This is a genomic window from Enterococcus sp. DIV0421, assembly GCF_051713745.1.
Classification (GTDB): domain Bacteria; phylum Bacillota; class Bacilli; order Lactobacillales; family Enterococcaceae; genus Enterococcus_D; species Enterococcus_D casseliflavus.
This window is the reverse complement of sequence record NZ_JBIOQM010000002.1, coordinates 461,372-576,714: the sequence shown is the minus strand read 5'-3', so window position 1 is coordinate 576,714 and position 115,343 is coordinate 461,372. Positions and strand designations below refer to the sequence as shown.

The window sequence follows — 115,343 nt, the reverse complement described above, 5'->3', positions numbered from 1 at the left end:
CCTTAGCCCAAAGCAACTACTATCGTCCCCATAATAAATTTGATTATGCAGAAGGCCTATACTTCTGCGGCAGTAGTACGCATCCAGGAGCGGGTGTGCCAATCGTGATGCAAAGTGCCAAGTTAGCTGTGGAGGAGTTGTTAAAAGATGACCGTTAAATCATTAAGCGTCTTTGATGAATACGACAACGATTTTTTATACTGTGAGGCCATCATAAAAAAGCATTCGAAAAATTTTCATACCGCCTTTTCTCAATTGCCAAAAGACAAAGCCCGCGCCGTCTATGCCGTCTACGCCTTTTGCCGACGTGCCGATGATGCCGTCGATGAAAAGCAAGACCCATTGTTGATCGAAGCCATGAAAAAACGCTTGGAAGAAATGCAAAAACAAGTTTCAGACGATGCGATCGACTTGCCGCAAGCCGTCAAGGAAGAAGATCCTGATGAAGCCATTTGGCGGGCATTGACCCTTTCTTTCCAACAGTTTGATCTGCAATTTCAACCCTTTTTCGACCTATTGGTGGGGCAAAAACAAGACCTTGACTTCCAGCAGCCCACCTCTGAAAAAGAGCTTTCTGACTATAGTTACTACGTAGCTGGCAGTGTAGGTCTGATGCTCTTGCCGATTCTCTCGCAAGCAGCCGCTGCGATTCAAGAGCCCGCCATCAAATTGGGTGAAGCGATGCAGCGCACCAATATTTTACGTGATATTGGCGAGGATCTGCGGATGGGCCGCATCTATTTGCCGCAAACGGTCTTGGCGCAATACAACCTTTCGCGAGAGGCTTTAGCAGCTGGTAATCAAAACCCACAGTTTATCGAGATGTGGGAACACGAGGCGCAACTGGCAGAGACGCTTTATCAAGAATCTTTTGTCATGATGCCGCAAATCGATGAGGATTGCCGTGAAGCTCTATTAGCAGCTGCTTTGATCTATCGGGAAATCTTGACTGTGATTCGCAAAAACAACTATCAAGTCTTTGCTGAAAAAACAGCGGTACCGAAACAACGGAAAATCCAACTTTTGTTTACCGCGAAAAAAATGCTTCGTCAGGAACGTTGGGAGGGCTGACTTTGAACTTGCGAGAAAAAATATTACGAGTGGCAGAAAACCTGTTTATGCAGCAGGGGTATCAAGCAACTTCTACTAGGCAGATCGCAGAAGCCGTCGGCATCACCCAACCCAATCTTTATTATCACTTCAAAGGCAAAGAAGCCATCTATTATGAAGTGATGGTTTCTTTGGCACAAGAGGTTTCTGGAAAGCTAAATCAGACCGTTGAAGATACTTCCTTGACGATCTCTGAAAAAATCTTGAACATGTTTCTTTTTTTAAGAAGTCGGCATCGGATCAATTTTTATATGATGATGCACGACATTCAGCATACCGTTTCTGAGGACACTTCTAAAAAACTGTACTTGCTTTGGCGGAAAAATTATAAAGAACCGTTTCTTGACTTGTTTCGTCGCAGTGATTCCAATCTCCGTTCGGATGTCGACCCAGAATTTGTCACCAGTCAATTGTTAGTACTGATGGCGGCTCATTTGGACTCACCAGAAAAAGAAGACAAGATGCCAGAAGCGATCGATTTGTTTTTATTCGGTGCACTAGGCAATGGGCCAATTGCGAAATAGTTGGAACGTTGGCTTTTGTCCCAAGAATAATCATTCGACGAATTTCTGACAATCGCGTACACTGATCCAGTAAACAGAAACTTAAAAGGATGGATGTACATGTCAAAAAATCGAATCGAAGCCTTTACCGATGCGGTCATTGCGATCGTAATGACCTTATTAGTATTGGAATTGCACCAGCCCGAAGGCGATACCTTTGCTTCTTTTTTAGGAGTGGAACAGCAATTTATTATTTATTTGATCAGCTTTGTGATGTTAGCGATCTACTGGAACAATCACCATCATCTATTTCAAGTAGTGTCTAAAATCGACGGTTGGACCTTGTGGGCGAATCATTTGTTGATTCTGGCACTGACCCTCTTTCCTTTTGTAACGTCATGGGTCAGTCGTTATCCAGTCGCTCTTGCCCCTCAGCTGCTATATGGGGCTGTCATTTTATTGACGGATTTCAGCTATTTCCTAGTTGGAAAATCCTTGGTTCGTGCCAATCCTGACAATCAAGCCATCGTGGAACTGTTTCGCGGATACAAGAAACTCTACTTTACGTTGTTTATCAACGTGCTGGCATTGCTCCTGGGCTGGCTGATCCATCCCCTATTTATCATCACACTGGATAGTCTCGTGCTATTGTTGTGGGTGATCCCTGAGAAAAAAGTAGAAACCTTTTTAAAACAATAAAAACACTTGCGTCCTTCTCCTAAAAGCGGTGAATGATTGCGCACAAGCAGCCGATTGGTCTACTTTTGCGCAGTCATCCATCAAGAGAAGGACGCAAGTGTTTTTTCTAGCGAATCAAGTCTTTCCCAGGTGCCTGCAAGACTTGTTCAACTTGTTCTTTGGTGGTTAAGGGGACATCTCCCAGCATTGTATGAGCCAAAACTGCATTCGTGATAGCAAAATCAGCGGTGCGTTGGAGCGACCATTTTTCGGCATAGCCTAATAATACGCCAGCAGCATAGGCATCCCCTGCCCCGATCCGATCCAACACTTGCAGCAGCTGCGGTGCCGTTTCATAGGTATCTTGTGCCGTAATGATCCTTCCGCTGATAAACTGCTTGTCTTCCACGGCTAGACGCCGTGTCCCGCAGAACCATTCTAGTTGATACTGGTCAATAAAGGATTGGATCAATGCAAGCTCGGCACCTTCTGTTTCCTCTAAGGGATAAGCCAAGAGCTCCTCCAAGTCACGGACAGAGCCGAAAACTAGGTCACAATAGGGTAGGATCGTTTCATACCGTTGTTTCAGTACCTCCCGATTTAATTCTTCATTCAAGCTTGGACGGAAGTTGAAATCAAAGCAGACGCGAATCTGCTTGGCATGGGCCTGTTTGGCCAAAGCCAAAGCTGTTTGCCAGGTTTTCTCAGTCAAACTAAGAGAGATCCCGCAAATATGAATGAGATCGACCGTTTCTAAAAACCCATCGATAGCATATTCTTCTGGACCTGAAACGCCAAAGGAACTATGATGGCGATTTTGATACGTCACATAGGTCGGACGAGCGCCGTAGCCGATCTCGGCGAAATAACTGCCGATATGACTATATTTTTTGCCAACAAATGCCGTCTGGATTCCATAGGAACGCAAGCTGGCTTTTGCCGTATCTCCTAATCGGTTGGCTGGCACCTGCGTCAGCATCGACGTCGTCAAGCCGAAATGCGCCAAATTGCCTAACAGATTGACCCCTGTTCCCGTAAAATCCATCCGCAAAGAGTGGGTCTGTTCCAACGTTCGATATTCTGGTGGCGTCAACCGCATCATTACCTCACCGTAAGCACCGATCCGCATCATTGATCCCCCCTATTTGGCTGCTGCCAACACCTTTTTCGTCATTTCTGCTAATGTCTGTACATCTCCAGGGCGTGTGTCCCCTGTTTCGCCATCGATGATCGAGCTGTAAATATGTGGAATGATTTTTTTCACTCCTGCATCAACAGCGATCTGCAAGATTTCTTCAAAGTTTTCTAAATCGATACCGCCGGTCGGTTCCAAATAAAAATCATTCGCGGCACAAGCCTCGGCTACCGCTTGATATTCTGCTTTATGAGCCAACCCTTTCATTGGAAAATACTTGATAGAACTAGCGCCCATGTCTTTTAATAAAGCGATCGCTGTTTCAACTGGGACTTCTGCAGCTGGAGTTTGTGAACTCAATGGACCAGTCGCAATATTGACATAGCCGACTTTTCCCGTTGGTGAAACAAGGGCATTGACGATCGTTTCAGATTGTCCTAGCAAAGCTCGTGAGGTCCCCGCTCCCGTGAACACTTGGTTAACATGCTGTGGTTGAAGAACAGCGGAAATTCGGGAGACCATTTCACTTTGATTGGGGTCGCCAGCACCAAGCCCTACAGAAAGGGCATTATTTGTTGCCACTTGATAGTTCTTCATGTCAGCGATAGCCGCCTCGTCACTATCATAGTTTTTTGATAAAACACCTAGGACGATGTTGCCCTCTGCTGCTTCGTAACAAGCTTTCGCATTGTCGATGGAGTTTGCTAACACATTTAGACAGACACGGTCAGCGAAATAATTGGGTGAAGTTTTCATTTTTGGGTTGCTCCTAACATAATTTCTTGTAAGCGATCAGTGATCACTGCCATTTCTTGTTCATTGACTGCTCGGATATCAAATTCAATAATGCCGTTATTGGCTTGGTACTCACGGGTATAAATCGCTGGTTCTCCTGCTTTTAGCGCGTCGATCACTGCTTTGGCACTTGGTTCTTTCACTTTGACACTCGCCCGATAAATGTCTCTGCCAGCGCTGTCTTGAACGATTTTTGCTTCGAAACCAGTGATTTCATTGATTGCCGCAATAAATGGTTGTAGACGCTCTTGCATCGAAGCGCCAGATTCTGTTCCCTCCGCTAGATAATCCGTCACGGCTTGGGTAAATCCGAGAATATTGTCTTTACCGATTTTCATTGCTCGACCTATCCCTTTGGATTGCAGGCGCACCCAAGAGACATAGGGCTGCTTGCCGATCACTAAGCCAGCACTCGGTCCTGACAGTGCTTTGGCACCTGAATAGATCACTAAATCAGCACCAGCTTGGGTATAGGCAAACAAATCTTCCTCAGCAGCCGCATCAACGATCAATGGAAGATCGTGTGCCTTGGCAACTTGGGCCGTTTCTGCTACCGTCAACATACTTTTTTGAACGGTGTGATGACTCTTTATGTAGAGGATCGCCGCCGTTTCGGGTGTGATCATCTGTTCAATGTGCTCGGGTGTACACATATTGGCATAGCCTGCTTCCACTACCTTCCCACCACCTTGTGTCACCATCACTTCCACTGGTGTGCCATAATCTACGTTGTGGCCTTTGGGCAAAATGATCTCCCGCTTACTGATTTTCTCACTATATGGATGATACAAATGATAGCTGTCGCCTTGACCGATGAGTGCCGCCACTGATTGGGCGATCCCCGCTGAAGCGGAAGAAACAATCTGTGCATCTTCCGTTTTCAACAATTCTGCTAAATAGGCCCCAGTTTTTTCTGCTAGATCTGCCATTTCAAAGAAATGCTCCCCGCCGTAGCGCTGGGCTGCAAGCACACTTTCGCTGACTTTCGAGACACCTAGAATCGTCATTTTGCCAGAAGCATTGATGACTTCTTTCAAGCCTAATTCTTCAATATTCAGTGTCAAAAAGTTCCCCTCCTATCACCGCTTTTTGCGGCACGATCTGTTGTGTCGTGATTCGGCGATTGCCGTTAGAATCCGTCAATTCCTTTTCGCCCGCTTCAAAGCGGAAAATCGTAAAATCAGCATCATATCCCAATGCGATCTCGCCTTTGTTCTGTAAATGAAATTGCTTTGCAGGGGCACTGGTCACCTTCTCGATGATCTCACGCCAATCATACCCTACGACCGCTAATTTTTCCATAGTCGTCGCTAAATCAAAGACTGGTCCATTGGTACGATTGCGAATGTAGATATCTGTACTAATGGAAGAAGCCTTCAGCTGATTGGCAAAGGCTGTCTCCGCCACGTCAAAATTGAAACTGTCTGTCCCATGACCAATATCGAAGACCAAGCCTTTTTCATAGGCAGCAAAGACGAAAGGCTTGATGGTTTGGTTTGTCTGATCCAAAATCCCATTGGCTTTGCCGTTAAAGCAATGGGTTACCACATCGCCTGTTTCCAATTCAGCGAGAATCTCTGCTAAATTCGGTGGTGCTGAACCAATATGGACCATCAAAGGCAGCGGTTGATTTTCAGCTTGGATCGTTTTCGCTAATTTCAACGGCGTGATGCCATTTTCACCGATCACCGTTTTGCTCATTCGGGCTTTGATCCCGACGATAAAGTCAGGAAACTTCTGCAGTGCTTCTTTGACCAATTCTTTTTTGACTTTTGACAGATCCGCAAGTTCATCCTGCTCTACGATCCCCCATTTGGAAATGTTGACTAAAGCAAAGACATTGGTTTTGGCTTCTTTGGCTAAATCATAAAACCGATGGATATTTTCAGCGCCCGTCGTCCCCGCATCGATAACGGTCGTGACGCCTTGTTTGACACCGATCTCGTCTGGATAATCATAATAGAGCGTCATTTCCTCGAAACAATGGACATGGTCATCGATCCAACCAGCTGACAAGAACTCCCCTTCTGCTAAGGTCAGCTCTTGTTTCGCCTGCTCCTGCAATGTGGGTGCCAGAGCAGTGATTTTGCCGTCTTGAATCCCAATATCAAATACTTCTTCATCGATCGTGCGGGCTTGACGAATAATCAAATCAAACATCTCGTTACACCTTCCTCTCTGTGAAAGTGAATTTCGACCATGGATGGATAAAGGGCAGCAGAACTAACTCTTGTTCGACGATCGAACCGATTTTATTTTTTCGTGGATCTGAGTGAGGCTCCAGCACGACTTGCAGCTCGTTTTTGTACTTGCCAAAACGATCATTGCCGATCACAACGTCCCCTCGTTGAAAGACGCCTTCGTGGTCATGGACAGGATTGTCATGGTTCTTATACTTTTTACGAACTTCTGTGGAACGGATCATCCGATCGGTGATATCGCCTCGACGGTAATGCTGCTCGTCAAGGGCGATTTGGCGTTCAACTTCATTGATTTCAGGCACAAATTCAATCGCAAATGCGGTCTGGTAGCGATCAATCGCTCCTAGTGCCGCCAATTCTGCTTCCGAAGCATAAGCATTGCCGATAATGACATCATCAATCAAGCCTGTGGCAAACAAATGCTTTGCGGCAGTTTCTACAGGCATTCTTCGGTGCATTTCTAAGGTCGGTAAGCCATCATTGATATCCCAAGGTCCGATCGTTCCCGTTTGAGAAGAGATAAATGCGGCGGTTCGAATGCCTTTTTCCTTGAAACGACGACTGCATTTTTCAAAGAAATCATAGGGTAAGGCAGTCCCTTCTTGCGGATAGAAATTGTGGCAGCCGTATAAGTAAGGAATGTTGGCTTGATAGGTCAAAATATTGTCTAAATACGCCACATCATTGCTCATATTCAATTCAACAGCTAAACCAAAGGGATTATAGGTCAACATCGCTTCTTTGTTGCCGTCAAAACCTAAATCTAAACGAATTCCATCGGCACCTAGTTCATGGAAAAAGGTCAAATCATCATAGGAGATGCCTAGTTCAGAAAAGATGGCTGGTGCCACGTCTAAAATCGTTTCATAGCCTAATCCTTTGGCAAAATCAATCAACGCTTTAAATTTTTTCTGCACGTTTTCTTTGCCGTCACTCACTTCCAACATACTCATAAAAATGCGGCTAAAGCCATAATCATGGGCTAATTGCAGATAGGCTTTATCTGTTTCAAAATCACTGTGATCGGGATACACCGATACTCCTAGTTTTCTTTTCAACTTATCTCATCCTCATTTCTTCATAAAAAGCAGTAAAACGTGTCAGTAAAAGCGAACTGCAAACAATCGTCGCCGTCATCGTCAAAAATGGTCCCCACGGAAACTGACGGCTCAGTAGGATCGCTGCAGCAACGCCAAGAATCCCGAACAAAAGCATCCGCCAAAACGGCACTTCTTGAATTTTTTTCCCTTGTGCTGATTTTGTTAACCAAATTTGACAACCAAAAAATAAACAAATGGCATAAATCCCCATGTTTGCACCTCACTCTTTTTGTTTTGCTTAAGCGGCTGTTTCTTCTTCTTGCTCTCGGGCAATCTGTTGTTTCTCAAAGACTTTAAAGAATGGGTAATAGATTGCGAGTGTGATAAAGAAGTTGACGATTACTAAAATCGCTGCTGCGATACTCCAGTCTGTACTCATCCAGGCGGCGATTGGTGCTGGAATGGCAAACCCAAGTCTGGCAGCCATCATCGGTACGACGCCCGTAATGGTCGCGAAGTAAGAAATCGTTGTCGTAATCAACGGTGCCACCAAGAAAGGAATGCCTAAGATCGGGTTCATTACGATCGGTGCACCGAAAATCACTGGTTCATTAATATTGAATAGGCCTGGCAAGATGGACAAACGGCCCAATTGTTTCAAGTATTTTGATTTGGAGAAGAAGAACAAAACGACCAACGCTAAGGTCGTACCGGCTCCACCGATCCATACGAACCATTGTAAAAATTGTTCCGTAAAAATATTAGGCAATTCATGCGCATTGCCAGATGCTTGGAAGGCTTCCATATTTTCAGCGATGGAAATATCCCAGAAGGGACGAATGACAGGACCCATGATGGCTGGTCCATGAATTCCCAGTACCCAGAAGAAACAGATCAAGAAGACAGTCAATAAACCACCAAACAAACTGTTACCCGCTAGCACGTCTTTTAACGGCATCAACAAGTTACTTAAAAAGCCATTGATATCAAAACCGAGCATATGACGGATCACCCAGAACAAAATCAAGATCGCTCCACCGGGAATCAATGCCATAAATGAATTTGTCACTTCTGGCGGCACACCATCTGGCATTTTGATGGTGATATTTTTTACGATAAAGAAACGATAGATTTCAACGGACAAGATCGCCGTAACGATCGCACCAAACAAAGAGCCGGAACCTAGGTTGGCCACATTGATATAACGCCCGGCATCAATGATACCTTCCACAGAATCAAAGACTCGCAACGGTGGTGCAGCGGTTACAAGAAAGGACATCGTTGCTAAGATACCCGCAGTCAATGAATCCAGCTTGTAGCTTTTGGCTAGCGATGAAGCAATCCCATACGTTGCATATAATGCCAATAATCCTACTGTATAACGAAATGGAATATCCAAAACTTCCCGATACGGTTCGATCACCGCAGCGACCGATTCAATGGGGAAATTCAGCAAAATCGTAAAGAACGACCCAACGATCGTTAATGGTAAAGTAGCGATGATCCCCTTACGAATCGCTACCATGTGCCGTTGCATCCCCACTTTATTTGCAATCGGCATCAACTTCTGTTCAATAAATTCTACAAACCCTTTCATAATCGCCTCCTTAGTTTATAACATTATAATGTTTATACAAGGATAATAGCACAGAGGATCTGGGTTCGTAAATAGTTTTTTAAACAGTAGATAGAATAATCTTTTCGCAATAACATTTCCTACAGTAACCATCAAGCGTCCTATCGTTGTCCTTTCGGTCGATACTGATACATAAAACGATTTTGGATGACGGTACAATTGATAATAAGTAACAAAATGAAAACTGGTGCCAAAGGAGTGCGGATCAACAAGAAAAACAAACTGAGTAAGAAAAGTAAGGAAACAAGTAATAGTTTCCAAAAAGCCAGCGTGATTTTGGCATTATTTTTTTCTAAAAGAAGATGGGTCAGAAAAATCAAGATCAAACAACTCACTACTAGAACCATTCTACTCACCTTCTTTAGCTGTTTCTAGCTCTTGCGCCACTTGAAGTTTCTCAAATGCTTTAAAGAATGGATAGTAAATCGCTAATGAAACGAAGAAACAGACGAAGACCATCAAACAAGCAACCCAATTCCAATTTGAGGTAATCAATGCGCCAAGAGGTGCGGGAATCGAAAATGGTGGTTTGACCATCATCTTAGGCATCCAATCTAAAGCGGTAACGATATAGACTAAGATAGTATTAGCGATTGGCACAAGAATAAACGGAATTGCCAACAGTGGATTCATCACAATTGGCGTCCCAAAGATCATCGGTTCATTAATATTAAAAATTCCCGGTAAAATGGAAAGACGCCCCAATTGTTTTAAATAGTTTGAACGGGAGAACATAAACAAAACAACCAATGCAAGCGTTGATCCTGTTCCACCCATTTGCGCATACCATTGATAAAATTGTTCGGTAAAAAGATTTGGTAGATCAAAGGCAGACATCCCATTTTGGAACAATTCTGCATTTTCTAAAATTGCCTGATCCCAAAACGGGCGAATGATGGGACCTAAAACGGCATGGCCATGAATACCCAATACCCAGAATACACAGATTACAAATTGTGTGATGATCCCACCAATCAAATTATTTCCCGTTAAGAACCCTTTTAAAGGAGAGATGGCGATCGTCAACAATCCATTTAAATCAAAGCCGAAAAAGTGGCGCAGAATCCAAAAGACTAAGATAACCAGCAAGGTTGGTAGGAGTGCCGCAAAGGATTCGCCTACAACAGGCGGTACGCCTTCTGGCATCTTGATTTCCAAGTTTTTTGCTTTTGTAAAATGATAAATCTCTACTGAAACTAGTGCCGCAATGATCGCACCGAATAATCCTTGGGATCCAAGGGAAGCGATGGGTAAATACCTTCCTGCAAGTACGGCATCTCCTGTCGTGCTGATGCCTTCCGCCAAATTGATCGGAACGACCATTAAAATCGTCGCTAACATGGATAAAAACCCACTTGTTATCCGATCGAGTTTGTAACTAGCACCTAAGTTGGAGCCAATCGTAAATGAGGCATAGAGAGACATTAACCCCACCGTAAATCGAAAAGGAATGTCAAGTGCCGGTAAATAAGGAGCGACCCATTCGGTATAACCAGGAATCGGCAAATTTAAAATAATAGTGAAAAAAGAGCCAACGATCGTGAGCGGTAAAATAGAAATCAACCCATTTCGAATAGCCTGAAAGTGCCGCTGCTGTCCAATAGCATTGGCAATCGGTAATAACTTCATTGCAACCGAGTCTAAAACTTTCATTATAAAACCCTCCTAAAATTCGTTTGAAAAACCATTTTTTTGAATCACTTCTTTAAACCATAGGCCAGACTTTTTCATCGTTTTTTCTCCCGTTTCTAAATCCAGACGATAAAAGCCATAGCGATTTTTGAACGCATTCTGCCAACTCCAACAGTCCACAAATGTCCACATGTGATACCCCAGACAGTTACTCCCCTCCATCATTGCTTGATGAAGCTCAATTAAATGCTCTTTTAAAAAAGCAATTCGGTAGTTGTCTTGCACTTGCCCCCCTTCGATAAATGTTTCTTCTCCCTGAATCCCGATGCCATTTTCTGAAACAAACCAATCAATATTCCCATATTCTAACTGGATTTTTTTAGCGATATCATACAAGCCATGAGGATAAATCTCAATCCCCCTTGAAGTATTCATTCTTCTGCCAGGCATCTCGTAATCATCGTAAAACCATTCTGGTGAGAAAACTCCCTCGGGATTAGGCAAAGATTCTTTGGCTTTCACTCGCCGTGGACGGTAATAATTGATCCCTAACAGATCAATCGTTGTTTCAGCAATCAAAGCAAGATCTTGTTCTTCCACTCGTGGCATTTGGTCGTAGCGCGTTAAAATAGCCTTTAACTCCTGTGGGTAACGACCTTTTAAAATCGCTTCATTAAGGGAGCGAGTATAGAAGAGGTCTGCCATTTCCGCTGCTTTTAAGTCGGCAGGATGCTGGCTTCTTGGGTAAACTGGGATCACATCCATGATGATACCGATTCTTCCTTGATAAGTTCCTTGTCGAAAGACCTTAACTGCCTCACAGTGAGCAAGGATGATATGGTGAAGTACTTGTGCCGCCCGTTTAAAATCTACTACATAAGGATAGTGTCGGTCATGCAAATAGCCGGCTTCTGCTGGAATCATCGGCTCATTAAAGGTAAACCAGTACGCAACTTTCTCATGAAATAGATCAAAACAAATTTTCGCATACGCCCGATACGCTTCGATGACCTCACGATTTTCAAATCCGCCGATTTCTTGTAATTTCATTGGCATGTCAAAGTGATAAAGATTGATAAACGGTTTGATGCCTCTTTGATTTAACCCATCAAGCATTCTGGTATAAAAGTCAACAGCTTCTGGATTAACTTCCCCTGTACCTTCGGGAATAAGACGTGACCAAGAGATCGAAGTCCGAAAAGAATTAAAAGAAAGTGCCGCCATTCGATCCAAATCCGCTTCCATTTCCTGATAAAACCTTGATGTATGTTCTGTTGTAACTCCTTCAAAAAACCGATGGTTATAGTTTTTTGATGCATAATCCCAAATGTTTTCTCCTTTATTGTCTCCAGCTATCGTTCCTTCTGATTGTGTCGCACTCGTTGCTGCACCCCAGAAAAAGTCCTTCGAAAAATTATACGCCATGTCGCCCTCCTACAATTCCTTTTTCACTAAGCGAAGCATCCGCTTACATTATTGAACAACGAAAGTATAGCATGAAGTAAAATCAATATAATGTTATAATCATAAATAGAGAACGTTTTCATCCCTTGTCATTTGTTCCACAAAAAAAACACTTTGTTACGGAGGTGCATCATGCTTTTCCTTGACTACAATCCTGAACTTACTGCACTAGAATACGAGGTTTACCGATTTGTATCAAAAAACTTGGCTTCAGTGTCTAAAATGAAGATGAAAGAACTTGCCAAAGAGACCCATACCAGTACTGCTAGTATTAGCCGCTTTTGCAAGAAATTTGAATGTAATACGTTTACTGAATTTAAGATCAATTTGCGCTTTTACTTAGATTCTCTCGTAAAATCTAAAATATCCGATAGTGATGAATCCCAAACAATTGATTTCTTGAAGCGAGTAAACCAGCCCTTTTTATCTGAAAGAATCGATCGAGCAACAGAGATTCTTAAGAACAAAAGCTTCGTGCTATTTATTGGATCAGGCTTATCTGAAACGATTGCGGAATATGGCGCACTCTATTTTACTGACTTGGGAAAAACGGCATTAAAAGTTGACGATCCCTCAAATTATCCTATCGACTGGTTTCCAGAAGACATATTGTGCAAAACCGGTATCATTGTTTTGTCTATTTCTGGGGAAACACAAGAAATGATTCGATACTTACAAAAGTTAAATCAAAAAGATTGTCAGATTATTGCCATCACGAATACTGAAGATTCAACCATCAGCCAGTTATCCGACTTAACGGTGCCCTATTACATCGAAAGAGAGACTGTTTTTAAAACCAGTCAAAAAAAAGAGAAAACCATTGAACTGACTTCTCAACTACCAGCAATCTATTTAATTGAAAAATTTGCCAAAAGAATACGCCTATCAGAAGAACTTCTCTGATAGGCGCAGGTAGTTTCATTTATTCAGCGATCTTCACAATCTGTAACTAAATCAAATAAAAGTTCCACCAAATAAATGGCTGGAATTTGTGAGGACAATGAATCAGCTGCTTGATTATCGGAAAAATAATAAGCAAAGTTTCGCTCAGAAAGTTTGGCAATTGACGTTGTTGAACGATTTGTTAGTGAAATGGTCGAAATTCCAGCGGTGGTACATTCAGTAATCAAGGATTCAAGGAATGGATCGGCGCCTTTATTAGAAAAAACCAGCAACGTGGCTTCGCTACTTAAGGTTCGCCAAACAGATTTAATCGGTGCTGCTTCTTCCTCTACGCTCACGATCTTATCTAAACGTGCAAACTTTTGTTGGGCATAGGTCAAAGCAAGTGTTGATTCCCTATCACTGGCTAAGATCAAAAGTTTTGTTTTGCTTATTCGTTTAGCAATCGTTAATAATGTTTCTCGATAGAAGGATTCATCCATACGTTCAAAAAAATAGTGCAGGGCTTTTTTATCTTGTTTGAATAATCGATCAGTCTTTCCTTGTTTCTGTAACGTCTTTTTCAGCTTGATTTTAAATTCTGAAAAACCTTCGCAATCAAATTTTCGACAAAACCGTAGAACAGTCGTTGAGCTAGTTTTTGTTGCATCCGCCAACTCACGAATAGACATCGAACAGACTTCTGCTTGCTGATTTAATACGTACTGAAATAGTTGCCATTCTTTCTTACTAAATGACTTATTCTCGGCAGTGAGTTCCATCAGTTTTCTCCTTGCTGCGCACCTTCGCCTTCAAACCATCTTCTTCTCATAAATAAAATCATCCATCACAAATCCCGAACCAATCGCAACGGTGCGTTCAGAAACACGCGTAAAGCCGCGATGCTCATAAACAGCGATCGCCTGCTGGTTTTGTTTGTTGACGTTTAAATGCAGTGTTTTGCCTGAGGCGATCTCCTCATACCAATCAAAGACTTGGCTGGCATAGCCTTTGCCTCTAGTGGATTGATGGAGATACAATTTACTTAAATAAATCTGTTGCTGCGTTTCTTCATACGCTGTATATCCTACTGCTCGGTCTCCTTCTAATAACAAAAGATAGACTGCTCCTTGCTGGACTTCGTTTTGAATCGCTGCTGGTGATTGGTAATGAGCCAGCATATACGCGACTTGATCGGACCCAATGATAGGTGTAAACACTTCTGGCCAAATTTCTTTGATCAAACGATCCAACGTTTGGAAATCTTCAGGTGATTGAATGATTTTTTTTGTGATTGCCATAAGAACCCCTTCTTTCTGCTGCACGAAACAAAAACTCGTTTATAAATATCTCTATTATAATGGATAGGGAAAAAAAAGAAAGGGCACGTGGAACAAAGACCCCAAAATGTCTCAAAAGATGGTAAACTAGAAGTGAAAAAATGGTGACGAAAAGGAGGTAGCAACCCGATGCAGCTCTTGCAACTACTTTTACTGGCAATCATTTTTGTTTCGTTCTTCATGGCGTTGATTGGCTGGGTTTTATCGATGACCAATGGCTTGATCTTCTCTCGTTCTCCTCAGCAATTTAAAGCGCATGCCCATGATCCTAACTATGAAAAAGAACGACAAGCAGGCAAGCGCTTGAAAGAGATTATATTCCGACGCATTGTTCCTCTAGGAATAGCCTCTTTGTTCGTCTATGGGTTAATCGCACTATCAAACGTCCTTTAAAAGTTTTTAAAAAGACTCAAACAAATCAAAAAAAAACCGGCATCTTTTCCTGTTGATCAATGCGCCTTTCGCTTTCGCTGAGGGGAACATCAATGCATAAGATGCCGGTTTGTTTTTTATTTACTTACTGCTGCTTTAGAGGCTTGAACTTTTTTCAGTAAAGCGAAGAGGACTTGGCTATCATCAATAGCCGCAATATATTGTTGGCAAAGTGCCATCATTTCTGTTTCATCCATTTTATCTAAAGAAATAACTAACTCATTTTCTACTACCTGCTTATTATTCATAGGGCTCCCTACTTTCTTCCTTTGTTACCTCTAGTTTGCCATGAATGAGCAGGTTCCGTAAGAACTTTTCAGTTTACAAACAGGAAACGGGTGGTTTACATCCTTGTCCTATCAAGGTTTTTCCAGAAAATTTATTCGGTAGCAGGCTCGATGTGGATGTCAGTATCAAACACCTGAAAACGATCAGCTAAGAGATCTTCAATAGCATCTGCTACGTTATGACTCTTTTCAACCGTCAAAGATTTGTCCATCGTCACGACGACATCGAGAAAAACATTGGCGCCATACATTCTTCCTCGAATCGATTTGACAGATTTCACTTCAGAAAAACCAGCGATTGCCGCTTCATACTCCACGACTAACGATTCATCAAACCCATCAGAAAGTGAAAAGGCACTCTCACGAAAAATATCGACGGCGGTTTTGATAATCAAAAGAGCTACCACGATCGCAGTCAAACTGTCCAACCAACCGATACCAAATGAGGCGGCAAAAATAGCGATCGCCGTTCCAATACTCGTCCATGCATCGCTGCGGTTGTCTTTAGCAGCTGCTAGCAAAGCGGAGCTTTTTACGCGAGCGGATAATCGCTTATTATAGTAATACATGCCATACATCAAAATAGCTGAAATGATACCGACGACTGCCGCGATCATATCGGGACTTTGCGTTTCTCCGAGTAGAATCGTTTGAATGGAAGACCATAAGACTTGCAGACCGACCGCCAGCATAATCAAGGACGTTACGAGACTCGCCACATTTTCTGCTTTCCAATGACCATATTTATGGTCTTCATCTGCTGGCTTTTGAGCCAGACGCAAACCAATCAAGACAGCGATCGACGCTACGATATCCGTCGCATTGTTCAACCCATCTGCCCATAGTCCTTCAGAGTTTGCCAAACGACCGATGGCAAGTTTGGCGATGGAAACCAAAATGTAAGCAACGATACTTAAGATGGCGCCTCTTTCTGCTTGTTTTAATTCTGCGTATCTTGTTTGATTCATGTCATCCCCTCCAAATAGTCAACTTGAAAATAATAGCTGAAATTTTCACAGTTTGCATCATTTATTTGAGAGATTTTATTTTTTAGGAGCGGCAAACATTCACTTCTAGTGAAACGAATTTCTGTTCTGATGACACCAAAAAAGCAGGACCCATAAGGGACTCCTGCTTTTTCTACTTTTTCTTTCACAAAGAAGCATGGCTACTCATTCACCAACAACTGGCGATTTCTTTCACTGAATTTCTCATTGTGGGAGGAAACCATCGCCTGTGGGACACTGGTCGGCTCTAAATAGTGTTTGATTTGGTTGACTGCTTGCGCAGCATCTTGAAAGGCTCCCGCCAATAGATTCACTTTGCCTTTGAAATAATGAATGTCGCCCGCTGCAAAAACACCGGGATGGCTAGTTTTTGTAGGAATCTCGCAATTGAGGTAAAAGTCTTCATGGCGTGCCAGATCAAAGGAGACTTTATCTAACAAGCCACTGTCACGGTCATACCCGTGTTGGATCAGTAGATGATCGCATAAAAAATCGATCGTTTCATGGTTGGCACTGTTTTTTAGTCGTAGAACCATATTGAAGGTTTCTGCTTGATTCACCCCATCGATGGTGTGATTCATCAGCACTTGAATCCCTTCTGCTTTCATCTTCTTTACTTGTGCTTCATGGGCTTTCAATTTTTCTCCTCGGTAACACAGGGTGACTTTGGCACCATAAGACACTGCTTCGATCGCATAATCCACTGCCGCATCACCGCCGCCAGAGATCACTAGATGCTTGCCTTGGATCGCTTGCTGGTCAGGAAACTGATAGTGGATATAGTTGTCGACATTATTATGGATGAAACATGGCAATTTTTGCGGAGAAACGACACCGCCTCCGATACAGACTAAAACGGTGCGTCCAACATGGGTCCTCCCTTGGTCATCCACTGCATAAAAAAGGTCGTCTTCCTTGGTCAATGAAATGATTTTCGTTTTCAGATAGATCGTTGGATCAAACAACTTGGCCTGTTCAATCAAGTGTTCTTTGACTTTCTTTCCCTTGGTGGGCGGTAATGCACCCACATCCCAGACCATTTTTTCAGGATAGAAATTGATCTTCCCGCCTAATTCAGCTTGTGCTTCAAACAATACGACCGATAGATCACGTAATCCAGCATAAAAACTCGCATAGAGTCCAGTGGGTCCTCCGCCGATAATCAGAACATCTGCTATAGTGGTCATTGGCTAGCCTCTCTTTCGTAAATGAAAATCATTCTCAATTAGTTAGTTCGATTATAGACAACGATCGTCCATTTGTAAAGAATTTTCTGAAAACAAATTAATTATGTTTACCAATTATTTTTCTTTACATTGTAAAGAAAAAAGCCTTTTCCTGAACTTCTGGTAAAAAAAAGATGAGCAGATTGTTATTTTTTCTCATTTTATCTAGTGATATATTTGTGATCGTCCCTGACTTCAAGGTATACTCTTAGAAAGTAGGTGAAAAAATGGAAGTTGAAAAATGTTACGCGCCCTTACCGGACGGGTCTGTCCTCTATTATGAGAAAACCGGTTCAGGACGCCCTCTTTTTTTATTGCACGGAAATGGCGGCAGCAGTGCCTATTTCTCAAAGCAGGTCGACGCTTTGCGTCAAAAACATCAACTGTATTTAATCGATAGTCGAGGACATGGCAAATCCACCAATACGCAGAAGAAAATCGATTTTTTTAAAATGGCAACAGATCTCTTAGCAATTATTCAGCAAGAAAAGCTAACGAAAATCGCCTTACTAGGATTTAGCGATGGTGCCAATCTGGCGATGGTCTTTTGCCATCTCTACCCAGAGCATGTCAGCTGCATGATTTTAAACTCTGGCAACACGGAACCGCGAGGTGTGAGGCTCTTTTCTCGAATCGGCAGTGTCTTGCAATATCTGATCGTTTGGCTTTGTTCCCCATTCTCCAAAGGCATGCGGGGCTTTCTGCCTATTTTGGGATTGTTGTTTCGTCCAATCGGTTTATCTACAGCCGATTTGAATCACCTCAGTGTGCCGACATTGATTTTGGTCGGCAAACGTGATTCGATCAAGCTTTCCCATTCTTTTTATATTGCAAACAGTATTCCTCAGTCCAATTTTATCGTCGTCAAAGGACAAGGACATAGCTTTGCACGAAAGAATCCAGAAGTATTTAATACGAAAGTATTATCTTTTTTAGAAAAGGTCGGTGAATAACTATGAGAATCTTTACTTGGCTCCGCGACCACCGCTCACTGTTTAAAACCCTCTTCTTAATTGCAGTCGCCGTGATCGTGTTCGGCGAGCTGCTTTCGTTAAGCAAGACGATCTCGATTGATCAACTAAAACAATTGTTTGCGCAACTATCCCTTTGGCGAGTGGCATTAATGGCTGTCATTGGCTTACTGTGTGTTTTTCCCATGGTCTTATATGATATCGTCTTGAATCGCTTACTAGGGGACAAACCTGCTCGCCGCTATTTACTAGAAACCAGCTGGATCATCAATACCATGAACAATTTGATCGGCTTTGGCGGTTTCATCAGTATCGGGTTACGGTCAGAATTTTATGGCAAAGGAAAAAAAGGCAAAGACGTTGCCCAAGCAATATCGAAGATTTTTATCTATTTGATGTCTGGTCTTTCGATTTTATCGCTTGCTGGGCTGGCATTCGTCCTCTTCGGTCCCACGACCGATTATCTTCAACAGTATTGGATCTGGCTTTTAGGCGGCAGTCTTTATTTTCCAATCGTCTATGCGCTTAGTTTTTCTAAAAAAAATGCCTACTTAGGTGGGCTGCAACGACGTGATCGTCTGCAGCTGATCGCCGCTTCCTTATTGGAATGGCTAGGTGTTTTTGCCGCCTTCTTTACGACGGGTCTGTTGATGGGTCTCTCGGTCGATGTGTTTCAACTGTTGCCGCTTTTCATCGCTGCTTCCGTGATTGGGATCGTCTCGATGATTCCTGGGGAACTGGGAACCTTTGATGTCATGATGATTATGGGAATGGGTTCACTACAGATTCCCCGTGAAAGTGTCATTGCCTGGCTCTTGCTGTTCCGCCTGTTTTATTACATTATTCCCTTTTTGATCGGTTTGCTTTTTTTCTCAAAAAATGTCGGTGTCTCCCTCAACCAGCGCTTTTCTGGTATTCCAAAAAGCTTGCTGTTGGAAGTGTTCCACAAGATCGAAGTGTTGTTGCTTTATCTGACTGGAACGATGTTGGTGCTTTCCGCCACGATCCCAGAAGCCTTTGATCAAATCAAATGGTTAGCCCACCTCAATCCGATTCGCTTGAATTTTGTGATGCAGTACCCGAGTATCTTTCTCGGCTATCTCTTTTTGATTGCCGGTCGCGGCATCTCTGCCCGTGTCAGTCGCGCGTATGTGCCGACGCTTTTATTGATTGCAGCAACGATCGGCTATGCTATTTTTGCGGGGTTCCGCTTTTCGACCATGCTGTTTCTTCTATTATTACTGGCGATCATGATTTTTTCAAAAAGCGAGTTATTCCGAAAACAACTGGTTTTCGCTTGGGAATGGCTGACGATCGATGGTTTGTTGATTGGTTCGTTGACGATCCTCTATGTCATTATCGGGGTCTACAACATGCCCCATATCAATCGTCATCCGACGCATCACCATTCGATGGATTTTTTGCTCTTCCCTTCTGAAAAATTATGGCTCCAAGGCTTCGTTGCGATTTTATTCGTCGCCGTTGCGATGCTGCTGTTTGCACGCTACTTGATGGGACCAAAGCACCAACTCGGCGTCAGTGCCGCCACCGATAAAGTGAAGCATATTTTGAACACTTATGGCGGCAATAGCGATAGCCATCTTGTCTATTTAAAAGACAAGCAAGTGTACGTTTATCCAGAAATCGGCGAGCCGACGGTCTTTTTTCAATTTACGACCTTTAATAATAAATGCTTAGTCATGGGGGATCCTTCTGGGAAGCAAGCAGACTTTCCCCAGGCACTGGAAACCTTTCTAACAGAGATGGATCAGTGGAATTACTTGCCAGTCTTTTATGAAAGTAGTGAAGAAATGGTGATGCTGCTGCATGAATTTGGCTATGACTTTATCAAATTCGGTGAGAAAGCCTATGTGGATCTGCCTAGCTTCACCCTCTCAGGAAAGAAAATGAAGGGACAGCGGGCATTGAACAACAAGATCACCAAAGAAGGCTTTACCTTTGATGTGCTCACCCCACCCTTTTCAGCAGAAACCTTTGCAACCCTTAAGGAAATTTCTGACAACTGGCTAGATGGACGGAAAGAAAAAGGGTTCTCCCTTGGATTCTTTTCAGAATCCTATCTGAGTACCGCACCAATTGCAGTCGTCCGTAATCAGCAACAAGAAATCGTCGCGTTTGCCTCCTTTATGCCAACCTATCAGACAGGCTTAGCTTCCATTGATCTGATGCGTCACGATCCTGAAAAAGCCCCGAACGGAACGATGGATTTCTTGTTTATTCAGCTGTTTGACTATTTTAAAGAACAAGGCTACCAACAATTCGATTTAGGTATGGCCCCATTAGCCAATGTTGGTACTTTCCGCAGTAGTTTCTTACAAGAGCGGATCGCCTATCTCGTTTACACTTTCGGGTCTCGCTTCTATTCTTTTGAAGGATTGCGGGAGTACAAACAGAAATATGCCGCTTCTTGGTCCCCTCGCTACATCTTATATTCTCGGGACAGTTGGATCGGTTATGTCATGATTGCTCTGTTGATCGTCGATAATCAAGCGGCAGACAAAACGAAATAAAAAAGCTCAAATGCGCCGGTTTATTCTCGGAGCATTTGAGCTTTTTTAATTGTTGCGCTTCAAAGTTATTCTGCTGATTTAGATGGTGCGTTTTCCCAAAGTTGTTTGACGACTGGAATATTTCCTAGTTCCGTCATATTGGATGGCAGAATGACCGTGTTGGTATTGCTGTTGACCACGTCTTTAAAGGCTTCGATCCCTAGATAAGATAAGGAGCGCTCGTCTAGCTGGCTTTCTTTGATTGCTTCATTGATAGCTAGAATCCGTTTGCGTTCAGCTTCAGTGATTTTCGCGATTCGTTCCGCTTCTGCCTCAGCATCGATCCGTACACGTTTTGCCCGCGCCTCTGCATCGATTTGGGTTTGTTCTGCCCGAGCTTGCGCGTCGATCGTCATTTGCGAAGCTTTGGCTTCGGCACTTAAGACTGAAGAAGATTTCTCCCCTTGGGCTCTTGTGATCATGGATTCTTTGTCTCTTGAAGCTGTGATCAATTTATTCATTGATTCAATGATTTCTTGGGAAACTTTGATTTCTCCGATATTGATCCGGTCGATCGCTAACCCGTAGCCAGCAGTGATGTCTTTGATCGAAGTAAATAGAGCCACGTTGATTTCTTCAGTTCCATTTAAAACTTCATTTAAATCCATTTTCCCGATGATTCCCCGCAAGTTCGATTGGGCATCTTGGATCATTGAAACAATGGAGTTTTCATTTTCGTAGACAAAGGCACGCACATCTGTGACATGGTATTTGATTGCTTCATCAATTTGAACGATTACATTATCTTTTGTTATTGCACTTTGGGGTTCGATCTCCAAAGGAATCTGTTTCAAGGACACTCTTTCTCGAACTGTATACAAAATCGGAACAAGAAAATGAAGCCCTGGTTCCAACGTTCGAACGTACTTCCCAAAACTTTCGACAACTTTGACTTCCCCTTGACGAACGATCACAGCAGTGCTTGCAATCAGCCAAATCAAAATCACTAATACGAAGATAACTAAAATAATTTGGATAATGATCATTGTAAAAACCCTCTTCCATTTTCAAATAATGTATTGTTTACACGGGTCAATAAGACACCGTTTTCAACCCCGATAATCTCTAACATGACATTTTCAGCAGGAATCCCTGCAATCACCCGATATTCTGTATAGGTGCCATAAAGCCGTATATAGCCTGAATAATGATCCGTCAACGATCGAAAATAGCGCCCTACCGCTCGTTTTTCCATATAATCTACGATGATTTTCACCCTCTTTGCCTTCATGCAGTAAATTTGAAGCTTCAAACTCATTTGTTAATCTATTACAAGTGTTACTAACTATGATAGCACGTTTCACCCAAGAGAACAGTAAACTTATGCTGATTCCGCTTTTTTTTAGAAAAAAAAAATAGAACGAAAACCAATTCCTTGCATTTTTCATTTAAATTGCATACAATTTAATTGTACAAAATATAAAAATCAGGAGTGAAGAAATGATGAAAAAAATGTATTCGACTAAAATGATCAACACTGGTGGCCGTTCAGGAGAAGTACACAGTCCCGATCATTCATTTGAGCTAAACATCACTGCACCTGGCAAACGTGTTGAAAATGCCACCAACCCAGAACAACTTTTTGCGGCTGGGTTTAGTGCTTGTTTCAATAGTGCCCTTGAATTAGTGAAAAGCAACAAAGGAATCGACGGTGCTTCGACTGTCAGTGCACAAGTGACCCTATATGCAGAAAGTGACTCAAGCTTTGTTTTAGGCGTTGAGATCGAAGGTAAAATCGAAGGTTTATCAACAGAGGAAACACAAGAATTGCTTGAAATCGCTCATACCGTATGTCCTTACTCAAAAGCTACAGCTGGCAACATTGAAGTGACTGTCAAAGCCGTTAGCGAGTAGACTTTCGTTGAAAAAACAGCTATGATAAGAGGCGGATGTTAGAAAAAGGGGTGAAAACATGAATGTCTTAGCGTTAGAAAACCAATTGTGTTTTCCTCTATACGCCGCTTCAAAAGAAATTATCAAACAGTACAAAGACTTATTGGACCCGTTGAATTTGACCTATACCCAATATTTAGTGATGTTGGTGTTATGGGAAGATGAAGCGATCAGTGTCAAAGAATTGGGGAAGCAATTATGTCTAGATTCTGGCACACTGACACCGGTTTTAAAAAAGCTTGAAGCAAAAGGATACCTAGTAAGAAATCGAAATCAAGACGATGAACGTTCCTTGCGGGTCACATTGACTGATTCAGGCAAAGGACTCCATGAACAAGCGCTAGAGATCCCCTACAAAGTAACGGAATTCTTGCCCCTTGAACCGGAAGAACTGTCAGTCCTCCACGAATTGACGACCAAAATGGTCCAAAAATTTCAAGAACAAGAAAAATGATCCGCTGTTTTCACAGCGGATCATTTTTTTATCTTTTAAACCTTCACTAACAAACAGCGAAGAAAAACAGATGACCTACGAAGCTTTGGTTTTCAATTCGCCAATAACATTTCGCAACTGAGTTAATTGTTCTGGGTCTTCAATTTTTTTGATCGCAATTTTTACCAGTTCAAAAATTTGTTCCTCCGTCAAACCACTTTGCAAAATCTCCAATTCGGTGACAGCTGGTTGGAAACGACGAGCCAAAACTGACCCACTCATCTTGATACTTGCTATCTCAAGTATACCTTTATTGACTAACTTACGAATCACTGACAATGACGTGTTGCGATTCAAGCCGAAGCGTTCACTAAATTCGGTACAGCATAGCGGCTCATCCACAGCCCAAAAACAAACTAAGACTTCCCACTCTTTTTTTGAAAAACTCAAGTAATCCATAACTGCTCCTTTCCATGCCAATCAGGCTGGTTCTTATTTTCTAATCAAAACAATCGCAGCTATTGACATAATCTATCTATCCTCTTCATTTTACGATTGTTTTTTCTTTCACTAAAAGGATTATATACCAATAATAATCTATTTTATTCATAATTTCAAAATAATTTTTATTTTAATGATAAATAACACGTTTAATTCTCCTTCTTCTCCATAAAAAAAAAGCGACTAGATGCGCTAGTCGCTTTCTTTTCTATCAAGTGATCCTAAGAAGAACCGCTTATTGGATGTTGAAGATCAGGCTTTCGTGCTCTTTTTCTTTTAAGGAATAGCCACAAAACTCTTTATTCAAATTCGGATAATCGCGTTCGATCATCTGAATAACCTCGATTTCCGTCAAAAATTTGTCTTCCGACAATTGCAGCGAGTTCAACAAGACAAAGCGTGAATCATAGCCTAAAATCTCTGGCATCAATTGCCAAAAATTTGAGTGATCAATTTGTTGGATCGTTTCTTCAAAGTTAGCAATCAATTGTTGTACATGATCATAGACTTTGGGATAATCAGATTTTAACAAATCCAACAGTGCTTGATCGACCACCTTATCCAAATAAGCCTTTGTATCCGTATAGATTATTGAAGAAATCACTTATTTCATCAATCCTTTCATTCAAATGCCATATTCGACATCGTCAAGGATGGCTCCCTGTTCCTATATATAGCATACTATCGGTGATTTTCGTTCTCAGATTAAGGACAGAATCAAGAAAAAAAGGAGAAGTCGTTTTTTTGATTCCTCAATCTTACTCCACAATAGCAAAATTTTGCTGAACTGATAAGCAAAGCGAATCAGCAATATCTGAAAATGAGAAATTTGTCAGATTTCCCTCCTTTTTTAGATAGATTGCCTTTCTTCTATAAGAAAAATCAGCCGCCAAAGATCGCATCCTTTAGCAGCGATCGATTTGAACCAAACAACCAGCAGCCCTTATTGCCCTTCACAAAAAACGGAGACAGCATAATCTCAGACAGAACCTTCAGCAACATGTATAATTAAAGTAGAGAAAGTCATCAAAATAAACGAGACGAGGAGTGGAGCAAAGATGAAGAACCATTGTAAATGCGGCAAGAAGTTAACTGGCAATGAAAAAAGCTGTCCGGACTGCAAACGCAAAAAACAGCAAACTTTAGATTCCTTGGAAAAATTCGTTAAATACGACAGTTTTGCTTTAGCAGGCCTATCATTAGTTTTAAAAATTGCGAAAAGTCGACAAAGTTAGCAGTGATCGACTGAGAACTTTAATAAAAAAAACGCCGTAATGGCGTTTTTTTTATTAGTCTACAATCGTACTCTCCAACTGCCAATTGACCGTACCTGAATAGGTACCAGGTTCTATCAAATCCAACTTGGGAACAAAGCGAAAGTAGCAATCATATTCCTGAAGATCCAGAGTTAAGTCCTTTGCTCCTGTTGGCTGCTGTTGGAAAATCACTTGTTCTTCAGAAGTGACAGAAGCCACCAGCTGATTGGTCACCGGATCATAGAGGACCAATTGGATTTCATCCGCTAATTGTTGCTGATTTTGCATAAAATCAGTCATCTGGCCGCTTAACTGCCAGGTCCCTTCGCTGGTATTGCTGACAGACAAAAGGGCTTCTTGATCAAAAGCAATCGTTAAATAAGCAAAGCCATCGTCTCTGATGGTTCGTGCGAGTTCATTCAAGGTCACTGCCGCTGCGTTGATTGAAGCAGGCGCACGCTCAAATACCACGATCCCTCGAAAGTCAATGCCATAATAACGTGTCGTCGATCGATTGCCTTCTGTATCGATCACATAAGACGCAAGATAATAGGTTGTGCCCGGTTCTAGATCTGAGGTCTCTAGTGCCAATGTATCCGACAATGGCTCCGACAATGTTCCCCGTTCAACCAACGCTGCTTCAGAGAAATCCGTTTCGGTGATTGTCTTATCCTCCGTAAAGAAATCCGTGACATATATTTTGGCTTGAGTCGAATTTTGGTCATCAATCGTGATCGGTATGTAGGAATTGCGCTTTTGCCGCACGATCTGCAGGTCTGCTTTTGCTTCTGCCAATGACGCCGAACCTGTTGAAAGAGTCGGTGGAAAGGATCCGGTCATTTGATAATAATGAATTTCTGGATCACCTGATGTCATACTGGAAACAAAAGCATTTCCATTAAAAACAGTTTGGACAGGGATGGCTACATCTAAATTCTGATCGAGCGGAGCTTCTGTGTAATTGACGGAAAAGTGAACGATGTATTCATTCCCTTTGACCATGTCGGGCAGTGTCACAACCAATTGTCCATTTTCAATGACAAAGGGCAAGGCAGTTCCGCCTTCAGGCATGCCATTAACCATGATTTCACTGGCTTTCCCAAAATAGACCGCCTCGGGAACTAATGATAGTCCTTCTGGAAAAAGCGATGAGAGCAAGATTCCCGATTCCAAGTCAGCTAGATCACTGGTGCTTTTATAGGAGAGATAGGTCGCATAAGTAATGGTTTTGCTATTGTCGACAGTGGCTGGCTGGGCAAGTGTCGTACCAGTATCCAACAATAGTTTGACTGGGTCTTTTTCAAAAACACCGGTTCGCATATCAAGTTCTACTAGTCCTTCAACATCGACAAAGGCCACAGCTTTTTCTTGAACATAGCCCCCATTTGCACCTGTAAAACCAAAATAGACCGGTGCACTATTGGTGAGATTCAAATTCGATTTGAAGGTGTCATCAACAGGAACCGTCACATCAACACCGAAATCTGGTACGGTGTAACGCAACGTTTGCGTCGGCTGATCAAAGACTACTGTAAAAATATGCCACTGCCCATCGGAAATATCTGGTACGGATACCGTATCTCGATGGTTTAAGACTTTGTCAATAATCAGCCAACCATCGGTGGTATATGCGTCATTTGAACCTGGAAAATTCCAAGCGATATGATGGCCGGAAGGAACATCACGATCCATCATTCCGTCCCCCGTCAACCCTGTATTATTATAAAATGTATCGAATTCAATCGCAAAACTTTGGGGGATCGCCCCAGTACTTAAAGGAGTAGCTCCTCCCGAATTTGACCAGACACCAATCGTCGGTCCCGCTTGTTGAGCGAGTGCATTTAAGCCACTGCTTTGCATCACAAAAGCTAATCCATCACTGTCCGTTGCTGTATTATCAATATAAAAAGCCATTTCTAAACGAAAGGAGCGAGTAAAGGAAACGGGCTTATTAAACCAAACACCACCACTGGAATTGGTAGTAATACCATCATTGATCTGAACATAATTGAATCCTGGCTCTCCTTGTGGCGAACCTGCTTGCCCCACAGGAGTGATCAAAGAATCGTCAATCGCCAACGTAGGAAAATCCGGAACAGATACCGCAGCATAGATTGTCTCTTGCCGCCAGCCCAGCAGAAAGAAACTAAAAAGAAGTACATAGAACCATCGTTTAATGCCAAACTTTTCCATCGCTGTCCCCTGCTTTCTTCATTCTGATTCTTCTTGCATTGCCGGTGCATCATCTGCTTCTGCTTTTTTGCGTCGCTTGTACAAAAAGAACAAAAGAAGCAAGACAAGCAGGAAGAGTGGTATCCCTAAAGCATAGAACCAGTACTGTTTTTGAAGATACGCTGCACCTAACGTTGTCTGACGGTTGATAAGGTTGGCTTGCTTGCGATCAACCACCACCGAATCCTCAAACACCCATGTTCCTTTAGGCGCATTCAACTCGATCCGTAATAGATAGGTCCCCGGTTCGAGAATGTTCTGATCAAAGGCACTAAACAGCTCCAAAACCGAATTCGGAGCTATTTGAAAATTCTCTGAAGAAAACCCACCGACCTTGTTGCCGCTGTCTTGCTCACGTATCACTGTTTTGACAGTGATGTTGCCAAATGCTGTGGGCTGATCATTGCGGATCCTACTTTTGAGAGCTGTAGAACCATATCTTTCCACCGCCTCAGAATTGATCAAAGACAATTGGGGATCAGGCATGGTTGCCACATTCTGACGCAAGCGGATCCCTTGTTGAATTTTATAGTTGGCTTGCAGATTTGTTTGCTGGCTTTCAGTTGTCCCTGACGTTTCTTCTTCAAAGGCAAACACACCAAGTATTTCTCCTACAAATTCTTTTCCTCTCATTGAAAGGGTAAAATGAACCTGATGACTTTCTCTAGGGGCAAGTTGGATCGTCTGCCTTGGATTTTCAATCAATTCACTAAAAGAGATTCCTTGATTCTCTTCGGCGGTCTGTTCTGCTTGGTAAGCGATGATCCCAGTAGAGGCCGTATAACTATTTAGTGCGGATGCTTTAATGGTCAACGGGTCTAGACTCGTATTATGAAGGGCAACGGTCAAATTCTGTTCGGTCTCATGATTTACCAGTAGGTCGAAATAACTGACGTCACTGACTTGATTTTGGGGAAGTTCAGGGGTTACAGTGAACCGTGTGGTCTGTGCATGACCGGTGACTTTCGTAACGCAACACAAACTGATAAAGAAACTAATGAGTACGAAGCACTTGATTTGTTTTTTCATTGTCGCCCTTTCTTTCCTACTCTGCTTGATACGTGTTCGCTAATGTCCAAGTGATCGTGCCGCTATAAGTGCCGCTGTTCACATTTTGCTTCGGTACGGTTAATGAAGCATTGGAAAAGTTAAAATCATTGGTTGCTAAGCCAGTTGTGCCATTAGCAGAAGCAATCAGCGTTGGGTCTGGTGCCCCTACCATCAATTCGGTGCCCGCGACTAGCGCTGCATCGCCAGAAGCCGTTGTACCATTTAAAGTGACTTTGGCATTTGCCAGCTCGTTATCGCTGGCATTCGTCATTTTCGATAATTGCGCCGTCAACTGCCAGCCAGCTTGATTCGGCCCACGGTAATCTGTGATCGATGTCACTTCATTCGACGTTGTTTGAATCACTTGTTCATCGGTAGCGATCTCTTGGATACTGCTTGTACCGAAGTTAAAATTAGTCACCTGATCCAGTGACAAGATTCCTTGTTCGATCGTTAGAGTTGCTTGACTCGTCATTGAAGCCGTTGGATTCGCTTCTGCTGCAGCTGCCGCAGTCGGCGCCATTCCTAAACCCATTCCGACCAAACCTAACACTACTGCCTTTTTGTTCATTTTCATCTCTTCCTTCACTTTTTTTAATGAGAAACCGAGGGTCATCGAAAAAACAGCCTTAAAAAATAATAATTTAATTGGTGTTTTTTTCATTCTATTCTCATCTATCATAAGTATAATCCATCATGGTTATCATACGGTTCACAGATTTAGCGTAAAAAAAACGCCAAAAAGGAGAATCCCTTATGTATCGAGAATTCATATCTCCCGCAGAAGAAAAGAAATTAGAGATTTTCAAAGTTGTCTGCAATTCCAATGGCGTGACATTGGTCCAACTGTCAGAAGTTTTGAATATCCCGCAAAAAAGCCTGCAAAAATATATCTATTTTTTAAATGAAGATTTGCAGCTGCTCTCCCCTCACCTGCTTCTATCAAAAAATCATTACAATCAGTATTTTCTTGATCGAACAGAGGATGATGAACCTTTCTATGCACAATTGATGTATCATTACTTGCTCAACTCCACACAATACAACCTGATTCACTACTTGATTGGGCGCCCGCAAATGACCTTGACGCAATTATGTTTGGATTTGCATGTCAGCCAATCGCATATGTATCGGTTGATCAAGAAAATCAACCAACTATTGGAAAAATTTCAAATCCAAATTCGAACAGACCTGAATAACCGCATCGTTCTTGCTGGAAAAGAGCTTGATATCCGTATTTTCACCTACAGTTTCTTGACCCAAAGTGCGCCAGCTGACTTGTGGCTATTGCCGAGCGTTTCCCATAAAAATGTCGAAGAGTTTACAGCGTTCTTTGCTGTTTCTCACTTTGATCCGTTAACGAAAAATAAACTCGCTGCATTTTGGCAAGCAGTGGTCAGCCGAACGATCCAGAAAAAATATTTGCCAGCGATCCCTGAAAAATACCTGGGATTGATGAATTTTTATTGTTTTTTACCAGAGGAAATCCTCGAATCGCTTTTTTTGAGTGCCGATTATGCCTCAGAAAAGACGCTTCAGTCAGAATATCTTTACTTAAATTTCTTCTTGCATGTCTTTTTGCCAGGAGTAATTCCCCAAGAGAAGAATCAAGCGATCATCCAAGAGCTCAAACATTCTGATACCGATCTTGTGCGCTTTTTCACTGCAATGATCAATGATTGGCACGATACCTTTGCTCCAAGTCAAGAAGTCGCCGAATTTGAAAAATTATTAAGCAGCTGTCTGCTGGTCTTCAATCTATCGATCATTATCGGTATCGATCTTCTGGAAGTGTGGCAGCTCGAACACCAACTGTTGACCGAAAACACTCCTTCGAATGAAAAAACCTATGAAGCAATCTGCAAGCTTTTACTGACCCATGTTGAAAGGTATCCATTTGCTGACTTGGATAAAGAGTATTTTGAACAGACACAGTTGCCTTATCTTGCGCATCTCTTGTTTTTAGAAACACAGATGAACACGCCCCCGACCGTGTCGGTCTATATTCAAACGACGATCCAATACCGCACGAAGCAAATGATCGAGACAAGGATCCGTTCGATTTATTCCAAAACATCAGTGACTTTTGTTAACCAGATGGAAGCAGCCGATCTTTTGATCACCGATAGTTATGAAGAAGTGATTTTTTCCGAAAAATTAGTCTTACTGTCTAACCTGCAAGCCGAACAAGAGTGGGCAGCAGTTTTTGCAAAGATCAATCAATTGATGATGACCAAGATGTTTGCCAAACAAGGAAAGTAAGCTGCCGATTCCATTTTCATCCGCAAAAAAAGCCCGAGCATCTTTGCTCGAGCTTTTTTCCTACAAGTTTATCCAGGGGTTGTTAAGCGAAGAAGCTACCACCCGTTACACTGTACACTTGACCAGTTACATAGCTTGCTTCATCAGAAGCTAGGAAAACATAGACTGGCGCTAATTCGACTGGTTGTCCCGCACGTTTCATCAATTCTTTTTGACCAAATTCTGGGATCGCAGATTGTGGTTGTCCACCAGAAATTTGAAGTGGCGTCCAGATTGGACCAGGCGCAACAGTATTGACCCGAATACCTTTTTCACTTAATTGAGCAGCTAACCCTTTACTAAAGGAAGTAATGGCACCTTTCGTGGCTGCATAGTCTAAAAGATGGGCGCTTGGTTCCGCACTTTGGATCGAAGTGGTCGTGATGATGCTTCCACCAGCTGGTAAGTAATCCAATGCTTCTTGAACAGTCCAATACATGGAGATGATATTCGTTGTAAAGGTGTCTTGAATTTGTTGCGTAGTCAACTCTTTGATATCCTTCACCGCTTGTTGCATCCCAGCATTTAGAACCAACGTATCTAACCCGCCTAATTCTTTGGCTGCTTCATGAACCAATTGACGAGCGAAGGTTTCATCTTTCAAATCGCCTGGGATCAAGACTGCTTTGCGTCCAGCTTTTTCAATGACTGCTTTGACTTCTTGCGCGTCTTCTTCTTCAAAAGGAAGATAGTTGATTGCAACATCGGCGCCTTCTTTGGCAAAAGCAATCGCTGCTGCTCGACCAATACCAGAATCACCACCGGTCACTAATGCTTTGCGTCCAGCTAATTTGTCTGAACCTGAGTAGCTTTCTTCCCCGCAATCAGGTACTGGCTGCATCTTTCCTTGAATCGCCGGTGCTTCTTGCACCTGTTTTTCAAATTTGCCATCATAATACTTCGTTAACGGATTGTTGATTTTTTCTGACATGCTCGTTTCCTCCTTGATTATTTCTACTTCTTATTTGTCATCGTTTGTTATGACCTTACTTAAAAGTGTAAAGGAAGATGGAGGGAATGAGAAACGAAACGCTCACCAGAAAAAAAGCATCCGTAAGAAAACGGATGCTTAATGAAACGAAAAAGCTGCGTGACTCAGTAGTGAAAACGCCCACAAGTATCTCATCATTCTGCTGGGAAATCGTAGTGAAATTTTTGTGTGCAGTGGTTGATTTTGCTACTTTTCTAGCAGTTCGAGGAGTGCCCGACGAAAGGCCTCCATCTCCTTTGCGGTCTGTAGAAAAACATCGGGATGACTGTGGTGGCTGTCGCTCATCCAGTGTTTGGTGTCTGCAATATGTGCTGAAACATTCTAAAGTAGTAAAAAGCATGCTCGTTTTCTAAAAAAAACGCTGTTTATTCGCGGTACTAAAAACATTAGCGTGCCTTCACAAATCCTTCTGATTATTAACTATTTTTTTCACAACCAATGGATATTATTTTAAAAAAATGAATATTTACGTTATCCTTTTACTCAAATAAGAAAGAATGAGGAGAGTTAAAATGATCCAACTTGCTCGCTTGATCTTTTGGGTACCAGTCATCTTTTTTTCGTTAGGTTTGGTCTTCCTAACGAAACGACTGCCGCGTTTCACATGGGTTTCTCTAACGATCACTGTTTCTTTGATCATCTTTGTTTGTAAAATCTTAGAATACTCCTATGTCATGCCAGATATGAAACTAACCGTTTATTTTATGGGTTTCTTGATTTCTGCTAGTCTGCTTGGGTATATTTTTTATTTGCGTAGTAGAAAACGTTGACTGCAGTTGCGCCTCACTCGCACCAAAACACTCTCTTAGTGAAGACTCTTTTGACTACGAACAAAGACGAGCTATACCTACGAAACAGCTCCTTTCATCCCCTTCGTAAGGATTGCGGCTCATGATCTCCTTTCGAGGGGATTTTTTTATTATTCATCCTCACTCCTTCTTATTCAGTTTACTTTGATGAAAAAATCACTTTTCGCCGATCACGGCATGCCAAGCCTTTCTCTCTGATTCCTTTCGTTGTGACATTTGCGATCCCCAAGAACACATTGCCTTCCCAAACGATTAAATATATAATAAAATGGTAAATTAACACACCGAAACAAAGAATCATCAAACCTCTTGAAAGGAGCGTTTCCTATGAGCTGGCTGACCTTTGTCGTCCAACCACTGACCCTGCTGTTTTTTCTCACGGTTTTTTCCCTTGTGTATTTGATGCCTGAATCCGTTGTGCCTAAGCCAAAAATGAAGAAGTGGTCGTTGACTGTTTCTTTGATTTTTCTGGCATGGCAACTGCTGATTCCCTTTTTCTTCTTTGTTCTCTAAACCCAGCAAAAAAAGCGATTCTCACAAAAGAGAGCCGCTTTGGTTTAGTTTTTAATCCTGTAACAAACTACCGCCATTGGTGGCAATGACTTCTTTGTACCAGTAGAAACTATCTTTGCGGGAACGGTCAAAGCTGCCGTTTCCTTCATCATCCGCGTCTACATAGACAAAGCCGTAGCGTTTCGACATTTCTGACGTGGAAGCCGATACTAAGTCGGTACAACCCCAAGGCGTATAGCCCATCAATTCCACACCATCTTCGATCGCTTCATACATTTGTTCGATATGCGCCTTCAAATAATCGATGCGATAGCTGTCATGGATCGAACCATCCTCTTCCACCGTATCCAAGGCACCTAAGCCGTTCTCAACGATAAACAACGGTACTTGGTAGCGGTCGTATAAGTTATTCAAAGTCACACGCAAGCCGATTGGATCGATTTGCCACCCCCAGTCAGAGGCTTCCAAGTAAGGGTTTGATTCACCTAAAGAAAAGTTGCCCGCAGTTGCTTCGCCGCCTTCTTCAGGATTGTGGCGAGCAATAGAACTCATGTAGTAAGAAAAGGACATGAAGTCGACAGGGTATTGCGCAAGAAGGTCTAAATCGCCGTCTTCGAAGGTCACTTCGATGCCGTTTTCTTTAAAGAAGCGCTTCGTATATGCGGGATACTTCCCACGAACTTGGACATCAGAGAAGAAGAGATTCTCGTGGTCACGCTTGATTTCTTCCATTACATCTGCTGGATTTGGTGTAGCTGGGTAGGCTTGCATTCGTGCCAACATCATCCCTACTTTGATGTCAGGATTGATTTCGTGGGCAAATTTTGTTGCTAAACTAGAAGCCACAAATTGATGATGCACAGCTTGATACATGTCAGAAAGGTTTTGTGTGCCGTCTTCGGATAATAAGGCACCACCAACATAGCCAGAGATCCCCATGATATTGATTTCATTGAAGGTCAACCAGTATTTGACTTTGTCTTTGTAGCGGGTCAGCACGGTTTCTGCGTATTTGACGAACAAATCGATCACTTGGCGATTTTTCCAGCCGCCATAGTTCAACGCGATCCCGATAGGTGTTTCGTAGTGAGAGAGGGTCACTAAGGGTTCGATCCCGTATTTCGCACACTCATCAAACACATTGTCATAAAATTGCAAGCCTTCTTCATTTGGCTGAGCATCGTCACCATTTGGAAAAATTCTTGACCAAGCGATGGACAGACGGAAGGTTTTGAAGCCCATCTCTGCATACAAGGCGATATCTTCTTTGTAGCGATGGTAAAAGTCTGACCCCCAACGTTTTGGATACAAGCCTTCTTTGTCATTTAAGGCAAACAAAACTTTTTCCCGTGTCATTGGTGCAGCAAATTCTGCCATGTTTTTGCGGTCTTCTGGTTTGACAGCGATCGCTGTATCAGATGTGGCTGGACCACGTCCGCCTTCGTTCCATGCTCCTTCAAATTGGTTGGCTGCAGTGGCGCCGCCCCATAAAAAGCCTTTTGGAAATTGTTTTTCTGTCATGATTAGCCTACTTTCTTTTTCTTTAATGATCGACACAGCAGATCAGCAAGAAAGCATTCTTACTGATCCTGCGACGTGCCGTTAAACGCATTTATTTTACGACTTCGATCAAATCGTCCTGCGCTGTTACTTCTTTTGACTGTGTCGTTTGGATGTCACTGTAGTCGTTAGAGTTCGTGACGATGACTGGTGTCAGCAAGGAATAGCCTTCCGCACGAATCGCCTCTGTATCAAAAGAAATCAATTTTTGACCAGCTTTGACTTTGTCTCCTTGGTTGATGTAGGCAGTAAAGTGATTGCCTTCAAGTTCTACCGTATTCATGCCGATGTGGATCAATAGTTCTGTTCCATCTTCTGTCACTAAACCGATGGCATGTTTTGTTGGAAACAAGATTTTGACTTCTGCATCTGCTGGCGCAGTGATTTCACCGATCGCTGGTTCAACTGCGATCCCTTTTCCCATAGCACCTGAAGAAAAGACTTTGTCTTCCACATCTGCTAAAGCAACCACTTGACCAGTTACTGGGCTTTTGACTGTTTCATCTTTGACGCTGGCAGAAACAGTTTTTGCTTCTGGCGCTGGCGCTGCTGGTGTTGCTTGACCGTCGACTGGTGAATCAACAGTTGTATACAATGTTGGTACTTTCAACAACATCATGATGATAAATGACGCTACGATCGCAATCACTGTACCGATCGCCAAGTGGATCACACTATGGAAGCTGCCTGTTGCTGGATCGATATATGCAGGATACAAGAAGATCCCCATACCACCCATTGCATAACCAGTGACGTTAAAGATTGACAAGTAGATACCGACGAAACCTGAAACTAAACAAGAAACGATAAATGGTGTTTTCATTGGCAACGTGTACCCGTAGATCGCAGGTTCAGTCACACCGAAGATTGATGAGATCAAAGCTGGCATTGCGCCTTGTTTGACTTTTGGTTCTTTCGTTTTCAACCAAATCGCTGCTAACACACCCGTTTGCGTGAAACATGGTAGCACTGCTGCGGTCAAAATAATCGAAGAGCCGTTTTGCGCCATATCCATGATCGCCAATGGCACAAGACCCCAGTGAAGACCAAACATAACTAATACTTGCCATAATGCCCCTAAAGCAAAGCCGTAGATGATTGGGCTGAAATCATACACTGCTTGGAAAGCAACACCGATCCAGCTAGAGGCTGTATTTGCGACTGGACCTACCACAAAGAAGGTCAAAGGTACGGTGATCAAAATCGTTACAAACGGAACCACAAACATTTTGACTACGTCAGGTGTGACTTTGCGCATAAACTGCTCAATTTTTGAAGCGACAAAAATCGCTAAAATAATTGGCAATACGCTGTTGAAGTAACCGCCTGCTGGCAAGGTCAAGGTTAAACCGAAGACTTTGCTCGCTTCAGCCACACTTTCTGCTAAGCCAGGATAGACCATCGCCCCTGCGATCGCTAATGCTGTATAGGTGTTCATCTTGAATTTCTTCGCTGCAGTGACGGCTAAGATCATTGGTAAGTATTGGAACAAACCATCGCCTAAAGTATTCATTACTACATAGATACCATTGGTCGCTTCCATCCCAGTTGCTGCCAGCAACGCCGTGATCCCTTTTAAGATACCGGCTGCCGCTAATGGGCCTAAGAAAGGTTGGAACAGGCTTGAGATAACATCGATAAAGCGGTCAAACAAGCTGCCTTTTTGCCCGTCGCCTTCATCGATATCAAGACTGCCACCATCGGCTAATCCGCCGACTTTCAACACTTCATCATAAACATCTGGCACATGATTGCCGATAACGACTTGGTATTGTCCGCCTGCTTTGACGACGGTCACGACACCGTCACGTTTTTGCAAATAATCAGTGTCCGCTTTGCTTTCGTCTTTTAAGTGGAACCGTAAGCGAGTCACACAGTGTTTTACAGATGAGACATTTTCTTTGCCACCAACGTGGGCCAAAATGTCTTGCGCTAATTCAGTATATTTTGCCATTTTGATTGCTCCTTTTTTATTGGTCATTTAATAAAAATAAAAAGACCAGCCATTTCTACAATAAACAAGCATGAGAGACCCCCTAAAAAAAGAGCGACGGGTTTCCTCATCGAGTATTGTAAGAAAGTGCAGGTCTTGCCAGCCGAACTGTAACGAATCCATTTCCATTCTTAGGTTAATTTTGAGTGAGCGGCTAAGTTACCGATATGCAGAATCAAATACATCAATTCCATATCGTTGACATGCCAGCCCTTTTGTTCAAATAAGTATTCTTTGATCGAATCTGCGGTTTCTTTTTCTTTTGGATAGCTGCTGAAGGCCAAGGCAATCATTGGATTTGCCAATACTGGCTCTTCTTTTTCTTGACTTTGTCGAATTAAATAATAGCGAATGTGGGTCACGAACCGTTGGAAGTAGGAAGAATTCTCATCAAATTCGATGTTCATGCTGTACTTAACGATCCGTAAAATATTGTTCGTCAACTCGGTGTGCTCATAAGCACTTTGATTGGCGCTTTTTTCAATTTGCGCATTGACGAAATGCAAAGTGATAAACGCAGCTTCTTCTTGTGAAAAATCGGGATACAGCTCTTTGCGGATCAACTCCACCGCTTGGACACTGACCGCATATTCCTTGGCATAGATTTTCTTGATTTCCCAATGCATGGGATTGGTCAAAACAATTTCTTGCTTTTGACGACTGATGGCAAACAAGATATGATCCATCAGTGTGAAATAAACATTTGGATTGAAATCGGTTCCAACACTTTCCCGAAAGAGACGCACGATTTCATAAATGACGGCCATTTGTTTTTCGTCAGCCTTCGTCATGACTTTCGACATATGTTCCACTGTCAAGTCATCTTCTGGGTAGTATTTTTTTTCGATTCGCTCAGCCGGAATCAGGTCACCCGGTTTCGTTTGAAAGCCGATCCCTTTTCCCATTAGGATCACTTCAACTTCATCTTCTTTTGAAAGTACAACATTGTTGTTGATCCTCTTGATAATCTTCACGAACGATCCTCCTTGATCAGCATAGCCCGTAAAAAACTTTGTATCGTTTGACGTCTATGCAGAAGGTCTTTTATTTTTTTCTCTGAATTGCCACTAAGTGATAAGGATACTAACTGTACCATACAATGATGCAAAAATTATTCAAACCTAGCTGGCAGTTCATTGCGTTTTACTTCTCCCCTCCTTTGATGATCAATGACTGGACCTTACCTTGGAACCGGTTCTTTTTTAGCGAATAGAACCAATGGAGCAAAAAAAGAAGACCAAAGCAAAAAAGTGTACAACCCAAGAAACTTTGGGTAATCAACGCACTTTTTTCCTCTGGTCTTGCCTGCCGAACAGTAACGAATCCAGTAATGAGAACACTCTCATGTTCCGTTGAGATAATAGTACTCATTCTGAGAAAAAATGTCAACACTTTTTTTGCAAACGTTTTTCTTTTTTCGTTTTCGGCTTCGTTTCACTCTTATTTGCTCGTAGTTTTCTTACTGATAGTGAGGGGTTTTTCTGTATAAACCCTCTGTGACAACTCTTGCAGATTTTATCCAATAGCACACAACAAAAAAAACCGTAATCTTCGTACATTACGGTCATAGCTAGAAGGATGATGCTTTACAAAAAACGATCAATCACAAAGAATTGGGGAAGGTCTGGTGCATGACAGACATTCAATGTGACTGACCGCTTTTAGCGATTCATGTGCTTCATGACTTCCACAAACGAAAAGGTGTCTTTGAGAGGGGGAAGCAATCAAATAACCTTGTATATTTAAGATACTCAATTAATCAGCTATTCCGTTTTAACTAGCTGTTATTTTGTCTATAATTGAGCTAGACGCTATGGACTAGTATAACCTCCACCAGATTCCTTTGGAATACTGTTGTCGAAAGGCTCTGGCCACAGCTCTTTGTCACATTGTTAATAAGTTTGTTAGCGCATGACATCTGTTCGTGACGCTTGATTGATCACAAGGTTACATAGGCAAAGAGTAAGTGGAGCATAGCGTAAATTTTATCTGTCAGGAGTGGTCCTTATGTTGTACGTTGGAATAGATATTGCCAAGCACAAACATGACTTAGCGATCATTGATACTGAAGGAACGGTTTTTATCCGTCATCTTCAGATTGAAAATAATCGTGAAGGCTTTACGAAGCTTCAAATGACGCTTGCCAATTTGCAGAAAACAACCGGCGAAGAGATTCAAATCGCCTTAGAAGATACCGGTCATTATTGCTTTAATATCTTACGCTTCCTTCGGACGCAAGGGTACCCAACTTATAGCTATAATCCATACTTAATTAAAGAATTTGCCAAAAATCAAAGCTTACGAAAAACCAAAACCGATAAAAAAGACGCCATGACGATCGCTCGTAAATTACGAGCAGATCTTGATAAACAATCATTTAGTGCGAACCCCTCAATGATTGAGCTGAAATATTTAACCAGACACACAGCTAGATTAAGAGAGGACTGTACTCGAAAAAAAGTGAACTACACACGCATTTTAGATATTCTCTTTCCAGAATTAGCACCTTCTTTGGGTTCTTCTTCCGCGAAGTACCAATCCTATGTGTACGCAATCTTAAAAGAATACCCCTCTGCTAGAAAATTAGGAAATGCACACTTAACGAAGTTGACCAATCTCATTTCAACGCACTCAAAAGGTCACTTTGGAAAAGAACAGGCCGTCAAGCTCAAAACACTCGCGCAAACCTCTATTGGTCAAGAGTCGCCAGCGTTAGAATTTGAACTCCTTCAAACTATTGATGCCATTCAGTACCTTACAACTATGAGAGACAAAGCCGAGAAGGAAGTTGCTCGATTAATGAGTGAAATCGATTCACCTATTTTAACGATTCCTGGCATTGGTTTTAAATTAGGGAGTGTCATTCTCGCCGAAATTCGAGATATTAATAATTTCCGATCGCCGAATCAATTGCTTGCCTATGCAGGCGCAGAACCTTCCATCTCTACGTCTGGAATGAATCAGACTGAAACTGGTCGAATGGTCAAACGAGGTTCCTCTCAGCTTCGCTGGGCATTGCATGAAGCCGCCAGACTCATGTCTATTTGGTCTCCGTCTATGCGTGTCTATTTCCAGAAAAAACTAGCAGAAGGAAAACACTACAATGTCGCAATCAGTCATGTTGTTCGAAAACTGGTACGAATCATTTATCAACTACTGAAAGATAATAAGCCTTATGAGGAGCAGAAAATGATTGTTAACTGATCTTTTCAAAAATCCCCTTTGCCTAAGGGTTCTTTGTCATGCCTTCAAATAATGTCAAAACTACGTTATTCAAACTTTTCATTTTGTGCTTGACTTAATATAGTTTGTCTTTCGATCTGATATGCGGTTGGTAGCCACTATTAGTATATCGAAAGGAGTTTTTTATCGCTAAAGCTATTTCGTCCACGCGTAGAAACGCGCGTTTTTTTTGTTTCGTACGCTACGCGAACGAAACTGACTAAAGTCAATAATAAAAAAGGGACTGTGACATAAGTCCATAGAAGAAAACCTATATGCTCGCTGGTTGACGCAAGAACAGGTTCCGACTTATCGAACGATCGCCCGTTTTTGTGTATCCAACGATGTACAAGAGTTGACCAATAAAGGCTTAGATCAGTTGACAGAGTATCTGCGTGCACGGAATCTGATTGATGATGCGCTGTTTATTGACGGCACAAAAATCTTGGCAGATGCGAATAAGTACAGCTTTGTCTGGAAGAAAAACACGATCCGATTCGATCAAATGAATCGCGAAAAACTGCTTACTATGATGACGGAACTAAGAGAAGCGTATGCCCTGAAACAGATTCCCGAAGGGACGACCTTGACAGTAGACATGATAGATGAACTGTTAACACGGATGGAACTACGTCTGGAAGAACTAGAAAGAGAAGTTGAGGCAACGAAACGTCTTTCGCCAAATCCAGCGAAACAACAACGGCGAACGTTGAAAAGCCAAGTACGCAAATTAAATACAAAACGAGAAAAACTTCTGGAACATCAAACGCAGTTTTCTACTTATGGGACAAGAAACAGTTATTCAAAAACTGATCATGATGCGACATTCATGCGCGTTAAAGAAGACCCTATGAAAAATGGCCAACTTAAGCCTGCGTATAACCTGCAAATCGCTACTTGTAATCAATTTGTACTCGGCTACGATGTCTTTCAAAACCCAACAGACACTAAGACACTGAAACCATTACTGGAAAAGATGAAGATTGCACAAAAGTCCCCTCATTATTTGGTCGCCGATGCAGGCTATGGTTCAGAAAGCAATTACCGCTATATAGAAGATGAACTTCCCCAGCATACTGCACTGATTCCTTATGGAACGATGTTTAAAGAACAAAGCAAGAAATGGCAAACAGATGATCAGAAAGTAATGAATTGGGATTATGAGCCTAAGGAGGACTTTTACATCGACCCCAAAGGGGTACGATTCAATTTTCATGCTTACCGTCAACGAACAGATGCGGATGGCTTTGTCCGAGATTTTAAAGAATACCAAGCAGAAAAAACGGATGCGAACCAAGCGCTCATTCCTGAAGCCTTAACCCCAAAGGGGAATCGCAGAAAGATCACTGTAAATCCGTCTTGGGAATACCATAAAGAAAAACAAAAAGAGCGCTTATCAACGCCTGAAATTCAAAAAATATATGGTCGGAGAAAGATCGACGTGGAAACAGTCTTCGGATTTATGAAGGCTTGTTTGGGTTTCACTCGATACACGGTTCGGGGCTTAGAAAAAGTCAGAAAACAGACGGGTTTACTCATTACGGCAATCAATATGATGAAATTGACAAAAATAGGTACTTGAACTACCCAAAATGAATAAAAAAAACAAGGAGCACTCGAAAAATCACATGATTTTCGAGTGCTCCTTATATTTTGGAGAGCGTAACTAATTAACTTATGTCACGCCCCCTTTTCAGCTATTAGCTAACACTGCGCTCATCTGTTGCACCAAAATATTGATACATTGGTTTTTGGCTGCCATTGAGCAATTGATCGACCGTCACAAATTCATAGCCTTGCGCTTTGAGTGCTTTGATGATACCGGGCACGGCTTGAACAGATTTCGGATGAATATCATGTAACAAAATAATCGATCCATCGTAAACATTGTTTTGGACAACCTTCAAAATCTTGTTTGGATCTTTCAGCTTCCAATCCTCGGTATCAACACTCCATTGAATGATCGATTTTCCTGCTGCTTGGGCGCTTTGTTGATCAATCGCTCCATATGGCGGGCGCAAATTCTTAGGCAAGACCCCTGTCGCCTGATAGATGGCTTTGTCCGTTTTGGTTATTTCCACTTTGACCTCCTCTGGCGACAACGTATTTAATTGGGGATGAGAATAGGAGTGACTGGCAATTTCATGCCCTTCCTCATGGACTTTTTTCGCGACTTCAGGATATCGATCCACCATTTGGCCTAATTCAAAAAACGTTGCCTTCACATCATTGTCTTTCAATATTTTTAAGAGATCCAATGTCGAAGTATCATTTGGTCCATCATCAAAAGTCAACGCAACATATTTTTTGTTTTCGTCTAACATCGCTTGTTGCTCTTTCAACTGATCCGCATTGACAAGCTCTGGATCAATAAAGGGCGCAATCTCTTTGTAAGCCAAAGTGATCTCGGATACACCTGTTTGATTTTGCGGCAACTGGAGCGTTATTTTTTCAGGATCATAAGTAAATTTTGAATCATAGGTGATTCGGTCCATCCCCAAGACGGCATCAATGATTTTAGTCGGTTCTTTGGCTTGATCCAAAAGCTTTTGTTGAATCACTTGCTGGATTCCTAGCAAGCTGCCTTCATCTGGAACCAAGTCTTTCAAGGATAATTCATTGCCGGTTTTCTCGGAAATAAAAATTGGATCGGCAACCACGCTATCCGCATCTTCAAACCGCCCAGTCTCCCGATTCCAAACATAGCTGTCCGCTTTTAAGGAATAGGTTGACACTTTTGATGCAACTGCTTGTGCTTGAATCCGAGCGATCGTAACGGTCTCTTTGTCGGCGTGCTTTTTGCATAGCTTGTTCGCCATGGTCGATAATTTCTGACTTGCATCCTTTACAGGGATGGCATTTTCTTCTTTTGGTCGGAAAATCAATTCTTTTTTGTCCCCATCAGACAATGTTTCAAGTTTTGCGGGAATTCCCTCTTTGGCCTGCTCTTCTTGGATCGATGCTAATAGCTTTTGTGCGGCAGCTTCATATTTTTCCCGTGCCAATGCTTCTTGCTGCTTCAAAGTAAAAGCGATATAGCCCCCAGTGGCGATAATGACGATTGTCAGCAGCGTCATCAATGAAAAGAGATATTTGCGATGGGTTGGCTTCTTTTTAGAAACTTGACGATTGGCGGTTGGCGTGCGTCTTGTCGTTCCCGTTGTTTGCTTTTGATGTGATTCGACCCTTGAAGTAGGTGCTTGTTTTTCAGAAGTCGCTTCTCTATGTTGTGAATTATTTGAATAATTGCTTGATTTCTTCATAAACATTCTCCCTCAAACATAATAACGTAAACAAAATGTAACATAGGCGTAATAATATTTCAACAGCGTTACAGAGATTCTTATAAACTTCTCTTTTTGTTCACAAATTTTGAGAATTGTTCTTAGAAATTCTTTATTCTGCTTTTAAGAAAACGAATTCTGCCAAGTATGGTATCGTGTTCACTGCTTTTTCTTTTTGTTTAAAAATAATGAGAGATATCTTTTTGTACTTTGATGTTTTTTCTGTTTATAATTCAGCATGTGGCAATTACTATGAAGGATGTGTTCAAAATGAAACACAAATCAGCAGTTTATTTATTCGTTCTTACCTTAATCATTGGGTTAACCTATCAATTACTTCCATATACCCCACTAAACGATTCCGTGTTATCGATCGTCGGTACCATCTGGAATCTGGTCTTCGCATTTAGCGCAGGGTATTTTCTCTTACGAGCAACCTTTTTGGAGCAGTTCAAACATTTTCGGTTTACCGTTTTATTGTGGGGTGTCCCTTTCGTCATTTTGACTGGCGTGTTCTTTTCCTTTATTTATGCCGCTATTTTTGGACAACCAACAACCAACTCGATCTGCGAAACCATCACTGTCCAAATGGTCTTTTTGCAAGTCCCCTTTATGCTGATGGGCGAAGAATTGCTTAGCACCAACCTCTTGTTGGCGTTGCAGAAAAGAGGCCTTTCTTTTGCCTGGTCATCCATCATTTGCAGTGTGCTATTCGCTTTATGGCACATCCCAGCGTACGGCTTTCATCCAGCTCAATTATTGATCACCTTGATGCCTGCCAGATTGGCACTCAACTACGTTTGGAAAAAATCCAATAGCGTATGGGTCAGCTGGATCTGCCATTTTCTTTATGATTCCCTGGGATTCATTTCATTTTTAGGTAAATAAGCATCAAAAAGGGGGCGTGACATAAGTTAACTAGTTACGCTCTCCAAAATATAAGGAGCACTCGAAAAATCGGTTCTACAATATTTAGTGTTGGTGGAAAATCTACGGATTTTCTATTGACACTTTTTTTGTAAAAAAAGATAGAAAAAGAGATAGCCTAACTGGTAGAATTTAGTCGACTAAAACAAAACCAAACCAAGAAAGGATATCTCCATGGATCATTGTACTAGAAAATTGTTAGGTTTAACAGATGAAAATTTATTCTTCGAAGAAGAATGGTTAGAGACTATAGAAAAAGAGGGGTTTCGCACCAATCTTATCCATGCCAAACTTAGCTATATACCAAGCCATTGCCGTAAATGTGGTATCAAAAATGAAGGACAAATTATCAAGAATGGCTCACATAAAACAAAAGTCCAACTTTTGCCTTATCGAGCAACAAAAACAGAATTACGCTTGGTACGTACGCGCTTTTACTGTAAAGAATGTCAATCGACATTCAACGCTCAGACAAATTTGGTGGATGAAAACTGCTATCTTTCAAAGGAATTAAAGGTTCAAATTGCCTTGGAACTGGCGAAGAATATAACAAGAAAAGAAATTGCCGATCGCTATTTTGTCTCTGACGTAACCGTTCTGCGTGTCCTACACACCTGTTTAAAAACGTATCATCCTCGTTTTGATACATTACCTTCGGTCCTTTGTTTTGATGAGTTCAAATCGATGAAGTCCTGCAGTGGTAAAATGAGTTTTGTCTTTATGAATGGGCAGACCCAGCAATTAATCGGTGTATTGGAGAATCGTCGCCTGGCTTTCTTAAAATCCTATTTCCTTAAATTCACTCGAAAAGCACGAGCGAACGCGAAATACGTCGTGATGGATATGAATGCCCCTTATTTTGAACTTGTAAAAGCGGTCTTCCCAAACGCCAAAATCGTGACTGATCGCTTTCACATTGTCCAACAAATCACTCGTGCGTTAAATCAGTTGCGAATCAAAACAATGAACAACTTTCAAAAAACGAAACCGACAAAGTATCGACGATTGAAGCGATTCTGGAAATTACTCCTTAAGCATGCTTATGATCTGGATAGTTCCAATTATCAATATGATCGATCCTTTCGTAGACCAATGACGCAAAAAGCGATCGTCGATGAACTTTTGAATTATGACAAGCAATTAACAAGGGCTTACGAGACTTGTCAGCTCCTCCTCTATCACTTTAAACACAAGGACAGCCAAAGCTTTTTCGATACGATCAATAGCTTAGATCAACGCCTCCCACAATGGTTTTGTAAGAAGCTGACGTTTTTAAATAAATACAAATTAGGGATTCAATATGCTTTAAAAACCAGGTATAGTAATGGTGCATTAGAAGGAACAAACAACAAGATAAAAGTGATAAAACGAGTAGCCTACGGCTATCTGTGTTGTGCAATAGCTTTTTACAAAAAAATGCAGCCGAAAGTGCAGAGTTTTGCTGCAACTAGTTTTTTCCTTCAATATGATTTAGATAATGAATTTTTCAACCTGAAACTTTCGCCTTTAAAGCTGATAATGTGAGCGTGATGGATTAGCCGATCAACGAGAGCAGCTGTTAAGCGAGAATCCATAAACACTCGATTCCATTGACTGAATTCTAAATTAGAGGTAATAATAATGCTCTTTTGCTCATACCAATCTGAAATCAGTTGAAAGAGCAGTTCAGCTCCTTCTTTCGTCAATGGTAAGTACCCCATTTCATCAAGAATAATTAATTCTGTTGTTTCGAATCGCTTCTTGAAACTGGCTAGCTGTTGTTTTTTTAAGGCACTCTCTAATTGTTCAACGAGATTGTTTACTCGGAAAAATTTGGTTGAAACACCTTCACTACAGGCTTTTCTCCCTAATGCGATCGCTAGATGCGTTTTCCCTGTACCAGGAGAGCCAACACAAACAATGTTTTCTTGCCTTTTTAGAAAATCAAGAGAGACAAGGGTCGCCTTATCTAGATGGGCTGGTAGAAAAATATTTTCGTGCCATTCATAGTTCTTTAGCGATTTTGGTACAGGAAATTTGGCTAATTTTTCCATCCGTTCTAATTTGATCTGCTGTCTGGTCTCAAGCTCTAAACGGAATAAATCGGTAATAAATTGTTCTGGAGCTTCGAAAGAAGCTCTTGGTAAGTTCGTGATGATATGGCTTAATCGAAGCTTTTTGCAATAATCTTCTAGCGTCTGTCCAGTCATTTTTGCACGCCTCCTGATTTTGTTAATGCATCATAGTTTGACCAATTCACATCAAAGTCAGAGGGGGCATCTTCTTGAACAACTAATTCGTAAAATTGTTCATTAATTTGTTGGATATCATAGGTCGCTAATAAACTTAGTAATTGTTTTATCCGTCTGTATTTAAGGTGATTATTATCAATTGCTAGATAATTTTGAAGGCGTGCAGGCAAGTACTTCCAATACCTCGAATAACTAACGACATTCAATTTATTACTCCATTGTTTCAAGATATCACTCCATGGGATCAATCGTTTTTTGTTCATATAGGGGCGATATTCGTTCATTAAGAGGTCTCCATGAGGCGTAAGAACTTTGAATTTATTCCAAGTCAAAACAACGGTCAATTGAGAATATCCATATGCTTTAGGAATATGAATAACCGTTTGATCCAATTTCATTTCGTGGTAACGATTTAGTTTAGCTTCTACTTCTTTAAAAATTGGGTAATCCTCTTGGGGAAGAGAATGTAACGCCTTGTTTTCTTTCTTCCACAAATCTTCGATTAATTGATGTTTCGAATAATGCGTCCTTTTTCGATCTGTTTTCAATTGTTCTTCAAGCTGCTTATTTAGGGACTCAAAAGAGTCCATGATTGGCGAAGTCGAGAAGAAATTGTATCGGACATAACCCACTTTATTTTCGACATGTCCTTTTTCATGCCCACTACGTGGGTTACAGACTTGAACATCACAACCATAATGAATGGTGAAACGTAAGAATTCATCGGTTAGTTGTGCTTCTTCAAATTTTGATTTTGTTTTTTTCACCGCTGGAGTTAAGTTATCTATTCTGATCTTTTTTGGAACACCGCCGCATTGATCAAATAGTTGCTTTAATGCTTCCAGGAAACACTCTTGGTTTTGAGCTGGCATGGCACTTGCGAACGTCGCATTACTATAGGGAAATGACATGATAAGAAGTTGTATGTCTTTCATGTGATCTTCGTGCATGACTTCCATTGTTCCAAAATCGACCTGTGCTTCTCCGATCGGATGATCAAGGCGATCGACAGCTTTGTAATTCGTTTCGTCGTACCGCTGTTTTTTCCATTGAGAAATATAGACGCAAACTGTTCGATAGGAGCCAGGGAAACCCAAAGGTTTCAATTGTTCATAGATAGCTTTGGCAGTTCTACGGAGTTTTCTACGTAAGCGTAGGTCTTCTTCTAGCCAACTACCGATAATTTCTCCCCAGCCATCATCCATCATGGATTTATTTTTTCGAGTAGGATCCGTAATGAATAGCTGATCACTGTCGGCGTATTTTTTCGCTGTTCGCCAATTGATATTCATTGCTTTTCTTATCTGATCAATTGACTGATCACGATTATTTCTCAAATGTTTTATCGTTTTAATATCATCCAAAGTTAACAACCTTTCTGTACCTCCATCACTAAGTCACTAAAACTTATGATGGAAGGAAACTAGTTCGCAGTCAAACTGCTGCATAGTTGTGTACTTTCGGCTGCATTAGTGTGTAGTTAAATTCTGCCACAAACAGCTATCGAAACTTCCACAACTTTCGAGCAAGAATATATCTCATTCAAGGCTTACTCTTCCAAGTAAAACAAAAACCAGTTAAGCACTTTGCCTAACTGGTTATGACTAAATTTTCAGTTGTATCTTTCTCTACCAACACTAAATGTCGAAGAGCCGAAAAATCACATGATTTTCGAGTGCTCCTTATATTTTGGAGAGCGTAACTAGTTAACTTATGTCACGCCCCCTTTGTTTCAAAACTCAGAAGGTTTTTCATTAGTTAAGCCAAAGCTGTATGCAATAGCATCTAAAATTCTCTGACTAGCAAATCCATCTCCGTAAGGGTTTGAAGCTTTAGACATTTGGTCGTAAATATCATTATCTTCAAGCAATTCTTTGGCAGACACAAATACTTTATCTTCACTTGTACCAACTAATCTTAATGTGCCAGCCTCTATTCCTTCTGGTCTCTCAGTTGTATCACGTAAAACTAATACAGGTTTTCCTAAGGAAGGAGCTTCTTCCTGCACTCCTCCAGAATCTGACATAATCATATAGCTATGATTAGCAAAGTTTTGAAAATCCACCACGTCTAATGGTTCAATTAAATGAATTCGATCACAATCAATCAAAGTTTCTTTTACGGTTTTTCGAACTATCGGATTCTTATGCATAGGGAATACCACATGTACATCATCAAAGCGTTCGACAATTCGATTTATCGCTTTGAAAACGTTCTTCATAGGATTTCCTAAGTTTTCTCTTCTATGCATTGTAACTAGTATTATTTTTTTATCCCCTATATCTGTTAATAAAGAATGACTATATTGGTCTGAAATGGTATATTTCATGGCATCAATAGCCGTATTTCCGGTAACGTAAATATCGCTGATATTTCTTTTTTCATTTAATAAATTTTTCTTACTCATCTCAGTAGGAGCAAAATAAATATCTGCTAAAACATCAGTGAGCTGTCTATTCATTTCTTCGGGAAACGGAGAGTACTTATTCCAAGTTCTTAGACCTGCTTCTACATGCCCTATTTTTATTTGATGATAAAAACTAGCTATTGATGCCGAAAAAGTTGTTGTCGTATCACCATGAACAAGAACAATATCTGGTTTTGCTTCTTCAAAAATCTGATCTAATTCTTTTATTACGCGACTTGTTATACCCGCTAATGTTTGTCCATCTTTCATTATATTTAAATCGTAATCTGCTGATAAATCAAAAATATTCATTACCTGATCTAACATTTGGCGATGCTGAGCCGTCACAGTTACAATTGACTCGAATCGAAGATCTTCTTCAATAGCTTTGACAAGTGGTGCCATTTTGATAGCCTCTGGCCTTGTACCAAATATTGTCATGATTTTAATTTTATTCATTTTATTCCTCTATTTTCGTTAAAGTTTGTATGAAAAATCAAATATGTTATGAGGATCCAAAACTAGTTTGTTTTTAAGCTTATCTTGTTGGGATTTTATTTGTGAATGTGGAACCATTACTACCACAATCTCACTATCATTAATAAAAGAATCAAAATCCATGATTTGACTTTTAACTACTCTATTATGAATCATTGGATCATAAACTCTGAAAGGTTCCGCGAAATGCTCTCCCATTTTCTCAAACATTTGCACTGTTGGACTTTCTCGATAATCATCAACATCCTGTTTATAGGATAATCCGTAAATACCTACCTTTGACTTGTCAGTAATTCCGTGGTCTTTCATTATGTCTGTAATTCTGCTTAAAACTAGATCAGGCATAGATTCATTAACTTCTAATGCCGCTGAAATCAATTTCGTTAATCTTGGATAATCTCCAACTAAAAACCACGGATCAACAGGTATGCAGTGTCCCCCCACTCCTGGACCTGGATTTAATATATTTACCCTAGGATGCATATTTGAAATTCTAATAATTTCATGAACATCCAGATTATCATATCTTGCTATTTTAGTTAATTCATTTGCAAACGCGATATTAACAGCTCTAAATGTATTTTCTACAACTTTGCTCATTTCTGCTGTTCTAATATCAGTACAAATAATTTCTCCTTTACAAAATGTTTGGTAGATGGTTTTAACTTTTTCAGCTATTTCCGGTAGATCAGCCCCAATTGTTCTTGAATTGTTCTCTAACTCATAAATCATTTGTCCTGGTAGTATTCTTTCTGGTGCATGAGCTAAAAATATATCATCGTTGATAATCAGTCCAGCATCATGGATTAACGGTCTAATAAATTTATCTATAGTACCTGGTGAGACAGTAGATTCGATCACTAAAACTGCCCCTTTGTTACAAACTTTTAACACTTTCTTCGTAGCAGAAATCAAGTATGAAGGATTAATTTTTTTATTTAATTTATCATACGGAGTCGGTACAGTAATTATATAAAAATCTGAGTTTTGATATTCATAACTATACTTTATACCTTTTTCATTAGCATCTTTAAAAAGTTTTTCTAAACCTGGTTCTTCAAATGTTAGTTTTTTACTTCGAAGAGTATCTACCACGTCCTTGTTATAATCTGTTCCAACAACCTTGTTTCCAGATACGCTTAACATTAAAGCCGTTGGCAATCCTATATAACCTAATCCTATAATATTAATCATTTTCTGTATTTGCCCTCTCATTTGTATAATTAATTACTGTAATGAGCTTATTTGTTAATATTTTATAATCAAACTCTTCAGCTGCATTCAGCGCATTTTTTGACATCTTTTCATAATCTTTCTTGCTCATATTTTTGAAAAATAATATTTCTCTAGCTATTTGTTCGGGTTTAGCATCAAATATTTCCGTTCCACAGTTATATTTATCTAATATTGAATACCCCATTTTTACAGTTGATAAAACTGGAGTACCTGATGCTAGATACTCAAAAAGTTTATTAGAACTATTTCCCCTACTCCAATTATAATTAGTCTGAGAATAATTTAATATATTTAAATTAGATTTTTTAAGAATAGATGGCACATATTTTTTTTCAACTTGTCCCATGAAAATAATATTTTTCAAATTTTTTGAGACGATTTCCGCTTCTAATGCTTGCTTTTCATTTCCGTCACCAAAAACTAATATTTTAATTTTCTCATCCACCAAACAGGAAGCTGCTTCTACTAACTTCCGTACATTATTTACAGGTCTAATTGCACCAGTGTAAACCACAACAAATTCATCAGAATCAAGATGATCATTCAAGTAGAAATTATCAGAAATATTTTTATTAAATGAATCAATTTCAACTCCATTATTAATATAGAAGCATTTTTCGTCCTTTATATCTCCACCTTGAGATTTCATCCATCTCCGATCTTTTAAATAATCTGTGTCCCCTTCTTTTGTAAATATTAGAGCATCCGCATTTTTATAAATCCAATATTCACCTTTTACTAAAACTTTCCCAAAAAAACTATTCTCGCTTAATTTATTGGAAAATGAAAAGATAGCTTCTGGCCAAAGATCTCTTATTTCACATATACACGGTATGTTAAAAGAGTTAGCAATTTTTATGCCAGAAACCAACGTTAATGGATGAACACTTGAGGCTAAAATTATATCCGGTTTACCAATCTTTTCAGAAATTTCCTTTGAATATTTTTTCGTTTTCAAATAAAAATCCAACATGTTTTTAATTCTAGCTATTCCGTTTCCTGTAGCTATTGACGTATCAATGAAAACAAAATTTATCTTATCTTTTTCTATAATCGAAAAAGGTCCATTAAATTTCATTTTTTCACGTTTATTATGAAATGAACTTGCACATATAATTATTGGCTCATACCCAAAATTAATTAGATTTTTAGCAAAAGAGTAATGTCTACCACCTTCGTTGATAAACATCTCATTAGCATAATGATTCATGATCCAAATTTTTTTCTTCATAAATTTTGAGTTCCTTTCTTACTAAATAAGTTTTTCATTAACATTGAAAAACCTAATATAAACATTGTATCTTGTAAGAAATACGCTGCAAAGAAAGATCTTACCGTAAATGATACTAATAAAATTATAATAAAAGCATCACGATAAGTTTTTCTACTTTTCAGACTTAAAAAGATAATAATATAGATATAAACTAAACTAAATATACTGCCAATAATAACTCCAAAAGTTAGTAGAAGTTCTAAAAAAAAGTTGTGAGCATGATAATAAACGCCACCAGTTAAAACTCTTGCAACACCTAATCCACTCGGAAATCCAGAACTTTTAGATAAATAATTAAGCACTACTGGATAAATATCATCTCTTCCACTCAAGTATAACTCCCGATTTTGTGCTGTTAGTTGTTGTATAAACAAATTCAAATTGCGTGAACTTATATTATGGTCAAATAAAAAATTTTGCAAAGATAAAAGCAAAGGAATTAAGTTGATAGCAATAAGTATTAGCAAAACTCCCCAGCAAAAAATTTGCAGATAGAATTTAAAATTTTTGTCTTTATAAAATATAAGGTAGATGAATATCAATATAAATACAGTTGCTACAAAAATGGATCTGGATCCAAATATAAAGCCTACAAATAAATTAGCGAATAGAAATAAAAAACTCCAGAATTTTTTATTTCTATTTACTAAAACAAGATTAAACGCTATTCCAGCAACATTTATATTCGTCAATAATGCTACATCAAAATAACTGATTTTCGAATTTATAACTAAATAGATATAAAGTGGGAGTAGCAAAGTAAATAGAGTAGATATTTTTTCCCAAAAATAAAAAATAGATTTATAGTTTATATCTTGATTAATTAGATATAAAACAGGAATAAAAATAGATATAAAAGTTATATATACACCCAACAAGTTAATGGGATTTTGATAAAATAATGCATTTATCATAAATAATACTGAGATCATACTAATTATAAACCAGAAATATCTATTGAATTTAAAATTATTGGCAGTGAGCACTATGAACATTAACAATATAAAAATTAATTTATCTAGCACATAAATAAAAGCATTTGGTAAAAAAAGTGTAAACAATCCAATAAACGATTGTAGATAAAGTATTACAACTATATAAAATTCATTATAATGCTTTCTTATTGTCAATTCATTTCCCCTTTTCCAACTAAAAAATCTTAAAAAACTATTCTTCATCATTTTGTTTAAAAAATATAATTATAATAGTTTGTAAAAATAATTTAAGTGCTATTCCTAAAACATATGCTATACAAAAACCAATTAGATTGAAATAGATACTAAGTAAAATTGAAAATACAATATATATAAACCCAGAAGTCATTTGTATAATGGTCTGATACTTTAGGGAATACAGTCGCATCATAAATGGTCGCAAAATATTAAAAACCAAATCTAAAGAAATACCTACACAAATTATTGGAATAAGTTTACTGGCTTCTTCAGAAAAACTTGGATAAAGAAGGTTTACCAAGATATTGGAAAGAATATTCATAATAAAATAACAGGGAAATCCCAATATGAGAAATCCAACTTCTATTTTTAATAGACTATTTTTTGTCAGTCTAAAAGATTTTTGAGTAATATAAGATAGTAAGACATTTGTCATGGGGGAAATTATCATAGTAAATACTTTAGAAACAGATGATGCTGCATAGAAAATCCCCATGCTCAAAGCTCCCAGCAAAGGAGCAATTAAAAATCGATCAAGATAGTTTAATATGTTGGCTATTAAATTCGTTTCAAACAATTGAAAAAAGTCTCTTAAGATAATTCTGTCGACTTTTTTTCCTAGTTTTTCTATATTTATTAGTTCTAACATAAGCGGATTTTTTGATAAAAATAAGTATAATAATCCAAATAGCTCCCCAAACAAAAAAAGTATAACCCAGGAATTAAACTTAAAAAACATTAGATAGCCAAAAATATTCCCAAGAACAATTAAAAAATTTAGTTTTAATAAATCTTTATATTTTAATACAATTCTATAGTATGAAGAGCAATACGCTCTTGTATTAGCAAGGAGAGTTACAAAACTAAATAAGATTACGTCAAAAATTTTCATCTCTGAAGTGTACACTATTGAGAATAAAATGATTGACACAACTGAAAAAACATTAATAATCCATGCAAGCATGGTGAAGCTTCTATCTTTTTCTCTATTCAATATTCTAATATTATTAAGTGAATTTCCAAGGCAATTAACAATTACATTATTAATTCCGTAAATAGTAACAATTTGACCAAAATAGTTACTATTTACGCTGGATGATAATGTTGGAAAGACAAGAAATTGCACAACTGATATCATCAATACATTGGATATTAGGTTTAAAAACACATCTGAAAAAAATTGTTTATTATTATTGTTGAAAAAATATATTTTAATCCTTGTAAGCATAAATATACCTTTTATTCATCTTCCTTAGTAATTTTAGACATAATAGTATAATACTCTTTAACAATTTCTTTCCAACTAAACCTTTCAGCAAGTATCCCTATATTTGAAAACTTTGAATAATTGGATAACAATTGTTTTAAAGAACAAGCTATTTCTTCAGTTGAATTAGGATCAGTTGAGAAGCCAACAACCCCCTCTTCAAATTGTCCATCAAATCCTTCATTTTTTGAGTAAATAACTGGTACATTTTGACTTATAGACTCTACATAAGATAAGCCGAATGTTTCAGTTCTTGATGGCATTACGAATATATGAGATTCTCTAAGAGCATCAATCACTCCTTGCTTATCCAAAACACCTAAATGCTTAACAAAAGAATAACTATTAACTTTATCAAAGTATACTTTATCAGTGATTGGTCCTACCAATACATACTCAATATCTATAAAACTTCGAATTTTTTCAATGGACTTACAAACAGAAAGCTGATTTTTATTTTTCTCAATTTTTCCAACAGTTATCAAATTTACTTTATTTGTGATAACATTATTTTTTCTAAGCAAATTAATGTTATCAATAAAAAAGGAATCAATTCCATTTGGAATTATGCTTGATTTATTTAAAATAACCTCTGAAAGTTCTTTATCATTCAAAACATTGATAATTTTTTTTCTATATGATTCAGATAAGAATATTATAGCTTGTGATTTTTTTAAAATTTTTATTGCTTGATTTTTCAAATAAGGCTTATATTTCAAAAAAATATTTATATCAGTATTTCTAATAGTGACAATATATGGTAGGCCATATTTAATGTGTAAATTATAAGCAACATTTCCGTTTGTAAATAAAGTGTGTGCCTGAATAATATCATACTCTGTAACCTCAGTTTGATTCATAACAGCCTTCAATATTTTTCCGCTCTTGTAATAAAAAGATATCCTATCAAATGGATTAAAACACGGCAAAAATATAATATTTTCATTTTTTTCATATTTAGTTTTATATGAAACCGGAACTATCACTTCGTTCTCAACATAATTGTTGAGTTCTTTAAAATAATTATCATATAAATTTGAGCTATTAAATTCACTACAAATATGCAAGACCTTAATCATTCGGCTATCCCCTCAGTTTATCGCTACATTCTCCATACTTGAAACCCATTTTTTTCTAATTCTATTTTGTTAAAAATACTTTTTATATCAACTATTATTTTGGGATTTGTACACATTTTATTCAGTTTTTCTAAATTAATAGCTTTAAATTCATTATGAGAAACCGCAAAAATTAGGAGATCTTGATTACAAACATCATTAATTTTTTTTAAATTTACCCCATACTCTAATAGTGCTTCCCCTTCATCAGCCCAAGGATCTACGACTGTAGGATCTATCCCGTATTCATTTAATCTAATGATAATGTCATTTACTTTAGAATTTCGTAAATCAGGACAATTTTCTTTAAATGTTAATCCAAAAATGGTAACATTCGAATCTTTAATTGGTTTTCCAGTTAAGGCAAGTTTTTTTATTGCCGCATCAGCAATAAATTCACCCATACTGTCATTAATCTTCCTGCCTGCAGATATGATTTGTGAACTATACCCTAAATTTTCTGCTTGATAAATAAAATAATACGGATCTACGCCAATACAATGTCCACCAACTAATCCTGGACGAAATCCCAATGCATTCCATTTGGTATTCATAGCATCAACAACTTCATTTGTATCTATCCCCATTTTATCAAAAGCTATAGAAAGCTCATTCACGAATGCTATATTTATATCTCTTTGAGAATTTTCAACAACTTTTGCAGCTTCTGCTACCTTTATTGAAGGAGCTTTATAAATTCCAGCTTCGATAACTATTTCATAGACTTTACTAATTATTTCTAAACATTCATCGTCTGAACCCGACACAATCTTCACTATTTTTTCTAAAGTATTAATTTTATCACCTGGATTTATTCGTTCTGGCGAATAACCAACTTTAAAATCAATGCCATATTTTAAGCCAGATTCCCTTTCCAAAATCGGAATACAAATGTCCTCTGTAGCGCCTGGATAAACCGTTGATTCATAAACAATAATTGATCCTTTTATAAGATTTCTTCCAACAATTTTACTAGCATTTATTACTGGGTTTAAATTTGGTGTTTTATCCATATTTATGGGGGTTGGCACAGCAACAATATGAAATTTAGATTTTTTTAAATCTTCTTCATTCGCTGTAAAGTAAACATTTGACTCTTTTATAGCTGAATTTCCTACTTCTTTAGTTGGGTCTATACCTTTTTTGTACTGATCAATTTTTTTTGAATTTAAATCAAAACCTATTACATTAATCTTTTTCGCAAAGGCTACTGCTATTGGCATTCCCACATAGCCTAATCCGATAATGCTAATTGATTCTTTTTTATTAATAATATCACTATACAAATTCATTTTTTTTCCTTTCTAAATCAAGCCTATTTATTTCAGAGGTACCATTCCCTTTGAATTTTTCATTTGTTACATGATTACTAGAAGAAATACCTTCTCTAATTAAAACCTTTTTTATAGTTAAAATTATAATTTGGAAATCCTGTGCAAAGGTTATATTATTTACATACTTATAGTCCATAAAAAATTTATCTTCCCAACTAACTAAATTTCTCCCACTAACTTGGGCTAATCCTGTTAACCCAGGACGAACAATATGTCTTTGTCTCTGTTTCTCATTATATAATGGGAGGTATTCAACTAAAAGGGGTCTTGGACCTACCAAACTCATGTCACCTTTAAAAATATTCCACAACTCCGGTAATTCATCTAAACTTAAGGACCTGAGTAAACTTCCAAACTTGGTAATTCTCATGTGATCTGGTAATAGATTACCCGAATCATCTAATTCGTTAGTCATAGTCTTAAATTTATACATCTTGAATATTCTTTCATTTTTCCCAGGTCTTAGCTGACAAAATATTACTGGTGACCCTAATTTTCTTTTAACAAGTAATGCCAAAATAATGAATATTGGACTAAGTAATAAAATTAGCATTCCTGATAGAATAATATCTAAAAAACGTTTGATGAACTTCTCATAAAGGTTGCTTTTCTTCATATGGACAGCACTTTCTTTATTGCATTAGTTACTCTAAGGAGATCCTCATTATTCATCTTAGAATCAGAAGGTAAACACACGCCTGTTTGATATAATTGTTCTGCTACTTTTTCACCAATATAGTCATAACCCTGTAAAAAAGGCTGCAAATGCATCGGTTTCCAAACAGGTCTCGCTTCAATATTCTCTTTTTCTAAGAAGTTTATAAGTTTATCAGGAGTAGTATTTTCCAACGTAATTACACTGAGCCAGAAGTTTGGCTCATTCCATACATTATTAGGCATAAATCCAATTTCATCTATATTATCAAGTTCAGATTTATAAAAATTATAAATAGAATTTTTCTTTTTAATTCGATCATTTAATACTTTTAGTTGACCTCGACCAATACCTGCTACAATATTACTCATTCTGTAGTTATATCCAAGTTCTTTATGTTCATAGTATCTTACTTTTTCACGAGATTGCGTTGACCAAAATCTTGCTTTTTCAATCTTATCTTCGTCATTTGAAATAAGCATTCCTCCTCCGGATGTTGTAATAATTTTATTACCGTTGAATGAATATATACCATATTTGCCAAAGGTACCTGTGTATTTCCCTTTATAAGTCGTTCCTAGAGACTCTGCGGCATCTTCAATTAATGTTACACCAAATTCATTACATACACTGAGAATAGCTTCTAAATCAGCTGATAATCCATACAAATGAACCACTACAACTGCTTTAGCATGAGGATATTTCTCTAATGCAGCTCTCAAATATATTGGACTCATATTCCAAGTATCAAAATCACTATCTATTAAAACAGGAATAGCCCCCTCATAAAGAATCGGATTCACAGTTGCAGAGAAAGTTAATGACTGGCATAAAACAATATCATCTCTTTTTACGTCAGCAGCCTTTAGTGCCAAATGTAATGCAGATGTACCAGATGATAAAGCAGCAGCATGTTTTATCCCAACAAATTTTGCTAATTCATCCTCAAATTTATCTACATTAGCTCCTAAGGGTGCAATCCAATTAGTATCAAACGCTTCTTTGACGAATTCTTGCTCATAGCCTTGTTCACTCATATGAGGTGAAGAAAGTAATATTCTTTTTTTATTCACATTAATCCCAACTTTCTATTATTTTAGCAGGTACCCCAACTATTTTTGATTTATTCTTAATATTTCGTATTACTACACTACCAGCTCCAATTTTATTATCATCTCCAACATCAATACCTGGTATCACCTTCGTCCCAACCCCAAATTCATTACCAGATCCAACATGGACATTGCCGGATAAATTAACTGCCGGATAAATGGAATTAAAATTTTTGATAATGGTATCATGCCCAATTGTAGAATGAATATTAATCATATTAAAATCACCTACTTTTATATTAGCAGAAAAAGTTGTATAGGCCATTATAATATTTCCAATTCCTAATGATACTTCACTACCTATTAAGGCAGTATCATCAACAATATTCGGGAAAAACAAATTATCATTTTTTTTTAATTGATCCCAAATAGACCTTTTCACATCCGGATCTGATATCCCAATCACAACTGCTGTATTCTTTTTTAAATTTTTCAAATAATCAATTCCTCCAAGAAGCGGATAGGAAAGTAGATTATCTGGAAGATTAAAATAATTATCGTCGATTAGCCCTATAACATTAAAGCGATTAGTTCTTTCTACTAAAAAAATAATTTCTTTCGCAAATCCGCCGGCTCCAATTATTACTAATTCCACTTATAATCACCTCATTTATTAGAAGCATTTGCGAACAAAACAAGCTCCTTGGCCAATAATTTCTGATTAGAGGATAAGCCATCTAAAAAACTATTAACTTCGCCCAACGAGTATCCCTTTATCTTCCCAACAAAAATTTTCTCAAAGACTGCTTCATCATTCCGTTCTTTATCCAATAATAATTCTTCGTATAATTTTTCACCAGGCCGAATCCCTGTTTCAATAATCTCAATCTCTTCTTCGCTATAACCACTTAGACGAATCATATTCTTCGCAAGATCTACGATTTTCACCGGTTCGCCCATGTCTAAAATGAAGATTTCGCCACCTTTAGCAAGTGCACCTGACTGAATAACCAAGCGGCTAGCTTCTGGAATCGTCATGAAATAGCGAGTCATACGAAAATCAGTCACTGTGATTGGTCCGCCTTTTGCTATTTGCTCACGGAATACTGGAATCACACTGCCTCTTGAACCTAAGACATTACCAAAACGTACAGCAGAAAATTTCGTGCAACCTTTTTCATTTAAGCCAGTAACAATCATCTCAGAGATGCGCTTTGTTGCCCCCATGACGTTTGGCGGATTATTGGCCTTATCTGTAGAGACCATTACAAAGTTTTTCACCTTCGCAGCTTTAGCAGCTTCAGCAGTATTCTTCGTTCCGTAGATATTGTTTTTAACTGCCTCTTTAGGATTGTATTCCATCAACGGCACGTGTTTATGAGCTGCCGCATGATAGACGATATCCGGTTTGACTTCGTTCATGATTTCAAACATTTTTTCACGATCTTGTATATCGGATATAACGGGAACGATTTCGGTAATATTGTCTTTAAAATTGATGTTCAACTCGCGGTCAATTAAGTAAATCGAGTTTTCTCCGTGTCCTAACAAAACTATTTTTTTAGGATTGAATTGAATTACTTGGCGACAGATTTCGGAACCAATCGATCCACCAGCACCAGTCACTAATATCGTCTTTCCGGTAATTTGATCTTTGATGGAGTCGATATCCAATTTGACTTCATCTCTGCCTAGCAAATCAACGACATCGATTTTCTTCAAACGTGAAGTGCTGATTTTCCCAGAGGCGATTTCTTCCATTGAGGGCATCGTATTGACTTTGACATGCAAAGGTTCAATTAAGCTAAAAATACTTCGCAATTTTTTCCGTGACAAAGAAGGAATGGCGATCGTAACCATATTGATCTCATACTTTTGAATCAATTCAGGCAAATCGCTGATACCACCCAAGACTTTTTTTCCAGAAAGATAAGTGTTTCGTTTATTCGGATCATCATCGACAAATCCGATAATATTAATGTCACTTGCCGTTTTCGAACCTACGAAGCTATTGTAAAGAATACGGCCGCCTTCTCCTGCACCGACGATCAGAGTATTCTTGACGACTTCATTAGATGACCCTCTCATGTTTTTTCTTTCAATATAGATCCGCCAAATCAATCGACTAGCAATGATCAGAAAGAGCGAAAGAAAGTATGTAAAGATCACTAAGCGCACGCTATAGGTTTCATCACCGAAAAACAAGATCACATTACATGTAAAAGCGCTGCATGAGACAGCCAAGAAGATAGCGATCATTTCTTTCAGATTCGTATAGCGATTGATTCGAGAAAAAACACGGAACATGGGACCATAAAACAGGTAGAAACCGACAGATAAGCTCACTGACATCAATGTAAATTCTTTTGGAATCGTCACAAAGGGTTTCATAAAATAAACTGCTGCTAAATTCGCTGCTATGATCAATAAACTATCTACAACTATCAAAGTTACAATTTTTCTTCTTCTCGTTAATTCAAACAACCCAGTTGCCCCCTAAAATAATCCGAATTTCTTTTTTTTCACTTCTGTAAAAGTTGGAAAATTGATCTGATCCCCGTTTATCAAATCTTTTGCTACTTGTTTCATCAATGTTACTTTGAGCATGCCAAAATCTTGCTCAACTTGCTCATAAGCTTCTTTTAGATTAAAGGGGCGTTTTGTAACGCCATGGGCATCCGAAGCGACCATCTGAACAAGATTATGTTCAACCATTGTTTTTGCGGTTTTTTGAATCTCTTTTCCAAATACGCCGACATAACTTGGCGCAGTTAACTGAGCTAAACAGCCCATATCTAAAAATGGGATAAGATTGTTAGGGTCTTTCCTAAAATGAGCATTCCGCTCGGGATGGACAATGACTGGAATTTTTCCCAGCTGTAGTAAATCGAAGAAAATTTGTTCTGTATACGTAGGTACTTCAATCGTAGGAAATTCTATCAAGATATACGTATCATCAAGATCTGTAAAAAGGATGTTATTTTTCTGTATATCCTCAATTAAATCTCCTGTTATTCTCACCTCTTGTCCCTCAAGTACTGTCAAGGACAAGCTCCGTGCGTCCAATTCTTCTTGTAAAGAAGTAACGAGAGAAATGACCTCTGACTTCGGATTGCGGTATTTTCCATTGTTATGATGTGGTGTACAAAGGATATGCGTGATTCCTTGGCTAATCGCTTTTTCAGCCATAGCAATGCTCGCATTGATGTCTTCTGCACCATCATCAATTCCTGGTAAAATGTGGCAATGTAAATCAATCATTTCTCTCGTCTCCTTCAAACTAATTAATTTCCATAATAATAGTAGTACCCTGAATCTTTCGAATGTTCGGCACCGTTATAAACGACACCAATGATTCTTGCTTGAACCATATTTAAAAGATCTCTCGCTTTTGTTAAGGATTCTTTGCGAGCAACATTCTCTCGTACCACCAAAATCGTCCCATCTGCTTTAGATGCCATGATTTGCGCATCGGTCACAGCTACAACAGGTGGCATATCAAAAATAACCACATCATAAAGATTTTTCGCTTCTTCAATCACTTGGTTCATTCGTGCCGATCCAAGAAGCTCAGATGGATTTGGTGGTTTCGGTCCACTTGTTAAGACAGATAAATTATCGATCACCGTTTTTTGGGCTGCTTCAAGGACGCTCGTTGAGGTACTTAATACGGTACTCAATCCACTCGCATTATTTAAGCTAAACGTCTTGTATACAGTAGACTTTCGCATATCGGCATCAACTAACAATACCCGTTGTCCTGATTTAGCAAAAACAACCGCTAAATTGGCTGAGGTTGTCGATTTCCCTTCACCTGGACCAGAAGAAGTAACAACAATGGTCTTGATTTGCTTATCTGCGGAAGATGCAAATTGAATATTTGTACGGATCGTACGATATTGCTCTGAGATTGGTGAAGAAGGATCAATTAGCGTGATCAAACTTACTGCATGCGTTTGTGTCCCAGTTCGTTCTTGTTTTTTTGCCATCATTGTTCCCTCCTAGACCCGACTACGACTGCGACGTGATTCTGCCGATTTGTCGCCTTGCGGTTTCTTAATGAATGGTGCACTTGGTTTTTTCTGAATGGTCGCAGCCAATTCTTTTGGTGACATTTTGGGTACGGTACCTAATACGGTAAAGCCTAATGTTTCAGTTACAAATTTATCATCTTTGACAGTTCGATCTAGCAACTCTAATAAGAAGGCTAAGCCAACACCGACCATGATGCCTAGTACTAGACCAATGGCTAAGTTTAGTTTGTTGTTAGGTGAAACTGGTGTAGTACTAGCTACCGCACTTGAAATGATTGAAATTTTATCAACATTCATAACATCTTGGGCATTTTCTTGAAAGACCAATGCGGTCGTGTTGGCAATATTTTGCGCTGACACTGCATTGGTACTAGTTGCCTGAATGGAAAACATTTGTGAGTTTTGCGATTGATTGATCGAAATGGATTCCTTCAATTGTCCGACAGTCAAGTCAAGGTTATTTTCAGACTCCAAACGATCCTTGACTTGTGTCATAACTAAATCACTGACGATCATATCTTTATACGTATTGATCATTTGCAAGTTTGTATTTACATCGTTTGCATTGGTAGTTTCTGATTGAGGCAATGTCACAATCAACTGGGCTTGTGAACTGTATTTAGGTGTAATGACAAAGAAGGTGAATATCCCTGCTAAAGCTAAACCAGCAAACATTGAAATAAAAATAGCAGCTAAGTGTTTCCGTAGAATTGCGAATATTTCTTTTAAGCTAATTGTTTCTTCCATCTTTTCTCCACTTTCCTATTCATTCTCTAGATTTAGTTGAGCTTTCAACTCTTTTTGAACTCTTGCTAGTTCTTCGTCACTCACTCGCTGATATGAGATGCCGTCTTGCATGAATCCTTCCCCTTGCAACTGATCTTGTTTGATTGTTTGAAAGGCACTGCGATAATTAAATGCTAAAGTTCGCATGTCATCGAAACTCATATCTGTTTTCATGTTTTGCTCAACAGCATTTAAGATTGTTTGATATTGGGTGATTCCATCAAGACTCAAGACTTTCTTAACGATCCCTTCAACGATTTTCCGTTGACGTTCTTGACGTCCATAATCGCCATTTGGATCTTCATAACGCATTCTTGAATAGGCAAGGGCTTGTTCGCCATTTAGTGACGTACGTCCGATAGCAAAATCAAAGCCATCTTGCGAAAAGGTAATTTCATTGTCAACTTCAATTCCGCCGACTGCATCGACTAATTCTTTTAAACCAGCCATATTGATTGATACATAATGATCGATTGGAATATCCAAGAATTTTTCTACGGTATTCATTGCCATCGCTGGTCCACCGAAAGCATAGGCATGGTTAATTTTATCTGTCGTCCCGTGTCCAACGATATCGACATAGGAATCTCGTCCAATACTCACCACCGTCGTCTGATTGTCTTGTGGGCTGATGGTCGCAACCATCATGGTATCAGAACGGCCTTGTTCGACTCTGCCTAAATCACCGGTATCGATCCCCATCAGTAAAACCGAGAAGGACTCTTGTTGGGATAGATCGACATCATTTTCACGTAGGCGATCTTCTCGAACACGCTCAACTGATTGATAAGTTTCGCTAATTGAGTTTGACACATCAAAATATAGTTTAGCAGCAACACCGATCAATCCGATGACTAACACTGCAACGATTGAAAAAATAATTAGAAAGATTTTTTTTCCTTTTGACATTTGCTTTCCTCCAGTTATCTCTTTTTTCTTTGATACATGTTTTCAATTAGTAGACAACGTCCGAACTTTGATCTGTCCAGGTGCCGTCTCCTGCTGATGTATCCTCTGAATAACTTTCCGTTGAAGCGGGGGGGGTATACGTGCTGTATCCTGTGTACCCCATTTGGGTAGCGACTTTGTCTGCTAATTCGGTGTATTTCTCTTTCAATTCTTCATTGCGAACTTTGCTGATACTGTCGACTGCACTCAGGTATTTTTCTAAGGTGACTCCACTGGTCACCTCATCCCCATCAAGCATTTCATCAAAAGTTTCTTGTAATTTTGCAATGCGGTCCAATTGAGTGTCCGCATACTCTAAATAGGAAACAACTAACTCTTTCCATTTACTATCTTCAAAAAAGCTCAGATTTTCACGGACATTCCCAACATCCGTTTCTTTTAGATCGGCTCTAATGATGACATCATTCTCAGCACTTTGCCAATTTGAAACGCCTTCAGTAAATAAGGCTTCCGTATCCGCTTGTACTTTTAATTTTGCCTCGATGTCTTTTAGTTGATCATCAAGGGCGGCTTTTTCTTGTTGGATCTCGACTGACTCACTTGGTAATGCATCATCATCGATCCCATAATCGTCTGCAGATACTTTCACTGCAGAAAGTTTTGCGACTGTTTTAAGAACGTCTTCCTCTTTAAGATCTTTTCTTAAAAATGTTTGATCCTCGTTGCTGTATAATTCAGCAATTTCATTAGACAACTCATTGATGCGATCTTTTTCGCTGGCAATCGCTGTCTGTGCGTATTCGACTCGCTGCTGATATTGCCTTTGGTTATTTTGTCGGTAACCAATGAAACATATTGCAACTGCGCCAATACCCACGGCTAAAACAGTCAAAGTCTTTACTAACGACTTTCCCATGAACACACTCCCTACTTCAATTGTGCTTGTTTAAGCATTCTGCCTTCGTCTCACATAATAAAGGCAATTCTAGTTTATTATAAGAGAAATGTATCATTAAATAAAGGAAATTCCTGTTTTTTCTTTTTAAAGGTATATTTTTCATCAACAAAAGACTTATATAATGGCAAACATCAGTTATTTTAAATATACATAAATAACGTGTAGCATACTTGACAGTTTTTTTAAACCCTCATTTTAAATAATGAATAATTCAGTGATAATCGTTGTTCTCATCGTCTTTGAGAGTTGTCACATCATAGAAAAATAACCTCGAGTGATTATATTCATTCATTTTCTCAACATCTTTTCATTATAAATAGAAAACATAAGAATTTCAGAAAGAAAAGTTAAATGCTTTTGTTGTTATTATAAATCTGTTGGGCAAAACTGGATAATTCTCTTGGGGCACTTAGGGTTTCCTTCGCGGATACTATTTATTTACAGCAATCGTTCCTGTTAAAATTATAAGTTATCTTCAGAAAACTGACTTTCCCCCTCAATTTCACCTCACCAACTTCTATCGGTTTATTTTAAATATAGCTAATCAGTCAGTTTTTATTTTATCGTAATAAAATTATCCCCCCTCTCTTACTATTCAATGCCAATCAATTTCCTTCTTTGCACTGAAAAAACGTGTTTCTACCTATGTATATGCCGATTTTCAGTTGATTTATAGAAAATGCAAAAAATCTTGCACAGGCTCAGGTATAGATTTCACCAACCGATGAAATACGTGATTTGTTTTTTCTTCCCTATCTTCTTTAAGATGAATAAGTAAGATTTGCGATTTTATTCATGAAAGGAGCCACGTCTTGAGAAATTTTCAAATTAACTTTATTACCAACACAGCAACGATTCGATGGCTGAAAATTTTGATGGCATTCGAGAAAAATTATCAATGTTCGACTCAAGGTTTGGCAAAGATTTCAGGAAGTACCACGCGAACGATCGTAACGGACATAACGGATCTAAAAGAGTATTTTGGCGACTGTTTATCGATCGACTCTTCTCACAAGGGGGATATTTTTTCAATCAAGCATTCCGCTGTGTATTTAACGAAAAAACGTGCGCTGATTGCCGATGAGATTTTGTTCCATATCATCGAAAGTATTTTCCACAATGATCTTTACAGCTCATCGGAATGGGCAGAGAAGTACCATATATCAGAAAGCACCGTTCTTCGCTATTTGCGCAAGGTGCAACCTATTTTTTCTTTCTATCGCTTGGAAATCCAAACCAATCCCATTTGCTTTCTTGGTGAGGAGATCAATATTCGCAAGTTTTTCCATGATTTCTATTATGAATCGGAAATTACTGCCCATACGATCTTTCCACCGATCGCCATCCAAAATATCACTGCTAGTGCTTTTTCAAGATGTTATCAATTCGACCAGCACGCTTGTTCATTTGGTGAATTCAATTATTACTTGTATATCACCTTTGAGCGCCATTGTGCGGGTCAACGTATCGAATTGCCTAAGCAAATAAAAAAACTATTTGAACAGTATAATGATTTTCGGCTATTTTCTGAAATCAATGAGGCTGTGAGTGAACAATACCAAAAAGAACTTCCCTATGAGGAAGTCCTTTATTTGTTCTTATTAGTGAAAACCCGTCGCTCGATCAGTAACTTAGCAATCGAGCAAACCTTTTATAGAGAGTATAATCATTGGCCTGAGATCAAGCAGCTTGCAGCAGCCTTTGTCAAGGATTGCTTGCCAGGTACACAAGATAGCGCTCGCGACCGACTCTTAGTAAAGTCCTTTTTTACGGTAGCAAAAATCAAGCAATTATTATCCCCCTTATTAAACCATATGATTTCTGATACCGTTCAATTTGTCGAAGAGGCGTATACGGATGATTATCATCTAATTAAAAACTATCTGTTGACGCAGCCATTAGCTAGAGAAATTTGGGACAGTAACACACTGGAGCACTTAGGAACGAGTCTTACGATGTACGTTACTTCTATGAAATCTTTGTACTGGCAAGCCAAGAAGAATATCGCTTTTTTGTTCGAAGGTCCCTTTTATTTATGCCAATTATTAAAATGCAAATCTGTTCGTTATTTGCGCAGTTCTCGGACCTTTTATTTTCCGGACTCCAATGAATTGTCGGCAGGCTATTTGGAAAAAAATCAAATTGATTTGATCGTGACCAACTATACGGAATACATTACCGAATATGCCCAAGACATTGATTATTTGCTATTCAAAACCTTTCCCGATGAGCACGACTGGGAAGCTTTAGAGGAAAAACTGAATGCCAATTTCAATCCTTGATAAGCGAACACCGTATGTTTGACTCCATCTGATCAAGCTATTCAAAAAATGCTCCTGAGAATGAGTGTAAGAGCTTGTGAGCAGTTTAACAATAATCCAGAGTCTATCGCTTATGTCGTCACTGACGCAGCGATAGGCTCTCTTCTTATGCCTTCCTACATTAAAAGAAAAAAAGAAGCAGCCCCTTCATTCAGTGAGCTGCTTCTTGCTAGATGATTGATTAATCGAGGATCGTTACTTTTACTTGACGACGTCCCCATTGGATACATTGTGCAACGTTATCAAAGTGAACATCAATGATGTTTCCTTTGATCGCACCACCAGTATCAAGCGCTAGTGCTACGCCATAGCCTTCAACATTGACTAAGGTGCCTAAGGGAATCACGTTTGGATCAACGGCAACTGCCATTGGATTTTTACGTAAGTCTGTACCACTTGCTGTAAAGAAACTAGAGCCAGCTTCTTTATACGAGTAAGCAGTTGATTCCATCATCAATGTTCGACCGCTACTTGTATTGCTGTTGTTGCTATTGTTATTACTGTTGTTACTTGTATTGCTTGAGCTGCTGTTCGAGCTATTGTTGTTGCTTGAAGAACTGCTCGATGATGAGCTGCTGCTTTCAGTCGTATTGCTGCTCGATGAAGCAGACGCTTGTGATTCAGAAGCACTTGAACGTTCGGCAGCTTGGGCTGCTTCTTTTTCAGCTTTTTCTTTCGCAGCTTGTTCCGCCGCTTCTTTGGCTGCTCGTTCTTCTGCTGCTTTTTCAGCAGCTAAGCGAGCTGTTTCAGCTTCTTTGCTGGAAGCGATTTGTGCCAAGGTTGCTTCGTTTTCTTTCAATTGGGCTTGTAGATTCGCAATTTTTGAATCCAATGTTTTGGCTTCTGATTCTAATGCGGTTTGATTTTCTTTCAATGATTGCTGTGTTGACTGTGCTTTTTCTTCTAAAGCTTCCAGCTTTTCTTTTTCTGCTGTCAATGAATCGATCTTTTCTTTTTCCAAGTTTTGTAGCATCGTCATCGCATAGGCACGATTGATAAAATCTTGGATGTTGGATGATTCTAACAGTACCGTCCAGTCTCTGGTTGCCCCGCCATTGACTTGGATGTCTTTCATACGTTCCGCAACGACAGCTTCACGCTTTTCAATTGTTTCTTGTGCAGTTTTGATTTCTGCTTTGGTTGTTGCTAATGATTCTTCATTTTCAGCGATTTGAGCTTTTAGCTCTTCTACCTCACTGTATTTCGCATTCACATCAGTCAATGCAATCTGTACTTCCGTACTGATTTCCTGACTTTGCTGCATGACGGCACTTTCTTGCTCTTGCAATGATTCAAGTGACTCAGCCTGCGCAAAGATTGGAGAAACGATTCCTGCCGCAAAGACAGCGACAACGATTGTTCGTAATTTCTTTGCCTTCAAAAAATTCCCTCACTTCTCACTATGGTTTCCAACATATCCTATTATACAAATTCTTAAGAAGAATTTTATTGCAGGACCTTTACAATTTGTTACAAATTATCGTAAAAGTGGGTGTTTTCATCGTCTTTTCCAACTAAAATTAGTCAGAAGTGGGAAGAATCAGCATTGATAAGGGTTTATTTTTTGTAATCTAACCGTAACAAACCTATTTTTTCTTACGGATCGCTTCGATAAATCGAGACAATTCCTGACTGCTTTTTATCTGATTGATTTCTAACTTTTGAAAGTTTTTTAAGAGTCTTCTTTGATGGAAATTCAATCTCGGTAGATTTTGTTTTAATACGCGCCATTCTTCTGGAAACGCTGCGAAGCGCCCTTGCCAATCGTTTTTATATTGCTCAATATTTTCAGCCAATTCTTTTTTATGCTGTTCAAAGGCTTGATTGACCTGTTGCACTGCTTTCTGAAAGGCAACCAAGTTAGCAAGGGTATAGCCCATATCAAAAGAGAGAACCATTAATAAGAAAACGGGCAATAAGAATCCGACCCGAGCACTCAAGGTTTGCACGATCTCCAGCATTTGTGGATGAACAAATCGAACAATCAGCACACAACACACGCCCCAAAAAAGAGAAATCGGCAATGCCACCCGTCCATTGATATTCAGTGGTACTTCTTTGTAATCCCACCATGAGGCATGAAAAAACCGCTCAAGTAAATAGCTTGTCACATATTCAAGCACGGTGACCAACAACGCTGCCGCAAAGAACAGTGGAATCACTTGCTCATGCAATGGCCGTAACAAATAGACAACGCCCAGAATTCCAAAGCCATAGATGGGTGTGATCGGACCAATAAGGAACCCCCGATACACAAAGTGCTTGGCTTTTAGTGAGCAATAAATGGTTTCCCAAAGCCATCCGATAAATGAGTACAAGAAAAACAATAAAATGATCCGTTCAAATTGAACCATACCTCTCCGCTCCTTTTCAAACTATCACAATGATTTGTGCAATCGTACTTGTCATCACAATCATACCACAAATCAATCGGTCTTATTTTGAATCAGTGCAGTAGCTTATTCCTCGTTTGAACGTTCTTTTTTTCGTTGCTTATTGATCACCAAAAATAATTGATGGGTGTACTTGTTCTTTCAAACTATAGCCACACAGTTCTTTGTTAAAAGTAAAATGATCTTGTTCCACATTGGCAATGATCTCATCTTCGGAAAATCCATGAAAATCGTAGTCATTGATGTAACTTCGAAGTAATACTAATTTTGCATCGATCAAGAGAACTCTTTGGATATCCATCCAAAAAGCCATGTCTTTGTTTTTCAATATTTTTTTCAATTCTGCTTCCTGTGCTAACCAGTACGCATAGACTGATGGCATTTCATCTTTAATGGTTTCAGCAGATAATCCTTCTCTCATTTTTACTAGATACTCATTTACTGATTGATAAAACAATTTCCTTCCCCCTAGTTCCATTATTTTTAAACGTTGATCCTATGTTTCTTCTATTTCTTCGCCACTTTAAGCTATCTTTCTCTATCCAACTGTCACTGATGTCGCCTTTTTTTGTATCGAAAGAAGCCATAGTATTTCGCAACAAAATTCTGACAATTATTCAAAACAAATAGATACATAAAAAACACACTATTATTTTATAGATATAACCGACACAATTTTTAACTTCACTATTCTTTTAATGCTTCCTTTCTTTTCTAAAGCATAGCAAAAGTCGCCCCGTATTTATAATCAACTTTTGCATCAATCTAAGAAAAAAGTGAAAATAAGCGGTAACAGTCCGTTATTTCCGCTTTATTTTTTTAAATTTACTATTTAGCACCCCTTTATTTTTTTCGATTCATGCAATAACTGAGAATATTTTATTGCGTTATTTCCTTTCCTATTATACGATTAACTAAATAATGTTGGTTATTTGAAAATAAAAAACAAAGGGGAACGTGAGAATAATGAAAAAAAGTGTTGTTTTTAGTTTATTGGGGTTCACACTTCTTTTTGCTGGCTGCACGCCAAAAGAGGAGAAACCAGCTTCAGAAAGTACGGAAAATGCAAGCGCTACAAGCTTATCTATGACATCGTCAACCGAAGTCGCCCAAGAATCGACGGTCTCTTCTAGCGAAGCGGCTTTACCAAGTTCAGAACAAACCATCACAGGCGTTAGCGGAACAAACTATACCATCGATTTACCTAGTAATTGGCAAGAGGTACCTGATTTCACTTCATTGAATCCTGACAATGATTTCATGTTGTCCGATGCGTTAGAAACGAAATACTTAGCTGCAGTCGTTGAATCGAAACAGGATTTTGCCGATTTAGAAACTTATCTCGGATTGGTTCAAGAAAATTTGGCAACGAGCTTCGATACGACTGCCACCTTTTTACCAATTCCTGACACAAAGGCCTATTTCGTGGATTTTCCTGCGACAGTTGAAGGGCTAAATATCCACTATATTTATTATGTACTTGAAACCGAAAATAATTACGTTCAGTTGTATGGCTGGACGTTAGAAAGCTTATACGACTCTTCAAAAGAGGAACTAACAGCAATCATGAACAGCTTCAAAGAAGAATAAACAAAATATCTGTACCCATTTTGGCTAATCGCCACAAGCATGGGTACAGATATTTTTTCTTTTTATCTACGGACTACAAGACGTTGCCCTACCAGAATCAATGAGCCAGAAAGGTTATTCCACTGCATCAACTGATTCACAGTTACACCATAGCGTCGCGAAATCCCCCATAGAGTGTCTCCCGAACGTACAGTATAGGTGGTGCTGTTTGATGAGGAAGCGTTCGTTTCTTGAACGTACGCTGCACTTACCCAGCCACGCCCTTCAATTCGATACCAGACATTGTTGCCATTGACACTGGTTCCCGTCTTTTGCGCAACTGCGCGAAAAGAGGAATTGTTCACCAATAAACCGACAATTCTTGCACTGGTAGACGCATCGGAGCGAATGTTCAGAGTTGCCGTTGTACGAAACTCTTTGTTGATACTTTGTTCAGAGCTATTACTTCCAGCGTTGACTTCTGTTACGTACGCAGCACTCACCCAGCCGCGTCCTTGGATTCGATACCACACATTGTTGCCGTTGACACTCGTTCCCGTCTTTTGAGCGACTGCTCGAAATGTTGCATTGCTTGCCAAGGAGCCGACGACAGAAGCGCTAGTCGATGCGTCAGAACGGATGTTCAAGGCAGCGGTGGTACGAAACTCTTTGTTGATGCTTTGTTCGGCACTATTGTTGCCGTTGCTGTTATCATTGTTGTTATCGTTGTTGTTATCGTTGTTGTTATCGCTGTTATTACCATTATTGTTGTTATCATTCCCACCCGTATTCGATGAGATCTCCGTCACGTGAGCGGCACTTACCCAGCCACGTCCTTGAATTCGATACCACGTCGTATTGCCGTTCACACTGGTGCCGCTTTTTTGTGCTACTGCTTCAAATGTTGCATTGGCAGCCAATGAACCCACGATCGAGGCGCTGGTGGAAGCATCCGAACGGATATTGAGTGCTGCATTTGTTCTGAATTGTTTATTGATCGCCTGTTCAGAATTGTTATTGTTATTATTGTTATTGCTATTATCATTTGAGCCGCCACCACTTGATGTATCATACTGGGTCAAATTGTGCGTTTCAATCAAGTTGTTTAGCTTACTTGCATAAGCCGTGTCGGTGGCATAACGTCCTTGCAGCCATTGTGTCGCGTCACGATAAGAATTCGTATTAGACTTCCATGCCCCATGGTAGAAGAAAACACCCGGCGAGAATGAGGTGGTTCTCAAAACGTGCGCATTGTCTTGAAAAGATTCTTTTAATGAGGGGTATTTACGAAACTTCGCAATAATCGGATAGAGATTGCCATTCCCGTCATCTTCCATGGTTTGCATCTCTACAAATTGTCCATTGTAAGATCCCTTGATACCAAACATATTATTGGCAAGAGTGGTCAGCGTGGATTGCCCCCAACCTGATTCTAAGATCGCTTGCGCAATCATGACCGAAGCATAGAGGTCATTTGCCCCCGCCACTTCTTGTGCCATTGGTCCTACTTGCTGAATAAATGCTTGTTGATTATTAGAACGTGCCATTGGATTGTTGTAGTTGGGCATGACCTTCGTTTCAATGGCGATCCGCTCTTCTTCTGACAGAACAGGAATGTCATGATCGATTTCTGCTTCATTCTGTTCAGAAGCATCATCTGCTGGTTCATTATCGGGTACGTCTTGAATTTCTACTACATCCGAACTTTCAGCTTCTGATGGATCGGTACTATCTTGCGTTGCTGGTGATCCCTCGTTCACTTCTTGATCTTCTACAATGCTCACGGAATCTTGCGTCGATGTGTCTTGGGTTGACTCTGCTGTTTCAACTACTTGAACACCATTTTGGGTTTCTGCTGACTCAAGTGTATCTGCTAAGACATTCATCGGCAAAATATTCACCGTACTTACAAGTGCAGCGGTTGCCGCCGCACTTTTACGGTAAAGAAGCCCTCTTTTTTGTTTCTTCGCACGATAACGAAGCTGTTTTCTTTCTTCCATTTGTCTCTCCTTAAAACTACAGCTAGCTACTTCTTACATTCTTACTGCAAAGCTAGGTGTAAAATGAGCGGTACTGCCAACAGAAACATTTTGTCCTGGGCGTGGTGCATGAATGTATTGTCCGCCACCTAAAGCAATGGCTACATGATAGGTGCTGCCTGATGAACCCCAGAATAATAGATCTCCTGGTTGTGCTTGGCTAACGGAAATCACTGTACCCGCTGTTTCTTGTGGTACCGTCCATCCACCAATATCTCTCCCTGTTACTTGTAAAAAGACATAGCGAGTAAACCCAGAACAGTCAAAGCTGTCCGGTCCTTTGGCACCCCAAACATAGGGTTTTCCGATATGCTTATAAGCTTCTGCCACGATTGCAGCACCATTTGTTGATGCTGGTGCAGAAGGTGCTGGCGGCGTCACGATCGGTGCAGGTGACGGAGCAGGCGTTGGCGCCGGTGTTGGTGTAACTGGCGTCGGTGCTGGCGTTGGTGCAGGAACTGCAGGTGCACTGTCTGCTGGCGTCTCTGGTGCTGCAGGTGTCACTGGTGTTTCTGGCTCTTGAATTTCTGGTGTATCTACTGGTGCTTCTTCTGGAGTCTCTGGTGTTTCAACTGGTTCAGATTCTTGCGTTTCCTCTGGCTGCGTTTCTGCTGGTGCTTCTGGCTCTTCCACTGGCGTTGGGCTCTCTGCTTCTGCGTCAGATTCGGTGCCCTCTGCTTGAACAGCCGCTTCATTCAAGGCTGCTGCTTCTGCTGCAGCTTGTTCTGCCTGCTGTTGCGCCGCTTGTTCCGCTTGGGCTTGTAAAGCAGCAACACGGGCAGCTTCTTCACGAATTCTTGCTTGCTCCGCTTCATAGGCTTCTTTTTCTGCACGCAGCTGTTCTTTTTCTTCTTCTTTCGTTGCTTCTTCGTAGGCTAAATTACTAACTAAGACATTTAATTCTGCTTGGCTTGCTTCCAAGACACCTTTTTGTGCTTCCAGATGGCTCTGTGCTGCTTGCAATTCTGCCACTTTTTCTTGTGATTCCGCACGCTTTTGTTCAACTGCTTGTTGGTCGGCTTTTTGCTGTTCGATCACTTCATTATTTGCTCGAATGATCGTCGTCATGGCATGGACCCGACCCACTAGATCACTGACAGAATCAGCTTCTAGTACGGCTGTTAAAAAATTGTCGCCTTTCCCATTGACTTGTGTTTCTCTGGCTTGCTTTTCAATGTTTTCTGAGCGTTTGGCAATCCGCTCTTCTAACTGACTGATTTCCTGATCCAATCCTTCGATCGCTTGCAACAAATCACTTTGCTGCGCTAAAATGATTGCTGCTTCTTGATTTAATGAATCAATTTCTGCAGACAATCCATCAATTTCCCCTTGTACGCTTTGACGTTGCTGTCTCAACTGATCAATTTCGTTATTTTTTTGTTCGATCAATTGATCGTGATTCGTAGCAAAAACGGTCACAGGTCCGCCGAATGATGACAATACAATGCCACACATACACACTGTTGCAAAGATTTTCTTCTTCATCTGATCCTCCAAATTCAATTTTAAAACTTTTTTTTCATTTATTTGACCATTTTCATTTTACCATAGTTCAGCAGCAAACCCAATCCGTAAGCGATTTACATTTTAGTTACACAAATAAACTCTGTTTTTTTATTGCATGTTCCCCACTCCTCTGCGATCGACACCCCTAGTGAATCCCTATTTATCAACTGTTCAAGAAAACTTCATAGAAAAAGTCCTTTTTCTTAAGAAAAAATAAATAATGTTGTAGATTTCACTTTGATTACATTAATTTTCTGCAAAATATGTGTGATTCACAAAATTTTAAACAGACGAAAAAAAGCTCCTTCCTAGTGTTTTCTAGAAAAGAGCGAGTTTTTTTGTCTTAGTTATTCACGATAAGGGAGTAGTTGTCTCATTACAGCGATTTGGTCATCAATGGTCTGTTCTGTGATGTGACCGGTCAGAGCCAAAATCCCCAATCCTTCAATCACGAACATATAGTTTTCTGCAATCACTGCCAAGTTTTCATCTTTTAACACACCTTGCTGAACGCCGACTTGAAAGATCTCATGGATCGTCCGTTTCGTCTCAGAAAGTTGTGCTTGCTGCAGGGAACTGGAGGCTTCGGTTTTATGCGTATAGTAATACTCGTAGACGGCTCGCAGCATACCGTCAGAAATGCTGTGGAGTAGACGCTTGCGATGGTCGGAAAAATATTTGTTTAAAATCGTTTCAAAGGACACTTGCTCCATGATCATCTCTCGTACATCATCAAATTTTCGTTTGGAGCGCTGCTCTAACACTGCCAAAAAAATCTCATCCACCGAACGAAAATATAAATAAATGCCACCACGACTAATGCCGCACTCTTCGATAATGTCCTTCATTGTCGCATCGATCAAGCCTTTCTTACTAAAGACGACTTTGGCACTTTCAAGAATCAAATCACGCTTTTGTTGTTTTTTCTTTTCCGCTGTAGTCAACTCGCTCTGTTGCTTCTTTGCCATTTTTTTGGCTCCTTTCATCACATTATTAATGACACTCGTGTCATTTTGTTGTATAATCAACCTAACTTAAAAATGACACGAGTGTCATTATAAAAAAGGAGTTTTTACAATGAATACAAAAAGCAAAACCTATCGCCTTGTCATTCGTGCCATTTTGACTGCTATTATTATTTTACAGACGATGGTGCCTTTCCTTGGATTTATTCCGATCGGTATCACTAGTTTAACGATCATCCATATCACGGTGATCGTCGCTGCCATCGTTTTAGGGACAAAAGACGGGATGTTCATCGGCTTAGTCTGGGGGATTTTTACCATGATCCGTGCGTTTACCTCTCCGACAACACCCTTGGACATTGCCGTTTTCACCAACCCAATCATCTCGGTGGTTCCCCGTGTATTGGTTGGCTTAGTGGCTGGTCTCCTGTTTACGATCATTTACAAAAAGACCAAAAAAGTCGTCGCTGCTTCGATTGTTGCAGCAATCTTTGGGACCATCACCAATACAGTTTTAGTCTTAACGTTGATGGGAACCTTATATACTGGCTTAGTTGCCACTACCTATGGTGTCGATGCTTCGGCTTTATTCGTGACCCTCGGTGGAATCGCTGTAACGAATGGAATCTCTGAGGTGATCACAGCTGCGATCTTAACACCCATTCTAGTAAAAGCCTTATTTGCAGCAACCAGCTTACGTCCAGAAAATCGTTAGTCCCTTCTCTTATCCTATCATTTTTTTCACGTTCTGAGTACTCTTTGCCCAAACATTAAAAGCCCCCGATCGAAGAAAGCTTCTATTGTATAGAAAAGCTTTCTTCGATCGGGGGACTTCTTCTTTTATTGGTTAAAAAAAGGTGGACAGCAAGGCAAGGATCGCTAGACCGCCTTGGGTCAAAATAATTTTCTTGTCACTAGTCATACTGCCATATGCAGCTACTAAGATAATGTAGATCAACAGCAAGCGACTGATTTCCAGTGGTGCTGAAGCAAAGGTAATACTATACAGTAACCCCAAACCAATCAGCCCATTGTAAACTCCTTGGTTTTTGAACAAGGTCACAACGATCGGTCGTTCAAGCTCTGTTTTCGTCACGTTGAAGACCCGCGCCGTTGCTTTGGACGTAGTGGCAAATGTTTCTAAATAGAGAATATAGAAAAACTCTAAGGCAACCAGTACAATCAAAATCGTCGATAAAATCGTCATCTTTATTCTCCTTGATGAGCGACAACGATCTCGCTCGGTTTGGCTGCAAAGTCAGGCATTTGTTGGAATAATTGTTGCAGCAGCGGGTTTTGATTGTGAGCGGTGATCGCTTCTTGATTCGCCCATTTTTCGACCATGACAAACCGATTGTTCTCTTCCAATGATTCATAGAGATGATAGCCGTGGCAGCCTTCCTCAGCTCTCGCCGATGCTAATAATGGCGTAACAGCGGCTAAAAAATCTGCCCGCTTTTCTTCTTTGATGTAAAACGTTGCATTAATGATTTCCATCGTTTTCCCTCCTCTTATAGAAATGTCGTAATTTGTTCTGCGTCTAACCGAACGGATTCATAGCCTAATTCTTTGGCTTTTCCGACTGAAAGGATCATGACAGGAACATAACGTTCTTTGTCTAAGCCAAAAGCTTCGGCTAATTGATCTGCTTCAAAGCCGCCGATTGGGTTGGTTTCATAGCCATGCGCCCGCGCAACTAACATAAATTGCATCGCTGCTAAACTAGCGTCGATCTTCACCACATCATTCATTTGTTCTTTTGTAAGATTTTCGTAATGCGGAATGATCGCTGCTAATTGTTGGTCACGTACTTCTGCTGGCATTTTGCCTTCTGCTACTGCTTTGTTATAAATTTCTTCCCCAAGTTCATGACAAAGCATATCGCCAAAAATCAAGACCATTGCAGAAGAGGTATCATTTTGACGGACGTTGAAACGAATCAACGGTTTCAATTTTGCTTTTTGCTCGTCGCTTTCCACAACGACAAAGCGCCAAGGCTGCATATTGACTGAGGAAGGTGCTGTCGTTGACTCTTGGATCATGGTCAACATTTCTTCATGGGGGATTTTGTAGGTTTCATCATAAACACGAACCGATTTTCGGCCAAAGGTGATCTCTGAAAAATTGTTATTGCTATATTCTGTCATGGGTTTGCCTTCTTTCATGGAACTAATTTCATAAGTAATGTTAGAAGCTGTGCTTCTTCTTCTTCGGTCAAATTGATGCCTAACGACTCCTCAGAGCTGGCATGCTTTGAAGCACAACTAGCCAAATCGGCTTGTGCTTTCGGTGTCAAAGAAACAAAAATCTCGCGGTTATTGTCTTTGTTTCGTTCCCGTGTCACAAATTGTTTTTCTTCGAGAATCTTCAAATGCCGCGTGACCGCTGCACTATCGATCTTCAATTCATTCTGTACTTGATTTTGGGTACAGCGTCCTTGCTCATTCAAAAACTGCAGCAACTGATAACGGGTCAGACTAAAGCCAGTCTCTTTTTCAAAGATCGCCGTTAATTCTTGATTCACGATTTTCATCCGATACAGCAATCCGCTTAGCTCACGTAAATTCATTGCATAAACCGCTCCTTCCATCATTGACTTGTCAACTGTTGACTAGTCAAGTATAAATCATTTTCTTTTGCTTGTAAAGAGTAAGCAAAAAAGACCCGCTGCTAGGCGAACCTCATCAAGAATCGAAACAGAAATTCTTTGATGAAGGTACACCAACAGGCTGCGGATCTTCGTTACTCCAGTATTGAGAAAATACGGTAGAATTTATTTTATTTTAATTGGAAGAGTTTCTTCAAGCCCATCACGATCAGTGTAGAGATCGCTGCTGCTGCGAAGATAATGCCCCACGTGCCAGCTTGAATCGGCATCGTATCCAATAGCTCATTCATAAACGGTACATAGACCGCTGAAAGCTGTAAGCCCACGGAAAGGAGCAATGCCCCCATCAATGGTTTGTTTTTCAAGAGGGTTTTGTCTAAACCAAAGCCGCTGCTTTTACGAACATTGAAAATATGCATCAATTGCGCCACTGCCATAAAGGTAAAGGTTGCTGTTTGTGCATAAAGCAACTCGTGATCCGTCAGCATCAGGAAGTTGAAGAAGCCAAACGCCACCAAACCAATCACGACCCCACTTAAAATGATGCGTCCTAAGAAACGCTTGTTTACGAGGCCATCCGCTTTCGACCGTGGCTGGCGCTTCATAATGTCGTCTTCAGCTGGTTCAAAGGCTAATGCCATGGCTGGAGCAATATCGATGACTAGATTCAAGAAAAGGATATGCAGCGGTTGGATCGGCATGGGCATCAAGAAAATGACACTTAGAAAGATCGTCACGATCTCAACCATATTACAAGAGAACAGGAAGGAAACATATTTTTTGATGTTGTCAAAAATGATGCGTCCTTCTTTGATAGCATCGACGATCGTTCCAAAACGGTCATCCGTCAAAATCATATCGGAAGATTCTTTGGCTACTTCTGTCCCACGAATCCCCATGGCGATCCCGATATCGGCGCCGTTGAGTGCTGGCGCATCGTTGACCCCATCGCCAGTCATTGAAACGATATCGCCTTCTTCACGCAACGCTTCCACAAGCTGTAATTTATTTTTTGGTGAAACTCGAGCAAAGACAGCGACTTCTTCGATTTTTTCGTTAAAGCCTTCTTGCCCTGCCAATTCATCGATCTCACGACCCGTCATGGTTTTTTCATGGTTTTTTAAGCCAATTTCTTTGGCGATCATGGATGCCGTCTTCGGATGGTCCCCCGTGATCATTTTCACTCGGATCCCCGCTTCTTGTGCGACCTTCACTGCTTCTTTGACATCTGTTCGCGGCGGGTCGACGATGCCCGCAAAGCCTTGGATCTTGATTTCCTGTAGTGCTGCTTTCAGCTCTGCTTCGTCCGTTCCACCTTGATAATCCTTGATGCAACCGACAGCGATCACCCGCTGCCCATGACTGGCTAACGTGTCATTGTATTCATGAAGCTGTTCTTTTTCTTTGGCATCAGCATCGGCTAAATCAATCAAGACATCTGGTGCCCCTTTGATGATCAATGTCCGTTGCTTTCCTTCATACACGGTCACCATGTATTTGTTGTCGGAATCAAAGGGCATTTCTGCGATTTTCTTCAGCCCGCTGTCCTGCTCTTTTTGGCGATCGATGCCGATTTTTTGACCTAAAACGACGAACGCCCCATCTGTTGGATCACCGAGGATCTCGTATTGCCCTTCGTTTTCACGTAAAGTAGCGGTGGTACATAAAGCACCGTTTTCGATCATCCCTTGCAGCGCATCATGATTGGCTGCATCGATCTCGGTTTCATCCTCCGAGTCTGCCTTGTAAAATTTTCCGTTGGGTTCATACCCATTTCCTGTTACTTTGAACATTTCTCCTGAACCTAAAATGATCTCAGCAACCGTCATTTGGTTTTCTGTCAGCGTCCCCGTTTTGTCACTGGCAATGATACTGGTGGCGCCCAGGGTCTCAACAGCTGATAACGATTTGACCAGTGCTTTATGCTCGGCCATCGTCCGCATGCCTCGGGACAATGTGATCGTCGAAACAGCTGGCATTGCCTCAGGTATCGCTGCGACCGCCAAAATAATCGAGATATGGATCATTTCGACAAATGGTTGATTCGTCAAGACCCCAGCGATCAAAACTGCCACCGCAGCAAAAAGCGCGGCAATAATGATTGCTTTTCCTAGCTTGTCCAATTCGATATCTAACGGCGTTTGACGCTTTTTGTCACCCGTCAGCATGTCACTGATTTTTCCGACCTCGGTCTTCATACCGGTTTCTGTCACTACAGCATAGGCATTTCCCCGAGTTGCCGCAGTTCCTGCGAAAACGACATTGCGGCGATCACCTAGTGGAACATCTTCTTCATAGGTTTCTCGTGCATCTTTTTCAACAGCTTCTGACTCACCGGTCAGCGCTGATTCGATGCAGGCAAAGTTGCTCGTTTCAAGTAAGCGAGCATCTGACGCAATGGCATCCCCTTCTTCCAGAACGAGAATATCGCCTGGAACGATTTTTGCCGACTCGATCTCCATTACTTCTCCATCACGAATCACTTTTGCGGTAGTGTAAATCATGCTTTGAAGAGAATCAATTGATTTTTGTGCTCGTAACTCTGTGATAAAACCTGTCATTACAGCAATCACCACGGCAATCAATACTGCAATTCCTTCAATCGTTTCCCCCATCGCAAAAGAGAGTAACGCAGCTGCTAGCAATAAATAAACAATCAAGTTGTTCAGGTTATGCCACAGCAATTCCCATACAGAAAGGGATTCTTGTTGCTGGATCGTGTTTTCTCCGTATTTTTCTAAGCGTTTGTCGGCTTCTTTCCCGCTTAGGCCTTGCTTGCGGTCACTTTCAAAATGTTTCAAGGTCTCTTCAGTCTTTTGCTGGTAAAATTTTTCCATCAAATTCCTCCTTTAAATTGTAAACTTCTTGCCGAGGGTTTCCACGTTTCTGAAGGGATAAATCGGTACAGATACCTTGCACAGTCATTTTTTGATTTGAATCGGTTCAGGCGATCGCTGAATGAAGGGAATATAACCAATAAGAAAAGCTAGCGCAGGTTGACTGGCTGAGGGAAAAGGTATGTGTGTTGAGCATCGATCATTTTGCGAGCAATGAAGTCGCTTCTTTTAATCGTCGCAAGTGATCTTTCTATGTACGTACTTTGTGAAAAAACCATTCGGCCTACTTCTAACCTATCATGGATGAAGATGTTCGCAAAGGATTTTGCTTCACAAGTGGTGTAAAAAAACAGTCGTAACAAAATTAGCACCACCGCTTTTGGTGACGATTGGGCAGCATGTCAGTAATGCCAAACAGGTACTCGTTTCGGTGTTTTCTTAATAATCTAAGCTTTTGTTATGTTGTGATTTACAATGTTACAACTCTAGCAAAAAAATAACTTGAAAAAGAGAACGCTTACTGTCCTTACTTTATTTTAACAAAAAACAACAAACTTTTGAACAAAAAAATTGTTTATTGCTAAAAAAACAATTGAATTGCGACCTCTCGCTGACATTCTCCTTGCTGATCGTCTGAAAAGGTTGAATCAAAACTAGTCATGATCCATTGTGTTCATATAAAACAAGCACGCCAATACCCCAAAAAAGCATTCCTCGTTTGAATGATAAATCACCAACCGAGGAATACTTCGTATCTATTCTAATTTAAGAGGGAACTTCCTCACTCTCGATGTAGCAATAGACACGCAGATCAGGCAAAGCCTGTTTGATCAGCTGTTCGATGGTATCGATAAATACGCTTGGTTCTTCGGGTCCTAGCTTCAAGGTAAGGTCGGCGACGATCAAAAGTTCTTCTGGGCTTAGATGGAGGGTTCGCAAATCTTTGATTTGAATGATGGCAGGGTCGGCTAAAATTCGTTTGATCGCCATTAAATCAGAAGCAGAAGCGCCTTCTCCAATCAAGAGGCTATAAAATTCTTTGGCTAAAAAGACAGCAGCAGCAATCAGCAGCAATCCACCTAAAATGCCGCCGAGGGAATCAAATACTGGATTGTCCGTCAATGCGGTCAATAAGATTCCTACGATGGCGATCGTCACACTACCTAAGGCAAACAAATTTTCCGTGAAGCCTAAAAGCAGATCGGAATCGCGGCTTTCTTTTAAGAAACGGACGAGGGGCTGATTTTGCTTGTTTTGTTCTTTGACTTCTTGCCATCCCTCTTGTACAGCCGTCACTTCAATGAACAAACTGACAAATAAGATCGCTGCCACCAGCTGGAGCTGTTCCACTTCGTGGGTGGTGTCTAGCAGATCACGGCTGGCTTCAACAACCGCTAAAATCCCACCACCTAAAAAAACTGTCATGGCAACTACAGTACTAAAAAAATAGGTCGCTCGTCCTTCACCAAACTGATGCAGTTCACTGCGTCCTCGCTGTGCTCGGTTTTCACCGATGGCTAGAAGTCCTTGATTGATGCAATCGATCAGACTATGGATACTTTCATTCATCAAGACTGCACTGCCGCTAAAGAAGTAGCCGATGGCTTTCATGATCAACCCTAAGACATGGGTCAGCAAAACGATTCTACGGGCTTTTTGCTCTTGCTGTTTTTCCATCATGGTTCCTCCTTCGGTGTCGAACTCGCTGTAACAAGCTGTCTCTTTTCTTAAGCATAGCACTGCACTTCCTAGATGAAAACGAAAGTGGCTTGCGGGTCTGACCTTGTCTTCACTCGGGTTTAAAAAGGACTGAGGGCACAAAAAAAAGTCAGGATCGCTCCTGACTTTTTTCTCTTAATTAGTAGCCGGTTCCGTCATCAACGACTTCCGAGCCGTATCCGTCGCCAGTTCCTGCACCGGTTTCGGTTCCTGTATCGGTACCTACGCCGGTTTGGGCTTCTGTATTCGCATCTGCTTGTGTATCTGCGGGTGCTTGACCTAATGCTTTCAACATATCGTTACGAATTTCATTGTAAGAATAATCTTGAATATATACGATCGATTGTCCATCATAAGATTCCCCATCGTACCATTCAAAGGTATGTTTTTGAATATCGAATCCAGACAACATATTGCCTGCTAAAGATACTAAGTCTTCAAACTTGAAGTTTGTATTCACGTCTTCGCTGACTGAGTCTAAAATTTCTTGGTACTTGGTGACATTATTGATTTTCAAAGCTTGATGGATCGCTGCTTCAATAACTTCTTGCTGACGATTTCCTCGATCCACATCGGTATCCATTTTACGAATGCGGGCAAAAATCAAGGCTTGTTCACCGTTCAACAATTGACGACCTTCTGGAATCAATGTTTCTCCCGTGTTGTCTGAAGTATATTTCTTGTTGATGTCGTAAGGCACATCAACAGTGATCCCTCCGATGGCATCGATGATTTTCTCAAAACTGGTAAAATTGATGTTTACGTAATAGTCAATTGGCAATTGCAGGTAGTTTTGGACTGTTTCAATCGTTGCGTCTTCCTCACCAATCGTGAATGCACTATTGATCTTGGCGGTAGCAGCAATCGTCCCGGTTCCTGTTCCATCATAAATGTTGGTCCAAATGTCTCGTGGGAGACTGACCATATCGATTTTCTTGTTTTCGCCATCGTACACCATGTAAATCAAACTGTCGGTACGGGCACTGTCCAAATGTTCTGTCTTTTCACGTTCCGCATCATTATCAACACCCATTAACAAGATCCCAAACTTTGAATTCACGTCTGAAGCTTTTAATGAGTTGTCCTGTTTACTTTTATTAGAGCTGATCACAGCGGATTCTTTAAACATTTTATCCACTGAATTTTTTGCTGCATAATACGTATAGCCGGCAAATAAAACGATGCCTGCAATGGCGAAAAGAAAGATTCCTCCAATAATCACGCGTTTGTTGCGCGCTTTGTGGGCTCTTTGCTGTTTATATCTCGTCTTTCTATCCATAGTGCCTCCTTCATTTCTCCTGAATTGCTCTCCCCGATTGTACCAGAATTTTTGCGATCCGCCTATTTTTTTAAGAAGTTTTATTCTTTTTCTGTGAAGTCCTTTAAACATTCCTTAAAAATAATTCTGGGATTGAAAGAAACTTGGATAATTAGTCAACTTCTATGGATATTTTATTAAAAAACGAGTTTTTTCATTCACCCTTTTTGGAGGGATCAACTTCTTTTTCGACAGTCAGCTGAATAATTACACCAAAGGGATCGCGAACACTTGCATAAAAAAACGCAAAAGCATCCTCACTTGGTGCTTGGATCGTCTGACTGCCTTTTTGCCTCAATCGTTGATAAAGCTTCTGAGCTATTTGGCTCTCCGCTAGCGTCAAACTCAGTGACAAGTGATTGCCTCGCTGAATCGTCTCTCCTTCAACTAATGGATTGTCTGCCAGCTGCAACTGAAAATCTCCGATCTGTAGGATGGAGTGAGAAAGATACTGTTCTTGTCCCGCAAGAATCTCCAGCGTTGGATCAAGTCTCTCACGATACTCCTGGTTGATGATGGCAAATAAGAGGGTTGCGTCTAATGTTTCTTGATAAAATTGAATGGCTTCTTGGGCTTTGCCGTCTAAGGTTAAAAACATAGCGATTTTTGGTTCGATCATTTGTTGGTTCCTCCTTTTCTTGTTACCATAAGTGTAACTGTGAATATTGCCAAAACTTGGCACCATTGGAGAAAGAAATGAAAAAATCAGAACGCTTAACACAGGAACTATTGTATTTACAAGGAAAAACCACTTTTCATCTAGCCGATTTGATGGAAACCTTCGCAATCTCAAAACGTACAGCTGTCCGTGATGTCCAATCTTTGGAAGAGCTGGGCTTGCCTCTCGTGGTAGAAACCGGTCGTTATGGCGGCTATCAGATTTTGAAAAATCAACTGACCCCGTTGTACTTTGACAAAAACGAACGGTATACCCTTTTCTTTGCTTTACAGCTCTTACAAAAATTAACCGATTCTCCTTTTGATCGGAGCTATCAAGGGCTACGGCGAAAACTGTTGCAGTCTTTTTATCAAGGAGACACCGAGTGGTTAGAAAAAATGGAGACGGCGGTTTCGTTTCAAGGGGTTCCTCAATTGACGAGTGCGCCGATCCTCTCAGCGCTTTTTTCAGCGATCGTACAAGAACAGGTCATCCAATTTACCTATCAGCGTTATCAAAAAACGAACAAGACCGTACAACCCTATCAACTGGATTTTCGTGCTGGCTACTGGTACTGTTTGGCCTATGACTGTCAAAAGCAGGCTTTTCGCCGCTATCGCTGTGATGCAATGCAGGGACTTGCTCCGACTGAAAAAACCGGCTATACCTTGCAGCAGTTAGCTGAAAAACAGCTACAGCAACAAGTGTTGACACAAACACTGGGCTATCACATCCGCTTTGATCTATCGGCAAAGGAACGCTTGTGGCAAGAAAAATATCCTGACATGGCAGTGGTGGAACGTTCAAGCGAGCTTTGCTTAGAGGGGCACATTGCCGACAATGAGCTGGGTTTTCTGGCTGATTTTCTCTTACAATTTGGTCCAACCATCAAAGAAATCCACCCGTTAGTCCTCAAACAAGCGTATACTGAAAACGTTCGGCGGATGCTGCAGCCATTTGCAACGGACTGACCGCTTTCCTGCATTGATTATTGATTGCTTGCTTGCGGCGAAACTGATTCTAATTGATAAGGAGTTTTCTACCTATGTTTCTTTTAAATAAAAAAACCTTCCAAGCATTGGCTGCCCCCTATAGGACAGAAGGGGCTGCCATCGGCTATGCAAAATGGCAGTCCTTCAACGCCATCACCAGCCGTAGCCTGCTCGTCTTGGATGATCAGCAATTGACGATTTTGGCGTTGAATCTTTTCTCGACAAAAGTCGTGCAGCACAAAAGCATACCGCTTGCTGAGCTGAAAAAACAGCACAAAGATCCTGTTGTAGGGATGCTCGTCCCGATTCGCTTTACTTATAAAGGGGAAACCTACCGTTTTCAAATGCAGCGAGTGATCTTGCCCTTGGGAGATTGGCAAAAAATCTTTCTTGCCCGCTGGCAGTCGTGGTAAATGAGCAGCAACTGGCAAGGTTCGTTTCCTAGAAAAAGACTTTTCCAGTGATTTACACTTTTTTTGCAAGAAAATGAACAGATTTTTCAGGGGATGTTTTCGGCTATTTCGTTCTATGGTAAGATGTCCCTAAAGAATTGGAGGCTGTTATGGATTTTATTGAAAGCGAACGTTTACTGCTCCGTCCGTTTCAAGAAAGTGATTTTGCCGATACCTTTGCTATTTATAGGCAAGCGGAAGTCTGCCGTTTCTTACTTCATGAGCCTTGGCAGACAGAAACGGCAGTGGCAGCTTTTGCCAAAAAATGCCAACAGCACGCCTTGACGGACCAAGCAGGCCTTTCTTTGGCGGTACTACACGATCAAACGGTCATCGGCGATTTGTCGGTGTGGTTTACTGGTCAGCCGTCTTCCGTTGAAATCGGCTATGCCTTCCATCCGTCATTTGGCGGACAAGGGTTTGCTCAAGAAGCATTGAAGGAATTATTGGACTGGTTGTTTGCCAGTCAGAAGATCCATCGGGTCCAAGCGACGCTAGACGCCCGCAATCAGGCCTCAGCTAAGCTTTGCCAACGCATTGGATTACGCCAAGAAGCACATTTTATCCAAGACTGGTGGAACAAGGGGGAATGGACCGATAGTTTGGTTTTTGCCTGTTTGGCCAGTGAACATCCTGCTCATCCGAAATAATTTAGGAGGTTTTTTATGATTAGCTTGTTACGCTATGCCAAGGATTATCGCAAACAGATTATTCTTGGTCCGTTTTTCAAATTTTTAGAAGCGGTGTTTGAATTGGTCCTGCCTTTACAGATGGCCGCTTTAGTCGATGAGGGGCTACGGCAAAACAATTGGTCAAAAGTCGTTGAAATGACGATCTGGATGATCGTGATGTCTGTGGTAGGCATGATCTGTGCCGTCATCTGTCAGTATTATGCTTCCGTCGCTTCTCAAGGCTTCGGGACGGAACTACGCAATCGCTTGATGAAAAAAATCAACACCCTTTCCCATAGCGAACTAAACTTATTCGGGACGGATACCTTGATCACCCGAATGACCAACGACATCAATCAGATGCAGATTGCTTTGGCGATGCTGATTCGGCTGGTGGTCCGGGCGCCCTTTTTAAGTATCGGTTCGGTGATTATGGCCTTTGTCATTGATTGGCAAGCTGGCTTGATTTTCCTACTCGTCTTACCGCTCTTTTGTATCGTCTTATTCTGGATCATCGCCAAAACCGTGCCATTATATAAGAAAGTTCAAATTCATCTCGACGAATTGAACGAACTAGTGAGTCAAAATTTAAGCGGGATTCGGGTGATTCGTGCTTTTGCCCGCACAAAAACGGAAACGAAACGTTTTGATAAAGCAACTGATGATTTAAGTGATGTCTATTTACGGGTCACAAATCTCTCAGCTTTATTGACGCCTGCCACCACCTTGATCATGAACGTCGGCATTATCGCGTTGTTTTATATCGGTGGATTCAAGGTCAATATTGGCAATTTGCAGCAAGGACAAGTATTGGCACTGGTCAATTACATGAATCAAATGCTCTTAGCGTTGATCGTGGTTTCCAACTTAGTGATCATCTTTACCCGTGCGGCAGCATCTGGTTCACGGATCAACGAAGTGTTAGCCACTGAGCCGTCGATCGGCGACGAACTTTCAGAAGTCTTTATGGATCAGCCGAAAAACAACGTCGGAGCGATTCGCTTTGAGCACGTTGATTTCCGCTTTTCAAAAGAATACGGATTAGCCTTGAAAAACATTGATTTCCAAGTCGCACCGGGGTCTATTTTAGGTATCACTGGACCAACCGGGAGCGGGAAATCTGCCTTGACCCAATTGATCCCCCGCTTCTACGATGTGGCTGATGGCAAAGTGATCGTTGACGGGCACGATGTGCGGAAATGGCCTTTACAGCAATTACGCCAAAAAATCGCCATGGTGCCTCAAACCGCCGTGCTGTTTACGGGAACGATTCGAGAAAACTTGCAATGGGGCAAAAAAGATGCCACCGATGAAGAGTGTTGGCGAGCACTCGAAATCGCTCAAAGCCTCGACTTCGTTGAAGCCTTGCCGCAGCAACTGGATACCCCGATTTTTGAAGGCGGCAAGAACTTTTCTGGGGGACAAAAACAACGGTTAACAATTGCCAGAGCATTGATCGCTAAACCAGATATCTTGATTTTGGATGATTCTCTAAGTGCCCTTGACTATCAAACCGATCTTGATTTGCGGATGGCTTTAAAAGAAAGCATTCGTGGTACGGTCATCATCATCTCCCAACGAGTTCGCTCCATCCAAGATGCGCAGCAGATCTTGGTCTTAGACCAAGGGAATTTGGTAGGCAAAGGGACCCATGAAGAGCTGCTGGCAACGTCAAAAGAATACCAAGAAATCGTGGCATCACAGGCAGAGGAGGAAGAAGCATGAAAAAGAAATCATTCGATTGGTCGGCCTTTCGTCGCTACCTCCCTTATTTGACTGCCTACGCGAAAGAAACTTGGGCAGCAGTTGTCCTCGGGATCGCTGCTGGTGTTTCCTCGGTTTATATGACGTATCAGATCGGTCAAGCCGTCGATCAGCTGATAGGTGCCGATCAAGTGCAGTTCAGCGCCCTCTATCGTATTTTGCTTTTGTTTGCCGGAGTGGTTTTAGTGACTGTGGTCAGTCAATGGTTGATCCAGCGACTAGGCAACCGCGTGGCGTATTTATCCGTCGCCGACTTACGTAAAAAAGGCTTTGCCCATCTCAATACATTGCCGTTGCGCTATTATGACCAAAACTCCCACGGCAACATCGTCAGTCGCTTTACCAACGACATGGACAATATTTCCATTGCCGTCGCTGCAGTCTTTAACCAGCTGTTCTCTGGTATTTCGGTCGTCTTGATCGCCTTAGTCGTCATGCTGCAAATGAGTGTGCCCTTAACGTTGGTCGTATTGGTTTCGACCCCGATCATCTTTTTGGTCAACTGGATCGTGGCACGAACGTCTCAATCGCATTTTGCTCGCCAACAAGAAATCGTCGGCGAAATTTCTGGCTTTGTTACGGAAATGATCGGCAATCAAAAAATCGTCAAAGCCTTTGATCGAGAAACCATCAACCAAAACCGTTTTGAAACTATCAACCAAGAATTGAATGTCCGGGGGCAAAAAGCCCAGTTTTCTTCTTCTTTGACCAATCCCCTTTCACGATTCGTCGATCACTTGGCGTATCTGTCAGTCGGCTTTGTCGGCGGTCTGCTTTACTTTTCTGGTTCAGGTGCAGTCACGGTTGGGGTGATATCCAGCTTTACGATCTACTCCAGTCAGTTTTCGAAACCATTCATTGAATTGTCGGGAATTACCACCCAGATCCAAACGGCATTAGCTGGACTTTCAAGAACCTTTGAGCTGTTGGATCAAGAGCCCGAAACAGCCGATGACCAAGAATCTCAATCACTGGGTGAGATCAAAGGCGAGATTGCCTTTGAGGAGGTTTCTTTTGCTTATGATCCTGGTCAAAAATTGATTGAAGATTTCACTTTTACCGCAAAACCTGGAGAAACCGTCGCGATCGTCGGAAAAACTGGTGCTGGTAAATCGACGTTGGTCAATTTATTGATGCGTTTCTATGATGTCGATAAAGGGGCAATCAAGATCGATGGCACTGATATTCGTCAGTTGAAACGAGAAGAATTACGGCAAAGCTTCGGAATGGTCTTGCAGGATACGTGGCTCTTTGATGCCTCTTTACGAGAGAACCTGCAATACGGCAATGACACTGCCACAGATGAAGAAATCTACGATGCCTTAAAGCATGCCTATATGTATGAGTATGTGATGCGCTTACCAGAAACACTAGATACACCGATCGGTCATCAAGGGATCAAGATCTCTGACGGGCAACGGCAGCTCTTGACGATCGCCCGCACGATGATCAGCAACCCACCCATGCTGATTTTGGATGAGGCAACCAGTTCGGTTGATACTCTGACTGAGAAAAAAATCCAAGATGCTTTCTTGAAAATGATGGAAGGCAAAACCAGCTTTGTGATCGCCCATCGCTTATCAACGATTCGAGCAGCAGACAAGATCCTGGTGATGGATGCCGGTCAAATCGTGGAGCAAGGAACCCATGAAGAACTACTAGCAGAACAAGGCTATTACTATCGCCTGTACCATGCTCAATTCCAACATTGATCAGCCATACCACAAACCCCCATCAGCTCAAAGGTACCTGCTTGAGCTGACGGGGGTCTTTTTTATTTATTGGTTCCAAACATCGGCATATTCTGGTTTGCGTTCAAATTCTTTTTTGGCAAAGGGACACAAAGGAATGATTTTCTTTTGTTCTTTGCGGGCTTTTTCCACCCCTTTTGCCACTAATTTTTCGGCCAGACCTTGGCCCCGATAAGCGGGATCGACAAAGGTATGGTCTATGATCAAGCGCGTTTCGCCCGCTTCTGACCAGGTCATTTCACCGATTTCTTTGTCGCCGTCTTTTAACACAAATCGAGTGTTTTCTTCTAAGATTTCCATGGTTCTTCCTCCTTCAATATGTACTTTAATGCACCGCTTGGGCAAGTGTGGATCACTTGTGCCGCTTGCGCTGCTTCCCCGTTATCAGGAATCACCCATGGGCGCCGTCCAACTTCAAAAATAGCGGGATTGCCCCGCACACAGTTGCCGCTGTGGGTGCAGATCTCTTTGTTGTAATAAATATCGATCGCTTCGCCACGATACTTCCGATATCCTGCAGCAATCAACCCTGCTTCTGTTTCCTTGCCTAGTGGCTGTTCGTCCATGTTGAACACCCTCCTCTTATTGATTGTCAGAAGCAAACTGCCTGCCTCCTCCTTCATCATACGACTTCTCGAGAAAAAAATAAATCATTTGTTCAAAAATAACTTCTCAGTTGCCGATCATTAGCCAAAAGCTTGCGGCAGCACAATAAAGCGTCCTGTCAAAACATGTTGCTTTGACAGGACGCTGATTTTCATTCGTGAGGCGCTTTTGCAACAAAATGAAACCGCTGCGTGGCGTAATCCCCTGCTAAATGAGGATCGATATACAACCCGAGCTGCATCAATTCATCGCCACCGAAGGTCTTTCCCCCACTTTGATAGGTAAGGTCAGGATCTAAGCCAGCCAGTTTTAAAGTAACCAATGGTGCAGAGGCTTCGGCTAAGACTCGGAAGTAAAAGACGATCGCTTCTTTTTTATCTGGGGAAACATACAGCCAGGCGGTGTCATTGCCTTCATAAGGGCTGAGCAGTCGAACAAAGCGGCCCAACTGCAGCAGGCGCCGATGTTTTTTATAAAAAGTGATTTGTTCTTTGATCTGCGCTTTTTCTTCTTTTGTCAGCTGTGTCAAGTCAAGCTCATAGCCCAGCAAGCCAGACATCGCAGCATTGCCGCGAATCGCTAGATCCGTTGCCCGTTGGGTCTGATGGTTCGGGATCGCTGAGACATGGGCACCCATGGTGGATGGCGGATAGACCAGACTGGTTCCGTATTGGATCTTCAGGCGGGCGATGGCATCGGTGTTGTCGCTGGTCCAAATCTGCGGCATATAATACAAGAAGCCAGCATCAAAGCGCCCACCGCCACCAGAACAGCCTTCAAACAGGATCGTTGGATAGGCAGTGGTCAGTTTTTCCAGAAATTCATACAAGCCCAGCAGATAGCGATGTGCAACCTCCCCTTGTTGGGCAGGATCGAGGAGCAAGGAATAGACATCCGACAGACTGCGGTTCATGTCCCATTTGATATAGTCGATGGCAACCGTATCAAACAGTTGGGTTAACTGGTTATAGAGATGGTCTCTGACATCTTGCCGAGAAAAGTCCAACACATACTGACTGCGGCTAAGCGCTGGCTTGCGATTGGGTACTTGTAACAGCCAATCGGGGTGCTGTCGGTTCAGTTCACTGTCACCAGAAACCATTTCTGGTTCCAGCCAAAGCCCGAATTGCAGCCCTTTGTCATGGACTTTTTGGGCAAATCCTGCCAAGCCAGAAGCCAGCTTGCCTTCGTTTTCAAACCAATCGCCTAATGAGGTTTGGTCATCTTCTCGCTGACCAAACCAGCCGTCATCCAAAACAAACAGTTCGATTCCCAGCTCCTTGGCTTCATCAACGAGGGCATCTAGCTTTTCTTCATTGAAATCAAAGTACGTTGCTTCCCAGTTATTGATCAGGATCGGCCGTTCTTGCTTTTTGTATTTCCCCCGAATCAAATGCTCATCATAAAAATCATGATAGGTGGCTGACAGCTGATTCAAGCCAGCCTCACTATAAGCAATCACGGCTTCTGGGGCTTGAAAGCTTTCAGTTGGCGGCAATTTCCAGGCAAATTGATGGCTGTTGATCCCCATGATCACACGGGTTTGTTGGTAAGGATCTTTTTCGATGATGGTTTCATGATTGCCGCTATATAGCAAGCTAAAACCAAAACACTCCCCAGCAAACTCCGTAGCATTAGGTTCCAGCAAGACGGCAAAGGGATTTTGCTGATGGCTGCTGGACCCCCGCTTGCTGTCTAAACGCTTGATGCCGCGATTGATTGGTTCTCGGGTGACTTGACGTTCCTTCGCCCACGCCCCCGGCAAGTGGATCAAATCAAAGGGCCGGTTAGGAAAATCCAGGGATTGACTTGCCAGCTGTTCGATGGTAACAGGCTGGTTTCCGTGGTTGATTACTTTACTAGAGCGGACGATCACTGCCGCATCCTCAAAAATCGTGTAAAACAGCTGCAGCTCAAGTCCCGCCACATCATCTTTTAAGGACAGAATCAGTGTTTCGATGCCGTCGCCGGCCCCATGGGTCTGAGGCAATCCTGCTAGGGCGGGTTTGCCTTGTTGAATCTGGTAATCACTAAAGACAAAATGGCTGACTCGGCTGCCGTCAGACTGGCGAATCGTATAGGCAGCTTCTCGAAAGTCCCCGAAGCCATTACCAGGAAACTCCAGCATCAAGGTGTCTAATGAGAAAAGCCGATCGCTGCTGTCTGGGGGATTAGGTGAAAAGGACCGATCAAGGCGTGGATAACGATAGCCGCCAGAATAATGAGCGATTTTTTTTCCAAAATAAAGGTGTGCCACATTGCCCCCTTCTTCTATTTGTATGAGATAGCTGATTTGATCGTTGCTTAAATGAAAGACGTTTAATTGTTTGTCAAAAAGAATCATATCGTACCCTCTACTTTGTATTTGTTTGCTGATGCCCCGCTTATTTCACGGATCCCAGCATCCCTTGGACAAATTGTTTTTGTAAAACGAAGAAAATGATGGCCGTCGGCAGTGTGGCGATCACGATGCCGCACATCATCATGCCATAATCAGGTGTATAAGAAGCACCCATTGCTGAAAGAACCAGTGGAACGGTCCGTTTGTCTGGTGATTGCAGGGCAACTAATGGCCATAAATAATTGTTCCAGCTGCCCATAAACGTAATGATCGCAGCAGCTGCATAAGTATTTTTAGCCGTCGGCATGTAGACTCTAAAGAAAATGCTCAGTTCATTCAAGCCATCGATCCGAGCAGCTTCGACTAATTCTCTAGGGAATGCCTTGATGTTTTGGCGGAAAAAGAAAATCAAAAAGGCGGTACAGACCGAGGGCAAAATCACGACAGCGAAGGTATTGATCCCGATCGGTGTGCCGCTAAGCTTGCTGAACATCCGATAGAGCGGGATCATTAGCGCGGCAAAAGGCACCATCATCGACAGCAGGAGAATATTAAAGATGCGGTCTTTGGTTTTCGTCCGATAGATCTCAAAGCCATATCCTGCCATGGAGGAGAACAAAAGTGCAAAGACGGTTGTAATCACGGCAATCACTGCGGAATTGCCTAATGCCCGAGTAAAATTCAAATCGGAAGAAAAGAGATTTTGGAAGTTGATGACCAACTGATCGCCAATCATGATTTTTCCAGCAACGATATCAAAGGTTTGATTGGTCATCCCTAGAATCATCCAAACAAATGGAAAAATAGAGATGAAAGCCAAAATCGCCAGAAAGACGTATTTTAAAGTGAGTGAGATTGTTTTCAATTTTCTTTTCCTCCTATTTTCGTTTGGATGATCGATAAGATCACGATCGCAATCATGATAACAAAGGAGACCGCAGCAGCGTACCCAAAGTTTGGCGTGAATTTGTAACTCAAATTGTAGATATATTGCGACAAGGTCGTCGTGGCATTGGCTGGTCCACCGCCAGTGATATTTTGAACTTCATCGAATAATTGCAGCGTACCGATCGTTGAGGTGATCGTGGTAAATAAGATGATTGGACGCAAGTTGGGAATCGTGATTTTGAAGAATTGATCCCATTTCGTGGCACCATCGATCTCTGCCGCTTCGTAAATACTTGGATCGATATTTTGCATGCCTGAGATGAAAAAGATCATATTGTAGCCAGTCCAACGCCACGTAATGGCAAAAATGATCAATACTTTTGCCCAGAAGGGGTCCGTCAACCATTGGATCGGTGCATCAATCAGATGTAGCTGCGTCAAAAAGTTATTGACTAACCCATTTGCCGAAAAGAGACTTTTCATAATCAAGGAATAAGAAACCAAGGATGTGATACAGGGTAAAAACAAAGCGGTGCGGAACAGCCCTTTAAATTTCAATTTTTTGTCATTCAATATGTTCGATACGATCAGCGCCAAAAAGAGCATGATCGGAACTTGGACTAATAAGTATAAAAACGTATTGCCAAAGGCTTTTTTAAAGGTTGAGTCGCTCAACATCCGCTGATAGTTGCCAAGACCGTTAAAGGTCATCGCTGTCGGTGGTCCTGATTGGAATGACGTGAACAATGCCGAGACCATCGGAATAAAGACCAGCATCGTGATCAAAATGACGGGTAAGGTAATAAAGGCATTGCCGTTTGCAAACCAATTTTTTGTTTTGTTTTTCATTGTAATTCCCCCTTAACACAGAAACTCGCGATCGCTCACGAGTTTCTGCAAAGTTGTTCGATTAGTTTGCAATTTGTGCTTCCACTTGTGATTGTGCTTCTTCTAATACTTTATCGATGTCTTCGCCGTTGATCACTCGTTGCAAGCTTTCAGTCAAGACAGATTCAATGGCATAGGTGTGATTGCCGTAGTTCACGGCTGGAATTTCTTGTGACCATTGAGAGAAATCTTGGAAGACTTTTTGACCGCCATAGAAATCAAGCCCCGACGTATATTCTTCCGTTTCTTCTGCAGCATTCATGGTTGAAACCAAACCGATCTCGGTAGCTAATGTACCCATCAATTCTTTATTTGAAGCAAAGGTATTGGCTAAAAAGTCTTTGGCATTTTCTTCGCCGTCAACCCCTTTGATCACGTACCAGCCTGCTCCGCCGATGCTAGAAGCATTGACTGAATTGCTGTTGCCAGCGATAGATGGGATTGGAGCGATCGCCCATTTGCCGCTTTGGTCTTCCGCGCCTTGAATCGTGCTGGAATACCACGCACCAGTTGGCGCAGAAGCGACATTCCCCGATTGAACGGCATTTACCCCGCCATCCCAATCAGAAACTTGTTCAACTAAGCCTTCATTCAACAATGTTGCTAAGACAGTTAGACCAGCTTTGAAGGATTCATTGTCTTTGATGGTTACGGTGGAGCCATCTTCACCGGTATACCATTCGCCTGCCGATTGCATAATGATTCGTGCCAAGCCAAGATCGCTTGGGTCTAACGACATCATAGCGTGACCCGTTTTTTCTTTGACGTCTTTGGCGATGCTGATAAAATCATCCCAAGTAATATCTTGGAGATCCGCTTGCTCATAGCCTGCATCGGTCAAATAATCTGTGCGGTAAAATAGTCCTGCGACGCCACTGTCAAATGGCACCCCATAAATGACATCGTCGACTTTATTGACCGCAAATTTATAGCTGGAGAAATCCTCCTCATTCACGATATCCGTTAGATCACTAAACGCATCGGGATAAGAAGAAAGGTATCCTTGAATGCGGTAGTCTTCGATCAAAACGATATTTGGTAGTCCGTCCGTATTTCCAGATGCCAGACTCGTATTTAATTTTTGGACGATATCATCTTGCGACATCGTCACGACTTCCACATCGACATCTTGATTTTCATACACTTTTTTGGCTTCATTGACTGCCTTGATGTTGAAGGTCTCATCCCATGCCCAGACCGTGACTTTGTTTGAGGACTCGCCGGAATCACCAGAGCTTGTGTTGCTATTTCCGCAAGCCGCCAAAGTCAGCACTGCAGCCGCCGTTACCATCGATGCAAGTAGTTTTTTCATTTTTATCCCTCTTTCCTTTTATTTACATGGCTAACTATACACTGATTTTGTAACCGTATTCAATGAATATGAAAGAGCTTACTAAATTTGTCCAAAAATAGAAAAAAGTTACAATACCTTTCTTTTTTGAAAGCGTTTATAATAAAGAAGAGATATAGGGGGGATACCATGACGATTTTACGCACGGTCTTAGTCGTTGATGATGAGGCAACGATCCGAGATGGATTGAAACATATGATACGTTGGGAGCAAGAAGGATTCCGTCTCTTAAGCGATGCAGCGAACGGGCAAGAAGCATTGGCGCTGATCCATGAGCTGAATCCCGACATCGTGATCACGGATTTGAAAATGCCACAAATGGATGGTCTTCAACTCACAACGATCATTCAACAACAATATCCAGAAGTCCATTTTTTGGTCTTGAGCAGCTACGATGATTTCCAATACGTCAGTCAGTCTTTTAGAAATGGTGCCGTAGATTATCTTTTAATACCGACACTGACACCGACACTCTTGTTGAAGACGCTGCACAACCTCTCACAAAAGCTGTCACATACAAAAGGCTCCGTGACTGAGGAAACTCAGCTGCAAGAATCGTTGAATCGCTATTTAGCAGGGTATGAAGAACCGTTGGCTCCTTTGGCGGACTACCTTGCATTGGATCAGCCGCAACAGCAAGCCCAAATTTTGACCACCAATTTTAGCGGCTTTCGTGCCAATGATCAGCTGCTGCATGCATTGACGGAATTTACTCAATCACAACCGCAGGTAAAGACGCTCTTTTTTCAAACCAGTAACAAAGATGCCGGCTTAGTGATCAGTTATCCAGAAGGAACGGATGTTTATTCCTCTTTGAAAGAAACGTTGGAACAATTGCGTTTTACTGAGCCGGATGCCTTCTTTACCCTCAGTGTGCCCTTTCGAAAGATTGAACAGTTACGGGACCATTTTGTGACCCTTAAAGCCAAAAGCCAAGGACAATCGTTTTTTTATAAACGCCAACGGTTGGTGCAAGAACACGAACTCTTTTTGTACATTGAAAGTGATCGCTTTGATACCAAGAAGTTCTTACGGGCTTTGTTAGATAACAACTTTTTGTTAGGAATCACCAGAATCGAGGAATATTTCAATGACATGATCTTATCCAATGTCGATCCGACATTCTTAAAACAGCAGGCCAGCAGTATTTTTTACACGTTACTTTCCCGCTTGGAAGAAGAATTCCCCACTGCTCCACGCTTTAGCCGCTTAAAAGCTGAATTTTTGCATGCCATCGGTCACGTGCAGTATTTGGAAGATTTTTCTGATTTGTTGTTGGCGACCATTGATGATATTCGTCAACAGCTGACGACCTTATCACCATTGGATGAAGATGATCTACTCGTTGCGATTCAGCGCTTTATTCAAGACAACTACACCAAAAGCCTGTCTTTGTCTGAACTAGCTGAGACCTTTCACTTTAGTTACACCTATCTTTCGGCTTTTCTTTCTGCGAAACTGAAAATGAGCTTTTCTGAGTACGTAAAGAAAACCCGCTTGGATAAAGCCAAAGAACTACTGACACAATCTGATCTGAACCTATCTGAAATCAGTGAAGCGGTCGGGTATTCAGATATCAGCTATTTTTCTCGCATCTTTAAGAAAGAATGTCAGGTCACCCCATCGAAGTATCGGCGGTTGAATCAATTATGAAAATCAACCAATGGATTCAGAAAAATGAATTATTCAGTCGGATCTTCCTCTTTGTTGTCGTCGGGGTCATCAGTGTTTGTCTGCTAACCGTCATCGTGATCTATGGTCGTTCGAAAGATGCCTATGTTGCTTCGTACCAAAGCTCCAATCAGCTACTGCTGGAAAAAATCCAAGAAGATTATGAGCGTCTGAACGAGAATATCCATCGGATTTTTGATATCGTTGATGAAAGCAAAGCCGTTGAAACTTACTTAGAAGGCGACATGAATCAAGGCCGTACGATTTTAGAATTAAACGAGCAATTAAAAGACACTCGCTCTTTGTTTCAAGACATCCCCTCGAATTTAGTGTTGATTGGGGTCAACGGGGGCACTTTCTTTCAAAACGATGCGGTTCGCAACCAATCGGTGGATGAGTTTCTCGCCAGTGCCTTTGTCCAGCAGATCAATGACAATGAGGCTATCAGTCAGTATTATTTCTTGGACCAAGGCTTAAGTACTTCCACCAGCGACTCCCCTGGCTTGATGTACGTGCGCAAATTAATGAAAGAAGAAACGATTTTCGGCTATGCCCTGATTTTCTTAAAGGAATCTGATTTTTCTTCGATCTATCGTCAACTGTTAGATACCAGTCTTCACTCGATCTATATCGTCAATGAGCAAAATCAAATACTCTCTACTTCTGATCCGAGCCTTTTAGGCAAGCCGTTTGAGGATCATCTCGTCACAGTCAAAAGAGATACTAGCATCAATCAGCTGCCCCTTTATTCGTATCATTTTACTTTTTACGATGTTTTGGATGAATCGCATCTGGTACGCAATATGAATCTGATTAAACCGGCCCTTTTGATTTCTGTCGTCAGTATTTTACTCTTTAGTCTGCTGGCATTTTGGATCATCCGTAATATCACCCAACCGATTTATCAGCTGATCGCCAAACTGCCGGCAGTCACACAAGGCGATTTCAGCGATAAGGTCACCATCAACGGAACGTATGAAACGCGAGAATTGGGGCGTGCCTATAACTTGATGCTGGAGGACTTGGAATCTTATGTCGATCATTTAATGGTCACAGAAGCTGAAAAACGCAAGTTCGAGATTCGTTCACTGCAAATGCAGATCCAACCGCATTTTGTCTATAACACATTGACTGCTATCAAGTTTTTGATCTGGCAAAACGAACAAGAAGCCGCCACCCAAGCGATTGAAAGTTTTGTCCAATTGTTGCGGCATACCTTTAACCGCAAAGAGATCGTCCCTTTAAAGGATGAGCTAGCGATCGTGGAAGAATACCTCGTTTTAATGAACGTACGTTATGGCAATCGCATCCAATCGACGATTTTTTCAGAAGAGGGCTGCGAAGATGTTCTCGTACCGAAGATGATTTTGCAACCGATTATCGAAAATGCCTACCTGCATGCCTTTCCCGAAGAGGATTCAGGATTGATCCAGATTTTTTCTCGCGTTAGTAAGGAAGGCCTAAAAATTGAGATCATCGATACGGGCATCGGGTTCAATGAAGTGCACCCAACCAGCACCGCCAACCACTTTGAACACTATTCGGGTATTGGCTTAGACAATATTGATCAGCGTATCAAGCTGCTCTATGGGGAGAAATATGGATTGACTGTAGAATCACGCATCAACGAAGGAACCACCGTTCGCTTGCTGCTGCCGATCCAGCGGGAGGAAGCAGCATAATTTCTTTCATTAAATAAGAAAAACGCCAACAGAACCAGACTGCTTCCATGAGCAGTTCTGTTCCGCTGGCGTTTCTTTCCTTAATGATAATCGTTAGTTAACTGGCTTAAGCCAAATCTTCCCCATTTGAGGCAATCACTTTTTTGTACCAATAAAAGGATTGCTTTTTGCTGCGGGCTAATGTGCCATTGCCTTCATTGTCGCGATCGACATAGATATAGCCATAGCGTTTCTTCATTTCTCCGGTTCCTGCAGAAACCAAATCGATACAGCCCCATGAAGTATAGCCCAACAGTTCAACACCGTCTTGGTCAATGGCTTCTTTCATCGCAGCGATATGCGCACGTAAATAGTCGATGCGATACACATCATTGATTTTTCCATCTTCGTTTGGTGTATCCACCGCTCCTAGACCATTTTCGACGATGAAAAGCGGTTTTTGGTAACGATCATAAAGATCATTCATCGTGATCCGCAAACCAAGCGGATCAATCTGCCAGCCCCATTCCGACGCTTCTAAATACGGGTTTTTAATGGTCGGGAACAAGTTGCCTTCCGTTTTTTCAACACCGGAATCTTCTGAAGCAGCGACCCGAGAGGCATAGTAAGAAAAGGAAATAAAATCGACGGTATGGGCTTTTAATAAAGCCGTATCTTCGGCGGTTTGCTCCAAAGTGATTCCTTTTTCCGCTAGCATCTTCAAACCATAATTTGGATATTCTCCTCGCGATTGCACATCGATAAAGAAATAGTTGCCGCGATCGCTTTTTTTGCTTTCCCAGACATCTTTCGGATTGCAGCTGTAAGGATAATAACTAGCCGCTGCCAGCATACAGCCTACTTTATTTTCTGGATCGATCTCGTGGGCGATTTTTGTTGCCAACGCACTAGCGACTAACTCATGATGAGCAGCTTGGTATTTGATTTGTTCTTCATTTTCGCCCTCAGCAAAGGTCAGCCCTGCACCGAGAAACGGGGCATGCAAGATCATATTGATTTCATTAAAGGTCAGCCAGTACTTCACCAATCCTTTATAGCGAGTGAAGATCGCCCGACAAAGGTTTTCGTAAAAGGCAATCATCTTACGGTTGCGCCAACCGCCATATTCTTTGATCAGATGGATCGGACAGTCAAAATGCGTGATCGTCACCAAAGGTTCGATTTGGTATTTGCGACATTCTAAAAACAGTTCTTCATAAAAGCGCAAGCCTTCTTCATTAGGGGTTTCCTCGTCGCCCTTCGGAAAAATTCTTGACCAAGCAATCGATAAACGATAGGTTTTAAAGCCCATCTCCGCAAATAAGGCGATATCTTCTTTGAAATGATGGTACATATCAATCGCTTCTTTTGCTGGATAGAAATGCCCTTCTTCAAAGGCAAGCATCTCACGCTTGCCGGTAATGACTGCTCGTCGCTCCTTGCCAGTCGGAATCACATCGACATTGGCAAGTCCACGCCCCCCTTGATCAAACCCGCCTTCACATTGATTGGCGGCTGTAGCGCCGCCCCATAAAAAGTTTTCTGGAAATCCCATGTCTTATTCTCCTTTTTTAGCCGATCACTTTGATGATTTGATCGCCAAACGTAATCGGACCACTGTTTGCCGTCAAAATGTCGCCCACTTCTGCACTGTTGGTGATAACGATCGGCGTGATCACTGGATAACCTTTTTCTTTGATAAACTCGATATCAAACGTAACCAAAGGATCGCCAACTGTCACTTTTTGTCCTTTTTCTACTTGATAGGCATAGCCTTCGCCATTCAATTGCACTGTATCGATCCCCACGTGAATCAGCAGCTCAATGCCTTCCTCACTGGTCAAGCCAATGGCATGCTTGGAATCAAAGACTGCTGTGACAGTCCCGTTGACTGGTGCTAGCACTTCTCCAACGGTTGGCTCGATCGCTACCCCTTGTCCAAGAATTTCTTCTGAAAACATGCCGTCATTGACTGCTTGCAGGCTTTTTAGTTCCCCTTTTAAAGGTGCTTTGATCTCCGCGCCGCTGATTTGATGGGTTGGTTCTTGCTCTTTGTCTGCTGGTGTCGCTTCAGGTGCTTCTTCTGTAACAGGGTCTTTGTATAAGAATAATGTCGCAATAAATGTGACCACGATACTGATTGCCGCACCAATGCAGGCATTGGTCAAATGACGTAAGGTGTCATCGCCGATATAGCTTGGCAAAGTCAATAGGCCCGGTGAACCGCCTGAGAAATTGCGGACACGCATAATTCCCATAAACAGACCCCCAAATCCGCCACCGATCATTGCTGCATACAAAGGTGTTTTAAACCGTAAGTTGACCCCATACAACGCTGGTTCAGTGATGCCGAATAGACCTGTCAGACCTGCAGAAAATGCCAATTGTTTGATCGTAGAATCTTTTGATTTGAAACCAACGCCGATAGCTGCAGCTCCCTGACTGACGTTTGAAGCCAGCATGCCAGGATAGATCACTGTATCATAACCTGTGGTCATTCGGTTGTTGATACCGATAGGAACCAATCCATAGTGGGTACCCGTTGCCACGAACAATGGGGTGAAGGCACCGATCAATAACGGAACGATCCATGGGCTGACCGTTTCTAAGGCTTGGATCCCTGCGGAAATCGCTTCACTGATCATATAGCCTAGAGGACCTAAAACAACTAATGCTACCGTCCCTACGACGAAGATCGTCAGCAACGGTTTGCTAAAGAATTTGATTGCTTTTGGTGAGACCTTATCAGCAATCGGTTCAACGTAAGACATGAACCAGACACTTAAGATGATGGGGATCACCGATGATGAATAGGTCACTGGTGAAATCGGCAAACCGAACAAATGGATGCCGCCACCTGACTCATTGACTGCTGTCACCATACCGATGAAGTTGGGATGCAGTAAAATTCCACCCACCATCATCGCCAGATACATGTTGGCTTTGAACTTTTGCGCAGAAGAAGCAGCCAGCAAAATAGGCAAGAAGTAGAACGCCGCATCCGCCATAAAGTTTAGGATTTGGTAACTTTGACTTTCTGCCGTCAAGACATTGAAGACTACCAGCAACGAAAGGACCGCTTTTAACATCCCAGCTGCCGTGATGGCTGGCAAGATCGGGGTGAAGATCCCAGTGATCGTATCGATAATTTTCGCTACACGTCCCCGATCGTCTTCTTCTGTTTCTTGATCACTAGTCAAATTGGTTTGGGCAGTGATTTCGTTGTAGACATTGCCAACATCACTGCCGATGATCACTTGGTACTGTCCGCCTTTGTTGACCACACCCATGATGCCTGGTGTATGTTTTAAGGTACTTTCTTGTGGTTTGCTGTCATCTTTCAAGTTGAAGCGCAAGCGGGTCGCACAATGGGTCAAGCTTTGGATATTTTCTTCCCCACCAACATTGGTGATGATCGTTTTTGCTAACTCTTTGTAATTCATGTCGTTCCTCCTATTTTGGTCCTTCGTTTGCTTTTCGTGTGTCAAAACATAAAAAAATACCTAAACGAACCCCTTGGGAGTTCATTTAGGTATAGCCTGCCAATCCAGTAACAATCCTAAGCACTTGTTATTCGTTTGATGTGTATAGTTAAATAGATCAATTCGTCTTCTTCTAACGGTCTACCGAACTCTTTGTTGATGTAGTCGCTAATTTTCAGCGCACACGCATATTCCTTCATATAGCGGTCTTTCAACATAAAAATAAAACTGCCGGTTCCTGCATCATCGAGCTTTGTTCCGCTGAATAAGCGCTGGACAAAAAATTTCAAATGGGTCACAAAGCGTTCGTAGTTCAATGAATACTCATCAAGCTCCATTGAAAAATGATATTTAACGATGTTTAGGATATGCTGAATGATCTTCGCCATTTCCGATACTTGACTGACCTGCGCCATATCCAACTCCGCATTGACGATGTGCAATGCAATGAAGCCGGCTTCATCTTCTGGCAGCTCGATCGCCAAGCGATTTTTGATGATCGATAACGCTTCTTTGCCAATGAGGTATTCATGGTTATAAAACCGCTTGATTTCCCATAGCAAGGCATTTTTGATTTCCATGCCATTTTGATAGCGCTCGATAGCATAATTGATATGATCGGTCAGCGTCAGAAATAATTTTTCGCTCAATTTTTTCCCAAGGGAAACTTTTGCAAAACTGATGATCTCATTCGCTGCTTGAATATGTTCGATAGGGATAGAAGAAAGTAATTGGGTTAGTTTTGTGACATTCCACTCTTGTGTACTGAGATAGACTTTTTCAATCTTGGTATCGTCGATCACATCGCCTGGCTTTTTCTTAAAGCCTAAGCCTTTGCCCATGACGACCAATTCTTGTTTTTCCTCATTCTCAGAAATCACAATGTTGTTATTGATCACTTTTGTTACGTTCATTTTAACGACCCTATTCTTCTTTAGATTTCTTCACACAAAAAAATAGGTATAGCCCGCCTAAAGCGGTAACAATCCTCAGAGCCAGTGTAGCATGAGAAAAATCACTCGTCAATGGGGATTTTTACCCGCTTGTTTAAAAGCAGAAAACAGCGCTGCTGCCATTTGAGTCTTTGGCAGAACGCTGTTCAATGGTTTATGGATCACTAACTCTCTTTGTGAGAGATGAATTAGATACGATTTTCGTGGTCAGCAGTTTTGACTAAGTTTGCACCCACCAACCCACCGATTGACGTAAGAACGAGTCCTAAGACCATTGCCACAAAGCCCCAAATGGATGCTTTGGCTGTTGCATCACTTGCTTCTTCCGCTTTTTGACGAGCGTCTTCCACTGCTTGGTCAATGTCTTGTTTGGCTTGTTCAAGATTTTGTTGTGCATTTTCGATTTGTTTTTGCGCTTCATCAGAAGCATCTTGCAAACCAGTGACAATGTTATTGGTTGCTTCTTCTGCTTCTTGTTGGCTTAAATCAGTATTTTGAGCGACCGCATTTGAAATTGCTTCTTCATCCACTGAATCACCGATCGTTGTAGCACGATCTTGTAATTTGCTTGCTAAATCATCAATGATTTTATCAGCATCATTTGGATTGGTTGCAATGTCTTTGCCGGCATCTTTGATGTCGTTTGTCGCATCAGACAATTGATTTTGCAAATAGTCTGGTTGCAATTCAGGAACATCGGTATCTTGTAAAACATCATTGACGTTCGCTTGTAATTCATCTGTATTGACGTCTTCCATGTTTCCTGTTATTTCATCGAAGGCTTTTGAAGCAACATCGCCAGCACCAGATGCCACTGTTTCAACACCACTACCGACAGCAGAAGCAACGTTTCCTAAAAGTGAACCGACTACAGAAAAAGCACCGATCGTTAAGTAAGAGAGCATAACCATCATCACGATCATACTTGTTGCCCATGTTAAGAAACCATGAACCAATCCGACACGTCGAGCAGCAACACCAGAAACAAAACCAGCACCGAATAATGCCAAGACGAAGGTAATCACTGTCCAAATCAATAATCCTGTCCCAACACCATCTAATGGGTTATTAGAGGTTGGTTCCACCATACCAAAACCGATTGCTGAGCCAATCATTGACAGTGTCATGAACAATGCGATAAATGTTACAACTCCTGCAAAGATAGACCCCCAAGACAAATTATAGCCTGCCTCCCGCTCATCTGAACCTAAATAATTTCTAAATCCTCTTTTCATCATTACATCCCCTTTTTGTTTTTTTAACCTGAATTAAGTCTAACAACTGATTGTTTTTTTATCAATCAACTCGACTTGCGCTATCTTTTTGTAAGAAAAATGAATGATTCTGAATTGTTTGACTATTTATTAAAATAATGCCTCTCAAGGCAATTGTTTTTTATCTGGGGAAAGCTATTTCATCCCCTACGTCAAGCCTTCCCCAACCTTATGGAAAAGTAGCAAAGCTGGTTATTGATACTTACAGTTTCAAAGAACCGGTCATGCCTTTCACAAAACCTTTTTGCATAAACAAAAACAATACCAACGTTGGGATCGTTGCAATCACGATCGCCAGCATTTGAACGCCATAATTTGGTACGTAACTGGCTGACGATAAATTGGAAATTAGCAATGTCATGGTTTGACGACTTTCCGTTTGCAAAAAGACCAAGGGTAGCAAATAACTGTTCCATGCGTTCATAAAGGCGTAGATGGCAGCGGCAGCATATGTCGAGCGCAACATAGGAAAAACGATTCGGAAAAATATCGTGTACTCTGTTGCCCCCTCGATGCGACTCGCATCTAAAATACCGTCAGGGAAAGACTTGAAGTTCTGGCGAAAAAAGAAAATCAGAAACAGGTTATTGACCAATGGCAAAATGACCGCCACGTGCTGATTGACTAGCTGCATTCCTGCCATCATCTTAAACAAAGGAATCACCAAAGTTGCCAGCGGCACCATCATACATAACAGAAAAACCGCATAAATCCCTTCGCTCGCCCGCGTTCGAAACTTCTCAAATCCAAAGGCAGCCAAAGAAGTGACCAGTAGACTGACGAGGACGGTGATCAATGAAACCTTGATGGAATTCCACATGATCAATGGGATGTCGTAATTGCTGAACAGCACCTGAAAATTGCTTGCTAGCTGATTCCCAAAAGTCAGCTTCCCTTCGGCAACTTGATTGGCGGTATTGGTAGAGCCCACCATCATCCAGTAAAACGGAAAAATCGAAAAAAACGAGATGATCAGTAAAAAACCATATTTTATGCATCCACTTAAAGTAACTTTCATAGCTGCTCCTTTCTATCGCTTTTATTGATTCGTTTTCGCGAGTTTCAACTGGATCACAGATAAAAGAGCGATGATGATCACTAAGACCCACGACAGCGTAGCCGAATACCCAAAATTTGACGTATAGACAAAGGAGTGATTATAGATCAGTTGAGCGACAGTCAACGTCTCATTGGAGGGGCCGCCACCTGTTAGATTCACCACTTCATCAAAGAGTTGGATCGTCCCAATGGTGGAGGTGATGGTTGTAAAAACGATCACCGGCTTCAGCTGCGGGATCACTACGAAAAAGAACTTTTGAAACCCATTCGCCCCATCGATCGCAGCAGCTTCTAAAGTGTCATCCGAGATATTTTGCAATCCTGCCAAATAAAAAATCATGTTATAGCCTGTCCAACGCCAGCACAGGGCAATAATAACGGTCAGTTTTGCTAGAAGCGGATTATTTAGCCAATCTAGCGGTTGCGTGATCAAGCCAATGTTCAACAGCCCTTGATTAACGATCCCGCCAATTTGAAACATCATTTTAAATAAAACTGCATAGGAAACCAGCGAGGTGACACAGGGTAGAAACAACGCCAATTTAAAGAAGGAGCGTCCTACAAGCTTCGGCGTGTTCAAAACAAACGCTAGCAGAAGACCCAACAACACCATGATCGGTACTTGAAAGATCAGAAAGATAAAATTATTGAGTAAAGCTTTTTGAAAAATCGTATCCTGCAGCATGCGCAGGTAATTGCCGAAGCCAACAAAAACCGATTGCAGTCCCTGCATACGATGCAGGGAAAGGTATAAGGAATAAACGATGGGATACAGCAAAAAGACACTACTGAATACTAAAGAAAGGCCAATAAATCCCCAGACTTGTTGGTTTTTGGGGCGCTTTTTTCTGATCGTATTTTGCATATTCATCACTCCTTAAGCAACACAAGTCGGCTATTCGCCGACTTGCATCTTGTAGGTGTTTTCTGCTTCCGTCAACATATCCTCTAAGGACATGGCACCATCAAAATAGCTTTGCATTCCCCCACGCAAGGCATCCACTGCCGCTTGGGTATTTACCCCGTAATCAACGGCGGGGATGTCCGCCATCCAACTGGAAAAATCTTTATAGATTGGGGCGTCATTAAAGAAAGGATCTTCATATTGATAAGCTTCTCCTTCTTGTGAGGGTAGGTAAGTCCCCACTGCTCCATTTTCTACTAAAATCTCTTGATAGAATTCATCATTCCCAGCAAATTCTTGTTTAAGAAAATCAATGGCCAACGCTTTATTTGGTGAGTCATTGAGCACCAACCAGCTAGAACCACCCAAGTTCGAGTAAGGTGTCGCTCCAGACACTGTCTCTAATTGAGGAAGATTCGTATAGCCCCATTTTCCTTTTTGATCTTCTGCGGAGCGGATCGTCGCTGAAAACCAGATGGCTGAATTGACTGCTGCCACTTCTCCACTCGTCACTGCACCGATCCCTTCTGGCGCAAAATAATCTACTGGTTTTGCCAACTCTTTTTCTTCGATCGTCTTCAGGATCGGCAGCATTTCACGAATAGCAGGATTGTCTTTCAAGAATATGTTTCCGTCTTCATCAAAATACCATAATCCGGCTGACTGCATCGCCATCTGGATATAATGAGTGCCGCGATTTGGAATAAACGCGACGAACCATTTCCCCGTTTTTTCTTTGACTGTCTCACCAATCTCCACAAATTTGGACCAGGTTAGATTGGTGAGTTCACTTTCATCGATCCCCGCTTCACTTAAATAATCTTTGCGGTAGTAGAGTCCAGCAGAACCTGAATCAAAAGGAACCGCATAAACGCCTTCTTGATAGGTCGCATTCGTTACTTTGTAAGGAGCAAATTGGTCAAAGTCAATGTCTTCCGATAATTCTGCAAATTTCCCTTCGTAGTTCAGCAAATAGTTCTGCACATCATAGTCATCCATCAAAACGATGTCTGGCAAACCTTCGGAGACCCCTGAAGTAAAGGATGAAACCATTTTTTGCTTGGTATCCTCGTTGGACATCTCGACGACATTAAGGTCGATTGCGTCATTGTCCGCATTGTAATATTCCCCGGCTTTTTCCATAATTGGAATATTAAAATTTGTGTCCCAAGCCCAAACAGTTAGCGTATTCTCATCTGTACTGGCAAAATCTTGTGAATCTGCTGTTTCTTGATTTCCTCCACAACCAGCGAACAACACCCCTGTGACAATTACTAGCAAGAACAAGCTACTTTTTTTCATTTTTCTCCCTCCAATATGATTCTCTCCTCATCCCCCGATAGCATAAAAATAAAGTAAGCGCTTACCATTACACCAATTATAAAGAATGATGTTCATAATTGAAAATAATTGGATCGTTCCTCTCGTATTACCAAAAAACCACCTTCGCCCAAGGCAAAGGTGGTTGTCTGCTTATTTTTCTTCATTTAGGCGATCTGGCATCATATTTTCCATAAAACCCCAAACGCCGTTTTGTAATACGAGTTCCTCACGTTCGTAAGTAGAAACCGTGGTGCGGATCAATTCATCTTGACCGTCTAAGACTTTTTGTCCCCAATGAGGATCGATCAACAATGCCCGGCCCACTGCTACAAAGTCTGCATGTTCTAGCAATCCCGCGGCATCTTTCGATGTTCGGACATCCCCTACACCAATCAAAGGAACCCGCTGAGCGATTTTTTCATAGACATACGCCAACATCGATTTTGCTTGGTACGCTTTTGAAATCGATTTGCGGGTATAATCCGCAAGGGAGATGTGCAGATAGTCTAATCCTTTTTCTGCCAGTTGGTCCACTAAGAACAACGTATCTTCAAAGCGAATCCCTGGTTCTTCGAATTCTTCCGGTGAAAAACGATAACCGACGATAAACTCCTTCACACCTGATTGGTCCACTGTTTCCAATACTTCATCGACGAGCTTCTCAATAAAACGATAACGGTTCTCTAGTGAGCCACCCCATTCATCGGATCGACGATTTGAGTGCGGAGAAAAGAATTGTTGGATCAAATACGTATTGGCTCCGTGGAGTTCTACGCCATCAAACCCCGCCTTGATCGCCCGTTCGGTAGCTTTTTTAAAGTTTTCAATAATCGTTAAAATCTCATCTACTGTGACTTCTCGGGGAACCTGGCATTTGGTCGTTCGGCAGCAACTGCGCTAGCAGAAATCGGTTGTGTTCCTCGTAGGACCGAGTCATCCGTCATCCGACCGGCATGAAAAATCTGTAAAATAGCTTTGGTCCCATTGGTTTTGATGGTGCTGGCTAATTTACTTAATCCAGGTAAAAAGGCATCGTCGTAAGCGCCTAATTCCCCTTCCCAGCCCTTGCCATCTTCTTGGACATTGGCTGCCGCTGTGATGACTGCTCCGACTTCCCCAGAGCGTAAGCCATAGTAAGCCAACTCATCTTTCGTAATCACCCCATCAAAGAAGGACATCTTGGTCGTCATTGGTGCCATAATGATTCGATTTTTCAACTGCAATCCGCGCTTAAATGTTGCTTTGTCTGTTACATTTCGCATGGGTTTCCCACCTTTTCCATTGGATTCATTTCGCTTTGTGGATCTGACTGGCTTAGTTTTTCAAGGAGATCCTTAAAGCAAATCGGTGCATCTTTTTTCCCTTTATCAAAATATACATGCACATGCATCTATATTACAAAAGAATCAAGGAGAAAACAAGTGAAAAACATCATTAGTCTAGCATTTCCTCCAAGACTTTTTCAAAAACGACTTTTGAACGCTGCAGTTTCTTTTCACCTGATTGGGTCAAATCAATATAGATCCCCCGCTTATCATCTTGACAAGAATGCCGTTCGATCACACCGCACAGCTTGTCTTCCATGCGCATGATCATACGTGACATCGCACTTTGACTCAGATCAAAATGGGCGATCAAATCATTGAGGCGCATGCTATGATTGGGGGTCTTTTCTAAGTAATAAAGCACGTAATACTCATTCAAAGACAGATTGCTTTCTGCTTTGAGGGCTTGCTCCAAACGAGCTTCGATCGCTTGATGCTGATTCGTAAAGGCTAACCATTGCCCCATCCGTTCTTTTTCCATCCTCTTCACCACCCATTCTTCTATACCAAGGTATTTTAATCTAGATCCCTGCGTTACGCAAGTCGCCAGAAAAGGCTAACACTTTATTATACAAAATTTGCCAGCTACTGCGGGCGTTCATGAATATTTTATGATAGAATTGATGAAAAATTCAGCAAAATCTTCCTATTCTTTTTCAGTGTTCTGGACTACAATATCTTTAACACCAAAGAATATTTAAACACTATATCAACATAATTGTGCATTTTCACACAATAATTTGTTTTTTTTAGATGTTTTAGTATTCGTAGGAAAGGATGAAACAAACGATGAAAAAAACAATTTCTTTGATTGGGACACTGACGCTGGTCAGTTTGGGGCTTTTGACAGGCTGTAACAACGAAAAAGATACCGCGCAATCAACCAGCGAGCTAAGCCAAAGTCATGTGTCTACTGTAAGCAAACAAAGTACGACGATGCAAACGACTGAAAGCAGCTCCTTAGCGTCAACCTCTACTTCAGAAACTTCAACCTCAAGCCAGCAATCGACGGACCACTCTGACGCAACGCAAACGACAGCAAGCTCAGTATCCACCAACGAGTTTCCATATGCCGTTGATCTTTCCCAATATGGCCCTTCACTGACTTTTTATTTCCATGGCGTCAATGTACCAGATGCTGTCACGATTCAAAATACGAGCCCATTGATCATTTCGATCGGCGACAGCGCAAGCTATGAAGCACAAGTCGATACGATCGCAACAAAGGAGATTCGCATCTTTTCAGCAAATGACAATGGGATTCGCACCGTAAAAGTGAACACTCAATTGACCTTTGCAAAAGGGATCACTTCCAATGGAAATCCTGATTTTAGCCACAACCTGTACCTATTTACAAATAAGGAGGGTGGTCTATCTTTGATCACACCGAACTATGCGGGAAATGTCAGCGATGACCAACGAGATGTGATGTTAGAAGTACTTCAATAAACGAAAAACAGGGAAACGAAGCGTGCTTCGTTTCCCTGTTTCGTTACCCGATCATCACGGTTTCATCAGGATATTTGTAGCCAGCTTCTTGTTTGTTGGCTTTTTTCATCAATGAAAAAGCAACGGTCATGATGCCGACTCGACCAATGAACATCAAAAAAATGATCAAAAGTTTGCCAAAAACCGACAAGTAAGGCGTCAACCCCATGGTCAACCCCACCGTTCCAAAAGCGGAAAAAACTTCAAAGGCAATGATTGGCAACCCAAAGTTTGGGGTTTGCGGCATACTCTCAGTGATCGACAATAAGAAAATCGCTACGAAGCATAACGTCAAGGTAAGGAAGAACAACGTAAAGGCACGCGATACAGCAGATTCTTTGATCGTGCGACCAAAAACTTCCGCTCGACTGCGCCCTTTCAATAAGCTGCGGATCTTGATGATCAAGACCGCAAATGTCGTTGTCTTCAATCCCCCAGCAGTTGATCCAGAGGTGCCGCCGATATACATTAAAATCATCGTCAGCATCAAGCCTGCTTGACTCATTTGTCCGTAATCAATACTGAAAAACCCCGCGGTTCTTGGGGTGACCGCTAAGAAGAGGTATTGGAAAAAACGTTCGATGACCGAATCACCCGTGATCAACTGTGAATTGGCTTCGGTCAAAAAGAACCCTGCCGTTCCAAAAACTACCAAAACGATCATAGCGATCCATGCCAAGCGGCTATGCAGGGACCGTTTTTTGGACGCCGTATGCAGGAGATCGAACCAAACGAGAAATCCCAGACCACCTGCGATAATCAAGAAACTGATGACCCCCAGCACAAATGGGTCGTTTTGAAACCCTACCATGCTGTTGCCGAACAAATCAAACCCAGCATTACAAAAGGCCGAGATCGCATGAAAAACACTGTACCAAAGGCCTTGCTCCCAACCAAAACGGGGCACGAATGCAAAAGCCAGCAAGATGATCCCACTGACTTGGATCAAAAAGGCGATCCGAATCAGGTACCATGCCAAATGGATCTCTCCAGACATTCGGTCCAGATTCAATGATTCCCGCAAAATCATCCGAGTACTAAGATGGACTCTTTTTCTCGCCAAGATGTAAAAGAAGACGGGAATCGACATGAAGCCGATCCCACCGATCTCAATCAGCATCAGCAAGATCCCTTGGCCCCACAGGTTGTAATGATCGGCTACGGTCAAGGTCGAAAGACCCGTCACGCAAACAGCCGATGTGGCAGTAAACAGCGCATCTAAAAAGTTGGTGCCTTCACCACTTTGGGTGACAGCCGGCAGCATTAGCAAGCCAGTTCCTGCCAATATCAGCAAAACGAAGACCAGAGTGACGATCTGCGGAATCAAAAAGCGTTGCGATGCCAGCTTTTTTTTCAAACGATTTCTTTTTTTCATTTTCATTTCCTTTGACCTTTTGCAAAAACCAATGTCTTAGTAATCCAAGTTTATTGCATTTATTTTTTCTCTTATCATACCATTTTATTTTGATTTATTCTTCACTTTGATCATTCTTGTTACGTTTGCTCGTTCATTTTCTTCCAGCCGCATTTTGATTCCATAAATGGCTTCTTCCAGCTCGGGAATCGTCAAATATTCTAGGGCATTGACGCGTCGGCGCGTCCGTTCGATTTCCCCTGCCATCAATTGACAGGTCTTTTCGATTTCCGTTAGCTCCAACAGCTTCGGCATGACGTCGGTAAAACGGGCGACCGCATTATCTAACGGAACATTGGAATTCAAAAAGCCGTACTCGATCGGCGCTTGCATCACCGTATCGTCGTAATCAAAATGCATCACTGGCACTTCCACACTCATGATATTTTTCGTGGATAATTCAAGGGAGACCTCAGTTGCTGGTAAAATAAACATTTCTTCAATGTATTTTTCATTGATTGTGGCATTGGCTAAGCGAAATGCCTTCATGGCACGCTGCAATTGTTCTTCGACTTCTTTACGCAAGCGGTCATTCTTTTTGATCAATTCAATAAATTGACGCATGAGTTCGTCTTGTTTGTCTTTTAATAATTTGTGTCCGCGTTTGGCTGTCGCCAATTGTTTGCTGAGGCGCGACAGCTCCATGCGGGTTGGATTAACGGTTTTTTGCGCCATTGTTCTCCTCTCCCGGTAAGTATTCCGCCAGTAGGGCATCGCTGATCCGCTTCAGTTCGACTTTTGGCAGCATCGCCAATAATTCCCAGCCTAATTCCAAGGTTTCGATAATCGAACGGTTGGTGCGATACCCTTGGTTCAAGTATTCATTTTCGAAGCGTTCCGCAAATTTGGCATAGGTTTTATCTACTTCCGACAATGCCGATTCTCCTAAAACGACTGCCAATTCCTTGGCTTGCTTTCCTTGAGCATAGGCAGAAAACAACTGGTTCATCGTTGCGGCATGGTCTTTACGGGTTTTTCCTTCACCGGTCCCTTTATCTTTTAACCGTGACAATGACGGCAAGACATCGATGGGTGGCTGGATGCCGTTTTTATACAAATCACGAGACAAGATGATTTGTCCTTCGGTGATATAGCCGGTCAAATCGGGAATCGGATGGGTTTTGTCATCTTCTGGCATGGTCAAAATCGGTAGCTGGGTCACTGAGCCTTTCAAGCCGCGAATCCGTCCCGCACGTTCATATAACGTTGATAGATTGGTATAAAGATACCCAGGATAACCCCGACGTCCTGGCACTTCACGACGAGCAGAGGAGATCTCCCGCAAAGCTTCACAGTAGTTGGTCATATCCGTCATGATCACCAAGACATGCATGCCCTTTTCATAAGCCAAGTATTCGGCTGCCGTCAGTGCCATTCGGGGAGTAGCGATCCGCTCGATCGCTGGGTCATTGGCTAGATTCATAAAGACGACAGAATGGTCGATGGCGCCAGTTTGACGAAAATCTTCCATGAAATATTCTGCTTCTTCAAAGGTGATCCCGATGCCAGCAAACACAACAGCGAAATCGTCTTCCGAGTTCAACACTTGTGCTTGACGCGCAATTTGCGAAGCCAATTCTTTATGAGGCAGACCAGAACCAGAAAAAATCGGCAGCTTTTGTCCCCGAACAAGCGTATTCAAGTGGTCGATCGATGAGATCCCCGTTTGAATAAACTCATCAGGATAATCCCGCGCTGCTGGATTGATCACTTCGCCGTTGATGTCCATAAATTTTTCTGGGACGATCTCTACTCCGCCATCTTTGACCCGACCTAAGCCGTCAAAGACTCGCCCGATCATTTGCTCGGAAACGCCTAATTCCAAAGGATGTCCTAAGAAACGCACCGCAGATTCCCGCAAATTGATCCCGCCGGTTCCTTCAAAAATTTGGACCAACGCTTTGTCTTCTTGGATCTCCAGTACTTGTCCTTGCCGCGTTTCGCCGTTTTGCATGCGGACTTCGATCAACTCTTCGTATTTGACACCGGAGACGCGATCGACGGCCATCAATGGTCCGACGACTTCTCCAATCGTTTTATATTCCTTGATCATCGGTGCGGTCTCCTTTCTGTAAAATTTCTTTCATCGTTGCTTTGATCTCTTGATGCAAAGCAGGAATTTTTGCTAATTCCGTTTCAGGCAAGTACTTCATACGTGCCACTTTGTCTCGCAATTCTTCGGTTCCTGCATAGATTTCTGAAAGATACGCACCTAGTGTCAACGCATCTTCCGCTTCTTTGTGGAGCAGCAAGATCGTTTCCAGCATTTTGAACTGCTTTTCACGAGAGGTAAACGTATCGACGTCGTCAAAAGCGTTTTGCTGCAAGAAATCTTCTCTCAATGATTT

The 115,343-nt window shown here is 41.2% G+C and carries 104 protein-coding genes and 3 pseudogenes (2 of these 107 running past the window's edge); 29 read left to right on the top strand and 78 right to left on the bottom strand.

The genetic code is table 11. The features are described from left to right. The 4 genes from IGI96_RS13790 to IGI96_RS13775 all read left to right on the top strand — a co-directional run. Positions 1–158 carry the 3' end of a phytoene desaturase family protein gene (locus IGI96_RS13790; RefSeq protein WP_005235239.1) on the top strand. It extends 1,330 nt beyond the left edge of the window, so only the last 158 of its 1,488 coding nucleotides appear in the window; its start codon lies off the left edge, out of view; its stop codon occupies positions 156–158. After that, positions 148–1,071 (top strand): phytoene/squalene synthase family protein, encoded by a 924-nt coding sequence (locus IGI96_RS13785; protein WP_015509467.1) that lies wholly within the window; start codon positions 148–150, stop codon positions 1,069–1,071. The genes IGI96_RS13790 and IGI96_RS13785 overlap by 11 nt, the downstream gene beginning before the upstream one ends. 2 nt (positions 1,072–1,073) lie before the next feature. Then, entirely contained in the window at positions 1,074–1,634 is a 561-nt protein-coding gene (locus tag IGI96_RS13780; RefSeq protein WP_010747950.1) for a TetR/AcrR family transcriptional regulator, read from the top strand. A gap of 99 nt (positions 1,635–1,733) precedes the next feature. After that, a complete protein-coding gene (locus tag IGI96_RS13775; protein WP_010747949.1) occupies positions 1,734–2,312 on the top strand; it encodes a TMEM175 family protein in 579 nt (192 codons plus the stop codon). A gap of 106 nt (positions 2,313–2,418) precedes the next feature. Here the strand turns inward: IGI96_RS13775 and IGI96_RS13770 are convergent, their stop codons facing one another. From IGI96_RS13770 to IGI96_RS13725, 10 genes are all read right to left on the bottom strand, one after another. Then, entirely contained in the window at positions 2,419–3,423 is a 1,005-nt protein-coding gene (locus IGI96_RS13770) for a sugar kinase (RefSeq protein WP_015509465.1), read from the bottom strand. A 9-nt stretch (positions 3,424–3,432) separates the two neighbouring features. Further along, a complete protein-coding gene (gene dagF, locus IGI96_RS13765) occupies positions 3,433–4,182 on the bottom strand; it encodes a 2-dehydro-3-deoxy-phosphogluconate aldolase (protein WP_074931736.1) in 750 nt (249 codons plus the stop codon). Next, complete coding sequence (locus IGI96_RS13760; RefSeq protein WP_015509463.1) at positions 4,179–5,285, bottom strand: DgaE family pyridoxal phosphate-dependent ammonia lyase; 1,107 nt, start codon at positions 5,283–5,285, stop codon at positions 4,179–4,181. The genes dagF and IGI96_RS13760 overlap by 4 nt, the downstream gene beginning before the upstream one ends. Further along, positions 5,269–6,381 carry an amidohydrolase/deacetylase family metallohydrolase gene (locus IGI96_RS13755; protein WP_010747945.1) on the bottom strand — a complete coding sequence of 371 codons (1,113 nt, stop codon included), beginning with the start codon at positions 6,379–6,381 and terminating at the stop codon, positions 5,269–5,271. Before IGI96_RS13755 ends, IGI96_RS13760 begins: the two co-directional genes overlap by 17 nt. Positions 6,382–6,385: 4 nt before the next feature. Continuing rightward, on the bottom strand, positions 6,386–7,480 hold the full coding sequence (locus IGI96_RS13750; RefSeq protein WP_034872254.1) for a DUF871 domain-containing protein: 1,095 nt from the start codon (positions 7,478–7,480) through the stop codon (positions 6,386–6,388). A gap of 1 nt (position 7,481) precedes the next feature. Beyond that, positions 7,482–7,733: a hypothetical protein gene (locus IGI96_RS13745; protein WP_005235223.1), complete on the bottom strand. Its 252-nt coding sequence runs from the start codon at positions 7,731–7,733 to the stop codon at positions 7,482–7,484. 27 nt (positions 7,734–7,760) lie between these two features. Further along, positions 7,761–9,059, bottom strand: a complete 1,299-nt coding sequence (locus IGI96_RS13740; protein ID WP_005225702.1) for a PTS sugar transporter subunit IIC — start codon at positions 9,057–9,059, stop codon at positions 7,761–7,763. 140 nt (positions 9,060–9,199) lie between these two features. Continuing rightward, positions 9,200–9,445, bottom strand: coding sequence for a hypothetical protein (locus tag IGI96_RS13735; protein WP_074931746.1), 246 nt, complete (start codon positions 9,443–9,445; stop codon positions 9,200–9,202). A gap of 1 nt (position 9,446) precedes the next feature. Continuing rightward, positions 9,447–10,751 carry a PTS sugar transporter subunit IIC gene (locus tag IGI96_RS13730; RefSeq protein ID WP_438785225.1) on the bottom strand — a complete coding sequence of 435 codons (1,305 nt, stop codon included), beginning with the start codon at positions 10,749–10,751 and terminating at the stop codon, positions 9,447–9,449. Positions 10,752–10,763: 12 nt separating this feature from the next. Next, positions 10,764–12,155 carry a glycoside hydrolase family 1 protein gene (locus IGI96_RS13725; RefSeq protein ID WP_074931752.1) on the bottom strand — a complete coding sequence of 464 codons (1,392 nt, stop codon included), beginning with the start codon at positions 12,153–12,155 and terminating at the stop codon, positions 10,764–10,766. Positions 12,156–12,326: 171 nt separating this feature from the next. On the opposite strand from IGI96_RS13725, the gene IGI96_RS13720 reads away from it, so the two are divergent. Then, the gene (locus IGI96_RS13720) at positions 12,327–13,097 is read left to right on the top strand and encodes a MurR/RpiR family transcriptional regulator (protein ID WP_074931755.1); all 771 of its coding nucleotides are present in this window, start codon (positions 12,327–12,329) and stop codon (positions 13,095–13,097) included. Between the two features lie 23 nt (positions 13,098–13,120). Here the strand turns inward: IGI96_RS13720 and IGI96_RS13715 are convergent, their stop codons facing one another. Then, on the bottom strand, positions 13,121–13,858 hold the full coding sequence (locus IGI96_RS13715; RefSeq protein ID WP_015509457.1) for a MurR/RpiR family transcriptional regulator: 738 nt from the start codon (positions 13,856–13,858) through the stop codon (positions 13,121–13,123). Between the two features lie 30 nt (positions 13,859–13,888). Then, positions 13,889–14,377: a GNAT family N-acetyltransferase gene (locus tag IGI96_RS13710; RefSeq protein WP_142967198.1), complete on the bottom strand. Its 489-nt coding sequence runs from the start codon at positions 14,375–14,377 to the stop codon at positions 13,889–13,891. Between the two features lie 168 nt (positions 14,378–14,545). Between IGI96_RS13710 and IGI96_RS13705 the strand changes: the two genes are divergently transcribed. Next, positions 14,546–14,809 (top strand): hypothetical protein, encoded by a 264-nt coding sequence (locus IGI96_RS13705; RefSeq protein ID WP_438785224.1) that lies wholly within the window; start codon positions 14,546–14,548, stop codon positions 14,807–14,809. Between the two features lie 116 nt (positions 14,810–14,925). Here the strand turns inward: IGI96_RS13705 and IGI96_RS13700 are convergent, their stop codons facing one another. From IGI96_RS13700 to IGI96_RS13690, 3 genes are all read right to left on the bottom strand, one after another. Next, complete coding sequence (locus IGI96_RS13700) at positions 14,926–15,096, bottom strand: hypothetical protein (RefSeq protein WP_005225698.1); 171 nt, start codon at positions 15,094–15,096, stop codon at positions 14,926–14,928. Between the two features lie 131 nt (positions 15,097–15,227). Beyond that, positions 15,228–16,103: a cation diffusion facilitator family transporter gene (locus IGI96_RS13695; RefSeq protein WP_005225697.1), complete on the bottom strand. Its 876-nt coding sequence runs from the start codon at positions 16,101–16,103 to the stop codon at positions 15,228–15,230. Between the two features lie 200 nt (positions 16,104–16,303). Next, positions 16,304–17,329 (bottom strand): NAD(P)/FAD-dependent oxidoreductase, encoded by a 1,026-nt coding sequence (locus IGI96_RS13690; RefSeq protein WP_005225695.1) that lies wholly within the window; start codon positions 17,327–17,329, stop codon positions 16,304–16,306. A gap of 266 nt (positions 17,330–17,595) precedes the next feature. On the opposite strand from IGI96_RS13690, the gene IGI96_RS13685 reads away from it, so the two are divergent. Together IGI96_RS13685 and mprF are read left to right on the top strand one after the other, a co-directional pair. Beyond that, positions 17,596–18,321: an alpha/beta fold hydrolase gene (locus tag IGI96_RS13685; protein ID WP_005225694.1), complete on the top strand. Its 726-nt coding sequence runs from the start codon at positions 17,596–17,598 to the stop codon at positions 18,319–18,321. A 2-nt stretch (positions 18,322–18,323) separates the two neighbouring features. Then, on the top strand, positions 18,324–20,870 hold the full coding sequence (gene mprF, locus IGI96_RS13680; protein ID WP_016610356.1) for a bifunctional lysylphosphatidylglycerol flippase/synthetase MprF: 2,547 nt from the start codon (positions 18,324–18,326) through the stop codon (positions 20,868–20,870). A gap of 65 nt (positions 20,871–20,935) precedes the next feature. On the opposite strand, the gene IGI96_RS13675 is transcribed toward mprF, so the two are convergent. Together IGI96_RS13675 and IGI96_RS13670 are read right to left on the bottom strand one after the other, a co-directional pair. Beyond that, complete coding sequence (locus IGI96_RS13675) at positions 20,936–21,895, bottom strand: SPFH domain-containing protein (protein ID WP_438785223.1); 960 nt, start codon at positions 21,893–21,895, stop codon at positions 20,936–20,938. Beyond that, positions 21,892–22,167 (bottom strand): hypothetical protein, encoded by a 276-nt coding sequence (locus IGI96_RS13670; RefSeq protein ID WP_016620494.1) that lies wholly within the window; start codon positions 22,165–22,167, stop codon positions 21,892–21,894. The genes IGI96_RS13675 and IGI96_RS13670 overlap by 4 nt, the downstream gene beginning before the upstream one ends. A 185-nt stretch (positions 22,168–22,352) precedes the next feature. On the opposite strand from IGI96_RS13670, the gene IGI96_RS13665 reads away from it, so the two are divergent. After that, positions 22,353–22,763: an organic hydroperoxide resistance protein gene (locus IGI96_RS13665; RefSeq protein ID WP_034858106.1), complete on the top strand. Its 411-nt coding sequence runs from the start codon at positions 22,353–22,355 to the stop codon at positions 22,761–22,763. Between the two features lie 58 nt (positions 22,764–22,821). Beyond that, on the top strand, positions 22,822–23,256 hold the full coding sequence (locus IGI96_RS13660; protein WP_005225689.1) for a MarR family winged helix-turn-helix transcriptional regulator: 435 nt from the start codon (positions 22,822–22,824) through the stop codon (positions 23,254–23,256). A gap of 75 nt (positions 23,257–23,331) precedes the next feature. Here the strand turns inward: IGI96_RS13660 and IGI96_RS13655 are convergent, their stop codons facing one another. The 5 genes from IGI96_RS13655 to IGI96_RS13635 form a co-directional block, all read right to left on the bottom strand. After that, positions 23,332–23,694, bottom strand: a complete 363-nt coding sequence (locus IGI96_RS13655; RefSeq protein WP_005225688.1) for a hypothetical protein — start codon at positions 23,692–23,694, stop codon at positions 23,332–23,334. Positions 23,695–23,971: 277 nt separating this feature from the next. Further along, positions 23,972–24,340, bottom strand: a complete 369-nt coding sequence (locus tag IGI96_RS13650; protein ID WP_015509452.1) for a DUF7006 family protein — start codon at positions 24,338–24,340, stop codon at positions 23,972–23,974. Positions 24,341–25,025: 685 nt separating this feature from the next. Further along, positions 25,026–27,185, bottom strand: a complete 2,160-nt coding sequence (locus IGI96_RS13645; RefSeq protein WP_438785222.1) for a lectin-like domain-containing protein — start codon at positions 27,183–27,185, stop codon at positions 25,026–25,028. 18 nt (positions 27,186–27,203) lie between these two features. After that, positions 27,204–28,253 (bottom strand): DUF916 and DUF3324 domain-containing protein, encoded by a 1,050-nt coding sequence (locus IGI96_RS13640; protein WP_375838634.1) that lies wholly within the window; start codon positions 28,251–28,253, stop codon positions 27,204–27,206. A gap of 16 nt (positions 28,254–28,269) precedes the next feature. Continuing rightward, entirely contained in the window at positions 28,270–28,890 is a 621-nt protein-coding gene (locus tag IGI96_RS13635; RefSeq protein WP_375838635.1) for a WxL domain-containing protein, read from the bottom strand. Positions 28,891–29,030: 140 nt separating this feature from the next. Here IGI96_RS13635 and IGI96_RS13630 point away from each other — a divergent pair, with 140 nt between their 5' ends. Further along, the gene (locus IGI96_RS13630) at positions 29,031–30,536 is read left to right on the top strand and encodes a helix-turn-helix domain-containing protein (RefSeq protein WP_375838636.1); all 1,506 of its coding nucleotides are present in this window, start codon (positions 29,031–29,033) and stop codon (positions 30,534–30,536) included. Between the two features lie 82 nt (positions 30,537–30,618). On the opposite strand, the gene IGI96_RS13625 is transcribed toward IGI96_RS13630, so the two are convergent. After that, positions 30,619–31,506, bottom strand: coding sequence for an SDR family oxidoreductase (locus IGI96_RS13625; RefSeq protein WP_005225682.1), 888 nt, complete (start codon positions 31,504–31,506; stop codon positions 30,619–30,621). An 86-nt stretch (positions 31,507–31,592) separates the two neighbouring features. On the opposite strand from IGI96_RS13625, the gene IGI96_RS13620 reads away from it, so the two are divergent. The 3 genes from IGI96_RS13620 (at position 31,593) to IGI96_RS13610 (ending at position 32,888) form a co-directional block, all read left to right on the top strand. Beyond that, positions 31,593–31,919 (top strand): hypothetical protein, encoded by a 327-nt coding sequence (locus IGI96_RS13620; RefSeq protein WP_438785221.1) that lies wholly within the window; start codon positions 31,593–31,595, stop codon positions 31,917–31,919. 159 nt (positions 31,920–32,078) lie between these two features. After that, positions 32,079–32,336 (top strand): hypothetical protein, encoded by a 258-nt coding sequence (locus IGI96_RS13615; RefSeq protein ID WP_005225681.1) that lies wholly within the window; start codon positions 32,079–32,081, stop codon positions 32,334–32,336. 366 nt (positions 32,337–32,702) lie between these two features. Next, positions 32,703–32,888 carry a hypothetical protein gene (locus IGI96_RS13610; RefSeq protein WP_375838637.1) on the top strand — a complete coding sequence of 62 codons (186 nt, stop codon included), beginning with the start codon at positions 32,703–32,705 and terminating at the stop codon, positions 32,886–32,888. Between the two features lie 51 nt (positions 32,889–32,939). On the opposite strand, the gene IGI96_RS13605 is transcribed toward IGI96_RS13610, so the two are convergent. The 3 genes from IGI96_RS13605 to IGI96_RS13595 all read right to left on the bottom strand — a co-directional run bounded on the left by IGI96_RS13605 (position 32,940) and on the right by IGI96_RS13595 (position 37,415). Next, on the bottom strand, positions 32,940–34,409 hold the full coding sequence (locus IGI96_RS13605) for a glycoside hydrolase family 1 protein (protein ID WP_096741354.1): 1,470 nt from the start codon (positions 34,407–34,409) through the stop codon (positions 32,940–32,942). A gap of 91 nt (positions 34,410–34,500) precedes the next feature. Further along, positions 34,501–36,402 (bottom strand): beta-glucoside-specific PTS transporter subunit IIABC, encoded by a 1,902-nt coding sequence (locus tag IGI96_RS13600; protein WP_010747921.1) that lies wholly within the window; start codon positions 36,400–36,402, stop codon positions 34,501–34,503. A gap of 170 nt (positions 36,403–36,572) precedes the next feature. Next, positions 36,573–37,415 carry a PRD domain-containing protein gene (locus tag IGI96_RS13595; RefSeq protein ID WP_301969461.1) on the bottom strand — a complete coding sequence of 281 codons (843 nt, stop codon included), beginning with the start codon at positions 37,413–37,415 and terminating at the stop codon, positions 36,573–36,575. Between the two features lie 1,033 nt (positions 37,416–38,448). Here IGI96_RS13595 and IGI96_RS13590 point away from each other — a divergent pair. Together IGI96_RS13590 and IGI96_RS13585 are read left to right on the top strand one after the other, a co-directional pair. Then, complete coding sequence (locus IGI96_RS13590; RefSeq protein WP_438784782.1) at positions 38,449–39,645, top strand: IS110 family transposase; 1,197 nt, start codon at positions 38,449–38,451, stop codon at positions 39,643–39,645. A gap of 283 nt (positions 39,646–39,928) precedes the next feature. Continuing rightward, positions 39,929–41,245, top strand: a pseudogene (locus IGI96_RS13585) (transposase); the annotation flags it as partial. Between the two features lie 118 nt (positions 41,246–41,363). Here the strand turns inward: IGI96_RS13585 and IGI96_RS13580 are convergent. Continuing rightward, a complete protein-coding gene (locus tag IGI96_RS13580) occupies positions 41,364–42,926 on the bottom strand; it encodes a polysaccharide deacetylase family protein (protein ID WP_438785220.1) in 1,563 nt (520 codons plus the stop codon). Positions 42,927–43,160: 234 nt separating this feature from the next. Here IGI96_RS13580 and IGI96_RS13575 point away from each other — a divergent pair, with 234 nt between their 5' ends. Together IGI96_RS13575 and IGI96_RS13570 are read left to right on the top strand one after the other, a co-directional pair. Next, a complete protein-coding gene (locus IGI96_RS13575; RefSeq protein WP_438785458.1) occupies positions 43,161–43,835 on the top strand; it encodes a CPBP family intramembrane glutamic endopeptidase in 675 nt (224 codons plus the stop codon). A 213-nt stretch (positions 43,836–44,048) separates the two neighbouring features. Beyond that, complete coding sequence (locus tag IGI96_RS13570; protein WP_438785219.1) at positions 44,049–45,398, top strand: ISL3 family transposase; 1,350 nt, start codon at positions 44,049–44,051, stop codon at positions 45,396–45,398. On the opposite strand, the gene istB is transcribed toward IGI96_RS13570, so the two are convergent. The 18 genes from istB to IGI96_RS13480 all read right to left on the bottom strand — a co-directional run bounded on the left by istB (position 45,335) and on the right by IGI96_RS13480 (position 64,762). Beyond that, on the bottom strand, positions 45,335–46,063 hold the full coding sequence (gene istB, locus IGI96_RS13565) for an IS21-like element helper ATPase IstB (protein ID WP_438785218.1): 729 nt from the start codon (positions 46,061–46,063) through the stop codon (positions 45,335–45,337). The genes IGI96_RS13570 and istB overlap by 64 nt on opposite strands. Beyond that, on the bottom strand, positions 46,060–47,469 hold the full coding sequence (istA, locus tag IGI96_RS13560) for an IS21 family transposase (RefSeq protein WP_438785456.1): 1,410 nt from the start codon (positions 47,467–47,469) through the stop codon (positions 46,060–46,062). The genes istB and istA overlap by 4 nt, the downstream gene beginning before the upstream one ends. Before the next feature lie 368 nt (positions 47,470–47,837). Next, complete coding sequence (gene wecB / locus IGI96_RS13555; RefSeq protein ID WP_086294942.1) at positions 47,838–48,971, bottom strand: non-hydrolyzing UDP-N-acetylglucosamine 2-epimerase; 1,134 nt, start codon at positions 48,969–48,971, stop codon at positions 47,838–47,840. An 18-nt stretch (positions 48,972–48,989) separates the two neighbouring features. Beyond that, the gene (locus IGI96_RS13550) at positions 48,990–50,204 is read right to left on the bottom strand and encodes a nucleotide sugar dehydrogenase (RefSeq protein WP_438785217.1); all 1,215 of its coding nucleotides are present in this window, start codon (positions 50,202–50,204) and stop codon (positions 48,990–48,992) included. Beyond that, entirely contained in the window at positions 50,197–51,477 is a 1,281-nt protein-coding gene (locus tag IGI96_RS13545) for a glycosyltransferase family 4 protein (protein ID WP_434313229.1), read from the bottom strand. Before IGI96_RS13545 ends, IGI96_RS13550 begins: the two co-directional genes overlap by 8 nt. Next, positions 51,474–52,433 (bottom strand): O-antigen polymerase, encoded by a 960-nt coding sequence (locus IGI96_RS13540; RefSeq protein ID WP_434313888.1) that lies wholly within the window; start codon positions 52,431–52,433, stop codon positions 51,474–51,476. Before IGI96_RS13540 ends, IGI96_RS13545 begins: the two co-directional genes overlap by 4 nt. Before the next feature lie 253 nt (positions 52,434–52,686). After that, positions 52,687–53,919: a lipopolysaccharide biosynthesis protein gene (locus IGI96_RS13535; protein WP_438785216.1), complete on the bottom strand. Its 1,233-nt coding sequence runs from the start codon at positions 53,917–53,919 to the stop codon at positions 52,687–52,689. An 11-nt stretch (positions 53,920–53,930) separates the two neighbouring features. After that, positions 53,931–55,037, bottom strand: a complete 1,107-nt coding sequence (locus IGI96_RS13530) for a glycosyltransferase family 4 protein (RefSeq protein ID WP_438785215.1) — start codon at positions 55,035–55,037, stop codon at positions 53,931–53,933. 23 nt (positions 55,038–55,060) lie between these two features. Then, the gene (locus IGI96_RS13525; protein ID WP_438785214.1) at positions 55,061–56,368 is read right to left on the bottom strand and encodes a nucleotide sugar dehydrogenase; all 1,308 of its coding nucleotides are present in this window, start codon (positions 56,366–56,368) and stop codon (positions 55,061–55,063) included. Continuing rightward, on the bottom strand, positions 56,355–57,026 hold the full coding sequence (locus IGI96_RS13520; protein WP_434313234.1) for a sugar transferase: 672 nt from the start codon (positions 57,024–57,026) through the stop codon (positions 56,355–56,357). Before IGI96_RS13520 ends, IGI96_RS13525 begins: the two co-directional genes overlap by 14 nt. Further along, entirely contained in the window at positions 57,023–58,138 is a 1,116-nt protein-coding gene (locus IGI96_RS13515) for a DegT/DnrJ/EryC1/StrS family aminotransferase (RefSeq protein WP_438785213.1), read from the bottom strand. The genes IGI96_RS13520 and IGI96_RS13515 overlap by 4 nt, the downstream gene beginning before the upstream one ends. A 1-nt stretch (position 58,139) precedes the next feature. Next, the gene (locus tag IGI96_RS13510; protein ID WP_438785212.1) at positions 58,140–58,772 is read right to left on the bottom strand and encodes an acetyltransferase; all 633 of its coding nucleotides are present in this window, start codon (positions 58,770–58,772) and stop codon (positions 58,140–58,142) included. 11 nt (positions 58,773–58,783) lie between these two features. Next, positions 58,784–60,601: a polysaccharide biosynthesis protein gene (locus IGI96_RS13505; RefSeq protein WP_438785211.1), complete on the bottom strand. Its 1,818-nt coding sequence runs from the start codon at positions 60,599–60,601 to the stop codon at positions 58,784–58,786. A 12-nt stretch (positions 60,602–60,613) separates the two neighbouring features. Continuing rightward, entirely contained in the window at positions 60,614–61,378 is a 765-nt protein-coding gene (locus tag IGI96_RS13500) for a tyrosine-protein phosphatase (protein WP_438785210.1), read from the bottom strand. A 23-nt stretch (positions 61,379–61,401) separates the two neighbouring features. Further along, the gene (locus IGI96_RS13495) at positions 61,402–62,109 is read right to left on the bottom strand and encodes a CpsD/CapB family tyrosine-protein kinase (protein ID WP_438785209.1); all 708 of its coding nucleotides are present in this window, start codon (positions 62,107–62,109) and stop codon (positions 61,402–61,404) included. Between the two features lie 9 nt (positions 62,110–62,118). Next, positions 62,119–62,898: a YveK family protein gene (locus IGI96_RS13490; protein WP_438785208.1), complete on the bottom strand. Its 780-nt coding sequence runs from the start codon at positions 62,896–62,898 to the stop codon at positions 62,119–62,121. A 15-nt stretch (positions 62,899–62,913) separates the two neighbouring features. Continuing rightward, positions 62,914–63,846, bottom strand: coding sequence for an LCP family glycopolymer transferase (locus IGI96_RS13485; protein ID WP_438785207.1), 933 nt, complete (start codon positions 63,844–63,846; stop codon positions 62,914–62,916). Positions 63,847–63,892: 46 nt separating this feature from the next. Then, complete coding sequence (locus IGI96_RS13480; protein WP_438785206.1) at positions 63,893–64,762, bottom strand: hypothetical protein; 870 nt, start codon at positions 64,760–64,762, stop codon at positions 63,893–63,895. Positions 64,763–65,616: 854 nt separating this feature from the next. Between IGI96_RS13480 and IGI96_RS13475 the strand changes: the two genes are divergently transcribed. Further along, the gene (locus tag IGI96_RS13475) at positions 65,617–67,086 is read left to right on the top strand and encodes a helix-turn-helix domain-containing protein (RefSeq protein WP_438785205.1); all 1,470 of its coding nucleotides are present in this window, start codon (positions 65,617–65,619) and stop codon (positions 67,084–67,086) included. Positions 67,087–67,306: 220 nt separating this feature from the next. On the opposite strand, the gene IGI96_RS13470 is transcribed toward IGI96_RS13475, so the two are convergent. The 3 genes from IGI96_RS13470 to IGI96_RS13460 all read right to left on the bottom strand — a co-directional run bounded on the left by IGI96_RS13470 (position 67,307) and on the right by IGI96_RS13460 (position 69,996). Continuing rightward, positions 67,307–68,506 carry a 3D domain-containing protein gene (locus IGI96_RS13470; protein WP_438785204.1) on the bottom strand — a complete coding sequence of 400 codons (1,200 nt, stop codon included), beginning with the start codon at positions 68,504–68,506 and terminating at the stop codon, positions 67,307–67,309. Positions 68,507–68,711: 205 nt separating this feature from the next. Then, positions 68,712–69,479: a putative ABC transporter permease gene (locus IGI96_RS13465; protein WP_016608128.1), complete on the bottom strand. Its 768-nt coding sequence runs from the start codon at positions 69,477–69,479 to the stop codon at positions 68,712–68,714. 139 nt (positions 69,480–69,618) lie between these two features. Further along, positions 69,619–69,996: a DUF7006 family protein gene (locus tag IGI96_RS13460; RefSeq protein ID WP_016608130.1), complete on the bottom strand. Its 378-nt coding sequence runs from the start codon at positions 69,994–69,996 to the stop codon at positions 69,619–69,621. A gap of 488 nt (positions 69,997–70,484) precedes the next feature. Between IGI96_RS13460 and IGI96_RS13455 the strand changes: the two genes are divergently transcribed. Further along, positions 70,485–71,108, top strand: coding sequence for a hypothetical protein (locus tag IGI96_RS13455; RefSeq protein ID WP_015509378.1), 624 nt, complete (start codon positions 70,485–70,487; stop codon positions 71,106–71,108). Between the two features lie 62 nt (positions 71,109–71,170). On the opposite strand, the gene IGI96_RS13450 is transcribed toward IGI96_RS13455, so the two are convergent. From IGI96_RS13450 to IGI96_RS13440, 3 genes are all read right to left on the bottom strand, one after another. Beyond that, a complete protein-coding gene (locus IGI96_RS13450; RefSeq protein WP_438785203.1) occupies positions 71,171–73,087 on the bottom strand; it encodes a glucosaminidase domain-containing protein in 1,917 nt (638 codons plus the stop codon). Between the two features lie 33 nt (positions 73,088–73,120). Next, positions 73,121–74,611 (bottom strand): PcsB-like coiled-coil domain-containing protein, encoded by a 1,491-nt coding sequence (locus IGI96_RS13445; protein ID WP_438785202.1) that lies wholly within the window; start codon positions 74,609–74,611, stop codon positions 73,121–73,123. Positions 74,612–74,979: 368 nt separating this feature from the next. Next, complete coding sequence (locus IGI96_RS13440) at positions 74,980–75,600, bottom strand: TetR/AcrR family transcriptional regulator (RefSeq protein ID WP_438785201.1); 621 nt, start codon at positions 75,598–75,600, stop codon at positions 74,980–74,982. 109 nt (positions 75,601–75,709) lie between these two features. Between IGI96_RS13440 and IGI96_RS13435 the strand changes: the two genes are divergently transcribed. Then, positions 75,710–76,312 carry an ECF transporter S component gene (locus IGI96_RS13435; protein ID WP_005225613.1) on the top strand — a complete coding sequence of 201 codons (603 nt, stop codon included), beginning with the start codon at positions 75,710–75,712 and terminating at the stop codon, positions 76,310–76,312. Between the two features lie 132 nt (positions 76,313–76,444). Here the strand turns inward: IGI96_RS13435 and IGI96_RS13430 are convergent, their stop codons facing one another. From IGI96_RS13430 to IGI96_RS13395, 8 genes are all read right to left on the bottom strand, one after another. Beyond that, positions 76,445–76,804 (bottom strand): DUF1304 domain-containing protein, encoded by a 360-nt coding sequence (locus IGI96_RS13430; RefSeq protein ID WP_074932014.1) that lies wholly within the window; start codon positions 76,802–76,804, stop codon positions 76,445–76,447. A 2-nt stretch (positions 76,805–76,806) separates the two neighbouring features. Further along, complete coding sequence (locus tag IGI96_RS13425) at positions 76,807–77,094, bottom strand: putative quinol monooxygenase (RefSeq protein WP_016608137.1); 288 nt, start codon at positions 77,092–77,094, stop codon at positions 76,807–76,809. A 14-nt stretch (positions 77,095–77,108) separates the two neighbouring features. Further along, on the bottom strand, positions 77,109–77,744 hold the full coding sequence (locus IGI96_RS13420) for a nitroreductase family protein (RefSeq protein WP_008378805.1): 636 nt from the start codon (positions 77,742–77,744) through the stop codon (positions 77,109–77,111). A gap of 14 nt (positions 77,745–77,758) precedes the next feature. Beyond that, on the bottom strand, positions 77,759–78,166 hold the full coding sequence (locus tag IGI96_RS13415; protein WP_008378808.1) for a MarR family winged helix-turn-helix transcriptional regulator: 408 nt from the start codon (positions 78,164–78,166) through the stop codon (positions 77,759–77,761). A gap of 209 nt (positions 78,167–78,375) precedes the next feature. After that, entirely contained in the window at positions 78,376–81,042 is a 2,667-nt protein-coding gene (locus tag IGI96_RS13410; RefSeq protein WP_438785200.1) for a cation-translocating P-type ATPase, read from the bottom strand. A gap of 765 nt (positions 81,043–81,807) precedes the next feature. Further along, positions 81,808–82,722, bottom strand: a complete 915-nt coding sequence (locus IGI96_RS13405) for a cation diffusion facilitator family transporter (protein WP_438785199.1) — start codon at positions 82,720–82,722, stop codon at positions 81,808–81,810. A 178-nt stretch (positions 82,723–82,900) separates the two neighbouring features. Next, on the bottom strand, positions 82,901–84,040 hold the full coding sequence (locus IGI96_RS13400; RefSeq protein ID WP_086292080.1) for an LCP family protein: 1,140 nt from the start codon (positions 84,038–84,040) through the stop codon (positions 82,901–82,903). Between the two features lie 193 nt (positions 84,041–84,233). Beyond that, positions 84,234–84,698 (bottom strand): VOC family protein, encoded by a 465-nt coding sequence (locus IGI96_RS13395; RefSeq protein ID WP_438785198.1) that lies wholly within the window; start codon positions 84,696–84,698, stop codon positions 84,234–84,236. A 77-nt stretch (positions 84,699–84,775) separates the two neighbouring features. On the opposite strand from IGI96_RS13395, the gene IGI96_RS13390 reads away from it, so the two are divergent. The 5 genes from IGI96_RS13390 to IGI96_RS13370 all read left to right on the top strand — a co-directional run bounded on the left by IGI96_RS13390 (position 84,776) and on the right by IGI96_RS13370 (position 90,328). Beyond that, positions 84,776–85,708, top strand: a complete 933-nt coding sequence (locus IGI96_RS13390) for a helix-turn-helix transcriptional regulator (RefSeq protein ID WP_156235425.1) — start codon at positions 84,776–84,778, stop codon at positions 85,706–85,708. 74 nt (positions 85,709–85,782) lie between these two features. Then, complete coding sequence (locus IGI96_RS13385; protein WP_156235427.1) at positions 85,783–86,142, top strand: hypothetical protein; 360 nt, start codon at positions 85,783–85,785, stop codon at positions 86,140–86,142. 149 nt (positions 86,143–86,291) lie between these two features. Then, positions 86,292–86,831 carry a GNAT family N-acetyltransferase gene (locus IGI96_RS13380; RefSeq protein WP_086294919.1) on the top strand — a complete coding sequence of 180 codons (540 nt, stop codon included), beginning with the start codon at positions 86,292–86,294 and terminating at the stop codon, positions 86,829–86,831. A 15-nt stretch (positions 86,832–86,846) separates the two neighbouring features. After that, the gene (locus tag IGI96_RS13375; RefSeq protein ID WP_438785197.1) at positions 86,847–88,577 is read left to right on the top strand and encodes an ABC transporter ATP-binding protein; all 1,731 of its coding nucleotides are present in this window, start codon (positions 86,847–86,849) and stop codon (positions 88,575–88,577) included. After that, the gene (locus IGI96_RS13370) at positions 88,574–90,328 is read left to right on the top strand and encodes an ABC transporter ATP-binding protein (RefSeq protein ID WP_010747846.1); all 1,755 of its coding nucleotides are present in this window, start codon (positions 88,574–88,576) and stop codon (positions 90,326–90,328) included. Before IGI96_RS13375 ends, IGI96_RS13370 begins: the two co-directional genes overlap by 4 nt. Positions 90,329–90,394: 66 nt before the next feature. On the opposite strand, the gene IGI96_RS13365 is transcribed toward IGI96_RS13370, so the two are convergent. The 6 genes and pseudogenes from IGI96_RS13365 to IGI96_RS13340 all read right to left on the bottom strand — a co-directional run bounded on the left by IGI96_RS13365 (position 90,395) and on the right by IGI96_RS13340 (position 96,402). Further along, positions 90,395–90,667, bottom strand: coding sequence for a GNAT family N-acetyltransferase (locus tag IGI96_RS13365; RefSeq protein ID WP_010747845.1), 273 nt, complete (start codon positions 90,665–90,667; stop codon positions 90,395–90,397). Further along, positions 90,655–90,933: a (4Fe-4S)-binding protein gene (locus tag IGI96_RS13360; protein WP_015509363.1), complete on the bottom strand. Its 279-nt coding sequence runs from the start codon at positions 90,931–90,933 to the stop codon at positions 90,655–90,657. The genes IGI96_RS13365 and IGI96_RS13360 overlap by 13 nt, the downstream gene beginning before the upstream one ends. A gap of 191 nt (positions 90,934–91,124) precedes the next feature. Further along, positions 91,125–93,317 (bottom strand): alpha-galactosidase, encoded by a 2,193-nt coding sequence (locus IGI96_RS13355; RefSeq protein ID WP_438785196.1) that lies wholly within the window; start codon positions 93,315–93,317, stop codon positions 91,125–91,127. A 40-nt stretch (positions 93,318–93,357) separates the two neighbouring features. Next, positions 93,358–94,173: pseudogene (locus IGI96_RS13350) on the bottom strand (carbohydrate ABC transporter permease); the annotation flags it as partial. 2 nt (positions 94,174–94,175) lie between these two features. Next, positions 94,176–95,051: a carbohydrate ABC transporter permease gene (locus tag IGI96_RS13345; RefSeq protein ID WP_438785195.1), complete on the bottom strand. Its 876-nt coding sequence runs from the start codon at positions 95,049–95,051 to the stop codon at positions 94,176–94,178. Positions 95,052–95,112: 61 nt separating this feature from the next. Then, a complete protein-coding gene (locus IGI96_RS13340; protein ID WP_016608159.1) occupies positions 95,113–96,402 on the bottom strand; it encodes an ABC transporter substrate-binding protein in 1,290 nt (429 codons plus the stop codon). A gap of 168 nt (positions 96,403–96,570) precedes the next feature. Between IGI96_RS13340 and IGI96_RS13335 the strand changes: the two genes are divergently transcribed. Both IGI96_RS13335 and IGI96_RS13330 read left to right on the top strand, forming a co-directional pair. Next, positions 96,571–98,094, top strand: coding sequence for a response regulator transcription factor (locus tag IGI96_RS13335; RefSeq protein ID WP_438785194.1), 1,524 nt, complete (start codon positions 96,571–96,573; stop codon positions 98,092–98,094). Continuing rightward, entirely contained in the window at positions 98,091–99,794 is a 1,704-nt protein-coding gene (locus IGI96_RS13330) for a sensor histidine kinase (RefSeq protein WP_438785193.1), read from the top strand. The genes IGI96_RS13335 and IGI96_RS13330 overlap by 4 nt, the downstream gene beginning before the upstream one ends. A gap of 106 nt (positions 99,795–99,900) precedes the next feature. Here IGI96_RS13330 and IGI96_RS13325 read toward each other — a convergent pair whose 3' ends face one another. The 9 genes and pseudogenes from IGI96_RS13325 to IGI96_RS13285 all read right to left on the bottom strand — a co-directional run bounded on the left by IGI96_RS13325 (position 99,901) and on the right by IGI96_RS13285 (position 110,574). After that, complete coding sequence (locus IGI96_RS13325) at positions 99,901–101,328, bottom strand: 6-phospho-beta-glucosidase (RefSeq protein WP_438785192.1); 1,428 nt, start codon at positions 101,326–101,328, stop codon at positions 99,901–99,903. Between the two features lie 16 nt (positions 101,329–101,344). Next, a complete protein-coding gene (locus tag IGI96_RS13320) occupies positions 101,345–103,216 on the bottom strand; it encodes a beta-glucoside-specific PTS transporter subunit IIABC (protein WP_375838476.1) in 1,872 nt (623 codons plus the stop codon). A gap of 116 nt (positions 103,217–103,332) precedes the next feature. Continuing rightward, on the bottom strand, positions 103,333–104,169 hold the full coding sequence (licT, locus tag IGI96_RS13315) for a BglG family transcription antiterminator LicT (RefSeq protein ID WP_010747835.1): 837 nt from the start codon (positions 104,167–104,169) through the stop codon (positions 103,333–103,335). Positions 104,170–104,396: 227 nt separating this feature from the next. After that, positions 104,397–105,443, bottom strand: coding sequence for a hypothetical protein (locus IGI96_RS13310; protein ID WP_010747834.1), 1,047 nt, complete (start codon positions 105,441–105,443; stop codon positions 104,397–104,399). A gap of 241 nt (positions 105,444–105,684) precedes the next feature. Next, positions 105,685–106,500 (bottom strand): carbohydrate ABC transporter permease, encoded by an 816-nt coding sequence (locus tag IGI96_RS13305; RefSeq protein WP_375838478.1) that lies wholly within the window; start codon positions 106,498–106,500, stop codon positions 105,685–105,687. A gap of 21 nt (positions 106,501–106,521) precedes the next feature. Further along, complete coding sequence (locus tag IGI96_RS13300; protein ID WP_015509353.1) at positions 106,522–107,406, bottom strand: carbohydrate ABC transporter permease; 885 nt, start codon at positions 107,404–107,406, stop codon at positions 106,522–106,524. A gap of 30 nt (positions 107,407–107,436) precedes the next feature. Then, a complete protein-coding gene (locus tag IGI96_RS13295; protein WP_375838479.1) occupies positions 107,437–108,747 on the bottom strand; it encodes an ABC transporter substrate-binding protein in 1,311 nt (436 codons plus the stop codon). Between the two features lie 171 nt (positions 108,748–108,918). Then, a pseudogene (locus IGI96_RS13290) lies at positions 108,919–110,030 on the bottom strand (NADH-dependent flavin oxidoreductase). Positions 110,031–110,202: 172 nt separating this feature from the next. Beyond that, complete coding sequence (locus tag IGI96_RS13285; RefSeq protein ID WP_010747832.1) at positions 110,203–110,574, bottom strand: MarR family winged helix-turn-helix transcriptional regulator; 372 nt, start codon at positions 110,572–110,574, stop codon at positions 110,203–110,205. A gap of 308 nt (positions 110,575–110,882) precedes the next feature. On the opposite strand from IGI96_RS13285, the gene IGI96_RS13280 reads away from it, so the two are divergent. Then, positions 110,883–111,542, top strand: coding sequence for a hypothetical protein (locus tag IGI96_RS13280; RefSeq protein ID WP_375838481.1), 660 nt, complete (start codon positions 110,883–110,885; stop codon positions 111,540–111,542). A gap of 43 nt (positions 111,543–111,585) precedes the next feature. Here IGI96_RS13280 and IGI96_RS13275 read toward each other — a convergent pair whose 3' ends face one another. The 4 genes from IGI96_RS13275 to IGI96_RS13260 all read right to left on the bottom strand — a co-directional run. Then, the gene (locus tag IGI96_RS13275) at positions 111,586–112,962 is read right to left on the bottom strand and encodes a TrkH family potassium uptake protein (RefSeq protein ID WP_375838482.1); all 1,377 of its coding nucleotides are present in this window, start codon (positions 112,960–112,962) and stop codon (positions 111,586–111,588) included. A gap of 78 nt (positions 112,963–113,040) precedes the next feature. Further along, positions 113,041–113,670: a V-type ATP synthase subunit D gene (locus tag IGI96_RS13270; RefSeq protein WP_010747829.1), complete on the bottom strand. Its 630-nt coding sequence runs from the start codon at positions 113,668–113,670 to the stop codon at positions 113,041–113,043. Continuing rightward, positions 113,651–115,048, bottom strand: a complete 1,398-nt coding sequence (locus IGI96_RS13265) for a V-type ATP synthase subunit B (RefSeq protein WP_010747828.1) — start codon at positions 115,046–115,048, stop codon at positions 113,651–113,653. Before IGI96_RS13265 ends, IGI96_RS13270 begins: the two co-directional genes overlap by 20 nt. After that, on the bottom strand, positions 115,032–115,343 hold the 3' end of the coding sequence (locus IGI96_RS13260) for a V-type ATP synthase subunit A (protein ID WP_086292067.1). 1,476 nt of this gene lie beyond the right edge of the window; the window shows 312 of its 1,788 coding nt (coding positions 1,477–1,788); its start codon lies off the right edge, out of view; the stop codon is at positions 115,032–115,034. Before IGI96_RS13260 ends, IGI96_RS13265 begins: the two co-directional genes overlap by 17 nt.

What these genes read in the sequence shown, in the direction of transcription:
- IGI96_RS13785 (WP_015509467.1), top strand. Translation starts at nt 148, where the DNA reads ATGACCGTTAAATCATTAAGCGTCTTTGATGAATACGACAACGATTTT.
- IGI96_RS13775 (WP_010747949.1), top strand. Translation starts at nt 1,734, where the DNA reads ATGTCAAAAAATCGAATCGAAGCCTTTACCGATGCGGTCATTGCGATC.
- IGI96_RS13770 (WP_015509465.1), bottom strand. Translation starts at nt 3,423, where the DNA reads ATGATGCGGATCGGTGCTTACGGTGAGGTAATGATGCGGTTGACGCCA.
- dagF (WP_074931736.1), bottom strand. Translation starts at nt 4,182, where the DNA reads ATGAAAACTTCACCCAATTATTTCGCTGACCGTGTCTGTCTAAATGTG.
- IGI96_RS13755 (WP_010747945.1), bottom strand. Translation starts at nt 6,381, where the DNA reads ATGTTTGATTTGATTATTCGTCAAGCCCGCACGATCGATGAAGAAGTA.
- IGI96_RS13745 (WP_005235223.1), bottom strand. Translation starts at nt 7,733, where the DNA reads ATGGGGATTTATGCCATTTGTTTATTTTTTGGTTGTCAAATTTGGTTA.
- IGI96_RS13740 (WP_005225702.1), bottom strand. Translation starts at nt 9,059, where the DNA reads ATGAAAGGGTTTGTAGAATTTATTGAACAGAAGTTGATGCCGATTGCA.
- IGI96_RS13735 (WP_074931746.1), bottom strand. Translation starts at nt 9,445, where the DNA reads ATGGTTCTAGTAGTGAGTTGTTTGATCTTGATTTTTCTGACCCATCTT.
- IGI96_RS13730 (WP_438785225.1), bottom strand. Translation starts at nt 10,751, where the DNA reads ATGAAAGTTTTAGACTCGGTTGCAATGAAGTTATTACCGATTGCCAAT.
- IGI96_RS13725 (WP_074931752.1), bottom strand. Translation starts at nt 12,155, where the DNA reads ATGGCGTATAATTTTTCGAAGGACTTTTTCTGGGGTGCAGCAACGAGT.
- IGI96_RS13720 (WP_074931755.1), top strand. Translation starts at nt 12,327, where the DNA reads ATGCTTTTCCTTGACTACAATCCTGAACTTACTGCACTAGAATACGAG.
- IGI96_RS13715 (WP_015509457.1), bottom strand. Translation starts at nt 13,858, where the DNA reads ATGGAACTCACTGCCGAGAATAAGTCATTTAGTAAGAAAGAATGGCAA.
- IGI96_RS13710 (WP_142967198.1), bottom strand. Translation starts at nt 14,377, where the DNA reads ATGGCAATCACAAAAAAAATCATTCAATCACCTGAAGATTTCCAAACG.
- IGI96_RS13705 (WP_438785224.1), top strand. Translation starts at nt 14,546, where the DNA reads ATGCAGCTCTTGCAACTACTTTTACTGGCAATCATTTTTGTTTCGTTC.
- IGI96_RS13700 (WP_005225698.1), bottom strand. Translation starts at nt 15,096, where the DNA reads ATGAATAATAAGCAGGTAGTAGAAAATGAGTTAGTTATTTCTTTAGAT.
- IGI96_RS13695 (WP_005225697.1), bottom strand. Translation starts at nt 16,103, where the DNA reads ATGAATCAAACAAGATACGCAGAATTAAAACAAGCAGAAAGAGGCGCC.
- IGI96_RS13690 (WP_005225695.1), bottom strand. Translation starts at nt 17,329, where the DNA reads ATGACCACTATAGCAGATGTTCTGATTATCGGCGGAGGACCCACTGGA.
- IGI96_RS13685 (WP_005225694.1), top strand. Translation starts at nt 17,596, where the DNA reads ATGGAAGTTGAAAAATGTTACGCGCCCTTACCGGACGGGTCTGTCCTC.
- mprF (WP_016610356.1), top strand. Translation starts at nt 18,324, where the DNA reads ATGAGAATCTTTACTTGGCTCCGCGACCACCGCTCACTGTTTAAAACC.
- IGI96_RS13675 (WP_438785223.1), bottom strand. Translation starts at nt 21,895, where the DNA reads ATGATCATTATCCAAATTATTTTAGTTATCTTCGTATTAGTGATTTTG.
- IGI96_RS13670 (WP_016620494.1), bottom strand. Translation starts at nt 22,167, where the DNA reads ATGAGTTTGAAGCTTCAAATTTACTGCATGAAGGCAAAGAGGGTGAAA.
- IGI96_RS13665 (WP_034858106.1), top strand. Translation starts at nt 22,353, where the DNA reads ATGAAAAAAATGTATTCGACTAAAATGATCAACACTGGTGGCCGTTCA.
- IGI96_RS13660 (WP_005225689.1), top strand. Translation starts at nt 22,822, where the DNA reads ATGAATGTCTTAGCGTTAGAAAACCAATTGTGTTTTCCTCTATACGCC.
- IGI96_RS13655 (WP_005225688.1), bottom strand. Translation starts at nt 23,694, where the DNA reads ATGGATTACTTGAGTTTTTCAAAAAAAGAGTGGGAAGTCTTAGTTTGT.
- IGI96_RS13645 (WP_438785222.1), bottom strand. Translation starts at nt 27,185, where the DNA reads ATGGAAAAGTTTGGCATTAAACGATGGTTCTATGTACTTCTTTTTAGT.
- IGI96_RS13640 (WP_375838634.1), bottom strand. Translation starts at nt 28,253, where the DNA reads ATGAAAAAACAAATCAAGTGCTTCGTACTCATTAGTTTCTTTATCAGT.
- IGI96_RS13635 (WP_375838635.1), bottom strand. Translation starts at nt 28,890, where the DNA reads ATGACCCTCGGTTTCTCATTAAAAAAAGTGAAGGAAGAGATGAAAATG.
- IGI96_RS13630 (WP_375838636.1), top strand. Translation starts at nt 29,031, where the DNA reads ATGTATCGAGAATTCATATCTCCCGCAGAAGAAAAGAAATTAGAGATT.
- IGI96_RS13625 (WP_005225682.1), bottom strand. Translation starts at nt 31,506, where the DNA reads ATGTCAGAAAAAATCAACAATCCGTTAACGAAGTATTATGATGGCAAA.
- IGI96_RS13620 (WP_438785221.1), top strand. Translation starts at nt 31,593, where the DNA reads ATGAGAAACGAAACGCTCACCAGAAAAAAAGCATCCGTAAGAAAACGG.
- IGI96_RS13615 (WP_005225681.1), top strand. Translation starts at nt 32,079, where the DNA reads ATGATCCAACTTGCTCGCTTGATCTTTTGGGTACCAGTCATCTTTTTT.
- IGI96_RS13610 (WP_375838637.1), top strand. Translation starts at nt 32,703, where the DNA reads ATGAGCTGGCTGACCTTTGTCGTCCAACCACTGACCCTGCTGTTTTTT.
- IGI96_RS13605 (WP_096741354.1), bottom strand. Translation starts at nt 34,409, where the DNA reads ATGACAGAAAAACAATTTCCAAAAGGCTTTTTATGGGGCGGCGCCACT.
- IGI96_RS13600 (WP_010747921.1), bottom strand. Translation starts at nt 36,402, where the DNA reads ATGGCAAAATATACTGAATTAGCGCAAGACATTTTGGCCCACGTTGGT.
- IGI96_RS13590 (WP_438784782.1), top strand. Translation starts at nt 38,449, where the DNA reads ATGTTGTACGTTGGAATAGATATTGCCAAGCACAAACATGACTTAGCG.
- IGI96_RS13580 (WP_438785220.1), bottom strand. Translation starts at nt 42,926, where the DNA reads ATGAAGAAATCAAGCAATTATTCAAATAATTCACAACATAGAGAAGCG.
- IGI96_RS13575 (WP_438785458.1), top strand. Translation starts at nt 43,161, where the DNA reads ATGTTTTTTCTGTTTATAATTCAGCATGTGGCAATTACTATGAAGGAT.
- IGI96_RS13570 (WP_438785219.1), top strand. Translation starts at nt 44,049, where the DNA reads ATGGATCATTGTACTAGAAAATTGTTAGGTTTAACAGATGAAAATTTA.
- istB (WP_438785218.1), bottom strand. Translation starts at nt 46,063, where the DNA reads ATGACTGGACAGACGCTAGAAGATTATTGCAAAAAGCTTCGATTAAGC.
- wecB (WP_086294942.1), bottom strand. Translation starts at nt 48,971, where the DNA reads ATGAATAAAATTAAAATCATGACAATATTTGGTACAAGGCCAGAGGCT.
- IGI96_RS13550 (WP_438785217.1), bottom strand. Translation starts at nt 50,204, where the DNA reads ATGATTAATATTATAGGATTAGGTTATATAGGATTGCCAACGGCTTTA.
- IGI96_RS13545 (WP_434313229.1), bottom strand. Translation starts at nt 51,477, where the DNA reads ATGAAGAAAAAAATTTGGATCATGAATCATTATGCTAATGAGATGTTT.
- IGI96_RS13540 (WP_434313888.1), bottom strand. Translation starts at nt 52,433, where the DNA reads ATGATAAATGCATTATTTTATCAAAATCCCATTAACTTGTTGGGTGTA.
- IGI96_RS13535 (WP_438785216.1), bottom strand. Translation starts at nt 53,919, where the DNA reads ATGCTTACAAGGATTAAAATATATTTTTTCAACAATAATAATAAACAA.
- IGI96_RS13530 (WP_438785215.1), bottom strand. Translation starts at nt 55,037, where the DNA reads ATGATTAAGGTCTTGCATATTTGTAGTGAATTTAATAGCTCAAATTTA.
- IGI96_RS13525 (WP_438785214.1), bottom strand. Translation starts at nt 56,368, where the DNA reads ATGAATTTGTATAGTGATATTATTAATAAAAAAGAATCAATTAGCATT.
- IGI96_RS13520 (WP_434313234.1), bottom strand. Translation starts at nt 57,026, where the DNA reads ATGAAGAAAAGCAACCTTTATGAGAAGTTCATCAAACGTTTTTTAGAT.
- IGI96_RS13500 (WP_438785210.1), bottom strand. Translation starts at nt 61,378, where the DNA reads ATGATTGATTTACATTGCCACATTTTACCAGGAATTGATGATGGTGCA.
- IGI96_RS13495 (WP_438785209.1), bottom strand. Translation starts at nt 62,109, where the DNA reads ATGATGGCAAAAAAACAAGAACGAACTGGGACACAAACGCATGCAGTA.
- IGI96_RS13490 (WP_438785208.1), bottom strand. Translation starts at nt 62,898, where the DNA reads ATGGAAGAAACAATTAGCTTAAAAGAAATATTCGCAATTCTACGGAAA.
- IGI96_RS13485 (WP_438785207.1), bottom strand. Translation starts at nt 63,846, where the DNA reads ATGTCAAAAGGAAAAAAAATCTTTCTAATTATTTTTTCAATCGTTGCA.
- IGI96_RS13480 (WP_438785206.1), bottom strand. Translation starts at nt 64,762, where the DNA reads ATGGGAAAGTCGTTAGTAAAGACTTTGACTGTTTTAGCCGTGGGTATT.
- IGI96_RS13465 (WP_016608128.1), bottom strand. Translation starts at nt 69,479, where the DNA reads ATGGTTCAATTTGAACGGATCATTTTATTGTTTTTCTTGTACTCATTT.
- IGI96_RS13460 (WP_016608130.1), bottom strand. Translation starts at nt 69,996, where the DNA reads ATGGAACTAGGGGGAAGGAAATTGTTTTATCAATCAGTAAATGAGTAT.
- IGI96_RS13455 (WP_015509378.1), top strand. Translation starts at nt 70,485, where the DNA reads ATGAAAAAAAGTGTTGTTTTTAGTTTATTGGGGTTCACACTTCTTTTT.
- IGI96_RS13450 (WP_438785203.1), bottom strand. Translation starts at nt 73,087, where the DNA reads ATGGAAGAAAGAAAACAGCTTCGTTATCGTGCGAAGAAACAAAAAAGA.
- IGI96_RS13445 (WP_438785202.1), bottom strand. Translation starts at nt 74,611, where the DNA reads ATGAAGAAGAAAATCTTTGCAACAGTGTGTATGTGTGGCATTGTATTG.
- IGI96_RS13440 (WP_438785201.1), bottom strand. Translation starts at nt 75,600, where the DNA reads ATGGCAAAGAAGCAACAGAGCGAGTTGACTACAGCGGAAAAGAAAAAA.
- IGI96_RS13435 (WP_005225613.1), top strand. Translation starts at nt 75,710, where the DNA reads ATGAATACAAAAAGCAAAACCTATCGCCTTGTCATTCGTGCCATTTTG.
- IGI96_RS13430 (WP_074932014.1), bottom strand. Translation starts at nt 76,804, where the DNA reads ATGACGATTTTATCGACGATTTTGATTGTACTGGTTGCCTTAGAGTTT.
- IGI96_RS13425 (WP_016608137.1), bottom strand. Translation starts at nt 77,094, where the DNA reads ATGGAAATCATTAATGCAACGTTTTACATCAAAGAAGAAAAGCGGGCA.
- IGI96_RS13420 (WP_008378805.1), bottom strand. Translation starts at nt 77,744, where the DNA reads ATGACAGAATATAGCAATAACAATTTTTCAGAGATCACCTTTGGCCGA.
- IGI96_RS13415 (WP_008378808.1), bottom strand. Translation starts at nt 78,166, where the DNA reads ATGAATTTACGTGAGCTAAGCGGATTGCTGTATCGGATGAAAATCGTG.
- IGI96_RS13410 (WP_438785200.1), bottom strand. Translation starts at nt 81,042, where the DNA reads ATGGAAAAATTTTACCAGCAAAAGACTGAAGAGACCTTGAAACATTTT.
- IGI96_RS13405 (WP_438785199.1), bottom strand. Translation starts at nt 82,722, where the DNA reads ATGATGGAAAAACAGCAAGAGCAAAAAGCCCGTAGAATCGTTTTGCTG.
- IGI96_RS13400 (WP_086292080.1), bottom strand. Translation starts at nt 84,040, where the DNA reads ATGGATAGAAAGACGAGATATAAACAGCAAAGAGCCCACAAAGCGCGC.
- IGI96_RS13395 (WP_438785198.1), bottom strand. Translation starts at nt 84,698, where the DNA reads ATGATCGAACCAAAAATCGCTATGTTTTTAACCTTAGACGGCAAAGCC.
- IGI96_RS13390 (WP_156235425.1), top strand. Translation starts at nt 84,776, where the DNA reads ATGAAAAAATCAGAACGCTTAACACAGGAACTATTGTATTTACAAGGA.
- IGI96_RS13385 (WP_156235427.1), top strand. Translation starts at nt 85,783, where the DNA reads ATGTTTCTTTTAAATAAAAAAACCTTCCAAGCATTGGCTGCCCCCTAT.
- IGI96_RS13380 (WP_086294919.1), top strand. Translation starts at nt 86,292, where the DNA reads ATGGATTTTATTGAAAGCGAACGTTTACTGCTCCGTCCGTTTCAAGAA.
- IGI96_RS13375 (WP_438785197.1), top strand. Translation starts at nt 86,847, where the DNA reads ATGATTAGCTTGTTACGCTATGCCAAGGATTATCGCAAACAGATTATT.
- IGI96_RS13370 (WP_010747846.1), top strand. Translation starts at nt 88,574, where the DNA reads ATGAAAAAGAAATCATTCGATTGGTCGGCCTTTCGTCGCTACCTCCCT.
- IGI96_RS13365 (WP_010747845.1), bottom strand. Translation starts at nt 90,667, where the DNA reads ATGGAAATCTTAGAAGAAAACACTCGATTTGTGTTAAAAGACGGCGAC.
- IGI96_RS13360 (WP_015509363.1), bottom strand. Translation starts at nt 90,933, where the DNA reads ATGGACGAACAGCCACTAGGCAAGGAAACAGAAGCAGGGTTGATTGCT.
- IGI96_RS13355 (WP_438785196.1), bottom strand. Translation starts at nt 93,317, where the DNA reads ATGATTCTTTTTGACAAACAATTAAACGTCTTTCATTTAAGCAACGAT.
- IGI96_RS13345 (WP_438785195.1), bottom strand. Translation starts at nt 95,051, where the DNA reads ATGAAAAACAAAACAAAAAATTGGTTTGCAAACGGCAATGCCTTTATT.
- IGI96_RS13340 (WP_016608159.1), bottom strand. Translation starts at nt 96,402, where the DNA reads ATGAAAAAACTACTTGCATCGATGGTAACGGCGGCTGCAGTGCTGACT.
- IGI96_RS13335 (WP_438785194.1), top strand. Translation starts at nt 96,571, where the DNA reads ATGACGATTTTACGCACGGTCTTAGTCGTTGATGATGAGGCAACGATC.
- IGI96_RS13330 (WP_438785193.1), top strand. Translation starts at nt 98,091, where the DNA reads ATGAAAATCAACCAATGGATTCAGAAAAATGAATTATTCAGTCGGATC.
- IGI96_RS13325 (WP_438785192.1), bottom strand. Translation starts at nt 101,328, where the DNA reads ATGGGATTTCCAGAAAACTTTTTATGGGGCGGCGCTACAGCCGCCAAT.
- IGI96_RS13320 (WP_375838476.1), bottom strand. Translation starts at nt 103,216, where the DNA reads ATGAATTACAAAGAGTTAGCAAAAACGATCATCACCAATGTTGGTGGG.
- licT (WP_010747835.1), bottom strand. Translation starts at nt 104,169, where the DNA reads ATGAACGTAACAAAAGTGATCAATAACAACATTGTGATTTCTGAGAAT.
- IGI96_RS13310 (WP_010747834.1), bottom strand. Translation starts at nt 105,443, where the DNA reads ATGAAAAGAGGATTTAGAAATTATTTAGGTTCAGATGAGCGGGAGGCA.
- IGI96_RS13305 (WP_375838478.1), bottom strand. Translation starts at nt 106,500, where the DNA reads ATGAAAGTTACTTTAAGTGGATGCATAAAATATGGTTTTTTACTGATC.
- IGI96_RS13300 (WP_015509353.1), bottom strand. Translation starts at nt 107,406, where the DNA reads ATGCAAAATACGATCAGAAAAAAGCGCCCCAAAAACCAACAAGTCTGG.
- IGI96_RS13295 (WP_375838479.1), bottom strand. Translation starts at nt 108,747, where the DNA reads ATGAAAAAAAGTAGCTTGTTCTTGCTAGTAATTGTCACAGGGGTGTTG.
- IGI96_RS13285 (WP_010747832.1), bottom strand. Translation starts at nt 110,574, where the DNA reads ATGGAAAAAGAACGGATGGGGCAATGGTTAGCCTTTACGAATCAGCAT.
- IGI96_RS13280 (WP_375838481.1), top strand. Translation starts at nt 110,883, where the DNA reads ATGAAAAAAACAATTTCTTTGATTGGGACACTGACGCTGGTCAGTTTG.
- IGI96_RS13275 (WP_375838482.1), bottom strand. Translation starts at nt 112,962, where the DNA reads ATGAAAATGAAAAAAAGAAATCGTTTGAAAAAAAAGCTGGCATCGCAA.
- IGI96_RS13270 (WP_010747829.1), bottom strand. Translation starts at nt 113,670, where the DNA reads ATGGCGCAAAAAACCGTTAATCCAACCCGCATGGAGCTGTCGCGCCTC.
- IGI96_RS13265 (WP_010747828.1), bottom strand. Translation starts at nt 115,048, where the DNA reads ATGATCAAGGAATATAAAACGATTGGAGAAGTCGTCGGACCATTGATG.